This is a genomic window from Flindersiella endophytica (assembly GCF_054779015.1).
In genome coordinates this window covers 286,507-400,238 of record NZ_BAAGYY010000024.1, presented here as the reverse complement: position 1 = coordinate 400,238, position 113,732 = coordinate 286,507, and the positions used below count along the sequence as shown (strand labels likewise).

The 113,732-nt window shown below is 68.9% G+C and carries 104 protein-coding genes, 1 pseudogene and 1 riboswitch (2 of these 106 only partly in view); of the genes and pseudogenes, 61 read left to right on the top strand and 44 right to left on the bottom strand.

Features of this window, described 5'->3' with window-relative positions:
* The 6 genes from infB to ACYVF6_RS29660 all read left to right on the top strand — a co-directional run.
* Positions 1-970 carry the end of a translation initiation factor IF-2 gene (infB, locus tag ACYVF6_RS29685; RefSeq protein WP_460526591.1) on the top strand. 2,255 nt of this gene lie to the left of the window's left edge, so only the last 970 of its 3,225 coding nucleotides appear in the window; the start codon falls outside the window, past its left edge; it ends in the stop codon at positions 968-970.
* A 91-nt stretch (positions 971-1,061) separates the two neighbouring features.
* A complete protein-coding gene (locus ACYVF6_RS29680) occupies positions 1,062-1,355 on the top strand; it encodes a DUF503 domain-containing protein (protein WP_460525914.1) in 294 nt (97 codons plus the stop codon).
* A 27-nt stretch (positions 1,356-1,382) separates the two neighbouring features.
* Positions 1,383-1,820 carry a ribosome-binding factor A gene (rbfA, locus tag ACYVF6_RS29675; RefSeq protein WP_460525912.1) on the top strand — a complete coding sequence of 146 codons (438 nt, stop codon included), beginning with the start codon at positions 1,383-1,385 and terminating at the stop codon, positions 1,818-1,820.
* A gap of 147 nt (positions 1,821-1,967) precedes the next feature.
* Positions 1,968-2,840, top strand: a complete 873-nt coding sequence (truB, locus tag ACYVF6_RS29670; protein ID WP_460525911.1) for a tRNA pseudouridine synthase B — start codon at positions 1,968-1,970, stop codon at positions 2,838-2,840.
* 7 nt (positions 2,841-2,847) lie between these two features.
* Positions 2,848-3,243, top strand: coding sequence for a VOC family protein (locus ACYVF6_RS29665; protein ID WP_460525910.1), 396 nt, complete (start codon positions 2,848-2,850; stop codon positions 3,241-3,243).
* The gene (locus tag ACYVF6_RS29660; protein WP_460525909.1) at positions 3,240-4,379 is read left to right on the top strand and encodes a hypothetical protein; all 1,140 of its coding nucleotides are present in this window, start codon (positions 3,240-3,242) and stop codon (positions 4,377-4,379) included. The genes ACYVF6_RS29665 and ACYVF6_RS29660 overlap by 4 nt, the downstream gene beginning before the upstream one ends.
* On the opposite strand, the gene ACYVF6_RS29655 is transcribed toward ACYVF6_RS29660, so the two are convergent.
* Positions 4,366-7,164, bottom strand: a complete 2,799-nt coding sequence (locus ACYVF6_RS29655) for a DEAD/DEAH box helicase family protein (RefSeq protein WP_460525908.1) — start codon at positions 7,162-7,164, stop codon at positions 4,366-4,368. The genes ACYVF6_RS29660 and ACYVF6_RS29655 overlap by 14 nt on opposite strands.
* 492 nt (positions 7,165-7,656) lie before the next feature.
* Here ACYVF6_RS29655 and ACYVF6_RS29650 point away from each other — a divergent pair, with 492 nt between their 5' ends.
* From ACYVF6_RS29650 to ACYVF6_RS29630, 5 genes are all read left to right on the top strand, one after another.
* Positions 7,657-7,821: a hypothetical protein gene (locus tag ACYVF6_RS29650; protein WP_460525906.1), complete on the top strand. Its 165-nt coding sequence runs from the start codon at positions 7,657-7,659 to the stop codon at positions 7,819-7,821.
* Between the two features lie 104 nt (positions 7,822-7,925).
* Positions 7,926-8,861 (top strand): bifunctional riboflavin kinase/FMN adenylyltransferase, encoded by a 936-nt coding sequence (locus ACYVF6_RS29645; RefSeq protein WP_460525905.1) that lies wholly within the window; start codon positions 7,926-7,928, stop codon positions 8,859-8,861.
* 120 nt (positions 8,862-8,981) lie between these two features.
* Positions 8,982-9,251: a 30S ribosomal protein S15 gene (gene rpsO, locus ACYVF6_RS29640; RefSeq protein WP_460525904.1), complete on the top strand. Its 270-nt coding sequence runs from the start codon at positions 8,982-8,984 to the stop codon at positions 9,249-9,251.
* A gap of 249 nt (positions 9,252-9,500) precedes the next feature.
* Positions 9,501-11,717, top strand: coding sequence for a polyribonucleotide nucleotidyltransferase (locus ACYVF6_RS29635; RefSeq protein WP_460525903.1), 2,217 nt, complete (start codon positions 9,501-9,503; stop codon positions 11,715-11,717).
* A 15-nt stretch (positions 11,718-11,732) separates the two neighbouring features.
* Complete coding sequence (locus tag ACYVF6_RS29630; RefSeq protein WP_460525902.1) at positions 11,733-13,061, top strand: M16 family metallopeptidase; 1,329 nt, start codon at positions 11,733-11,735, stop codon at positions 13,059-13,061.
* A 41-nt stretch (positions 13,062-13,102) separates the two neighbouring features.
* Here the strand turns inward: ACYVF6_RS29630 and ACYVF6_RS29625 are convergent, their stop codons facing one another.
* A complete protein-coding gene (locus ACYVF6_RS29625; protein WP_460525901.1) occupies positions 13,103-14,002 on the bottom strand; it encodes a homoserine kinase in 900 nt (299 codons plus the stop codon).
* A gap of 97 nt (positions 14,003-14,099) precedes the next feature.
* Between ACYVF6_RS29625 and dapB the strand changes: the two genes are divergently transcribed.
* The 4 genes from dapB (at position 14,100) to ACYVF6_RS29605 (ending at position 19,546) form a co-directional block, all read left to right on the top strand.
* Entirely contained in the window at positions 14,100-14,843 is a 744-nt protein-coding gene (dapB, locus tag ACYVF6_RS29620; RefSeq protein WP_460525900.1) for a 4-hydroxy-tetrahydrodipicolinate reductase, read from the top strand.
* Between the two features lie 109 nt (positions 14,844-14,952).
* Positions 14,953-15,996: a HupE/UreJ family protein gene (locus ACYVF6_RS29615; RefSeq protein ID WP_460525899.1), complete on the top strand. Its 1,044-nt coding sequence runs from the start codon at positions 14,953-14,955 to the stop codon at positions 15,994-15,996.
* Entirely contained in the window at positions 15,993-18,605 is a 2,613-nt protein-coding gene (locus ACYVF6_RS29610; RefSeq protein WP_460525898.1) for an outer membrane protein assembly factor BamB family protein, read from the top strand. The genes ACYVF6_RS29615 and ACYVF6_RS29610 overlap by 4 nt, the downstream gene beginning before the upstream one ends.
* Positions 18,606-18,637: 32 nt before the next feature.
* Entirely contained in the window at positions 18,638-19,546 is a 909-nt protein-coding gene (locus ACYVF6_RS29605) for a phosphotransferase family protein (RefSeq protein WP_460525897.1), read from the top strand.
* Positions 19,547-19,586: 40 nt separating this feature from the next.
* Here the strand turns inward: ACYVF6_RS29605 and ACYVF6_RS29600 are convergent, their stop codons facing one another.
* Positions 19,587-20,480, bottom strand: coding sequence for a phytanoyl-CoA dioxygenase family protein (locus ACYVF6_RS29600; RefSeq protein WP_460525896.1), 894 nt, complete (start codon positions 20,478-20,480; stop codon positions 19,587-19,589).
* Between the two features lie 343 nt (positions 20,481-20,823).
* On the opposite strand from ACYVF6_RS29600, the gene ACYVF6_RS29595 reads away from it, so the two are divergent.
* Positions 20,824-22,686, top strand: a complete 1,863-nt coding sequence (locus ACYVF6_RS29595; protein WP_460525895.1) for an ABC transporter ATP-binding protein — start codon at positions 20,824-20,826, stop codon at positions 22,684-22,686.
* A gap of 3 nt (positions 22,687-22,689) precedes the next feature.
* Positions 22,690-24,462: an ABC transporter ATP-binding protein gene (locus ACYVF6_RS29590; protein ID WP_460525894.1), complete on the top strand. Its 1,773-nt coding sequence runs from the start codon at positions 22,690-22,692 to the stop codon at positions 24,460-24,462.
* Here ACYVF6_RS29590 and ACYVF6_RS29585 read toward each other — a convergent pair.
* The 5 genes from ACYVF6_RS29585 to ACYVF6_RS29565 form a co-directional block, all read right to left on the bottom strand.
* Complete coding sequence (locus ACYVF6_RS29585) at positions 24,456-25,307, bottom strand: hypothetical protein (protein ID WP_460525893.1); 852 nt, start codon at positions 25,305-25,307, stop codon at positions 24,456-24,458. The two genes, ACYVF6_RS29590 and ACYVF6_RS29585, sit on opposite strands and share 7 nt — an antisense overlap.
* 50 nt (positions 25,308-25,357) lie before the next feature.
* The gene (locus ACYVF6_RS29580; RefSeq protein ID WP_460525892.1) at positions 25,358-25,918 is read right to left on the bottom strand and encodes a GNAT family N-acetyltransferase; all 561 of its coding nucleotides are present in this window, start codon (positions 25,916-25,918) and stop codon (positions 25,358-25,360) included.
* A gap of 47 nt (positions 25,919-25,965) precedes the next feature.
* Positions 25,966-26,436, bottom strand: a complete 471-nt coding sequence (locus ACYVF6_RS29575) for a hypothetical protein (RefSeq protein ID WP_460525891.1) — start codon at positions 26,434-26,436, stop codon at positions 25,966-25,968.
* Positions 26,437-26,441: 5 nt separating this feature from the next.
* Positions 26,442-27,098: a DUF4352 domain-containing protein gene (locus tag ACYVF6_RS29570; protein WP_460525889.1), complete on the bottom strand. Its 657-nt coding sequence runs from the start codon at positions 27,096-27,098 to the stop codon at positions 26,442-26,444.
* Between the two features lie 284 nt (positions 27,099-27,382).
* Positions 27,383-27,979 carry a CGNR zinc finger domain-containing protein gene (locus ACYVF6_RS29565; RefSeq protein ID WP_460525887.1) on the bottom strand — a complete coding sequence of 199 codons (597 nt, stop codon included), beginning with the start codon at positions 27,977-27,979 and terminating at the stop codon, positions 27,383-27,385.
* A gap of 299 nt (positions 27,980-28,278) precedes the next feature.
* Here ACYVF6_RS29565 and paaA point away from each other — a divergent pair, with 299 nt between their 5' ends.
* Genes paaA through ACYVF6_RS29535 form a run of 6 tightly spaced genes read left to right on the top strand, consistent with a single transcriptional unit; the run spans position 28,279 to position 33,023 of the window.
* Positions 28,279-29,226, top strand: a complete 948-nt coding sequence (gene paaA, locus ACYVF6_RS29560) for a 1,2-phenylacetyl-CoA epoxidase subunit PaaA (protein WP_460525886.1) — start codon at positions 28,279-28,281, stop codon at positions 29,224-29,226.
* Positions 29,223-29,504, top strand: coding sequence for a 1,2-phenylacetyl-CoA epoxidase subunit PaaB (gene paaB, locus ACYVF6_RS29555; protein ID WP_460525884.1), 282 nt, complete (start codon positions 29,223-29,225; stop codon positions 29,502-29,504). Before paaA ends, paaB begins: the two co-directional genes overlap by 4 nt.
* A complete protein-coding gene (gene paaC / locus ACYVF6_RS29550; protein ID WP_460525883.1) occupies positions 29,501-30,253 on the top strand; it encodes a 1,2-phenylacetyl-CoA epoxidase subunit PaaC in 753 nt (250 codons plus the stop codon). The genes paaB and paaC overlap by 4 nt, the downstream gene beginning before the upstream one ends.
* A complete protein-coding gene (paaD, locus tag ACYVF6_RS29545; protein ID WP_460525882.1) occupies positions 30,247-30,714 on the top strand; it encodes a PaaD family protein in 468 nt (155 codons plus the stop codon). Before paaC ends, paaD begins: the two co-directional genes overlap by 7 nt.
* Positions 30,711-31,775 (top strand): 1,2-phenylacetyl-CoA epoxidase subunit PaaE, encoded by a 1,065-nt coding sequence (gene paaE, locus ACYVF6_RS29540; protein WP_460525881.1) that lies wholly within the window; start codon positions 30,711-30,713, stop codon positions 31,773-31,775. The genes paaD and paaE overlap by 4 nt, the downstream gene beginning before the upstream one ends.
* Positions 31,776-31,814: 39 nt before the next feature.
* The gene (locus ACYVF6_RS29535; RefSeq protein WP_460525880.1) at positions 31,815-33,023 is read left to right on the top strand and encodes a PLP-dependent aminotransferase family protein; all 1,209 of its coding nucleotides are present in this window, start codon (positions 31,815-31,817) and stop codon (positions 33,021-33,023) included.
* A gap of 11 nt (positions 33,024-33,034) precedes the next feature.
* Here ACYVF6_RS29535 and ACYVF6_RS29530 read toward each other — a convergent pair whose 3' ends face one another.
* Complete coding sequence (locus ACYVF6_RS29530; RefSeq protein WP_460525879.1) at positions 33,035-33,544, bottom strand: hypothetical protein; 510 nt, start codon at positions 33,542-33,544, stop codon at positions 33,035-33,037.
* A 26-nt stretch (positions 33,545-33,570) separates the two neighbouring features.
* Positions 33,571-34,557: an aldose 1-epimerase gene (locus ACYVF6_RS29525; protein ID WP_460525878.1), complete on the bottom strand. Its 987-nt coding sequence runs from the start codon at positions 34,555-34,557 to the stop codon at positions 33,571-33,573.
* A 53-nt stretch (positions 34,558-34,610) separates the two neighbouring features.
* Here ACYVF6_RS29525 and ACYVF6_RS29520 point away from each other — a divergent pair, with 53 nt between their 5' ends.
* A complete protein-coding gene (locus ACYVF6_RS29520; RefSeq protein ID WP_460525877.1) occupies positions 34,611-35,756 on the top strand; it encodes a glycoside hydrolase family 53 protein in 1,146 nt (381 codons plus the stop codon).
* Between the two features lie 9 nt (positions 35,757-35,765).
* On the opposite strand, the gene ACYVF6_RS29515 is transcribed toward ACYVF6_RS29520, so the two are convergent.
* The 3 genes from ACYVF6_RS29515 to ACYVF6_RS29505 form a co-directional block, all read right to left on the bottom strand.
* Positions 35,766-36,296 (bottom strand): 3'-5' exonuclease, encoded by a 531-nt coding sequence (locus ACYVF6_RS29515; protein WP_460526589.1) that lies wholly within the window; start codon positions 36,294-36,296, stop codon positions 35,766-35,768.
* A 364-nt stretch (positions 36,297-36,660) separates the two neighbouring features.
* The gene (locus ACYVF6_RS29510; RefSeq protein WP_460525876.1) at positions 36,661-37,860 is read right to left on the bottom strand and encodes an acyl-CoA dehydrogenase family protein; all 1,200 of its coding nucleotides are present in this window, start codon (positions 37,858-37,860) and stop codon (positions 36,661-36,663) included.
* Positions 37,857-38,672 carry an acyltransferase gene (locus tag ACYVF6_RS29505; RefSeq protein WP_460525875.1) on the bottom strand — a complete coding sequence of 272 codons (816 nt, stop codon included), beginning with the start codon at positions 38,670-38,672 and terminating at the stop codon, positions 37,857-37,859. Before ACYVF6_RS29505 ends, ACYVF6_RS29510 begins: the two co-directional genes overlap by 4 nt.
* 254 nt (positions 38,673-38,926) lie before the next feature.
* Between ACYVF6_RS29505 and ACYVF6_RS29500 the strand changes: the two genes are divergently transcribed.
* Complete coding sequence (locus ACYVF6_RS29500; RefSeq protein ID WP_460525874.1) at positions 38,927-41,323, top strand: tetratricopeptide repeat protein; 2,397 nt, start codon at positions 38,927-38,929, stop codon at positions 41,321-41,323.
* 135 nt (positions 41,324-41,458) lie between these two features.
* Here ACYVF6_RS29500 and ACYVF6_RS29495 read toward each other — a convergent pair whose 3' ends face one another.
* Positions 41,459-41,785: a hypothetical protein gene (locus tag ACYVF6_RS29495; protein ID WP_460525873.1), complete on the bottom strand. Its 327-nt coding sequence runs from the start codon at positions 41,783-41,785 to the stop codon at positions 41,459-41,461.
* 381 nt (positions 41,786-42,166) lie between these two features.
* Here ACYVF6_RS29495 and fxsT point away from each other — a divergent pair, with 381 nt between their 5' ends.
* Positions 42,167-44,959 (top strand): FxSxx-COOH system tetratricopeptide repeat protein, encoded by a 2,793-nt coding sequence (gene fxsT, locus ACYVF6_RS29490; RefSeq protein WP_460525872.1) that lies wholly within the window; start codon positions 42,167-42,169, stop codon positions 44,957-44,959.
* A 67-nt stretch (positions 44,960-45,026) separates the two neighbouring features.
* Here the strand turns inward: fxsT and ACYVF6_RS29485 are convergent, their stop codons facing one another.
* From ACYVF6_RS29485 to ACYVF6_RS29475, 3 genes are read right to left on the bottom strand one after another with little or no spacing between them, the layout of a single operon-like run.
* Positions 45,027-47,297 (bottom strand): transglutaminase TgpA family protein, encoded by a 2,271-nt coding sequence (locus tag ACYVF6_RS29485; protein WP_460525870.1) that lies wholly within the window; start codon positions 47,295-47,297, stop codon positions 45,027-45,029.
* Positions 47,298-47,345: 48 nt separating this feature from the next.
* Positions 47,346-48,086: a MerR family transcriptional regulator gene (locus tag ACYVF6_RS29480; protein ID WP_460525869.1), complete on the bottom strand. Its 741-nt coding sequence runs from the start codon at positions 48,084-48,086 to the stop codon at positions 47,346-47,348.
* A gap of 58 nt (positions 48,087-48,144) precedes the next feature.
* Positions 48,145-49,107: a GntR family transcriptional regulator gene (locus tag ACYVF6_RS29475; protein ID WP_460525868.1), complete on the bottom strand. Its 963-nt coding sequence runs from the start codon at positions 49,105-49,107 to the stop codon at positions 48,145-48,147.
* A 125-nt stretch (positions 49,108-49,232) separates the two neighbouring features.
* On the opposite strand from ACYVF6_RS29475, the gene ACYVF6_RS29470 reads away from it, so the two are divergent.
* The 5 genes from ACYVF6_RS29470 to ACYVF6_RS29450 all read left to right on the top strand — a co-directional run bounded on the left by ACYVF6_RS29470 (position 49,233) and on the right by ACYVF6_RS29450 (position 52,274).
* Entirely contained in the window at positions 49,233-49,862 is a 630-nt protein-coding gene (locus ACYVF6_RS29470) for a GNAT family N-acetyltransferase (RefSeq protein WP_460525867.1), read from the top strand.
* 11 nt (positions 49,863-49,873) lie between these two features.
* A complete protein-coding gene (locus ACYVF6_RS29465; RefSeq protein ID WP_460525866.1) occupies positions 49,874-51,034 on the top strand; it encodes a C45 family autoproteolytic acyltransferase/hydolase in 1,161 nt (386 codons plus the stop codon).
* Between the two features lie 77 nt (positions 51,035-51,111).
* Entirely contained in the window at positions 51,112-51,459 is a 348-nt protein-coding gene (locus tag ACYVF6_RS29460) for a YciI family protein (RefSeq protein WP_460525865.1), read from the top strand.
* 19 nt (positions 51,460-51,478) lie between these two features.
* Positions 51,479-51,679: a hypothetical protein gene (locus tag ACYVF6_RS29455; protein ID WP_460525864.1), complete on the top strand. Its 201-nt coding sequence runs from the start codon at positions 51,479-51,481 to the stop codon at positions 51,677-51,679.
* 91 nt (positions 51,680-51,770) lie between these two features.
* A complete protein-coding gene (locus ACYVF6_RS29450) occupies positions 51,771-52,274 on the top strand; it encodes a DUF6328 family protein (protein WP_460525863.1) in 504 nt (167 codons plus the stop codon).
* 3 nt (positions 52,275-52,277) lie between these two features.
* Here ACYVF6_RS29450 and ACYVF6_RS29445 read toward each other — a convergent pair whose 3' ends face one another.
* Entirely contained in the window at positions 52,278-52,709 is a 432-nt protein-coding gene (locus tag ACYVF6_RS29445; RefSeq protein WP_460525862.1) for an STAS domain-containing protein, read from the bottom strand.
* Between the two features lie 127 nt (positions 52,710-52,836).
* On the opposite strand from ACYVF6_RS29445, the gene ACYVF6_RS29440 reads away from it, so the two are divergent.
* Genes ACYVF6_RS29440 through ACYVF6_RS29430 form a run of 3 tightly spaced genes read left to right on the top strand, consistent with a single transcriptional unit; the run spans position 52,837 to position 55,428 of the window.
* Positions 52,837-53,958 carry a carboxylate-amine ligase gene (locus tag ACYVF6_RS29440; RefSeq protein WP_460525861.1) on the top strand — a complete coding sequence of 374 codons (1,122 nt, stop codon included), beginning with the start codon at positions 52,837-52,839 and terminating at the stop codon, positions 53,956-53,958.
* A gap of 22 nt (positions 53,959-53,980) precedes the next feature.
* Entirely contained in the window at positions 53,981-54,697 is a 717-nt protein-coding gene (locus ACYVF6_RS29435; RefSeq protein ID WP_460525860.1) for an ABC transporter ATP-binding protein, read from the top strand.
* Positions 54,694-55,428, top strand: coding sequence for an ABC transporter permease (locus tag ACYVF6_RS29430; protein WP_460525859.1), 735 nt, complete (start codon positions 54,694-54,696; stop codon positions 55,426-55,428). The genes ACYVF6_RS29435 and ACYVF6_RS29430 overlap by 4 nt, the downstream gene beginning before the upstream one ends.
* 2 nt (positions 55,429-55,430) lie before the next feature.
* Here ACYVF6_RS29430 and ACYVF6_RS29425 read toward each other — a convergent pair whose 3' ends face one another.
* From ACYVF6_RS29425 to ACYVF6_RS29405, 5 genes are read right to left on the bottom strand one after another with little or no spacing between them, the layout of a single operon-like run.
* Positions 55,431-55,685: an Ada metal-binding domain-containing protein gene (locus ACYVF6_RS29425; protein ID WP_460525857.1), complete on the bottom strand. Its 255-nt coding sequence runs from the start codon at positions 55,683-55,685 to the stop codon at positions 55,431-55,433.
* Positions 55,682-56,407: a 2OG-Fe(II) oxygenase gene (locus ACYVF6_RS29420; RefSeq protein ID WP_460525856.1), complete on the bottom strand. Its 726-nt coding sequence runs from the start codon at positions 56,405-56,407 to the stop codon at positions 55,682-55,684. The genes ACYVF6_RS29425 and ACYVF6_RS29420 overlap by 4 nt, the downstream gene beginning before the upstream one ends.
* Positions 56,407-56,970, bottom strand: a complete 564-nt coding sequence (locus tag ACYVF6_RS29415; protein WP_460525855.1) for a methylated-DNA--[protein]-cysteine S-methyltransferase — start codon at positions 56,968-56,970, stop codon at positions 56,407-56,409. The genes ACYVF6_RS29420 and ACYVF6_RS29415 overlap by 1 nt, the downstream gene beginning before the upstream one ends.
* Entirely contained in the window at positions 56,967-58,262 is a 1,296-nt protein-coding gene (locus tag ACYVF6_RS29410) for an MFS transporter (protein WP_460525854.1), read from the bottom strand. Before ACYVF6_RS29410 ends, ACYVF6_RS29415 begins: the two co-directional genes overlap by 4 nt.
* A gap of 1 nt (position 58,263) precedes the next feature.
* Complete coding sequence (locus tag ACYVF6_RS29405) at positions 58,264-58,878, bottom strand: mycothiol-dependent nitroreductase Rv2466c family protein (RefSeq protein WP_460525853.1); 615 nt, start codon at positions 58,876-58,878, stop codon at positions 58,264-58,266.
* A 73-nt stretch (positions 58,879-58,951) separates the two neighbouring features.
* Between ACYVF6_RS29405 and pdxR the strand changes: the two genes are divergently transcribed.
* Together pdxR and ACYVF6_RS29395 are read left to right on the top strand one after the other, a co-directional pair.
* A complete protein-coding gene (gene pdxR / locus ACYVF6_RS29400) occupies positions 58,952-60,373 on the top strand; it encodes an aminotransferase-like domain-containing protein (protein ID WP_460525852.1) in 1,422 nt (473 codons plus the stop codon).
* Between the two features lie 582 nt (positions 60,374-60,955).
* Positions 60,956-61,735, top strand: coding sequence for a phytanoyl-CoA dioxygenase family protein (locus ACYVF6_RS29395; RefSeq protein ID WP_460525851.1), 780 nt, complete (start codon positions 60,956-60,958; stop codon positions 61,733-61,735).
* A 22-nt stretch (positions 61,736-61,757) separates the two neighbouring features.
* On the opposite strand, the gene ACYVF6_RS29390 is transcribed toward ACYVF6_RS29395, so the two are convergent.
* Complete coding sequence (locus ACYVF6_RS29390; RefSeq protein WP_460525850.1) at positions 61,758-62,603, bottom strand: helix-turn-helix domain-containing protein; 846 nt, start codon at positions 62,601-62,603, stop codon at positions 61,758-61,760.
* A gap of 299 nt (positions 62,604-62,902) precedes the next feature.
* On the opposite strand from ACYVF6_RS29390, the gene ACYVF6_RS29385 reads away from it, so the two are divergent.
* From ACYVF6_RS29385 to ACYVF6_RS29370, 4 genes are all read left to right on the top strand, one after another.
* On the top strand, positions 62,903-63,088 hold the full coding sequence (locus ACYVF6_RS29385) for a hypothetical protein (RefSeq protein ID WP_460525849.1): 186 nt from the start codon (positions 62,903-62,905) through the stop codon (positions 63,086-63,088).
* A gap of 216 nt (positions 63,089-63,304) precedes the next feature.
* Positions 63,305-63,586 (top strand): hypothetical protein, encoded by a 282-nt coding sequence (locus tag ACYVF6_RS29380; protein WP_460525848.1) that lies wholly within the window; start codon positions 63,305-63,307, stop codon positions 63,584-63,586.
* A 136-nt stretch (positions 63,587-63,722) separates the two neighbouring features.
* The gene (locus ACYVF6_RS29375; RefSeq protein ID WP_460525847.1) at positions 63,723-64,085 is read left to right on the top strand and encodes a hypothetical protein; all 363 of its coding nucleotides are present in this window, start codon (positions 63,723-63,725) and stop codon (positions 64,083-64,085) included.
* Between the two features lie 24 nt (positions 64,086-64,109).
* Positions 64,110-65,354, top strand: a complete 1,245-nt coding sequence (locus ACYVF6_RS29370) for a transporter permease (protein ID WP_460525846.1) — start codon at positions 64,110-64,112, stop codon at positions 65,352-65,354.
* 175 nt (positions 65,355-65,529) lie between these two features.
* Here the strand turns inward: ACYVF6_RS29370 and ACYVF6_RS29365 are convergent, their stop codons facing one another.
* The 5 genes from ACYVF6_RS29365 to ACYVF6_RS29345 are packed head-to-tail and all read right to left on the bottom strand — an operon-like array spanning position 65,530 to position 70,390.
* Positions 65,530-65,943 (bottom strand): PNPOx family protein, encoded by a 414-nt coding sequence (locus ACYVF6_RS29365; RefSeq protein ID WP_460525845.1) that lies wholly within the window; start codon positions 65,941-65,943, stop codon positions 65,530-65,532.
* Positions 65,944-65,973: 30 nt separating this feature from the next.
* On the bottom strand, positions 65,974-66,873 hold the full coding sequence (locus tag ACYVF6_RS29360) for a hypothetical protein (protein WP_460525844.1): 900 nt from the start codon (positions 66,871-66,873) through the stop codon (positions 65,974-65,976).
* A 60-nt stretch (positions 66,874-66,933) separates the two neighbouring features.
* Entirely contained in the window at positions 66,934-67,983 is a 1,050-nt protein-coding gene (locus ACYVF6_RS29355) for a mandelate racemase/muconate lactonizing enzyme family protein (RefSeq protein WP_460525843.1), read from the bottom strand.
* On the bottom strand, positions 67,980-69,080 hold the full coding sequence (locus tag ACYVF6_RS29350; RefSeq protein ID WP_460525842.1) for a mandelate racemase/muconate lactonizing enzyme family protein: 1,101 nt from the start codon (positions 69,078-69,080) through the stop codon (positions 67,980-67,982). The genes ACYVF6_RS29355 and ACYVF6_RS29350 overlap by 4 nt, the downstream gene beginning before the upstream one ends.
* Before the next feature lie 11 nt (positions 69,081-69,091).
* Complete coding sequence (locus ACYVF6_RS29345) at positions 69,092-70,390, bottom strand: ABC transporter substrate-binding protein (protein ID WP_460525841.1); 1,299 nt, start codon at positions 70,388-70,390, stop codon at positions 69,092-69,094.
* 151 nt (positions 70,391-70,541) lie between these two features.
* Here ACYVF6_RS29345 and ACYVF6_RS29340 point away from each other — a divergent pair, with 151 nt between their 5' ends.
* From ACYVF6_RS29340 to ACYVF6_RS29330, 3 genes are read left to right on the top strand one after another with little or no spacing between them, the layout of a single operon-like run.
* Entirely contained in the window at positions 70,542-71,543 is a 1,002-nt protein-coding gene (locus ACYVF6_RS29340) for a LacI family DNA-binding transcriptional regulator (protein WP_460525840.1), read from the top strand.
* Positions 71,544-71,561: 18 nt separating this feature from the next.
* A complete protein-coding gene (locus ACYVF6_RS29335) occupies positions 71,562-72,575 on the top strand; it encodes a glycoside hydrolase family 26 protein (RefSeq protein ID WP_460525839.1) in 1,014 nt (337 codons plus the stop codon).
* A 40-nt stretch (positions 72,576-72,615) separates the two neighbouring features.
* A complete protein-coding gene (locus tag ACYVF6_RS29330) occupies positions 72,616-73,155 on the top strand; it encodes a SecDF P1 head subdomain-containing protein (protein ID WP_460525838.1) in 540 nt (179 codons plus the stop codon).
* Here ACYVF6_RS29330 and ACYVF6_RS29325 read toward each other — a convergent pair.
* Positions 73,145-74,491, bottom strand: coding sequence for an FAD-binding oxidoreductase (locus tag ACYVF6_RS29325; RefSeq protein WP_460525837.1), 1,347 nt, complete (start codon positions 74,489-74,491; stop codon positions 73,145-73,147). The two genes, ACYVF6_RS29330 and ACYVF6_RS29325, sit on opposite strands and share 11 nt — an antisense overlap.
* 77 nt (positions 74,492-74,568) lie before the next feature.
* Here ACYVF6_RS29325 and ACYVF6_RS29320 point away from each other — a divergent pair, with 77 nt between their 5' ends.
* Positions 74,569-75,450 (top strand): LysR family transcriptional regulator, encoded by an 882-nt coding sequence (locus ACYVF6_RS29320; protein WP_460525836.1) that lies wholly within the window; start codon positions 74,569-74,571, stop codon positions 75,448-75,450.
* Between the two features lie 57 nt (positions 75,451-75,507).
* On the opposite strand, the gene ACYVF6_RS29315 is transcribed toward ACYVF6_RS29320, so the two are convergent.
* From ACYVF6_RS29315 to ACYVF6_RS29300, 4 genes are read right to left on the bottom strand one after another with little or no spacing between them, the layout of a single operon-like run.
* Positions 75,508-76,743: an ABC transporter permease gene (locus ACYVF6_RS29315; RefSeq protein ID WP_460525835.1), complete on the bottom strand. Its 1,236-nt coding sequence runs from the start codon at positions 76,741-76,743 to the stop codon at positions 75,508-75,510.
* Between the two features lie 23 nt (positions 76,744-76,766).
* Entirely contained in the window at positions 76,767-77,414 is a 648-nt protein-coding gene (locus ACYVF6_RS29310) for an ABC transporter ATP-binding protein (protein ID WP_460526586.1), read from the bottom strand.
* An 11-nt stretch (positions 77,415-77,425) separates the two neighbouring features.
* Positions 77,426-78,874: a peptidoglycan-binding protein gene (locus ACYVF6_RS29305; protein WP_460525834.1), complete on the bottom strand. Its 1,449-nt coding sequence runs from the start codon at positions 78,872-78,874 to the stop codon at positions 77,426-77,428.
* Entirely contained in the window at positions 78,871-79,995 is a 1,125-nt protein-coding gene (locus ACYVF6_RS29300) for a hypothetical protein (protein ID WP_460525833.1), read from the bottom strand. The genes ACYVF6_RS29305 and ACYVF6_RS29300 overlap by 4 nt, the downstream gene beginning before the upstream one ends.
* 123 nt (positions 79,996-80,118) lie before the next feature.
* On the opposite strand from ACYVF6_RS29300, the gene ACYVF6_RS29295 reads away from it, so the two are divergent.
* Entirely contained in the window at positions 80,119-80,835 is a 717-nt protein-coding gene (locus ACYVF6_RS29295) for a response regulator transcription factor (protein ID WP_460525832.1), read from the top strand.
* Positions 80,835-82,760 (top strand): sensor histidine kinase, encoded by a 1,926-nt coding sequence (locus ACYVF6_RS29290; protein ID WP_460525831.1) that lies wholly within the window; start codon positions 80,835-80,837, stop codon positions 82,758-82,760. Before ACYVF6_RS29295 ends, ACYVF6_RS29290 begins: the two co-directional genes overlap by 1 nt.
* On the opposite strand, the gene ACYVF6_RS29285 is transcribed toward ACYVF6_RS29290, so the two are convergent.
* On the bottom strand, positions 82,685-84,268 hold the full coding sequence (locus ACYVF6_RS29285; protein ID WP_460525830.1) for an alpha/beta hydrolase: 1,584 nt from the start codon (positions 84,266-84,268) through the stop codon (positions 82,685-82,687). The two genes, ACYVF6_RS29290 and ACYVF6_RS29285, sit on opposite strands and share 76 nt — an antisense overlap.
* Before the next feature lie 184 nt (positions 84,269-84,452).
* On the opposite strand from ACYVF6_RS29285, the gene ACYVF6_RS29280 reads away from it, so the two are divergent.
* On the top strand, positions 84,453-84,932 hold the full coding sequence (locus ACYVF6_RS29280) for a luciferase domain-containing protein (protein ID WP_460525829.1): 480 nt from the start codon (positions 84,453-84,455) through the stop codon (positions 84,930-84,932).
* Positions 84,933-84,951: 19 nt separating this feature from the next.
* Here the strand turns inward: ACYVF6_RS29280 and ACYVF6_RS29275 are convergent, their stop codons facing one another.
* Entirely contained in the window at positions 84,952-85,830 is an 879-nt protein-coding gene (locus ACYVF6_RS29275) for a tyrosine-type recombinase/integrase (protein ID WP_460525828.1), read from the bottom strand.
* Here ACYVF6_RS29275 and ACYVF6_RS29270 point away from each other — a divergent pair.
* Positions 85,817-87,160 carry an MFS transporter gene (locus tag ACYVF6_RS29270; RefSeq protein WP_460525827.1) on the top strand — a complete coding sequence of 448 codons (1,344 nt, stop codon included), beginning with the start codon at positions 85,817-85,819 and terminating at the stop codon, positions 87,158-87,160. The genes ACYVF6_RS29275 and ACYVF6_RS29270 overlap by 14 nt on opposite strands.
* 59 nt (positions 87,161-87,219) lie before the next feature.
* Here the strand turns inward: ACYVF6_RS29270 and ACYVF6_RS29265 are convergent, their stop codons facing one another.
* The 4 genes from ACYVF6_RS29265 to ACYVF6_RS29250 form a co-directional block, all read right to left on the bottom strand.
* Positions 87,220-89,667, bottom strand: a complete 2,448-nt coding sequence (locus ACYVF6_RS29265; protein WP_460525826.1) for a CehA/McbA family metallohydrolase domain-containing protein — start codon at positions 89,665-89,667, stop codon at positions 87,220-87,222.
* A 102-nt stretch (positions 89,668-89,769) separates the two neighbouring features.
* Complete coding sequence (locus ACYVF6_RS29260; RefSeq protein ID WP_460525825.1) at positions 89,770-90,669, bottom strand: GNAT family N-acetyltransferase; 900 nt, start codon at positions 90,667-90,669, stop codon at positions 89,770-89,772.
* 264 nt (positions 90,670-90,933) lie between these two features.
* Positions 90,934-91,494: a TetR/AcrR family transcriptional regulator gene (locus tag ACYVF6_RS29255; RefSeq protein ID WP_460525824.1), complete on the bottom strand. Its 561-nt coding sequence runs from the start codon at positions 91,492-91,494 to the stop codon at positions 90,934-90,936.
* Entirely contained in the window at positions 91,491-92,471 is a 981-nt protein-coding gene (locus ACYVF6_RS29250; RefSeq protein ID WP_460525823.1) for an aldo-keto reductase family protein, read from the bottom strand. The genes ACYVF6_RS29255 and ACYVF6_RS29250 overlap by 4 nt, the downstream gene beginning before the upstream one ends.
* Positions 92,472-92,616: 145 nt before the next feature.
* Here ACYVF6_RS29250 and ACYVF6_RS29245 point away from each other — a divergent pair, with 145 nt between their 5' ends.
* Both ACYVF6_RS29245 and ACYVF6_RS29240 read left to right on the top strand, forming a co-directional pair.
* A complete protein-coding gene (locus tag ACYVF6_RS29245; RefSeq protein ID WP_460525822.1) occupies positions 92,617-93,639 on the top strand; it encodes a LacI family DNA-binding transcriptional regulator in 1,023 nt (340 codons plus the stop codon).
* Complete coding sequence (locus tag ACYVF6_RS29240) at positions 93,636-94,664, top strand: LacI family DNA-binding transcriptional regulator (RefSeq protein ID WP_460525821.1); 1,029 nt, start codon at positions 93,636-93,638, stop codon at positions 94,662-94,664. Before ACYVF6_RS29245 ends, ACYVF6_RS29240 begins: the two co-directional genes overlap by 4 nt.
* An 18-nt stretch (positions 94,665-94,682) precedes the next feature.
* Here the strand turns inward: ACYVF6_RS29240 and ACYVF6_RS29235 are convergent, their stop codons facing one another.
* Together ACYVF6_RS29235 and ACYVF6_RS29230 are read right to left on the bottom strand one after the other, a co-directional pair.
* Positions 94,683-96,209: an alpha-N-arabinofuranosidase gene (locus tag ACYVF6_RS29235; protein WP_460525820.1), complete on the bottom strand. Its 1,527-nt coding sequence runs from the start codon at positions 96,207-96,209 to the stop codon at positions 94,683-94,685.
* A 62-nt stretch (positions 96,210-96,271) separates the two neighbouring features.
* On the bottom strand, positions 96,272-97,246 hold the full coding sequence (locus ACYVF6_RS29230) for a phosphotransferase (protein WP_460525819.1): 975 nt from the start codon (positions 97,244-97,246) through the stop codon (positions 96,272-96,274).
* Between the two features lie 61 nt (positions 97,247-97,307).
* Here ACYVF6_RS29230 and ACYVF6_RS29225 point away from each other — a divergent pair, with 61 nt between their 5' ends.
* From ACYVF6_RS29225 to ACYVF6_RS29195, 7 genes are all read left to right on the top strand, one after another.
* Positions 97,308-98,393: a LacI family DNA-binding transcriptional regulator gene (locus ACYVF6_RS29225; protein WP_460525818.1), complete on the top strand. Its 1,086-nt coding sequence runs from the start codon at positions 97,308-97,310 to the stop codon at positions 98,391-98,393.
* Positions 98,394-98,587: 194 nt separating this feature from the next.
* Positions 98,588-100,183 carry an FAD-dependent oxidoreductase gene (locus ACYVF6_RS29220; RefSeq protein WP_460525817.1) on the top strand — a complete coding sequence of 532 codons (1,596 nt, stop codon included), beginning with the start codon at positions 98,588-98,590 and terminating at the stop codon, positions 100,181-100,183.
* 30 nt (positions 100,184-100,213) lie between these two features.
* Positions 100,214-102,166: an ABC transporter substrate-binding protein gene (locus ACYVF6_RS29215; protein WP_460525816.1), complete on the top strand. Its 1,953-nt coding sequence runs from the start codon at positions 100,214-100,216 to the stop codon at positions 102,164-102,166.
* Positions 102,167-102,193: 27 nt separating this feature from the next.
* Complete coding sequence (locus ACYVF6_RS29210) at positions 102,194-103,135, top strand: ABC transporter permease (protein WP_460525815.1); 942 nt, start codon at positions 102,194-102,196, stop codon at positions 103,133-103,135.
* A gap of 15 nt (positions 103,136-103,150) precedes the next feature.
* On the top strand, positions 103,151-104,302 hold the full coding sequence (locus ACYVF6_RS29205) for an ABC transporter permease (RefSeq protein WP_460525814.1): 1,152 nt from the start codon (positions 103,151-103,153) through the stop codon (positions 104,300-104,302).
* Between the two features lie 8 nt (positions 104,303-104,310).
* Entirely contained in the window at positions 104,311-105,345 is a 1,035-nt protein-coding gene (locus ACYVF6_RS29200; protein ID WP_460525813.1) for an ABC transporter ATP-binding protein, read from the top strand.
* Complete coding sequence (locus tag ACYVF6_RS29195; protein WP_460525812.1) at positions 105,342-106,415, top strand: ABC transporter ATP-binding protein; 1,074 nt, start codon at positions 105,342-105,344, stop codon at positions 106,413-106,415. Before ACYVF6_RS29200 ends, ACYVF6_RS29195 begins: the two co-directional genes overlap by 4 nt.
* Here ACYVF6_RS29195 and ACYVF6_RS29190 read toward each other — a convergent pair.
* A pseudogene (locus tag ACYVF6_RS29190) lies at positions 106,375-107,481 on the bottom strand (hypothetical protein); the annotation flags it as partial. The gene ACYVF6_RS29195 and the pseudogene ACYVF6_RS29190 overlap by 41 nt on opposite strands.
* An 18-nt stretch (positions 107,482-107,499) precedes the next feature.
* Positions 107,500-107,587, bottom strand: a riboswitch (ZMP/ZTP riboswitch).
* Between the two features lie 22 nt (positions 107,588-107,609).
* The gene (locus tag ACYVF6_RS29185) at positions 107,610-108,404 is read right to left on the bottom strand and encodes an enoyl-CoA hydratase/isomerase family protein (protein WP_460525811.1); all 795 of its coding nucleotides are present in this window, start codon (positions 108,402-108,404) and stop codon (positions 107,610-107,612) included.
* A gap of 48 nt (positions 108,405-108,452) precedes the next feature.
* On the opposite strand from ACYVF6_RS29185, the gene ACYVF6_RS29180 reads away from it, so the two are divergent.
* The 4 genes from ACYVF6_RS29180 to ACYVF6_RS29165 all read left to right on the top strand — a co-directional run.
* The gene (locus ACYVF6_RS29180) at positions 108,453-109,466 is read left to right on the top strand and encodes a LacI family DNA-binding transcriptional regulator (protein ID WP_460525810.1); all 1,014 of its coding nucleotides are present in this window, start codon (positions 108,453-108,455) and stop codon (positions 109,464-109,466) included.
* Between the two features lie 434 nt (positions 109,467-109,900).
* Positions 109,901-110,881 (top strand): ABC transporter substrate-binding protein, encoded by a 981-nt coding sequence (locus tag ACYVF6_RS29175; RefSeq protein WP_460525809.1) that lies wholly within the window; start codon positions 109,901-109,903, stop codon positions 110,879-110,881.
* Positions 110,882-110,891: 10 nt separating this feature from the next.
* On the top strand, positions 110,892-111,806 hold the full coding sequence (locus ACYVF6_RS29170) for a hypothetical protein (RefSeq protein WP_460525808.1): 915 nt from the start codon (positions 110,892-110,894) through the stop codon (positions 111,804-111,806).
* A protein-coding gene (locus ACYVF6_RS29165) for a discoidin domain-containing protein (RefSeq protein ID WP_460525807.1) crosses the window boundary here: on the top strand, positions 111,701-113,732 show its 5' portion. Its footprint extends 203 nt past the window's final position; only the first 2,032 of its 2,235 coding nucleotides appear in the window; the start codon lies at positions 111,701-111,703; its stop codon lies beyond the right edge, outside the window. The genes ACYVF6_RS29170 and ACYVF6_RS29165 overlap by 106 nt, the downstream gene beginning before the upstream one ends.

Here is a 113,732-nt window from a genome sequence, read left to right as displayed (position 1 = left end):
GGCGATCGAGGCTCACCTCGACAAGGGCCGCGGCCCCGTCGCGACCGTGCTGGTTCAGCGCGGAACGCTCCGGGTCGGCGATTCGATCGTGATCGGCCAGGCGCACGGCCGCGTCCGGGCGATGCTCGACGAGTTCGGGCGCCAGGTCGAGGAGGCTCTGCCTGCTCGTCCGGTGCTGGTGCTCGGTCTGTCGTCGGTGCCGCGTGCGGGTGACAACTTCCTCGTGGTCGACGACGACCGCAAGGCCCGCCAGATCGCCGAGAAGCGCGAAGCGATGCAGCGCAACGCCTCGTTCGCTCGGCGTACCAAGCGGGTCAGCCTCGACAACCTCGACTCGCTGCTCGAGCAGCGCCAGACGCTCAACCTCCTCATCAAGGGCGACACGTCCGGTTCGGTCGAAGCCCTCGAGGACGCGCTGGTCAAGATCGATGTCGGCGAAGAGGTCGAGCTGCACATCCTGCACCGGGCGGTCGGCGCGATCACCGAGAACGACGTCAACCTCGCCACGGTCGACAACGCGATCATCATCGGCTTCAACGTCCGGGCTCAGGGCCCGGCGGTGGAGCGGCTGGCCGATCGCGAAGGCGTGGAGATCCGGTACTACTCCGTCATCTACCAAGCCATCGACGAGGTGGAGGCGGCGCTCAAGGGCCTGCTCAAGCCGGAGTACGAAGAGGTGCAGCTCGGTTCGGCCGAGGTGCGCGACGTGTTCCGCTCGAGCAAGTTCGGCACGATCGCGGGTTGTATGGTCACCACCGGCACGATCCGGCGCAACTCCAAGGCCCGGCTCATCCGGGACGGCGTTGTGGTGGTCGACAGCACCGACATCGCGTCGCTGCGGCGGTTCAAGGACGACGCCACCGAGGTCCGCGAGGGCTTCGAGTGTGGTCTGACGTTGAACAACTACAACGACATCAAGGTCGGCGACGTGATCGAGACCTTCGAGAACCGCGAGAAGCCTCGCGACTAGATAGTGCGCGATCCGGGGAGTAGTCAGTTGATCTGACTGCTCCCCGGTCTGCCACTGTCGCGGGCTCGGGCTGGATCGAGGGGTGGGAACCATGTACACAGGTACGTTGTGTGTCGACATCCGGCTCGGCGACGTTCACAGCTTGAAGCAGAAGCGGTCCGTCGTGCGCCCGATAGTGGCCGAAGTGCAGCGTAAGTTCGCGGTATCCGTCGCCGAGACGGGGCATCAAGACCTGTATCGACGCGCGGAGATCGGAGTCGCGGTAGTCAGCGGGGACGGTCAGCAGTGCCGGGACGTTCTTGACTCCGTGGAACGATTGATCGCGACACGTCCCGAGATCGAGATCTTGGACGTGCGCCGTCAACTGTTCTCCAGTGATGACTGAACCGCAGCCAGGGGAAGAGGAAGAGACATGAACCAGACGCGGGTGAACCAGCTCGCCGACCGGATCCGCGTCCTCGTCGCGGAACTCCTCGAGCGCAGGGTGAAAGACCCTAGGCTGGGTTTCGTGACAGTGACCGGTGTTCAGCTCACCCAGGACCTGCGGGAGGCGACCGTCTATTACACAGTCATGGGCGACGATCACGAACACAAAGAGTCATCAGCGGCGCTCAGGAGTGCCACTGGCATGATCCGGACCGAAGTCGGACACCAACTCGGGCTGCGGCATGCGCCAAGCATCGCCTTCCAACCCGATACTGTGCCGGAGAAGGCCGCTCGGATCGAGGACCTGGTGAGAAAGGCCAAACAGGCCGATGCCGAGGTCGAGCAGCGGGCGGCCAAGGCAGCGTACGCCGGTGACCCCGATCCGTACCGCACGCCTCGGGAAGCCGACGACGAACTGGACTGAGCTGAACTCGAGCAGGGCTACACCGAGCACTTTCGCTTGTTTGATCCCGAAGCGCCGAACGCCGACAGGCCGGTGGCGACTTCGCGTACCACTTGGCCGCCTGGGCGGGCAGGCCGACAAGACGTACCAATCCGAGAAGGAGGGGACGTGGCGATCGACGGGATCGTCATCGTGGACAAGCCGGCGGGGTGGACCTCACACGATGTCGTCGCACGAATCCGGCGGCTCGCGAGGACCCGACGGGTCGGTCATGCGGGAACGCTGGACCCCATGGCCACCGGTGTGCTGGTGCTGGGTATCGAGCGGGCGACCCGGCTGCTGGGGCACCTCAGCCTGAGCGAGAAGGCGTACGACGCCACGATCAGGCTGGGTCGCACCACCCACACCGATGACGCGGAAGGCCGAGTGACGGGGGAGACCTCGGCCGCGCACTTGTCCCGTGCGGACATCGAAGCGGCCATGGAGCCGCTGACCGGTGAGATCGAGCAGATACCGTCCGCGGTGTCGGCGATCAAGGTTGGCGGCGAGCGGGCGTACCACAAGGTGCGGAAGGGGCAGGAGGTCGATCTGCAGCCGCGCCGCGTGCTGGTGTCGGAGTTTCGCTTACGCGAGATGCGGCGGCACGGCAACGTCATCGACCTCGACGTGACGGTCGTGTGCTCGTCCGGCACGTACGTACGGGCGATCGCGCGCGACCTCGGCGGCTCGCTGCAGGTCGGCGGGCACCTGGCGGCGCTGCGGCGCACCCGGGTCGGCGTCTACTCACTCGACGAGGCGCACACGATGGGTGAGCTCGAGCGCAGCTTCTCGGTGATTCCGATCGCCGACGTGGCGGCCAAGACGTTCCCGCGGCACGACCTCGACGAGGCGACGGCCAGGCTGGTGGCGTACGGCCAGAAGCTGCCGGGCGTCAGCGTCGGTCAGGGTGAGGTCGCGATGTTCGGGCCGGACGGCCGGTTCCTCGCGCTCTACCAGGACACCGACGAGGGCGCCAAGCCAGTCGCGGTGTTCGCGAGCTGAGCATCCGATGACCTCTCACGGGCAGCTGCACCACGTGGAGCTGTGGGTCGCCGACCTGGCGGCCACTCGAGGGTCGCTCGGCTGGCTGCTGACCGAGCTGGGATACGACGTGTTCCAGGAGTTCGCCGGTGGGGTGAGCTGGCGGCTCGGCGAGACCTACATCGTCGCCGAGCAGTCGTCAGCGCTCGTTCCGGGCGCGCACGACCGGATGCGGGCCGGGCTGAATCACCTGGCGTTCCACGTGGAGTCGCCGGCGGAGGTCGACCGGCTGACGGCGGAGTCCTCAGATCATGGCTGGAAGCTGATGTTCGCCGACCGGCATCCGTACGCCGGCGGGCCGGACTACTACGCCGCGTATCTCGAGGACGACCAGGGCTTCGAAGTCGAGCTGGTCGCGGAGTGAACGAGCGGCAGCGCCGGCAGTCGCGACCGGCCGCCACACTTCGGTCGGATGAGCTGGAAGCGACCGAGCGATGGTTCCTGGAGCGCGGGATCCCGCACTTCATCGAGGACTATCGGGCCAGTGAGGACATTCTGACCAGAGCCGCGCCGGCGCTGGTGCTGGTCTTCTTCGTCAGCACTGTCTTCGTGTTCCGCGAGGAGTGGACGGGCTGGCGGCAGGCGCTGGTGGTCGCCGCGACGTTCGCCGGACTGGTTGTGCTCTGGGTGGTCGTCAACCTGCTGCGGCGGCGGAGCCCGTTCGCGTTGCCGACGAAGGTCACGGCGTTGGAAGTGGCCGTCGTGGTGGTCGTGCCGCCGCTGATCGCGTACGTCGTCGGGCGGCATCTGGTCGCGGCGCTGGTCCTGCTGGCGATCCAGCTGGCTCTGCTCGGGGTCATCTATCTGAGCGCCTCGTACGCCGTGCTCCCGATCCTGCGCTGGGCCGGTGCCCAGGTGATCCACCAGGTCGGCGACGTGATGCGGGTGCTGACCCGGGCGCTGCCGATGCTGCTGCTGTTCAACACGTTCCTGTTCATCAACACCGAGGTGTGGCAGGTCGCGGCGGCATTGTCGGGTGTGCGGCTGGCCGGCGTCCTGGTGCTGTTCGGGGCCGTGTCGATCGTGTTCGTCGTCGTGTGGCTGGCGGAGGAGCTGGATCATGTCAACGACGAGCTCGATCCGGTGAAGCTGGCGAGCCTGTGTGCGGACACGCCGATCGCGGCTGCCGTGGACGGTCACGACGTCCGGGTCCGGCCGTTGTCGCGCAAGCAGCGGGCCAACATGCTGCTGGTGCTGGTGTTCAGCCAGCTGATCCAGGCGGCGATGGTGGCGGGCGCGGTGTTCGGGTTCTTCGTCGCCTTCGGGCTGCTGGCGATCACCCGGGACGTGCAGGTGGCCTGGCTGGGCACCCCGAGCGGGGCGGCGCTGTATCAGGTGGCCGGCTTGCTGGCGATGTTCTCGGCGCTCTACTTCGCGGTCTACGCCGTGACGGACGGGACGTACCGCGCGCAGTTCTTCGCGCCGATCCGGCAGCAGATGGACAAGGCGGTGGCCGTGCGCGCGGTCTACCTGGCGGCCCGGGGCGCTAGATCCAGCTGAGCCGCATGGCGGTGGTGGCGTCCATCGGTTCGATGCCGCGGTGGCTGGCCAGGATGCCTTCGCCTTCGGGGCTCGCGGTGTAGAGCGGCTGTCCGGCGCTGACCCAGCGTTCCCAGGCTTCGGCGAAGGCCTTGGCGCGTTTGGCGTTGGTGCCCAGCACGGTCGGAACGGCGTGCCAGACCACGGCTTTCGGCCGCAGCCGGCCGAACAGCAGAGCGCCGCCGGAGCCGGTGCGGGCGGCGACGCCTTCGGGCGCGGACAGCACGTAACGCGGGATGACGTACCTCGGCGACGCCATCGGGGACAGCACCTCGTCCAGGGCGATCGCGAACTCACGCGAGGCGTCGGCGTCGACGGTGTGGAGGGCGATGCGGTATTCCCCGTCTGCGTCGACGTGGGCGGTGACCGCCTGCGCGCCTTCGGGCGCCAGCCCGGCGGCCTGCAGTCCGTCGGCCACGGCGTAGGCGATGCGTACCGGATCGGCGGGGCGGGCTGCCTCGGCGACCAGCAGTCCCGTACGTTCCGCCGCGATCGCGGCCAGCGTGGCGCTGATGGCCACGACCACTCCGACGACGGCGGCGGGCACGCCGGATGCCAGCAGGACAAGGCCGAACGCCAGCGTGACGCCAGCCGGGAGGAGGTAGCTCACGGGCTGCCGCCGGCCGTCGACTCGCACCAGGCCTGTGGGCGTGGGAACGACGGCCGGTTCCTCGGCCTTCCTTTGCTCGGCCACCATTGGCGCCCGGCTTGCCGTCGCTTCTCGTACGCGCAGCGTGTGCACCGGGCGATCGGCGTACGGCTCGCCGATCCTCCACAGCTCGCGGATCGTCTCGCGGTGCTCGGCGCGGGCCAGCATGCCGGCGTTGACGGCGTTGAACGTCTCGGCCTTCGGCGGCGCGAACGGCGAGAACGCCTGGTCGACGTGGGCCACGCCGTCGACGATCTCGCCGGTCTCGTCGACGCCGAAGTAGCCGTTGTGCTTGCGTACGAAGCGGATCCAGTCGGCGTTGCCCTTGGGATGGTCCTCGGTGACGCAGACGACGGTCCAGGTGATCGCCACCTTGTCCGGCCAGCCGGGGTCGGTTCGCAGCGCGCGGCCACGCGTCTGCACGACGGCGGTCGGTGTGGTCGCGGTGGTGAGGTCGACCAGGCCGCTGACACCGCGAGCGTCCCAGCCCTCGCCGAGCAGGCCTCGCGTACCGACGAGGACCTGGCAGTGGCCGGCCTCGAAGAACGCGGTGACGAGCGGCACCCAGGTACGTGAGGTCCACTGCGCCTGGAGCTCGACGATGCCGTCCGCGTCGGGTGGGCTGGTGCGGAGCTCCAGGCGGGGGTTCGTGCCGGCAGCGTAAGCAGCGAAGGCGTCCGCGGTTTCCTGCCCGGCCGCGACGGTCTGGCCGGTGACGAGCATGGGGTTTCGCAGGCGGGTGCGTTCGTCGGCGAGCAGCCCGCCGAGGATCAGCCGGGCCGAACCGGCTTCGGCGGCCAGCACATTGCGCAGGGTGGCCGGCAACGTGGCGGCGGCACGCTCGTGGTCACAGAGCACCAGCATCCGGAGGCGATCGCCGAGGTTGCGGGCCTCGGCGGCGGTGATGTCAACGCAGGCGTGGGACTTGGCGGCGGAGCGGGCCAGCACCCGGTCGACGGGGGAGCGGCCGGTGCGGATGCCCCGCTTCGTAAGGGAGTAGCCGACGCTCGGCAACGCGCGGCGCAGCTCCTTGAGCACGGCTTCGTCGCGGGGGTCGTCGGAGTGCAGGAGGCGCTTGCGTACCCAGTCGTCGAGGAGCTCCACCCAGTCGTCGGCGGTGGGCGGATGGCGATGCTCCTCACGTACGCGGGCGTCGGGTGGGAGCTGGAGCAGGCCGGCGTAGTGCAACCTGAGCGCGGCGTCGGCGAGGGCGGGCTCGTCGCGCTCCACCCGATGCCACGCGACCGGCGGGGTGCGGTGGACGAACCGCTGGTCGAGCCAGCCGAGGAAACTCGTCGACCCGAACGCGGGGTCGAGCAGGTCGGTGGTGAGCTCCTGGAACCGTTCGGCCTGGGCCTGCAGCCAGTCCCGCTCGGTGCCGGCGGGCGTGGTGAGCCAGGCCAGCTCGGCGAAGGGGGCGAGGTGCCCTTCGCGTACGACACTGGGGATCGACGTGCCGTAGACGGGTGCCCCGAACAACTCGTCGACCAGCTGCGTCTGCTCTCGGGTGAGTGACCGCGGGGGCGTGGCGGTGAGGCCGAGCACGTAGGCATGGGGGAGCAGCTCGAGCAACTCGGCGACCAGCCTGCCCCAGACCTCGAGCAGATGGTGACACTCGTCCAGCACGACGGTGAGCGGCTTGGTCTGGCGTAGCGTCTCGACGAGCGCCTGACCGTTGGGGTGCAGGCGGTCGAGCAGGCTGCCGCGCCGTTTGCGCGCTGCCTGTCGCCCCTCTTCGTCGACCTCTTCGTCCGCGTCGAACGTGGCAAGGGCCTGATAGGTCAGCGCGGTGACGGGGCTTGTCAGCGTGCGCTCCGCGCCGGCGTCGACCGTGTGCGGCGTGAAGGCGTTCCACTGCCGTACCCATTGCGTCTGAATCGCCGTATTCGGCCCGAAGACAACGCCCGGAGCGCCGAGCCGCCTGATCGTCTCGAGGCCGACCAGCGTCTTGCCTGTTCCGGGCGGGAGGACGACCCAGGCGCGCCGCCGTCCACCGTTGATCATCAACTTGTCGATCTCGGCCAGCGCCCGGCTCTGGTGGACGCGCAGCTCGTAGGGCGCGGCGGTGTCGCTGAACGCCGCCACGAGCCGATCCACCCGAACATCCTCCCACGGCGCGACCGTGCAGCTTCCCGCGTCCGCTGCTCGAGGTTCGCGCAGCTTTGCGCAGTCTGCGTGGACGGGCCGTTCCCCTGCGCAAAGTTTTACGCACGATCCGTGCTGGACCGTCTACGATGGTCGGGCCGTGGCGAGCGTGGTTGGTATGGCGGTAGCCCTGCTGCTCGCAGGATGCAGCGGCGACACGCCAGAAGGCGGCACCATCGACGAGACGACGCCCGCCAAGACAACCTCACCAAGCCCGACACCCAGCCCACGCCAACCGCCTCCGACGAGGAGCAAAAGGCGATTGACGCCGCGACGGCGGCCTACAACCGTTGCCTACGAGCCGTACTGCCTTCCTCGGATCAACATGCACCAGGACAACTGCCGCGACATCGGCGGCACCAACGAGAAATGCCGGGAATGGCGTGCCACCCCTCCACGGGAGGTCATCACCCCGAGGAGCTCGCTCGCCGCGCGGTGCAGGCCATGCAGCTCACCGGCCCCGACATCGGGATGGCGCCTCCGCCTGGTTCCAAGGGCGTGATCGGAATGCCCGTCTGGCTCTGTCTGAGCGGCGAGCTCGACCCGTTCACCCTTACCTCGAGAACAGAGCTCGGCGTCGTGGCGATGGAGTCCGTGATCACCAGGTGAGCACGGAAGTGATCGAGGTCTCCGGCCCTTCGTAACCAGAGCGTCGCCGCCGTCTGGCACCCTTGACCGGAAGAGTGCCAGACGGGCGTCCACGGAAGGATCCGATGCAGCGCTGGAACGATGTGACCGAGGTGCCGCCTCACACCGGCCCCTCCGTGGTCACGTTCGGGGTCTTCGATGGCGTACACCTCGGCCACCAGCGGGTCATCGCCCGCGCGATCGAGCTGGCAACCGCCCATCAGGCCCGGTCGGTTGTGGTCACGTTCAACCCCCATCCGGCCTCTGTCGTACGCCCGGACGCGGTGCCACCCGCCCTGGCCAGCCTCGACCGGCGGGTCGCGCTCTTCGAGGAGCAGGGCGTCGATGCTGTGCTGGTGCTCCCGTTCACGAAGGAGCGCTCCCAGCAGCCCGCCGAGGAGTTCGTCCGCGAGATGGCCGGCGCGCTGCGGCCGAAGGCCGTCGTCGTCGGCACCGACTTCCGGTTCGGGTTCAAGGCCAGCGGCGACGTCGGCCTGCTCAGCCGCCTCGGCCAGGAGCTGGGCTTCGAGGTCGAGGCCGTCAACCGCGACGCCGGCGACCCGCACTGGTCCTCGACGTCGGTCCGCCAGGCGCTCTCAGACGGTGACGTGAAGGCCGCCGCCGACATCCTCGGCCATCTGTTCCGGGTCGAAGGCACCGTCGTACGCGGCGACCAGCGCGGCCGTGAGCTGGGCTTTCCCACCGCCAACGTCCCCGCCGACGGCAAGCTCGCGCTCCCGAAGGACGGCGTCTACACCGGCTACCTCACGCGGGCGGACCAGGCGTCCAAGCGCCTCCCCGCCGCCATCTCCGTCGGTACGAAGCCCCAGTTCGGCCCGCACGAGCGGGTCATCGAGGCCCACGTGGTCGACCGCGACGACCTGGAGCTCTACGGCGTCCCCGTGGTCATCGAGTTCGTCGAATACGTCAGAGGTCAGCTTGTCTTCGACTCGCTCGAGGGCCTGATCGAGGCCGTCGAACGCGACAAGGACCGTGTACGCACCACTCTCAACGGGGCGTGACGACCCCGTAGCACCGCCCTGGTACCCTTCTAGCTGCCGTACGTTCGGCCGCGGATCCATAGTGCCCAGGTGAACCAGCCCTGGAGCGCCGCGCAACGACCATAAACTAGAGGGAGAACCGTGTCGCTCGACGCTGCGACCAAGCAGAAGATCATCACTGAGTACGCGACCAATGACGGCGACACCGGCTCGCCCGAGGTGCAGGTCGCGCTGCTTTCTCACCGGATCAGCCACCTGACCGAGCACCTCAAGGAGCACAAGCACGACCACCACAGCCGTCGTGGTCTGCTCCTCCTGGTTGGGCAACGTCGCCGCTTGCTCAACTACCTCACCAAGGTCGACATCGGGCGTTACCGCTCGCTGATCGAACGCCTTGGCCTCAGGCGATAACAACTTCCAGGAGCGGCAGCCCTTGACCAGGGCCGCCGCTCCCGGTCTGTTACCGCGAGTGTTCTCGCGGGCAACAACTCGATAGCGCAGCAGCGGACCAGCGCGCGAAGACTCTCGCCGGTCCTCGGTAGTGGCCTCCGGACCCGATCCGTCGTTCGTACGGACAAGTCCGTGGGTCTCGATCGAAGACCGGCACCTCCGCGCCACCCGCCTGCGAGATGGACATAAGACGCAGAAGGAGGGCACCCAGTGGAGGGTCCCGGTATCCAGGTCGCAGAGGCGACCCTAGACAACGGCAGCTTCGGTACTCGACGGATCAAGTTCGAGACCGGACGCCTCGCTCGCCAGGCCGGTGGTTCGGTCGCGGCCTACCTCGACGACGACACCATGGTGCTGTCGACGACCACGGCCGGCAAGCACCCGCGGGAGGGCTTCGACTTCTTCCCGCTCACCGTCGACGTAGAGGAAAAGGGCTACGCCGCCGGCAAGATTCCCGGCTCCGTGTTCCGCCGCGAAGGCCGGCCGAGCGTCGACGCCGTACTCACCTGCCGGCTGATCGACCGCCCGCTGCGGCCGTCGTTCGTGCACGGCCTGCGCAACGAGGTCCAGGTCGTCGTGACCGTCCTCGCGCTCAACCCCGACGCGATCTACGACGTGCTGGCGATCAACGCCGCCAGCGCTTCCACCCAGCTGGCCGGTCTGCCGTTCTCCGGCCCGATCGGCGGCGTTCGCGTCGCGTTGATCGAGGGTCAGTGGGTCGCGTTCCCGACCGTGAGCGAGCTCGAGAACGCCGTGTTCGACATGGTGGTCGCGGGCCGGGTGGTCGAGAGCGGCGACGTCGCGATCATGATGGTCGAGGCGGAGTCCACCCAGAACACCTGGAGCCTGGTTCAGGGCGGCACGCAGGCGCCGACTGAAGAGATCGTCGCCCAGGGACTCGAGGCCGCGAAGGGCTTCATCAAGACGCTCTGCGAGGCGCAGTCGCAGCTTGCCGACCTGGCCGCGAAGCCGACCAGCGAGTTCCCGGTCTTCCTCGACTACGAAGACGACGCCTTCGCCGCCGTCGAGGGCGCGGTCAAGAACGACCTGGCCGAGGCGCTCACGATCGCCTCGAAGGCCGACCGTGAGGGCAAGCTCGACGAGATCAAGACCGCGATGACGGAGCGGATCGGCGCCGACTTCGAGGGCCGCGAGAAGGAGTTGTCGGCAGCGTTCCGGTCGCTCCAGAAGAAGCTCATCCGCGACCGCGTGCTGCGCGACAAGATCCGCATGGACGGCCGTGGCCTGACCGACATCCGGCCGCTGGCGGCCGAGGTCGGCATTGTGCCGCGGGTGCACGGCTCGGCGCTGTTCGAGCGCGGCGAGACCCAGGTCGTGGGCATCACCACGCTCGCGATGCTCTCGATGGAGCAGCGGGTCGGCCTCACGCTGGCCGAGGACCAGACCAAGCGCTACATGCACAACTACAACATGCCGCCGTACTCCACCGGCGAGACCGGCCGCGTGGGCTCGCCCAAGCGCCGCGAGATCGGCCACGGTGCGCTCGCCGAGCGCGCGATCTTCCCGGTGCTGCCGGCTCGCGAGGAGTTCCCCTACGCGATCCGCCAGGTGTCGGAGGCGATCAGCTCCAACGGTTCCACCTCGATGGCTTCGGTATGTGCCTCGACGCTGGGTCTGCTGCACGCGGGCGTGCCGCTGAGGGCGCCGGTCGCGGGCATCGCGATGGGGCTGGTCTCCGATGAGGTCGACGGCAAGACGGAGTACGTCGCGCTGACCGACATCCTCGGTGCCGAGGACGCGTTCGGCGACATGGACTTCAAGGTCGCGGGCACCAAGGACTTCGTGACCGCGTTGCAGCTCGACACCAAGCTCGACGGCATCCCGTCCGACGTTCTGGCCGGTGCACTCAACCAGGCCAAGGACGCGCGGCTCACGATCCTGTCGGTCATGGAGAAGGCGATCAGCGCGCCTGGCGAGATGTCGCCGTACGCTCCGCGGATCATCACGATGAAGATCCCGGTCGACAAGATCGGCGAGGTGATCGGGCCGAAGGGCAAGGTCATCAACCAGATCCAGGACGACACAGGCGCCGACATCGCGATCGAGGACGACGGCACGATCTTCATCGGTGCGACCGACGGCCCGTCCGCCGAGGCGGCCCGCACGGCCATCGCCGGCATCGCGACGCCGACGATGCCCGAGGTGGGCGAGCGGTTCCTCGGCACCGTGGTGAAGACGACCAACTTCGGTGCGTTCGTCTCGCTGGTGCCGGGCAAGGACGGCCTGCTCCACATCTCGAAGCTGCGCGCGCTGGCCGGTGGCAAGCGCGTGGAGAACGTCGAGGATGTCGTGAAGGTCGGCGACAAGATCCAGGTCGAGATCGGTGAGATCGACGACCGCGGCAAGCTGTCGCTCGTTCCGGTCACCGAGGAATCCAAGCAGGAATCCACGCAGGAATCCGAATAGACAGGGGCTCGCCTGGTGGGCACGAGCCGACGTACGACGCAAACACTGCTACGCGAGGGTGACGGCGGACTCGTCCGCCGCACCATCCTCCCGTCCGGCCTGCGGATCATCACGGAAGCGATGCCGCAGGTCCGGTCGGTGAGCCTGGGTGCCTGGGCCGCGGTCGGCTCGCGGGACGAGACGCCGTCACTCGCCGGCACGAGCCACTACCTCGAACACCTGCTGTTCAAGGGCACCAAGCGGCGGTCGGCGCTGGACATCTCAGCGTCGATCGACGCGGTGGGCGGCGAGATGAACGCGTTCACCAGCAAGGAATACACCTGCTACTACGCGCGGGTACTCGACAACGATCTTCCGCTCGCGACCGACGTCGTGTGCGACATGATCACCTCCGCGCTGATCGCGCCGGAGGACGTCGACAGCGAGCGTGGCGTGATCCTCGAGGAGATCGCCATGCACGAGGACGACCCGTCCGACGCGGTGCACGACCTGTTCGCGTCGGGGCTGTGGGGCGACTCGCCGCTCGGACGTCCGATCGTCGGATCGGTCTCGTCGATCAACGCACTGACCCGTAAGCAGATCCACGGCTACTACAAGCGGCGCTACCGGCCGTCGGCGCTGGTCGTCGCGGTCGCCGGCAACGTCGACCACAACAAGGTCGTACGCCTGGTGTCCAAGGCGTTCGAGCGGGCCGGGTTCGACGGCTCGGAGTCGCCGCAGGCGCCTCGGATCGGTGGCACGGTGCCGGCCGCGTCGCGGGGTGTCGTCAGCGTGCTCGAACGGCCGACCGAGCAGGTCAACCTCGTGCTCGGCGTGCCGGGACTGGCACGTACGGACGACCGCCGGTTCGTGCTCGGCGTACTGAACGCCGCGCTCGGCGGTGGCATGTCGAGCCGGCTGTTCCAAGAGGTCCGCGAGAAGCGCGGGCTGGCGTACTCCGTCTACTCCTTCGCCTCCAACTACTCCGACACCGGCATGATCGGCGTCTACGCCGGTTGCCAGCCGGCCAAGGTCGACGACGTGCTGTCGCTGTGCCGGGAGGAGCTGGCGAAGATCGCGGAGCACGGCATCACCGACGCGGAGCTCGCCCGTGGCAAGGGACAGTTGCGCGGCTCGACGGTGCTGGGCCTGGAGGACACCGGCTCGCGGATGGGCCGGCTCGCCAAGGCCGAGCTGGTCTACGGTGACCTGCTGTCGCTCGACCAGATCCTCACCCGCATCGACGCCGTCACCCTCGACGACGTACGCGTGGTGGCCCGCGACCTGCTCGACAGCATCCAGCCTTCCCTCGCTGTCGTGGGTCCGTTCGACGGGCCGGACCGCTTCAGCCAGGCGGTCGCCTGACCTGACCTGACCTGACCTGATCGGTTCGGGTCAGGGCGCGGCTACCCGTCCAGGGCACGCAACTCCGCGGCCAGCTCGGCGGGCGGCATGCCGTCGCCGACCATCGTCCGCTCCTTGATCCAGGCGACCTTGCCGAGGTCGGGGAGCATGCGCAGTTCGGCAGCGTTCAGTGGCCGGATGGCCTGGTAACCAGCCAGCATCGGCGCTCTCAACTCCTCGGCCAACCGCGTGTAGTACATCGCGACGTCGTACGCCCGCCAGCCGAAACCGCAGTGGTCGAAGTCGAAGAACGTGATCTGGCCGGCCGGCGTGAAGTGGTAGTTCAGCGGCTGGACGTCGCCGTGGATGACGCCCCATCCGTGCGGGCCCGGATCGAACTCCCGTAGCCGGGTGGAGAGCCGCGCCACCTCCGACCGGATGTAGCCGGCGAGCTCGGGTTCGGCCGATCCGAGGGCCGGCGCCAACACCCGCAGCGACCTGTCGAGCAGCGTCCGGGTGTCCAGCCGGTAGCGGTCGTGGCCGGTCCGGTACGACTCGGCGGCAAGGTGGATCTCCGCGAGCACGCGCCCCACGACATGCACGTGTTCGGCGGTCAGCGGCTCGGGTGGCTCGCCGGCCGCCCAGGAGAAGAGCGAGTAGAAGCGTTCACCGGCGGACGTCCGAAGCCTGCCGAGCAGGTCGCCGTTGTGGCGGGGGATGGGGTACGACACGGGCAGTCCGTTGGCGTTCAGGTGCGTGAGCAGGTCCAGCTCGAAGCGCAGGGCGCCCTCGCCGGGCACCCACCACTTCTCGACGGGCTGCAGGCGCAGCGCGTAGGAGGCTCCTTCGACCAGGACACCGAAGACGTCGTTGATGCCGCTGCTCAGCAGCCGGCAGTCGCCGGGCCGGCCGAGGTCGTAGTCGCGCGCCACGAGTGCCGCCAAGCCGGCCGGGTCGGTCATGCGACGCGAGTCTAGTGAGCCCACCCGCCGTCAGCGGCCGAGAGCGACAGGATAGAAAAGGCACGGAAAAAGCGCAGCTGGTGCGAGGAGGTGCGGAGTGATCCGCGTGGGTGTGCTCGGTGCGGCCGGGCGGATGGGCACGGAGATCTGCCGCGCCGTCGAGGGCGCCGACGATCTCGTCCTGGCGACGACCGTCGGCCGTGGCGACAGCCGGTCCGAGCTGCGCGGCGACGCCGTCGACGTCGCGGTGGACGTCACGACGCCTGATGCGGTGATGGACAACATCGACTACTGCGTCTCGCAGGGCATCCACTGTGTGGTGGGCACCTCCGGCCTCACCAAGGACCGGCTGGCGACAGTCCAGGGCTGGCTCGACACCAAACGCGCGGCAGGCGTCGGCGTGCTGGTCGCTCCGAACTTCTCGATCGGTGCCGTGCTGATGATGCGGTTTGCCGAGCAGGCAGCGAAGTACTTCGACTCGACCGAGATCGTCGAGCTGCACCATCCCCGTAAGGCCGACGCGCCCTCCGGCACCGCGGCAAGGACGGCCACGATGATCGCCGACGCACGCCGGGAGGCCGGCCTCGGCGACATGCCCGACGCGACGAGCCAGGAGGCGCCGGGCGCCCGCGGCACCGACGTCGACGGCGTACGCGTGCACAGCATCCGGTTGTCCGGCCTGGTCGCCCATCAGGAAGTGCTGTTCGGTGGCCACGACGAGACGCTGACCATCCGGCACGACTCGCTGGCCCGAACGAGCTTCATGCCCGGCGTCCTGCTGGCGATTCGCAACGTGGGCAACGCACCAGGGCTCACCGTCGGCCTGGAGCACTACCTCTGAAGCCGATGTCCGGAAGCGGACCGCTCGACCCGTAGATTTCACTGGGCTGTACCAGTCAGATCATGTCGTGGACAGCGATTCGATCGCCCGGTCCGCGAAGCTTCCGGGCGTGCGAGCGAGCAGGCTGGGTGCGGCAGTCCTGGGGCTGGCGTTGTTCGTCCTCACCGGGTGGACGATGGCGTCCCCGGCGTCCGCGCACGTTCGTACGACCGAGGGCACGTCGGTCATCCGGCAACACGGGCACGACATCCGCATCGAGCTCAGGGTCGAGCAGCAGTTGCTCGCCAACGCAGCCGGCCGCGGCCGGCTCGAGAGCTACCTGACCGAACGCGTCACCGTCAGCCTCGACGGCATCGTCTGCGAGCCGGCGCTGACCCGTACGGGCGTCGAGCAGCGGCAGGAGGTCGTCTACGCCACCAGCGTTCTCGACTACGCCTGCCCCGGCGAGGGCAGCGGGTCCTACCTCGTCCGCTACGACCTGTTCACCGAGACCGACGCCGTGGTCGACGAATACACCAACCTCGCCGACTACGAGCTCGGCGGGCGCTCCGGCACGTACGTCTTCGACTCCGCGCATCGTGAGCTGGAGGCCGGCCGGACCGGCTTTCTCCAAGCCGGCTTGCGATTCCTGACGATGGGCGTCGAGCACATCGTCGGCGGCATCGACCACGTGCTGTTCGTGATCGTGCTGCTGCTCGGCGCGAAAACGTTCCGCGGCGTCGTGAAAGTCGCGACCGCGTTCACGCTGGCCCACAGCGTCACGCTGGCGCTCGGCGTGCTCGGCTGGGTGAACGTGCCCGCGCAGATCGTCGAGCCGCTGATCGCGCTCTCGATCGCGTACGTCGCCGTCGAGAACATCCTCGGCGGCGAGTCCAGGCACCGGCTGGCCGTGGTGTTCGGATTCGGCCTGCTGCACGGGCTCGGATTCGCCGGGACGCTGAGCTTCACCGACGATCTCAGCCCTCGGCTGCTCGGCTCGCTGCTGAGCTTCAACCTCGGGATCGAAGTGGGCCAGGCGATCGTCATCGTGCTGGTCTTCCCGTTGCTTCTCCTGCTGCGCCGGCTGTCGTGGTCGGCGGCGGTTCACCTTGCCGCCACCGGCCTGGCCGCCTTGTTCGGGCTCGTCTGGTTCGTCCAAAGGATATTCGCATGAAAGCTGTGTTGAGCTCTACGGCTCCGCCGCGTGGCCTCGGAACGCTGAACGTGCCGAGATCGGTACGCCGGGCGGCCGCCGCCGTGACGGTCGCGCTGGCCGCCGTCACCATCGCGGTCCCGCTCCAGCCGATGGTCGCGCGTGCGATCGACCCGGCTGCCGCGAACGTCGGCGGCATCGTCTTCCAGGACAGGGACAACGACGGAACCCGCGACGCCGGCGAGCCCGGCGTGGCCGGTGTGACCGTCTCCGACGGCGTGCGGACCGTACGAACGGGCAACGACGGCCGCTACGCGCTGGACATCGACATCGAACGCCGCATCACCGACATCGTCTACATCACCAAGCCGGCCGGCTTCGCGGTGCCGACCGACCAGTACAAGACGCCGCAGTTCTACCGGAACCTCGGCCAACTGACTGATGGCGCACAGGCGCAGGCGGACTTCGCGCTGGTCGCCGACAAGCGGTCGCTGGGGAGCAACTTCACGTTCGCCAACGTCGCCGACACCCACGTCAACCCGGACTTGGCGGACCAGCTGCGGCAGATCAACTCCACGTCGCAGGACCTGGCGTTCGTCCAGGTGAGTGGCGACCTGACCAACAACGCGACGGAGGCGGAGTTCGCGTACTACCGCAACGCCACGGCCGCGTCCGCGCTGCCGGTGTGGCCGGCCGTCGGCAACCATGAGTATTGGGGCGGCGGCGAGCCGACGTACCAGTCGCGGATCGACAACTATCGCAAGTATGTCGGGCCGGAGTGGTACTCGTTCGACTACGGCAACCGGCACTTCCTCGTGCTGGAGAACAACGGCGGTGCGCCGTTCGAGGAGCAGTTCGCTTGGGTGCGGGACGACCTGGCCGCGCACGCCGCGGGCAAGCGGGTCGTCGTGCTGATGCACCAGCCGATGAACGTGCCGTTCGGCTCGCCGTCGACGTACGACGCGTACTCCGCGCTGCTCGAGCAGTACGGCACCGAGCTGATCCTGGTCGGGCACGAGCACTCCAACCAGACCGACAGGACGTTCGTGAAGGGCGCGCGGCACGTCCAGACCAACTCCAGCTCCTACACGATCGACCACAGCCCGCGCGGCTTCCGCTACGTGCACCTGTGGGACAACGGCTCGAGCAACCCGTTCCGGATGTACGGCGTGGACAAGTCGCTGACGTTGACGAGTCCGGCACCCAACAGCGAGATCTCCGCGCGGGGGTTCGACGAGATCCAGGTCAACGCGTATCACACGGCCGATGAGGTGAAGCTCGTCCGCTATCGGATGGACGGATCCAGCCGGTGGAAGCCGATGATGAGGTCCGGCGACTTCACGTGGTACGCAGGCAGCGGCGGCTATGCGCCGGGCAAGCACACGATCGTGGTCGAGGCGGTCGCCGACGGCGGAGCGAAGTGGAGCAGCACGGCGACGTTCACCCTTACCAGCCAGGCGCCTGCGACGATCCAGGCCGGGGCGGACTGGCCGCAGTTCCACGGCGATGCCGCACACAGCGGGGTGAGCGGCGATGTTCTGAAGCCGGATCTGGGGCTCGCCTGGACCTACCGTACGCCGGGGACGATCCTCACCGGCTCGCCGGTGATTGTCGGTGGTGTGGCCTATGTTGGTACGCGTGACGAGAACGACCTTGGAAACAACGCGATCCACGCCGTCGACCTGCGCACTGGCCGGCGGCTCTGGCAGGCGAAGACTGCCGACTCCGTGCACGGATCTCCCGCGGTAGCCGACGGTCTGGTGTTCGCGCCCAACCTCAACGGAATGTTGCAGGCGTTCGACGCCAAGACCGGTCAGCTGCGGTGGCAGCGTGTGCCGGACCAGCCGGAGGCACCGAACCGCCTGCGTTCGTACTCCTACTACTCGCCTGCGGTCTTCGAGGGCAAGGTGTTCTGGCCGTACCAAACCAGGCACGGCAAGGCGAGCCGCGGCCTGCTCGCCGCGTTCGACACCAAGACCGGCACGACGGTGTGGGAGTCGCCGATGAGCGGCGCCACGATGAGCGACGGAACGCCGGCGATCGCCGACGGTCACGTTTACGTTGGCAACGAGACCGCGGACCGGGTGATCGCGTACGACGTCGACACCGGCCAGCAGCAGTGGGCCGGCACGAACGTGCTCGGTGGCTGGCAGGACGGCGCGCCGGTGGCGGCCGGTGGACGGGTGTTCATCGCGTCCAACAACCGGGTCGTCGCGCGTGATGCGGCCACGGGGGCGAACCTGTGGACCTACGCCAGCCCGGACGCGTCGTACATCCCTGGCAACGCGACGCCCTCGGCGCCCGCTGTCGTGGGTGACACGCTCTATCTCGGCTTCCCGGACGGCCGCGTGACCGCGCTCAACGCGGCGACCGGTGCGGTGGTGTGGAGCGTGCGGATGCCCGGAAAGCCTTACCTGGGTGGAGTCCTGTCCGCTCCGGCGATCAGCGGCGACACCGTTTACATCGGGTCCAACAACGGCAAGGTCTACGGCCTGAACCGCGCCAACGGCGAGATCGTATGGAGTTATGCGATCGGCACCTGGGTGGCATCCCCGCCCGCGATCTCCGGCAACACCCTGCTCGTCGGCGCGTGGGACGGCAACCTCTACGCCTTCACCACAAAGCGATAGCGACGACGGGTGGCCGCGGATAGGCTCGGCGCATGGTGGACCTCGAACCACTACTACGCTGGGCCGCCGCGGCGGTCGGCCCGGATGCGACCGTCACGGTTCAGCGTGGCCTGCGCGAGGGGAGCAATCCCTGGCTCGTGACGATCGACGACGGCGGCCGGAGCAGCGAAGCTGTGCTCAAGCTCGGCCATCCCGACGATCCGGCGGGCTTCCGCACCGAGGTCGCGGCCCTGTCGTTGGCGAGCGAGCGCGGCATCCCCGCGCCGCGGCTGCTCGCCTCCGATCTGGACGGCACGTACGTCGACAAACCGGTGCTGCTGGAGACGGTCGTGCCGGGCAGCAGCCAGATCCCCGTGGAGGCAGCGCCCGAACGGCTGCGGGCGACCGGCGCGTGCATCGCCCCGCTGCGCACGATCGCGGTGGCGGCGAGCGCGGAGCTTCCGCTGCGCGCCAGACCCATCTCGGCCAGCGACTTCGCCGCCGGCCGCCGGGACGGCACGGATCCGACGACGCCGCTGCTGGCCGCGGCCGACGAACGGATCCAGGCACTGCCGACGCCGGACGGCGACCCGGTGCTGGTGCACGGTGACCTCTGGCAGGGAAACCTGCTGTGGCACAACGGATCCGTGTCCGGGATCATCGACTGGGACATGGCGGGGGTCGGGCATCCCAGCCTCGACCTGGCGGCGCTCCGGCTGGACGCGGTGCTGCTCTACGGGTCCGGAGCCGAGGACCTGGTGCTCGACGGCTGGCAGCAGGCGACCGGTTGCACGGCGGAGGCGTTGCCGTACTGGGATGCGGTGGCGGCGCTGAACATGCCAGGGGACATGGCGTTGTTCGAGCCGGTCATCCGTGACCAGGGCCGCACCGACCTGACCGCCGACACGCTGAACGACCGCCGCGACACCTTCCTGCGGCAGGCGATCGCGGCACTCACCTGACGACGCGTTCTTCTGTCCCTCGCAGGGGTCAGGACACGGCCTAGGGCGCGGCGGCCAGCCGGGCGTCCTCCTCGGCCTTCATGCGCTCCTGCCGGCGTACCCGTTCCGGCACGACGGCTTCGCGGTCGGCTGTCGGCCGGAAGTCGTAGCGCTCGACGCCGAGCCCACGCAGCACGGCCTTCTCCACCAGCGAGAAGTCGTCGGGGTTCGCGCGGTTGAACTGCATCGGCTCCTTGAGATGCACCGGCGGGTTCGTGATGAACCGCGCCAGCCGGCGTACGTTCTGGGCCTTCGCGTGCAGGATGTACGGGTGCAGCAGGAACACGTCGCCGATCCGGCCGGTGGCCTCGGCGAAGTCCGTGCACTGCCCGACCAGGTCCGAGATCGGGAACTCCGTCGGCAGCACGCCCTCCGGATGGTCGGCGAGGTAACGCGCGATCGGCCCCACGGAGTCGCGAGCCACGAACGTCGCGCCGCCTTGGTGTTCCACCTCCGACCAGAGCACCAGTGTCAGCAGCCCTTGCTCGGGCGAGTCGAGGAAATGCCGGAAGAAGTCGCCGTCCTTGTGCCACCCCGGCGACTGAGGCGACGCCGGCTCCCACGGCCGTTCCGCGCCCTGGTGCAGGTTGACGATGAAACCGTCGCCCCAGTTGAACGGCTGCTCGATCCGCTCCTCGCCTCCCAGCAGGTCACACGCGGCCTGCCAGGCCTTCGGAGCGAAGTCCTTGATGTCGAAGCGACTGCGGGTCGGCATGTGGATGGACGGTTCCACCCACGTCGACTTGTCGTCCGCGTCGTAGCCGAGTCGTGTCCAGATCGACCCGGTGAGCGCGGCGGCCGCTTCCTCGGTGAAGCAGTCGTGGATGACGACGTAGCCATACTGGAGGAAATGCTCGGCCTGTTCGTCGGTGAGAACCTGATAGCGAGAGCTCACGGCAACGTCCCTTCGCATGCGGTCACCCATCGACGCTAGTTCGCCTACGGAAAAGGGCGTGCTGGTCTCGCCAGGCGAGACAGTTTGTCCGTTGTTCGTCAGAACAGCGCGCCGAACGAGATGCCGTACGCACCTGTCGTCGCCCCTCTCGCGGTCGCGTCCCGGACGACGGTTCCCCTGGTTTCGGTAACTGGAACATTCCGCAACCTAGCCGGGCGGAGCAAACGGCTTGCGGGCCCGAAATGCCCCGTGCCACAATCGTCGCGTTCTGCGGGTCGTCTTACCGAGACGACCGCCGCCCCGCGAGCTGTTGGCGGCCACACACCGATTGAAGGGTTGTGGCATGCCGCGTTCTTCTCGCTTCGGCACTCTCCACCGTTACCTCCTCTACGCCCGGCTGTTCTGGCGTAGCGCACCCGCGTTGTCCCTGGTCTGTTTCGGCCTCACGGTGCTCGTCGCAAGCGCCGGTACGACCGCGCTGCTGACGACCGGCCGGCTGGTCGCGGCCCTGCCGGACGCGCACGCGGCCTGGCCGTGGCTGGTCGCGACGGCGCTGGCGTTCGTGGCCGGTCCGGTCGCCTCAGCGGCGCTCGCAGGAGTGGCGCACGCGGTCGAGGCCAAGTGCATGGTGACCACGCTCGACCTCACGATGGAGCTGGGCACAAGCCCTTACGGCACAGCGCATCTGGAGAACCCCAAACGGGCCGGCGAGCTCGCCGCGGTGACCCGGGCGTCGACCGACTGGCTTTACATCGCGGGCCTCCACAGCGGCTGGACGCTGATCGCGATCCGGCTCGGCGGCGTCGGCGCGTTCGTGATCCTGGCCGACTGGCGGTGGTGGGCACCGATCCTGTTGCTGGCCGGGTGGTTCCTGCTGAGCAGGGTCTTCGCGCAGTGGAACAACTCGATCTTCGACGACCTGCTCGAGGTGACAGGCAACCAGCGGCGGTACGCCGACTACCTCCGTTCACTGCTCGTCGGCAGCGAGGCGGCCAAGGAGATCAGGCTGTTCGGGCTGACCGGCTGGCTGGTCGGGCGCTACACCTCCGCGTGGCAGCAGGCGATGGGCGCGGTCTGGGCCAACCGGGCCCGCGCGCTCCGCCGTCCGCTACTCGCGTTGCTGCTGTCGCTGGCCGTGAACGCGGCCGTATTCGGCGTGCTCGCCCGCGACGCGTGGACCGGTGCCGTGGGCGCGGGCGCGCTGGTGACGTACGCGCAGGCCGTCCTGGCCATGTCGGCGTTCGGTTCACAGAACGACGCGCAGCGCGGGCTGGCTCGTACGTCCGCGGTGTTGAACGAGCTGGTCCGGCTGCGCCGGGCTCAGGGCCTACCGGCGCTGGCGACCAGCGGAGAGGGCGACAGCCGGCGGCCTGCCGAAGCGGGCAGCGGTCCGGCGTCGGTGGTGCTCGAGGGCGTCACGTTCGCCTACCCGTCGGCGGAGCCGGGCCGGCCGGCGATCTCACAACTGAGCTTGACGATCCCGGCCGGGCAGTCGGTCGCACTTGTCGGCGTGAACGGGGTCGGCAAGTCCACGTTGATCAAGCTGTTGTGCGGCCTGTACCGGCCGGACGAGGGCAGCGTACGGATCGGCGGCGCGGACCCCGGCGCCGACGACGCGGCCCGACGGCGGGTGGCGGTGATCTTCCAGGACTTCGTGCGCTACCACCTGCCGTTGCGCGACAACATCGCCTTCGACGCCGACGAAACCCTGCTCCGTAAGGCGTTGCACGACGCCGGCGGCTCGGGCCTGCTGGCTCGGCTCGGCTGGGACACCGTGCTGTCGCCGGAGTACGACGACGGCACCGAGCTGTCCGGCGGCCAGTGGCAGCGGGTGGCGCTGGCCCGCGCGCTCGCCGCGTTGCGTACGGGCGCGGGCGTGCTGGTGCTCGACGAGCCGGCAGCGGCGCTGGACGTCCGCGCCGAAGCGGCGTTGTTCGACCAGGTCCTTCGGGGGTTCCAGGGGGTCGTCCCCCTGGGCAGGCACAGCCTCGAGGTCACGCAGGGTGCGACGACGCTGCTGGTCACCCACCGGCTGTCCAGCGTCCGGCACGCGGAGCGGATCGTCGTACTCGGCCCGCGGCCGGACGGTGGCGCGCACGTGATCGAGGACGGCAGCCACGAGGAGTTGCTGGCCGGCGGTGGCGTGTACGCGGAGCTGTTCACACTGCAGGCCGCTCGGTTCGCGATGGCGGCGGGGAGGGACTGACCCATGCGTTCGCTGCGTGCCATCTGGCTGGTGCTCTCGACCGCGGTCAAGGTCAGCCCGGTGCAGTCGCTGATCTGCCTCCTCGAGTCGGCGAGCGTCGTTGTCGACGTACTGAAGCCGCTGTTCCTCGCCTGGATCGTCACCGGGGCGATCGGCCGTGACCTGCGCGGCGTCGTGGTCGCGGTGACGGCGCTGGTCGCCTCGGTCGCGCTGGAGAGGACGCTCGCGATGATCGGCGGCAACGCGCGGTTCGGGCAGCAGGAGCGGGTGGCGTACACGTTCGAGACCAGGATCGCGGAGATCACCGCGCGGATCCCGACGCTCGATCACCTGGAGTCGCCGCGCTACCTCGACCAGGTGCAGGCGCTGCGCGATCAGCAGGGCGCGCTCGGGTTCGCGCTGAACACACTGCTGAACGGGCTGGTGGACCTCGTCCGGGTCGGCGCGACCCTGGCGTTGGCGGCGACCGCGGACTGGAGGTTGCTGCTGGTCGCGGCGGCCGGCGTTCCGTCGCTGGTGGCCGTGCGGTGGTATGCGCGCTGGTCGGACGCGGCCGAGCGCTCGGCGGCGCAGCCGGCCCGGCTGACACAGCACCTGCTGGGGCTCGGACACTCGCCGGCGGCGGGAGCCGAGCTGCGCGTGTTCGGTCGTCGCGGAAAGATCCGGTCGCGGCTGCGATCTGCGGTAGCCGCATGGCGCGGCCCCTACGCTTTGCGGGCCAGGCGGCAAGCCGTCCCGGAGATCTGCGGCAGCCTGTTCTTCTTCGGCGTCGCGGGCATCGTGCTGGCGTGGCTGCTTCGGGACGTGCTGGCCGGTTCGGTCGGCACGGGCGCGTTCGTACTCGCGTTTCTGCTGGTCAACCACTTGCGGACGGCCAGCGGTGAGCTGCAGGGGATCGCCGGGCGGGTGACGACTGTGACGCGTACGGCCGGGCGCTTCCTCTGGCTGCTCGACTACGAGGGGTCGATGCCGCAGGGCGGCACGGGATCGCCGCCGGCGAGGCTGCGGCGGGGGATCAGGCTGGAGTCCGTGAGCTTCGCGTACCCGGACGCGGCGCTGCCTGCCCTGCGGGAGGTCTCGCTCGACCTGCGGCCCGGCTCGGTCGTGGCGATCGTGGGGGAGAACGCAGCGGGGAAGTCCACGTTGGTGAAGCTGATGGCCGGGCTCTACCAGCCGACGGGCGGCCGGATCCTGGTCGACGGCGTGGACCTATCGGCGTTCAACGTGGTGGCGTGGCGGGAGCGGCTGTCGGGCGCGTTCCAGGATCACGCGACGTTCGAGCTGACCGCGCGGCACGCGATCGGGCTGGGCGATCTGGCTCACCCACCCGACGACGCCAGGATCCTGGCGGCGGCGCGGGCGGGTGCGGCCGAGCAGGTGGTCGACGCGTTGCCACGCGGCCTCGACACGCAGCTCGGGCCGGGCTGGCCGGACGGCGTGGGGTTGTCGGGCGGGCAGTGGCAGCGGGTGGCGCTCGCACGGGGGATGCTGCGGCGGGAACCGCTGCTGCTCGTACTCGACGAGCCCACCGCCGCCGTGGATGCCGCGACCGAGCACGCGCTGTTCGAGCGGTACGCCGCCGCCGCGCGAACAGCCAGGCGGGCCGGAACGGTGACGTTGCTGGTCACGCACCGGTTCTCGACGGTGGCGGCGGCTGATCTGGTGGTCGTCCTGCGGGAAGGGTCGGCGGTGGAGGCCGGTACGCATACGGAGTTGCTGGCTGCCGGCGGGCACTACGCGGAGCTGTATCGGCTGCAGGCGCGCGGGTATCAGTAGCCGAGCTGCTCGCTGAGCGCGCGGACCGCCCGGAGCGCGGCGTCGACCTCCGCCTGCGCTTGGCGGGCGCCGTCGGTCAGGGTGGTGCCGGCGTAGTTGCTCGCCGTCGCCGCCAGCGCTTCGCGGAGCCGGTCGTCGATGGCGTCCCGCTGGATCATGGTGTCGAGCACGGTGAGGGAGTGGTCGACGCGTCCGACGGAGTTGGCGTAGTGCACCAGCTGGTCAACGGAGCGCGCGATCGACTGGTCGGCCTCGAGCACGGCAGCGGCTTGCGCGGGCATAGCGGCGGCGTGCGGCCCCAGCATGGCACGGGCCTCCGACAGTGCCTTGAGTCCGCAGGTGATCTGCCACAGCTGGTGGTTGACCAGCTCCGCCCAGCCCGGCAGCCTGCCCTCTCGGGCGGCGCGCGACTGGGCGACCCGTTCGATCGCCTGGATGACCACGCGCAGCTTGTACTGCCCGGGCTCGTCGAGATCCTCGAAGGGGTTGATGAGAGTCCGGCGGTACGACTGCAACTGCTCGCGTCGTTTGGCGAGCCTCCAGACCGAGGCGCCGCTCACCACCGCGCCCAGCGTGACCACGGCGCCCACGACACCGAACGTCATCAGGACCGTTCCCCAGCCTGCGACGATGCAGAACCAGCCGGCGAGCGCGATCGCGCCGAGGATCGTGGCGACCTTGCGTTCGCGCTGGAACCTGCGTTCGAGGGGAGTGGAGTTGAGCAGGTCTTCGGCGACGGCGCGCAGCTGGACCTGTACGTCCGGTGGCGTGGCGGGGGCGAAGATGAACTCAGGCAGCGTCTCATCCGGTCTGCGGATCCACGGCAGCGGCGCTCGAGCGTCCATCACCCGAGCCTAGAGCGAAATGGGTGGAATTGGGCCGCCCATTTCGCCGCTCAGTCCTCGGCGAGGGAGCAGTGCAGCCGTACCTGCTTGACGAGGACGCTGCCGTCGCCGTGCAGGTCGAGCTCACGGTGCGCGCCGTCGGGGGCCCAGCCGGTGGCCGTGAGGAAGGCGCGCATCGCGTCGTCCTGGCTGAACAACCACGTCGTCGCCCGGTTGAAGCCGTCCGCGCGGAGCGTGTCGACGCAGGCGTGCAGCAGCCGGGAGCCGTGCCCCTGCCTGGTCGCGGCCGGATCGATGTGGAACGCGGAGATCGCCCCGTCCGCCACCCGATCGGCGTCCGGATCCTCCGCGGGCCCGGTCGCCGCAAACCCGGTGACGGTGGTGCCTTGCAGCGCTACGAGCCCTCGGTTGCGGGCGTCCGGCGGCTTGGCGAGCGACTGCTTCCACTGCTCGGCGAACGCGTCCTCGTCGAGGCTCTGGAGCAGATCGGCGGGCAGGATCGAGGCGTATGCCTCGCGCCAGGCACGCATCTGCACCCGCGCGATCTCACCGGCATCCGCCGCCCACGCGACTCTCACACTCTGCTCGGCAACAGGACGAGGCTCAGTCACACGCCCATCCTGTCAGCCTCGCCGCCCGCACCAAAGCCCGGCCGACGTCACCCCAGCTCGAGCTCCAGATGCGTCCGGATCTGCTCCTCGGTGTACTCGAGCTCGCCTCGGTGGCTGACCTCGATCCGATAGATGCCCTTGCCGGCCGGCACCTCGCTGACGACGAACGAGAACGCGCAGTTCGAACCGTCCCGTTCCGCTGCGCCGAGCTCACCGATCGCCATCGTCGTGCCGTGCCTGTCCCTGACCACCACCTGCGTGCCGCTGTCGATGTCGTCGTAGCCGTCATCAGTCCAGCAACCGCCGCCGTCCGCGGAAGTCATCGCGGCCGTCGCCGCCTCGACCGTGAACGTGCCGGAAACGGTGAAGGCAGCGGGTTTCGTCGGTGACGCACTCACGGTTGGCGACGCCGTGACCGCGTGGTCGTCGGCGGCCCCGGCGCCGGCCGCGAACATGACGCCGGTGGCGCCGGCCGCGCCGATGAGCGCGGCCAGCAGATATCCGAGCAGGTGCTTCATCGGAATCACCGGACAGTCACGATCGCGCCGTCCGAGAAGGCGGAGTCGTGCAGCTCCAGCTTCTGGATCTTGGTGCCCTTGGGTACGTCGAAGACCACGATCCCGGAGAGCTTGTTGCCCGGGTTGATCTGCTCGAGCAGGGACTCGGAGTCCTCGAGGTAGATTGCCGCCTCACCGTCCGCGGAGAACTGCCGGCCTCCGGCGTCCAGCGCGTACTGGTTGTCGCCGAAGAAGGTGCCCGCCTCCTTGCCATGGTTGGCGACGGTCATGTGGACCAGGACGAACTGGCCCTGCGGCTTCGTGTTGAGGTACTCGCTGCCAATGGGTTCGGTGCTGTACTCGACCTTGGTCACCGTGAACGTGAAGTCGCCGTCGCGAACCGCCTGGTTCAACCCTGGCGCCTTCGGCTTCGCCGGCTTTGGTTTCGGCTGGACGGCCTTGGGAGTCGGCTTCGGCTTGGCCTCAGCCGGCTTGGCCTCCGGCTTGTCCGTGGCGGAGCTGGCCGGCTTCGGCCGGTCGGCTGCCGTAGTCGTCGGCTCCGGCGTGGTCTGGGTGGTCTGGGTCGCCGTCGGCTCGCTGTCCGGACTGATCAACGCGCCGAGGATGCCGAGGCCGACGAAGCCCGCGACGATCACTGCGATCACGATGAGTACGGGATGCACCTTCTGCTTCTGCGGCGGCTGCGGCGGTCGCGGCGGAACGGGGCCGCCGAACGGTGGCTGCGGACCACGCGGCGGCGGTCCCTGCCGGTAAGGCTGCGGAGGCGGATATGGCTGGCCAGACGGAAATGGCCGCCCGCCGGGCGGCATCCCGGGCCCGTTCTGTGGAGGCTGGTACTGCGGGTTCGGAGCTGTCATGGTTCCCCCTCTTCGGTCCCAAACCGGGACGCGGTGCGAGCTCCACGGTTACAGTCAGCAACCAGCGTCGCTGGGAACGAGGGGAGGCCTCAGCTCGAGGAAGCGGTGCGTTCGCGGGAACGGGTGCGGTACGTGCGGGTCTTCTGGCGGTTTCCGCACGCGCTCATCGAGCACCAGTGCTTCGAGCGATTCTTCGAGCCGTCGTAGAAGGAGTAGCGGCAGTCCTCGGCGTGGCAGAGCTTCAACCGGCGCCACCCGCCCTCGGACTGGGCGGTGATGATCGCCGCGGCCAGGCGGCCGAGGCCTCCCAGCACGCCCGACTCCGCCGGCTCCAAGCCTGGGGCGACGCCATCGAACGCGACTCGCAGCGGGAGCTCACGGCAGGCGGCGTCGAGCTCGGGTACGGGCGCCGAGATGCCGTCGTGGTGGTGTTCCATCGCGGTACGCAGGCCGCTGCGCAGCCGCAACGCCAGCGCCAGCTCGGCCGGCGTCGCCGCCTCCACTGCCGCCTCCACCGCCTCCGCCGGCGGCACCGATCCAGGCTCCGTCAGCAATCCGTAGTGCCGGAGCCACTGCGCGAGGTCGTGGCCGTTCGGCAGCGCCTCGATCGAGTTCGGCTCGTCGACGGTGTTGGTGAAGTCGCGGAGCAGCCGGGCGTACTCCGGGATCTCCTGCGTGTCCGTCACTCCCGATCACCTCTTCGAACAGTGCCCCCAGAACACCAGCGTACTGACATCACCGGTTTCACCAGGTGAGACACCGGCATAACCAGATAGCCAGTGTTGTTATGCCAGACATGACCTTCCTACTGGACAACATTGGACAAGACATCCTCCGTGACCGCATTGCCGAGGCCGAGCGCTTCCGTCGCTATCGGCAGGCCAAGCGCCTCCGCAAGCAACGACATCAATAGAGTCCCAAACTTGTGACAGCGATCTGCATCATCGGCAGGTCGCTGTCACACTTTCGCTGGTAGCCTTCGATCATGGACGCCCCGGCCGCCCAGATCACCGAGTTCGACGCGCTGATCGCCGCCGACGAGCGGATCGAGCCGCGCGATGCGATGCCTGATGCCTACCGAAAGACGCTGATCCGGCAAATCGCCCAGCACGCGCATTCGGAGATCATCGGCATGCAGCCCGAAGCCAACTGGCTGACCCGCGCACCCAGCCTTCGCCGCAAAGCGATCCTGCTCGCCAAGGTCCAGGACGAGGCGGGTCACGGCCTCTATCTCTACGCCGCCGCCGAAACGCTCGGCGTCAACCGCGACGAGTTGCTCGACCTGCTCCACACCGGCCGGCAGAAATACTCCAGCATCTTCAACTACCCCACGCTCACCTGGGCCGACATCGGCGCGATCGGCTGGCTGGTCGACGGTGCCGCGATCACCAACCAGGTCCCACTCTGCCGCTGCTCCTACGGCCCTTACGCCCGCGCGATGATCCGTATCTGCAAGGAAGAGTCGTTCCACCAGCGCCAGGGCTACGAAATCCTCTACACCCTCACCAGGGGCACAGCGAACCAGAAGGCAATGGCCCAGGACGCCCTCGACCGCTGGTGGTACCCCAGCCTCGCGATGTTCGGCCCGCCCGACGGCGAGTCCACCCACGGCGAGCAGTCCGCGAAGTGGGGCATCAAGCGCTTCAGCAACGACGAGCTCCGCCAGCGTTTCGTCGACATGACCGTGCCGCAGGCCGACGTCCTCAGCCTTCGCATTCCCGACGAAAGCCTGCGCTGGAACGAAGAACGCGGCCACTACGACTTCACCCAGCCCGACTACGACGAGCTGTTCACCGTCATCAAGGGCGGCGGCCCGTGCAACCGGCAGCGCATGGAGCGCCGCCGCCAGGCCCACGACGACGGCGCGTGGGTACGCGAGGCCGCCAACGCCTACGCCGCGAAACGCCAAGCAGGCAAGGAGTCTGCCGCATGAAAGACTGGCCGCTCTGGGAGGTCTTCGTGCGCGCGAGGCGCGGCCTGTCGCACGCCCATGTCGGCAGCCTGCACGCGCCCGACGCCGAGCTGGCCCTGCGTAACGCCCGCGACCTCTACACCCGCCGCGGCGAAGGCGTTTCGATCTGGGTCGTCCCGGCAGCGGCCATCACCGCGTCCAGTCCTGACGAGAAGGACGCGTTCTTCGACCCCGCGGCCGACAAGGTCTACCGCCATCCGACGTTCTACGACGTACCGGACGGAGTGCCTCACCTGTGAACCCGCGAGCGGACTACGCCCTCCGGCTCGGCGACGACGCGCTGATCCTCTCGCACCGCTTCGCCGAGTGGGTGACCCGCGCGCCCGCCCTGGAAGAGGATGTCGCGCTCGCCAACATCGGCCTCGACCTGCTGGGTCAGGCGCGCCAGTTCCTCACCTATGCGGGCGAAACCGACGGCAGTGGCCGCACCGAGGACGACCTGGCCTACCTCCGCGACGAACGCGAGTTCCGCAACGTCCTGCTCGTCGAGCAGGACAACGGCGACTTCGCGGTCACGATGGCCCGGCTGCTGGCGTTCTCGGCCTACCAGTACGAGCTCTACGAACGCCTCTCCGCCTCCGTCGACCAGACGCTCGCGTCGATCGCGGTCAAGGCGCTGAAAGAAGTCGCCTACCACCGCGACCACGCCAGCAGCTGGGTGCTGCGTCTCGGCGACGGTACGGACGAGAGCAACGCCCGCATGCGGGCCGGCATCGACATCATCCGTCCGTACGTCGACGAGCTGTTCGAGACCGACGAGCTGGAGCAGGGACTGGCCGCAGCAGGCGTCGCCGTCGACTGCTCGGCGCTCCGACCGGCCTGGAACGCCTACGTACAAGGCGTTCTGACGCAGGCCGGGCTGAGCTGGCCCGAGCAGCCGCCGTTCTTCGGCAGCGGCGGCCGGCGAGGCGTCCACACCGAGGCGCTCGGCTACCTCCTCGCCGAGATGCAGCACCTCGTCCGCTCCAACCCGGGTGCGACATGGTGACCGCCTACGACGTCGCCGCGTCGGTCGCCGACCCGGAGCTGCCGGTGCTCACGATCGCCGACCTCGGTGTTCTGCGCGAGGTCCGGATCGGCTCCGACGGCGTTGTGGACGTGGACATCACGCCGACCTACATCGGGTGTCCGGTGCTGGAGGCCATTCGCAGCGATGTCGAGAACGCCTTGCACGGTGCGGGTTTCGAGCAGGTCTCGGTGCACACCGTGCTCACGCCCGCCTGGTCGACGGAATGGATCTCCGAAGCGGGCTTACGCAAACTCGAGGAGTTCGGGATCGCGCCGCCCGCTCAGGGCACCTGCGTCCTGGTCACGCTCTCGGTGAAGTGCCCACGCTGCTCGTCCTTGCGGACAAAGGAGATCAGCCGGTTCGGATCGACGGCCTGCAAGGCGCTGTGGGTGTGCCAAGAATGTGGTGAGCCGTTCGACCGGTTCAAGGAACTGCGGTGAGCCGCCGCGCCGTGTTCCACCCGTTGCGGGTGGGCGAGGTCGAGCGCCTGACCGACGACTCCGTGGCCATCACGTTCGGCGTGCCGGCCGAGCTCGCCGACGACTATCGCTTCATGCCCGGCCAGCACGTCACCGTTCGCACCCCCGCGGCCGGCGACGACCTCCGCCGCAACTACTCCATCTGCTCCTCGATCGGATCCGGCCGCCTGACGATCGGCGTGAAGTACGTTCCGGGCGGCGGGTTCTCCGCGTACGCGTTGAAGAAACTCCAGCCCGGCGACGAGATCGACGTGATGACGCCGACCGGCCGGTTCTGCACCGAGCCGTCGCCGGAACGCCGCCGCCGGCTCGGCCTGGTCGCCGCCGGCAGCGGCATCACGCCGGTGCTGTCGATCCTCAGCAGCGTGCTGGAGCAGGAGCCCGGCAGCTCGGCGACGCTGCTGTACGGCAACCGCAGCTCGGCGTCGGTGATGTTCCTGGAGGAGCTGCAGGACCTCAAGGATCGGTTCCCCGCGCGATTCCAGCTCGTCAACGTACTGTCGCGGGAACGTCCCGGCATCGAGTTGCTCGCCGGCCGGATCGACGGCCCGAAGCTCGAGCGTTTCCTCGACACCCTGCTCCCGCCGGAGTCCGTCGACGAGTGGTACCTCTGCGGTCCGCACGAGATGGTCGACGAGCTGCGCGCCACGCTCCGGGCGCGAGGCGTGCCGCGCGACCACGTACACACGGAGCTGTTCCACGTCGGCCCGGTCGCCGAGCAGCCGGTCGTGGAGGCGGCCGGCGACTGCGAGCTGACCGCCGTACTCGACGGGCGCCGCTCGAACCTCCGGATGGCGCGCACCGGCCCGTCCGTCCTGGAGGCCGTGCTCGGCGCCCGGCCGGATGCTCCGTTCGCCTGCCGGGGCGGCGTTTGCGGAACGTGCCGAGCCAAGCTCGTCGACGGCAGCGTACGGATGGACCAGTGCTACGCGCTGGAGCCCGAAGAGGTACGCCGGGGCTACGTCCTGACCTGCCAGTCGCACCCCACGAGCGACCGGTTGGTCGTCGACTACGACGCCTGAGCCAGTGTCCTTTGCCCGGCCTGGGGTTACCGTGGACGGGTGAACTTCGACGTCGAAAAGGTCCGCTCGGCCTATCCCGCCTTGTCAGACGGCTACTCCTACCTCGACGGCGCCGCCGGGACGCAGACCCCGTACGCCGTGATGGACGCGATCCGCGACGCCTATGTGGCCGGAATCGGCAACCAGGGTGGAGCGTTCCCGGCCAGTGCGCGCTCGGACGCGATCGTGTCCGAAGCCCGGCAAGCGGTCGCCGACCTGGTGGGCGGTGTGCCGGACGGCGTGGTCTTCGGCCCGAACATGACGACGCTGACCTACCGCCTCGCGGGCGCGCTCGCGAAGCACTGGACGGCCGGCGACAACATCGTGCTGTCCCGTCTCGACCACGACGCCAACGTACGCCCGTGGGTGCAGGCGGCCGAGCACACCGGCGTGGCCGTGCGCTGGGCCGAGCCCGACGCCGAGACCGGCGAGCTGCCGGCGGCGCAGTACGACGGGTTGCTCGACGAGCGCAGCCGGCTGGTGGCGTTCACCGCTGCGAGCAACATCCTCGGCACCCGCCCGGACGTCGCGGCCATCACGGCCAAGGCGCACGCGGCCGGTGCGCTCGCGTACGTCGACGGCGTGCACGCGACGCCGCACTGCCCGATCGACGTCGCCGCCTATGGGGCCGACTTCTACGCCACGAGTGCGTACAAGTGGTCCGGCCCGCACATCGGCACGGTCGTCTCCGATCCCGCGACGCTCGAAAAGCTGCATCCTGACAAGCTGCTTCCGGCGCCCGACGGCGTACCAGGGCGGTTCGAGTTCGGCACGCACGCGCTCGCCGACCTGGCCGGCGTCACCGCGGCGGTCGAGCACCTGGCCGGGCTCGCCGCACCTGACTCGGCCGGGTCGCGGCGGCAACGCGTGCTTGCGTCGATGACCGCGGTCTCGGCCTACGAGCAGGAGCTGTTCCGCGAGCTCCTGGCCGGCTTGGCGAAAGTCCCCGGCGTACGGCTGTACGGCTCCGCGGCCAGCCGGACCGCGACGGCGTTCTTCACCATCGACGGCTATGCGCCCAGCGCCGTTGCCGCGTTCCTGGCCGAGCGGAAAGTGAACGTGTGGAGCGGCATCAGCTACGCCTGGGAGCCCGCCGGCGTGCTCGGCATCCGCGACTCCGGCGGCGCCGTGCGGGCCGGCCTGGTGCACTACAACAACCGGGCCGACGTCGACGCTCTCCTGGGCGCGCTCGCCGAGCTCGTGGGCTGAAGGCTTGGGACTTAAGGGCTGACCGGCTCCCGCAGCGCCTCGTCCAGGAACGACGACGCACCTGCGCCGTCGAGTCGTGCGCGCAGCTTCTCGATCGAGCGGCGGTGCGGCAGGATCTCGAACGCCAGCACCGGCCAGCCCGCGACCAGCCCGACCAGGAACGGCCAGCGGCTGTCGGCGATGAACGACATCGTGAGGCCGACGAGAATGGGCGCTTCGGTGACGGCGAAGCGGAACATCAGCTTGGACCGCCAGATGCCGACCGCCCGGCGCATCGCCTCGGGCCGGTCGGTCTGGCCCGGCAGTGTGGGGGCTGCGTAGCCAACCGACTCCGCGAGCAGGAATCCGACCACGACCAGGGCAAGCGGCACGATCGCGGTCCAGATCGGCGGCTCGTCCATGCTGGGCACGGTGAACCAGACCGCTACGCCGAGCAGGATCGGAGCCGCGAGCAGGCTGTAGATCATCGGCTGCATCGCCGTCAACGCGGACGGCCGGGGTCCAGTGTTCGGCAGGCTCATGGGCTAGAGCATAGGGGAGTGCGGGTTCAGGCGACCGGCGTCACGTCGAGTGTTGTCGTGGCGGTCCGCGACTGGCCGGCCTCGTAGGACAGCTGGGTGCCGGTCTTGGCGCGGATCGCATGCAGGCCCTGGCCCGGATGGCTGGAGTGCGGCTCGATGCCGAGGACGTAAACGCCTTTGTACCAAGGGAATCCGGGGCTGGCGTGCATTTCGTACCACAGCCAGGCCGACGGCATGGTCGCCGCGTCCCAGGACAGCCGGGCCGTCAGGCCGAGCCGGACGTTGGTGAGCGCGACGTACGGATCGCCGCCGAAGTCGAGCAGGTAGCCGAGCCGGTCGGCGGAGGCTTCCATGCCAGGGACGTCCCGCAGGTCGATCGGCTCGCCGGAACGGCCGTCGGCGTACGGCCACCTGGAGCGGGCGCCGACGGCGAGGTCACCGGCGGGCGTGTCGCGTTCGTCGTCGGCGAGGAACGTCGTGGCGTTGGTCTCGAGCCGGCAGCTGCCGCCGAGGAACGGTGCACCGAACGCGGCGTGGTGTCCCCAGGCGGCCTCGACCCACTCGCCGCCGGCGTTGCGGGTGGTCTCGGTGACCGTCAACCGCTCCCCGACGACGCGGATCCTTCGGGTGACCTCGAACGGGCTGCGTACCAGACGCGTGTGTAGCACGATCTCGCCGGAGCCGTGGGCCTCCCAGTCGTAGGGCGCGAGCCAGGCCTCGCCGTGCATGCCCCACTCGGCGCCGTGCTCGGTGACGGCGTCGCCGGCGTTGGGGAAGACGGTCTGCCAGCCGCCGGGGTACCAGTCGATGAGGTTTTCGGAGCTGTCCCCGGCGGTGCCCGCCGAGCCCTTGTGGCGCAGGCCCCACGGCGACTGCCACAGCAGTTCGACACCCGTTCGATGCCGGATCGACGTGATGTCGCCGCCCTTGCCCGGAACGACATCGACCTGGAGTTCGGGGCTGGTGAGGCGTACGACGTCCCATCCGCGATGTTGGCTGACCAATGGCTCCATCGTCCTAATAGTGCCAGTTGACAGTTACGAGGTGGCGGCCTATGTAGGGACCCATGACGACTCTTTCCCGGCGCCGGCTGCTGGCCACCGGAACCTTGACCGCCGTTGGCGGGACGCTCGCCTTGCCTGGCAGGGCTTCGGCGGGTGGGTCTCGCGGTGCTGCGCTGTCGGTGCGCGGTGGCGACGTGTCGTTCGCCTTGCAGCACGAGGCCATCGGGACGACGTACAGCTATCGTGGGCACACCATGCCGCTGGAGTGGATCCTGCGGCGCGCGGGCGCTTCGTATGTCCGGTTGCGGATCTGGACGAATCCGCCTGCTGGTTACTCCGACGCCGACTCGGCGCTGCGGTTCGCGCTGCGGGCGAAGCGGGCCGGGCTGAAGGTCCTGCTCGACCCGCACTACTCCGACTTCTGGGCCGACCCCGGCAAGCAGCCGACGCCGGCAGCGTGGGCGGACCAGGACCTGCCGACGCTGGCCTCGACGGTCTACACGTACACCCGCGACCTCGTCCGGCGGTTCGCGCGGGCCGGGGCGCCGGTCGACATGATCCAGATCGGCAATGAGGTCACGGCCGGAATGCTGTGGCCGCTGGGTCAGATCTACAAGGACTCCGGGGACGACTGGGCCGGCTTCACGACGCTGCTGAAGGCGGGGATCGCGGGTGCTCGCGCCGGCGGCCGCAATCTGCGGCAGCCGCAAATCATGGTCCATATAGATCGCGGTGGTGACAACGGCGGGACCCGGTGGTTCTACGACCATCTGCAGGCCGCCGACGTCTCGTTCGACGTGATCGGGCTGTCGTACTACCCCTTCTGGCACGGGACGATGGCCGACCTCTCGGCGAACCTGGCCGACACTGCGGAGCGTTACGGCAAGGACATCGTGGTGGTCGAGACGGCGTACCCATGGACGCTGGGTAACGGTGACGGGCTGGGCAACTTCGTGACCTCACCCGACCAGCTGGTGCCGGAGTTCCCGGCGACGCCGGCGGGCCAGGCGGCGTACTTCGAGGAGCTGCGCTCGATCTTGGCGGACGTGCCGTCCGGCCGGGGCGCGGGCTTCGTCGACTGGGAGCCGGAGTGGCTGCCGGGTGTGGGCTGGGCGCCGGGGGAGGGCAACCCGAACGACAACCTCACGATGTTCTCGTGGTCGGGGGAGGCGCTGCCGGCTGTGCGGGCGTTCCGTCCGCCGCGGTAGATCCTGGGGTCACCAGAGGCGCAGCGGCGCTGCGTCGGAGTGGGGGAGCAGGTTGCCGAGCCCGCCGGCGGCCTCGGCGAGCTGCAGCAGGATTTGGGCGGTGGCGTACGCGTCGTACCCAGCGCGATGCCGCCGCCCGTACCTGCTGGTCATGCGGATGCCGCGGGCTTCGATCAGCGCACTGAGTCCGTACGCACCGAGCGCCGGCCAGTACTTCCGCGCGAGAGCCAGCGTGTCGAGCACGTACGGCGGCTCGTAATCGGGCAGGCAGCGAGCGAGCAGCTTCCGCTCGACACCGGCGTTGTGGGCGACCAGGATCCGTCCCTTGAGGGCGTGTCCCACCTCACCGGCGACCTCCGCCCACTCCGGCGCGTCGGCGACGTCCTCGTTCGAGATCCCGTGCACCTTCTCCGTCACCATCGCGGTGATCGGCCTCGGCGGCCGCACCAGCCAGCTCCTGAAGCTCCCCACCCGCCCATCATCGACCGGCACCACGGCCAACTCCACGACGTCAGGAGGCCGCTGCCCGTTCCCTTCCACGTCGACAACAGCTACCGCCGGATGAGCGGCTCTGGTCTGGTTCACTATGCTGCCTTTCCACTAGCCACAGGATCTTGACGGCGCCCGGCTATAAGATGAATTATGGGCTCTCGTGGCGAATCCTCTCCACAAGAGGGCCACGGCGATCCTGGTAGGGACCGCCTTGGCTGTCGCAGTTGCCGTAGGCATCTGCCGCGTCGAGTTCCACCAAGCTGAGCCGATGTATGTTGCCGGTTTGAGCAAATACGACGTTCAGCCCGAGGGTGCCTAACTCGTCAGAGTTCGGTCTGAAGGCCTCATTCCGTATTCGAGCCGATGGATCCCTGTGGGGTGTGCCCCACGACACCCCACAGGGACGCACGCACTACCGCTCGCGCTCCTCTCGCCCGTCGATCCCGAGCAGGAACCGCCCGCCGGCGCGGTAGAGGCTGTCGTGCACGCCGTCGGCGAACACGAGCGCGGCGAGGTCGTTCCGTACCTTCACCAGCCGGCTTCCCGCCGCGAACCCGCTGGCGCCCACCAACGGGATCAGTTCACCGACCGCCCGGCAGGCAGCGTCCACGCCGCTGGCCTTTCCGGTGTTAGCCCACAGGCCGGCAGCCTCGTCGTCGAGAGCGGCCAGCCGGGTCGTGGCGATCGCGGCCAGCAGGCCGGCACAGATCTCCGCGTACGCACGACCCAGCAGGATGTACGCGTTGTCGCGGATCCGCCCAACCACGCCGATCCGCTGCCGGGCGGCCAGCGTCCGGGCGACGAGCGTGTGCGTACTCGCCGCGGCGCCCAGCGCGGTCGCCGTCACGAGCGGCCGGAAGCGCGCGAAGTGCCGGTGGAACAGCCTGCCCCCGCTTCCGGCCGGCCCGATCAGGTCGGTGTCGACGTTGACCTCGACCTCACGGAACGCGAGCGTCCCCCAGGTCCAGCCGGCCAGGCCGGACGGCGTGACGGCCACCCGCTCCAGGCCGGGACGTCCGGCGTCGAGCAACGCGGCTGACAGCCCGCCGTCGGGATCGCGGAAGAACACCGCGAACGCCGCCGACTCGGCCAGCCGCGACACCCAGACCTTCTCGCCGCACAGCGACCAGATGCCGTCGCCAACCCGCCTGGCCGCGGCCGTGATCTCGTTCAGCCGGGTGCCGCCGTGTCGTTCGGTCGCGGCGATGCCCACCAGCTCTCCGGCCGCGAGCCGGCGGAGCCACTCCCGGCGCCGGTCAGCCGCCGTCAGGTCGAGCGCGAGTGCGCCGTGGCCCAGTCCGGTGGCGTCCCGGAGGTCGAGATCGTGGAAGCCGCAGACGAACTGCGCCAGCGTCTGCACGACCGCCGGCCGGCCGAGCCCGCCGTCCGTACTCGGCAGGGTGAGCCGGGTGAAGCCGTCCTCGGCGAGCGCCTTGCGCGTACGCAGCAGCCACTCTCGGCGTTCCGTGCCGGCCGCGTCCGCGGTGCCGAACTGGCATGCCGAGAGCAGATCGTCGAGCCGCTCGATTCGCTTCCAGTCGATGTCGTCGAGCTCGGGCACCGCGCTACGGATCGGGCCGAGCCACCCGGAGATCGACCCGAACGCGGTCATGACGCAACCTCCATCGGATCGTCGCCGCCTACGGCGCCGAGTCGAACCCGCGCCGGCACGCCGTACGCGACCGCGTGTGGTGGCACGTCCCTCGTCACCACCGAGCCGGCGCCGACGAGCGCGTGCGCGCCGATCACCACGCCGGGCAGGAGCGTCGAGCCGGCTCCCACACTGCAGTGATCACAGAACCGCGGCGGCCGCAGCTCTTCCTCCCGTTCCGGATCGCGCCAGACCATGCGCTTGGTGTTGGTCGTCCGGACGCCGGCGCCGAGCGACACGTGGTCGCCGACGTAGGTGTCCTTGGTGATGTGCGTCTGCGGCGACATCCTTACGCTGTTGCCGATCCGTGCGCCCCGTTCGACCGTGACCGCGTGCGCGATCTGACTGTCGTCGCCGATGCGCACGTCCGTTCGCAGCAGCACATTGTGCCCGATCGTCGTGAGCTCGCCTATGACGACTCCCGCGTACAGGATGGCGCCCGCGCGGATGACCGCCCCGGCACCGATCTCGGTCGCCGTGCCGGCGCCCGGATAGTGCTTGCGGGCGGCGTAACCGCGTTCCGGCTGCCCGACGATGACGTTGTCCTCGATGCGTACGCCTTCGCCGAGTCGTACGCCGCCGTGCAGCACACTGTTCGCGCCCACGACGCAGCCCGCCCCCAGCACGATCGGGCGCAGCGTTCCGAGCCCGTCCTGCGGCGCGAACCGCGCGAACCCGCTGACCACACAGCCCGCCCCGACTTCGAGGAGACCCGCCTCGGTCAGATCCGACGCCGTGACTACATCTGGCACCGTGAAGTTCTCGCCAGCCATCTCGAACTCCTCCTCTTCATGTCCCCCGCATCTGCCGCGGTGGTACGTGTCAAGGGGACGCAACGGCTGGCTCGTTCGGATATCGAACGCCCGACCCACGCACGAGATTTGCAGCATCTGCAAACGTTCCGGCTGGTCGAATTGCCCGGCTGCCCCTGCTTTTCTCGGCTGCGCCGGAATTGTGAACGCATCGGTGCGGCGACGATCCGATATCCTTGCAGATGCGTGCGGGGTGACGCGAGGGGGTGCTCCGGATGGACTCTTCACCTTCCATTTGGTCGTCACGGCAGATGCTGGCTGCGGTCAACAAAGGCAATCGCGGCGAAGTCGTCCGACTTGCGCGGCGTGACCGCGGCTGGACCCAAACCCAACTTGGGCGAGAATGTGGATACAGTCCGTCGGTGATTTCGCGGCTCGAGACGGGTGGACAACCGCTCTCGGATATCCAGGTCCTACGGAAGCTCGCGACCGTGCTCGGAATTCCGGCGGAGTATCTCGGACTCACACCCGAAGCGCACGACACGGGAACCGGCCTCTCAATTCCTCGACCTCGAGGCGATTCCGCGACAGGTCGGTCTCCAGCTCAACTGCCGACAGACATCGCGGAATTCGTCGGCCGGGAAAACGAGCTACGACAGCTGGACGCGCTACTGATACCTCAGCGCCGCCAGCAGGCGTCGGCCGTCATGATCTCTGCCGTGTCCGGCACCGCAGGAGTCGGCAAGACCTCACTTGCCGTGCATTGGGCGCATCGCGTCGCCGATCGGTTCCCGGATGGGCAGTTGTACGTCAACCTCCGGGCATTCGAGCCGGCGGACTCCCCGATGGATCCGTCCGAGGTGATGCGTGGCTTTCTGGAGGCACTCGGAGCCGAGCCAAAAGACAACCCGATGGATCTGGATGCCCGGGCTGCTCGCTACCGCTCGTTCCTGTCCGGGAAACGGATGCTCATCGTGTTGGACAACGCTCGAGACACAGATCAGGTCAGGCCGCTCTTACCTGGAGCAGCGGGATGCCTGGTCGTCGTCACGAGTCGCAGCACGCTGAGCGGACTGGTCACGCGGGAAGGCGCACGTCCGCTGGAGCTCGGCCTGTTCACCGGCACCGAGGCGAAGCAGTTGCTGGAGCGCCGGCTCGGGCAGGAGCGCGTGGCATCCGAACCCGAAGCGGTGGATGGCATCATCGCCGCCTGTGCGAACCTGCCGTTGGCTCTTGCGGTGGTGGCTGCTCGTGCCGAGCCACATCCGGAGTTCTCTCTCACGTCCTTGGCCACCGACCTGCAAGACACCCTTGCCCGACTCGACTTTCTCAGTGTCGAGGATCCAGATACAGACCTGCGGGCGGTGTTCTCATGGTCGTACGAGCAACTGAGCGATGACGCCAAGCGGCTGTTTCGGTTATGTGGCCTGCATCCAGGTCCGGACGCCTCAGCTACGGCGATCGCTAGCTTGGCGGCGATCTCGGTCCGCAAGTCGCGAACCCTCCTGAACGAACTCACTCGCGCGCATCTCGTCGCCGAGCGAGTCCGAGGAAGATACGGATTCCACGACCTTCTGCGTACGTACGCCAGGGAACTCGTCCGGGCCAATGAGAGCATCGCCGATCGCCAGGGAACGATCCGGCGCATGGTCGACTACTACCTTCATGCGTCGCTGGCGGCAGATCGGCAGCTTCGGCCCGGCAGGGATCCGATCGTCCTGGTGGCACCTCAACATGGCGTCGTCACCGTGTCGATCGCAGGAGACGCCGAGGCGCTGGACTGGTTCGTCGCCGAGCATCAGGCGCTGCTCGGCGTTCGCGACGAGGCCGTGTCCGCAGGACTCGGGGCGCAGGTCTGGCAGTTGGCTTGGACGCTCGACACGTACCTCGACCGGCAGGGGCACTGGGACGAGTACGCGACCAGCTGGCAACTGGCCCTGGAAGCGACCCGGCGTCTAGGGGACCGGCCGGCAGAGGCTCGGGCGCGCCGCATCCTCGCGCATGCCCACCTGGCACTCGGGCGACTCGACGAGGCGTACGCACATCTCCAGCAGGCATTGGACATCCTGGACGAGCAGGGCGACCTGATCAGCCAGGCTCATACCTACGGTGAGCTAACCAGAGCGTTCGAGCGACAGAACGAGCACAGGAAGGCATTGGAGTCGATTCAGCTGGCCTTCGAGCTGTTTCGGGTCGCCGGGCATCGTCAGGGGCAGGCCAAAGCGCTGAACGACATCGGCTGGATCCGCGCGCAGATCGGTGAGTATGAGCTGGCGCTCGAATCTTGCGAGGATGCGTTGTCGCTCAATCAGGAGCTCGGTAATCGAGAGGGGGAGGCGAACGCCTGGGACAGCCTGGGATATGTCCGGCAGCACCTGGGCCATTCCGAGCAGGCGATCGACTGCTATCGCCGGGCGCTGTCGTTGTTCCTGCAGCTTGGTGACCGGCACAACCAGGCGGAGACGCTGACCCGACTGGGCGACGCCCATCTGGCCGCCGGATCGGTGCTGGCGGCACTCGGAAGTTGGCGGAATGCTCTGGAGATCCTCGACGACCTCGAGCACGCCGACCAGGCGATGGTTCGGGCCAAGCTCGCCGCAGCGAGCGCGACGGCCGCCGGGCTCGAGGAGGGTTCCATTTCGTCGCGGCCGGCCGAGGCTGACAGTCCGTGATGTGGTGAGTGCCAAGACCTACTCTCCGCTACGGAGAGCAGCAGCTCGGGGCAGCGCCTGGATGGACCCCTGCCCTGCGGATCGGTGGCGCCCCCGTTGCGTTTTCGCTCGCACCGATCCGCAGGGCAGCCCCCATCAGGCGGCCCGACGGTGCCCCGACTCCTGGGCGCCGCGCGTGAGGTACGCCGTCGCGGCGGGGCCGGGAGTGTGGCCGTCGAGCCGCCCTGGGTAGACGCGCACTCGTACCGAGGCGTTCGCGCATTGGCGGTCCGGTCGCCGCCGACCGCACACGACGACACGACCGCCGCCCGGTAGGTGCTGCGCCCGCCCGATGATCCACTGCTCGAGCAGCCCGCGCGCGATCGATCGCGGATCGCGGGTGAACTCCCGCTCGGCGTGGATCGTCGTCTGCCAATGGCCGTCGACGAGGGTGGCGAGCTCGTACGTGTAGATGCCTGTCATGCTCACGACGATCGGCCGTCGTGGCTGCTCGCCGGTTGCTGCGAGGCTGCTGCTCGGCTGCCGGGTTACCCTGGAAAAGGAATGACGCCGGGGTGGGGGTGATCCGGGGTGAGGTTCGAGGTGCTCGGACCGTTGCAAGTCTGGCGAGACACCACTCTCGTGCCCGTCAAGAGCACCACCCAGCGGCGAATTCTCGCAGCGTTGCTGACCCGCGTAGGCGGCCAGATCTCGGTTGGTGACCTGGTCGACGCGCTCTGGCCGATCGATCCTCCGTCGAATTCTGTGAAAAACACACAGTCGTACGTTGCGAAACTGAAAAGCACTTTGGGCGAATCCGCCGGTTCCGTGATCGAGTCCGGGCCTGGTGGATACCGGATTTCGGTGGATCCGAGCGATCTGGACGCCCACGAGTTCGCACAGAACATCCGGCGGGCGACGCAAGCCCACGCCGCGAACGACGATGCGACCGCGAACGTGTTGCTCAGCCGCGCATGGCGACTCTGGCGCGGCCGGCCGTACAACGATCTGCAGGACTGGCAGTTCCTGCAGCCCGAGATCGAGCGGCTCAACCAGCTGCATCTCGAGGCCCTCGAGCTCGGGATCGAACTCGGACGGCATGCCGATCTGCTGCCGGCGCTGTCGGCTTTCGTCGACGAGAACCCTTACCAGGAACGGCCGGTGGGCCTGCTGATGCGCGCGCTGCACGCGCTCGGCCGGCAGGCCGAGGCCCAGCAGGTCTACCACCGGACGAGGATCCGCCTCGCCGAGGAGCTGGGCGTCGACCCGACGAGCGAGCTGCGCCGACAGTACGAAACCCTGTTGCGCGGCGAGCCCGCAACCGCGGCACAGGATGCCGAGCGCGCGACTTCCGTCGTACTCGTCGACCGGATGCCCTGGCCACCAAAGGTTCTGCACGAACGGCAAGGCACCCTTGCCAGACTGGAAGCGCTCGGCGAACGGCAGCCGCCGGTGGTCGGCGCGATCACCGGGGCGCGCGGTGTCGGCAAGACCCAGCTCGCCGCCGCGTACGCACGTGGCCGGATCGCCGCGGGCTGGACGGTCGTGTGGGTCGACGCCAGCACGCGCGACCAGCTGGTCGCCGGATACGCCGACCTCGCCGACGTGCTCGGTTTGCGTTACCTGAAAGGCGATTTCGAGCACGCGGCCCGCCAAGCCCGGCGCTGGCTGGGCGAGCAGGCAACCCCGGCGTTGCTCGTGCTCGACGACGCGGCCGGTCTCGCCCTCGTTCGTGAATGGCTACCGCAGCCCGGCGGCGCACAGGTCGTGGTCACCAGCAACCGCCGTACGTTCGGCTGGCTCGGCGAGCTGCTCGAGCTGGACGTCTTCACGCCGGTACAGGCTCGCGAGCTGCTGACCGAGTGCACCGGCTTACGTCCGAACGGCATGGCCGTCGAGGTGGCGACGGCGGTCGGCCATCACCCGCTCGCGCTCACGCTCGCGGCCGCGGTGATCGCCGGCGAACGCCTCACCTATCGCGAGTACGTCGACCGGCTGACCGTACTGCCGACTGACGACGTACTCGGCGCGCACGAAGGCGATCCGTACCCACGCAGCATGAGCGACGCGATCTGGCTGTCGCTGGAGACAGTGGAGCGTCGCGCGCCCGGCGCCAGGGCGCTGGCCGAACTCGTCGCGGTGTTGTCGGCTTCGGGCGTCGCCCGGTCGTTGCTCACGCCGGCGAACCTGGACGAGCCGGCCCGGGCGGGTCGATCCCGCCTGCTCGGCATCCTGCTCGACGCCTCGCTGCTGACGTACCGGGAGGACGGCCAGACCATCGTCATGCATCCGTTGACGCGTCGTGTCGTCGGCGAACGGGCCGCCCGCGACGGCCGGCTCGCTGCGGCGGCAGGCGAGGCGATCGCGTTGCTGGGCAGCCAGTTTCGTTCGCTGGCCGGCCAGTGGACCCGGCAGTCGGCGAACGACGGATTCGCGCACCTCGAGACGCTGCTCGGCCTGGTGGGCCCGGCGAACCTGGCGCGCGAGCAGGTGAGCGAGCTGCTGGCGTTGTGTACGGAGGCGATCGAGCAGGTCCACCACAGCTACGACGCGATCCGGCTGCACGCGTTCAGCCGCACTGTGCTCGCGCAGCAGGAGCGCGTACTCGGCATGGACAATCCGGCGACGATCCGGTCGCGGGCGAACCTCGGACGGGACTATCGAATGCGGGGCAGGGTCAACGACGCGGTGGCTCTGCTCCAAAGAACCCTTGCGGAGCAGGAGAAAGTCCTCGGACCGGAGCACGCGGACACGCTGCGGACGCGGTACGACCTGGCCGCCACCCACCTGACCGCCGGGCACGCCGAGCGCGCGATCGCCCTGCTCCAGCAGACGATTGCGGCGCAGGAACGCGTCTACGGCGACGACCATCCGGGCTTGCTGATCGCGCGGAAGCGGCTGGCGTTGGCCAACCGGAGCCTGGGACGTCTGGAGGTGGCCGTGGAGTCGTACGAGGCGTTGATCCCCGGCATGGAGAGGGTCCTGGGTGCCGAGCATCTGCAGACGTTGCGGGCGCGCAGCGAGCTGGGGTGCGTACACCGCGCCGCCGGGCGGGTGCCCGAGGCGATCGAGGTTTTCGAACGCGCACTGGCCGACGTCCGGCGCGTACTCGGCCCTGACCATTCGGAGGCGATGCACGAACGCGACCGGTTGGCCGGTGCCTGCCGGGCGGCGGGGCGGGTGCCCGAGGCGGTCGCGCTCTTCTCGCAGACGCTGGCCGACTGGGAGCGGCTGCTGGAGGAGGACCATCAGTGGACGCTGATGGCTCGGAACAACCTGGCGTGCGCGCTCGCTTCTGCGGGGCGGCTCGACGAGGCGGAGGCACTGTTTTCGCGGACAGTGGCCGGTTACGAGCGGACCCAGGGAGCTCAGGGCGTGCGGCGGCCGCGGGGATTGAACGTGCGCAACAACCTGGGCTGCGTGCTGTGGCTGGCCTCCTCCGCCGACCGGTACCGGGACTCGGCGGTCGGGTTGCTGGAGGCTGCGCTGGCCGGACGAGAGCGGCTGCTGGGACCAGACCACCCGGACACGGCCACGTCCCGGCACAACCTCGCCGTCGCACGCGGCGAGCTGACCAGCGGCGACGGACCACACTGGCTGCGGAACGGGTTCGCCTACACCTCCGGCCACAGCGTCGACGAGACGATCCGCCTGTGATCCGTGCGTGCTTGCCGGCCGGACGGTTGACGATTGTCGGCTTCCGAACCGCCGGCGGGGTGCGCGCTCAGCTGAGCCGGAGGCGGGTGCGGAGGCGGTGCCACAGCGAGCGCGGCAGCGCCCGGGCGAGCAGCCGTCGTTGCCAGGAGGCGGTGGCCCAGACTGCCGAGCGCACGACGTTGGCCGAGGCGCGGACGTCCGGGACGTTGGCGGGGTCCGGCGCATAGCGGCAGCGTTCGACCGCTGACACCAGGCGGCGGAGCTCGGCGGCCAGCTGGGCTGACGGGTCGGACAGTTTGGAGAGGACTCGCGCGCTCGTCGTGCGGGGAGTTTCGGCCTCGTCCCAGCCGAGGCCGAGGTCGCGGTGGACGTCGGCGAGTTCGTCCCAGGCGGCCTCCGCCGAACGTGGAGGACTGCCTCGGGCCAGCCGCCGGCGGCGGAGGCCGGAGCGCACCAGGCCCGGCGTCGCGAGTACGAGGAGGATGCCCAGGCCGCCGAGTACGGGGAGCAGGAAGTCCAGCCGCGGCAGGAAACCGCCGCCCGACGAGTCGGTGGGCGCCGCGGTCTCGCTCTCGGTCGGGGTGGGTTCGGTCGGCGCTGTGGTCGCGCTCGCGCTCGGCGTGGGCGTCGGCTCATCGGTGGGGACGGCGGTCTGCTCGGTCTCCGGCACCGTCCACAGCGGCTCGAACGGCACGCGCGCCGACGGTGTGGGTTCGAAGCGGACCCAGCCCGCGCCGCTGAAGTACAGCTCCGGCCACGCGTGCGCGTCCTGCGCCGAGACGACCCGCCGGTCGTTGCCGACCTCGTCGCCGGACAGGTAACCCACGGCCACCCGCGCCGGGATGCCCTGCTGCCGCGCCATGATCGCCATCGTCGCGGCGAACTGCTCGCAGTAGCCGCTGCGGTCGCTGAGGAAGTCGAGCAGCGCGGAGTCGCTGTGCCCCTGCACCCTGTCGAGGGAGTAGGTGAACTCCGCACGGAAGAACGTCTGCAACGCCACCGCCCGGTCGTACGCCGATTCGGCCTTCGCGTCGCGGATCGCCCGGTCGGCCGTCTCCTTGACCTCGTTCGGGATGCCGTCGGGCAGCCGGGTGTAACGCTCGCGGATGTTGTCGGGCGGCGCGGCCGCGCCCTTCAGCTGAGTCGCCGTGAAGTCGGTGGTGATGCCGTCGACCTGGTACGCGACTCCGGCGCTCTCGCCGTCGCGCACCACGATGTCGTGCGTCTCGTCGGTATAGCCGACCTCCGCCGTCGAGCGCACGGCGCTGGACGGATAGGGCGCCGGCAGCCACTTCGACCGCAGGTTCTTCTCGATCTGGAAGGCGTAGTGCTGCCGCTCCGCCTTGTCGGCCTCGAGGCCCGGCGGAGCGGGCAGTGCGCCGCCGTTGCCGACGTCGCGTACCGGCTGGTTGGACGCCTCCCAGCTCTCGCCGTCGAAGTCGTCGAGCACGACCATCCGGAGGTACTCCGGGTCGGGCCCGGTAGTGGTGTACGACATGACCGGCACGTCGTACGGCCGGATCAGGTTGCGCTTGAGGTCGAGCATCGGGTTGGAGACCTGGATCGTCGTGGCGCCCGTGCCGAAGTTGCTGCTGCTTTGCTGCAGGAACGACATCGGCTGCAGTGTGGGCAGCACCGCGGGCACCACCACCGCGATGCCGATCACCGTCGCGCCGACCAGGCGGCCGGTCCGGCGAGCCGGCGAGATCGAGCCGACCGGCGTCAGGTCGCCGAGGCCGCGGCCCCAGCGTGTGAGCCGCTCGCGGCCCTCGCTGGTGAGCAGGATCACATAGCCGGCGGCCGCGGGAATGAACGTCAAGGCCGAGACCACGCCAGGCACCGCGACCGCGGGGATGGTGTAGAGCATCAGCAACGGCAGACCGGCCCACGGCACCTGCCGGAACGTCGCGGCCAGCGCGTCGACAGCGATCGCCGTCAGCCCGATGGCGAGCGCGGTGATCAGGATGAGGTCCGCGTCGAACGGCATCGGCGCCGACTGGCGGACGATCAGCTCGGCGCCACCGACCAGGCGCTGGGCGAGGAACTCGAACGCGTCACCGCTCGGCAGCAGTCCACCGATCAGGTCGTCGCGCGCGCCGACCAGCAGGAACGCCCACACCAGCCCGGCCAGCTGGGCGAGTGGGATCAGCGGCTGCGGTGTGCCGAGTTGCCGGAGCCCGAGGCCGATGGCCACGACGAACGCGACCGTGACCGCGCCGCCGGCGAACCAGGCGGCGCCTTCGTACGCGGGTAAGAGCGCGAACGACGACAGGCACACCGCCAACGCTCCCGCTCCGGCGATCGCGATCGTGGAGCTGACGGACCTGGCTGCCGGCACTGCTCACCACCCACCCTTGTCGGGACGCCGAACCCGTTCTCTTCGACCCTAGACACGCACGGCAAGCTCCGGACGTTTACCAGCGGTCCGGAAAAGCTTGCTGGGAGACGGTGAAAACTGCGCGAAAGCGGGGTGGCCGAGGCCGGCGTACTGCTCGGCTGTGGGGCGCTGGTCCTGCCACGCCGCGGTCAGCCAGGCGTAGTGCCGCTCGGCCAGTGCCTGGGCCTCGGCGCCGCCGACCGGCTCGCCTTCGGCGCTGGCCCGGCCGAATCCGGCGGCGATGTCGTCGTGCTCACGCGCGAACGCCGGCTGCTCGTCGGCGGAAAGCGCTTGCCACCACTGGTTGCCGCGGTCGTAGGCCGCTTCACCCCAGCGCTCGACCACCTCGTCGCGGTAGCGGGTGTGGTCGAAGCCGGCGAGAGACTCCTGCGCCATCAGGGGTTCACCTCCTTCCAATCTGCGAAGGGTCGTACGAACCGGCTCGATCTGCCGGTCGATCCGGTCACGCTCACGCAGCAGCATCGGCAGGTGGCCGCGTAATGCGGCTACCGCATCCTGCTGCCCATGCAGAACCTTGGCGATCTCAGGTAGCCCGAGCCCGAGCTCCCGCAACAGCAGGATCCGCTGCAGCCGGACGAGTGCGGCCTCGTCGTAGTAGCGATAGCCGTTGCCGCCGATCCGGTTCGGTGACAGCAGCCCGATCGCGTCGTAGTGACGCAACGTGCGGCTGGTCGTGCCCGTCCAGCGGGCGATGTCCTGGATCGACCACTCCCGCACCGCTGTCACCACCTTCGTGTTCGTACGCCCTGGTCAACGGGACGCAGCCACGCTAAAGGTTGACACGACGTCAAGGTCGAACCGAATTCCGAGCGCCGGCCTTGGCGCCCGCACCGTCGATCAGGAGCGCGAGGCCGTCGAGATGCCGGGCCAGTCCGTACTCGAACAGCTCGTCCAGGTCGAGCGCGGCGTCGGCGGACACGGTGCCGAGCGCGGGGAATCGTTCGACCAGATCGGCGGAGGGGTCCTCGTTGGCCGTCCACCACTGGTCGATCGTGAGGCCGGTCTCGAGTCCGGCGTCTATCTCCGCGGCATTGGTCAGCGCGACCGTCACGACGTAGGCGGACAGCGTGATCGCCTCCTGCAGCATCACCACCGGTGACAGCCCGATGCCGTCGATCGCCTGCAGCATCCAGCCGGTGTGGGCGATCGCGTTTGGCATCATCATCGGCCGGGTGAACGAGATCACGCGGGGTAGCCACAGGTGCCGCTGGTAGAGCTCCCAGTGCAGCCGGGAGGCGAGCTCGAGCTTGGCCCGCCACCCGTCCGGGCCCGGCTCGGGAAGCAGGTGCCGGCCGAACACGTCGTCGGCCATCTGCTTGACCAGGTCGTCCTTGCCCTCGACGTAGCGGTAGAGCGACATCGGGCCGGTGTCGAGCTCCGTGGCCAGCCGGCGCATCGACAGCGCCTCCAGGCCCTCGGCGTCGGCGATCGAGATCGCGGTGGCCAGAACCTGCTCCTGGTTGAGAGGCGGCTTCCGCATCGTGCCGGGCCAGGAATTTGCGGCTACCGCACGACGCGTGGCCTGCCGATTGGCGCGGGCGCTGACCACGGTGCCCGCACCGACCCGCGCCTCGACGAGACCCTCGTCGCGCAGGGTGGCCATCGCCCGGGTGGCGGTGGCGATCGCCACGCCGTGATCGCCGGCGAGCTGCCGGATCGACGGCACGCGGTCGCCGGGACGCAGCTCGCCGGAGGCGATCCGTTCGCGGATCACGGCGACGATGCGCTGGTACGGAGAGTCGGCTGACATGCCGCCAAGTGTACTAGTTCAATGCCGCAGTGTTCTAGTTCGTCACCAGGGTTGTCCCTGAGCTTATCCCTGCAATTGAACGCAGATGATGGCCACAGGTGTGCGCATCGAAATACGTTGTACGCATGACGAGTACGGCGTACCAAACGACGCACGTGCCGGCCGTTCTGACTGACGCGTTCCAGGACGATCCGGTGATCGCCTGGCTGTTCCCGGATCCGGCGGACCGCCGGAACCTCCAGCCGCTCTACTACACGGCCCTGCTCCGGCAACCCACCGCGGAGGCCTACCTGACCGGCGACCCCGGCGACGCCGCCGGCGCGGCGGTCTGGCTCGACCTCGGCCAGGGCCAAACACCGTTCGACCAACCGCCGCCGGGCACAGGACCGGATCCGCTCGCAGCGTTCGGCCGGAACGCCGGACGTCTGGTCACGCTCGGCGGTCTCCTCGCTGAACGGCACCCGCACGACCAGGCACATCTCTACCTGGCCTGCATCGGCGTGCGTCCCGCCCGCCGAGGTACCGGCCTCGGCTCCGCGCTGCTCCGCCAGCGCCTGAACCGCGCCGACGGCGAAGCCAAGCCGGCCTACCTGGAAGCCAGCTCCGCCCGCAGCCGCGAGCTCTACCTGCGGCACGGCTTCGCAGACCTCGGCACCCCGATCCAGCTGCCCGACGCCGGCCCCACGCTGTGGCCGATGTGGCGGGACCCAGCCCAGTTGGCCGACCGAAACCCACACAAGAACGACGCAGAGTAAAGGAGCGCACCATGACCACGCATAGTGAAATCCTGGCCGGCGGCAAGGACGCGTTCATGACCGTCCGCAACCTCACCCTGGCCGGCAGCCAGCAGGAGATCGGCCGCGTCCTCGCCGAGGAGGCCGCCGAGCGTTACGGCTGGCGTCCGATCCCGGCGAGCCCGGAGCTGAGCAGGGCCCGGCGCACCTGGTTCGAACGCCACTGGCCACAGCACCACGCCCGGATGGCCGGCGCCGCCGCAGCAGTCGGCGTCGACCTCGACGACGACCGCGTGCACCTCGACGCGCTGGCCGGCCTGCCGGACGGTTCCGGCTGCTCGGCCACGTGGTACGCCCCGTCGGCGACCACGGAGGGCCACGGCTTGCTCGGCCGCAACTACGACTTCTTCACCGTCGGTATGCGCAACCTGTTCGCCTTGCTCGAAGGCTCCGAGCCCGGCGGGTACGAGCCACCGATGGCCTCCCGCCCGTACGTCGTCACCACCCGCCCCGATGGCGACCCGGCGACGACCGTCATCACGATGAACGAGCTCGACGGCTGCACGGAAGGCATCAACGAGCACGGCCTCGCCGTCGTGATGTTGCTCGCCGACGCAGAGTCCGCCGGCGCTCCCGTCGAGGCCGGTCCGCAGGTCGGCGTCAGCTCACTGCAGCTCCCGCTGTACGTGCTCGACACCTGCGGGAACGTGCAGGAGGCCAAGCAGGCGCTGCTCGGCGCCAAGCAGTACGACCTCGGCATTCCACTGCACTACCTGTTCGCCGACCGCTCCGGCCGGGCGTTCGTCTGGGAGCGCGGCGCCGGCGGAGTGGAGCACATCGTGGATGCGGACGGCGAGTCGCTCTGCGTCACCAACCACTTCCTGCACCTGCCGGCCGACCAGGACAAGCAGGCCAAAGACACCGCGGAAACCACCATGCTGACCTACCAGCGGCACCGGCGTCTGACCGATCGGGCCAAGGCCGGCCCGACGTCGGCCGCCGGCGTACGCGAGACGCTCGACGACGTACGGTTCGACGCGAGCCGGGCCGGCGGGTTTCCGCTCCGCACGTTGTGGCGCACGGTCTTCGACCTGGACGAGTGCACGATGTCGGCGCACTTCTATCTCGGCGACGACGCCGACGGCGGGCTGGTCTACAGCCCGGAGACCACGTTCAGCCCGCTGACGCGCTGACCCGGGCGAGGTTGTCGATCGGACGCACGCTCGTTCGTCATGCTTGGGAACGCACGACACGAATCCTGGAGGATGCGATGCGATACCTGTTCCTGGGCTACGCCGACGAGGCGCGCGAGCGCGCGTTCTCGCCCGGGGAAGCGGAGCGGATCGTCGAGGCACACGGCGAGTTCGCCAGGCGGATGCGGGCCGAGGGCCGATACGTCGCCGGCGCCGGTCTCGCGGACAGCAGCGCCACAACCGTCGTCCACCGCTCGGCAACCGGGGACGACGTGGTGACCGACGGGCCGTTCGCCGAGACGAAGGAACAGATTGGCGGGCTCTTCCTGCTCGAGTGCGCCGACCTCGACGAGGCGATCGAGCTGGCCAAGCAGATCCCGTTCAGCGAGGGCCTCTCCGTCGAGATCCGGCCGGCTCCCAACTGACCTGGTCTACGCTCGGAACATGACTTCCGGGCCCGTCGAGATGTGGGCGACCAGCGTCGAACTCCAGGCCCGCTACCTGCGGATCCGGGAGCAATCCGTCGCCGCGCTCACGAGGGTCGACGCTCTGCTGGCCGCGAGCCAGGCCAGGATCGGCAACGCCGCCTCGACGCTCGAGCGTTCCTGGCGGCGTTCCGGCGGGGGTCCGCAAGCCGACGACTGACACCGCCGTTACGGGGTAAGCCCGTCCCGGCGGCGCGATCGGCGACGCCAGTCAGTCACGCCGGCAAGGGACGGCAGCGAGGATGCACGGTATGGACGAGCTCACCGACCAACGGGGCGAGACGCCGGCGCAGCGTGCCGACCGCAACTTCGGTGAGCTGCTCCAGGAGCTTCGCGTCCTGCAGACCGGCGTGCAGATCCTGTTCGGGTTCGTGCTGATCATGTCGGTCCAGCCGCTGCTGCACGACTCGTCGAGGTTCACCAAGACGGTCTACCTCGTCGTGCTCGGGCTGTGCTGCGTCTCGACCGCGTTGCTGATGGGCCCGGCGGCCTACCACCGCATGCTCTTCGGCAAGGGTCGCAAGGCCGAGGTGGTGAAGGGTTCGCACCTGCTGGCCCGCGGCGGGATCGTCGCGCTGATGCTCTCGATCTGCGCCGCAGTGCTGCTCGTCACCGATCTGGTGGCGGGCCGGACGATGGGCTGGATCTTCACCGTGCTCGTCCTGCTGTTCTTCGTGGCCGTTTGGTACGCCCTGCCCGCGATCCGCGGCCGGCTGGCAGAGGACCCGCCACGGCGGCCGACCGAGGAGTTGTGAGGCTCAGCCGGCGGATGGCGACGCCGGACGAACGGTTTCGAGCGTCTCGTGGATCTCGAGCAAACGGTCGAGGCTGGTGATCGCCAGCACCTTGCGGATCTGCTTGGTCGGGCCGAGGAGATAGGTGTCGCCACCCTGGGCGCGGGCGCGCTGCCGGGCCGCCAGGATGACGGTGAGCCCTGCCGAGTCGATGAACGTCACGCCTGACATGTCGATCACCAGATGCGGTGACATCCGGGCGATCGCCTTGAGTAGTTCGGTTTTCAACCGGGGTGAGGTGGCCTGGTCGATCTCGCCGACCACGGCTACCTTGGCCATTCCGTGCGGCAGCTCGGAATGCTCGCAGCTCAGCTGGTGGTCATCGCTCAACGGCGCCCAGATCGGGACGTTGACTTCGTGGGCCTCAGGGCCCTTGTTGTGGTTCTCGGGCTGCATCGACCGTGCTCCATTCCGTGCAATACGTCTCTTTCTACAGCCGCGAGCCCAGCCTGTCCAGGCTCTACGTTGCCATGTCGAATACCAGGGAATCAGTTGGCCAACTACCGGAGAACTTTGGAGTGAAATGGATCGACGACCGATCGGCGTCGAAGAGGAGTACCTGCTCGTCGACCCGCGTACCGCGCGGCCGAGCTCGGTGGCCAGTGCGGTCCTGCGCATCGCGGACGCACTGGGCAAACGTGATGGATCCGGTCAACCTGCCCAGCCAGGCGGCGAGGTTGACGGCGAGCTCTGGTTGGAGCAACTTGAAATTGACACACATCCGTGCCTGTCGCTGGACGAGCTCGACGCCGAGCTGCGCCGGCAGCGCGAGCGTGCCTCCAAGCTGGCGCGAGCCGCAGGAGTCGAGATCGCCGCGCTGGCAACATCACCATTTCCGGGCGATCCTTCGCCCACCCCGAAGCCTCGTTACCAGAAACTGATCGAACACTTCGGCGCGACGGCCCAGGAACAGCTGGTCTGCGGAGTCCACGTCCACGTGGAGATCTCCGGCGACGACGAAGGAGCCGCGGTCATCGACCGGATCCGGCGCTGGGCACCCGCCCTGCTGGCGATCACGGCGAACTCGCCGTACTGGAAAGGACACGACACCGGCTACGCGAGCTTCCGTTCGCAGGTGATGGAACGCTGGCCGACAGCCGGCCTGACCCAGACGTTCGGGTCGGGGAAGGCGTACCGGCGCGTGATGCGAGGGCTACTGGCCGGCAAGGTGATCGACGACGAGAGCATGGTCTACTTCCTCGCGCGGTTGTCTCGCACCTATCCGACGGTCGAGGTCCGGATCGGTGACGTCTGCCTGCGCCGGTCCGACACCGTCCTGTTCGGTGTGCTGGTCCGGGCGTTGGCCGAGACCGAGATCCGAGCATGGGCATCGGATCCGGCACCGGACGAGGGCCGGCTCGAGCTCTACCGGGCGGCCATCTGGCAGGCGGCCAGGCAGGGGGTCGACGGTTCGTTGCCGCATCCCTCGAGCGGCGAGCCCATACCGGCCCAGGACGTGATCTGGGCGCTGGTGGAGCACGTCAAGCCGGTCCTGCGCGAGTACGGCGAGCTCGACGCCGTCCTGGAACGGACCCGCGCGTTGCTCTCGAGGGGGACGGGCGCGCGGGCGCAGCGGATCGCGTACCAGCGCGGCGGGCTCGGCGAGATCGTACGAACGGCTGTGCGCCTGACGCTGGATGAGTAGCGTGGGATCCGAGGAGGCCATGATGTCCGCAGTCGTGGTGCAGGACCTGCGCGTGACGCGCGGCGGCCGTGAGGTCCTGCACGATTTGAGCTTCGAGGTCGCCAAGGGGAGCGTCACCGGGCTGCTCGGCCCGAACGGGTCGGGCAAGACGACCCTGCTGCGCTGCGTCGTCGGTGTCCAGATCGTCGCCGGCGGAACGGTCACAGTCCTGGACGCCCCGGCCGGCAGCGCCGCACTGCGCGATCGGATCGGTTACGCCACGCAGAACGCGGCCGTCTACCGCGACCTCAGCGTGCTGGAGAACCTCCGCTATTTCGCCGCGGTGCTCGGTGCGCCCGCCGCGGACATCGCGCGGGTTCTCGAATGGGTCAGCATGCAGGCGGCCGGCAACCAGACCGTCGGCAGCCTGTCGGGTGGACAGCTGTCGCGGACGAGCCTCGCGGTCGCGTTGCTGGGCGCGCCCGACCTCGTGGTGCTCGACGAGCCGACTGTCGGCCTCGATCCGGTGACCCGCCGCGATCTCTGGACGCTGTTCCACGAGCTGGCCCGCTCGGGCGTGACATTGCTGGTGTCGAGCCACGTGATGGACGAGGCCGCCCACTGCGATCGCCTGCTGTTGCTGCGCGACGGCCTGATCCTGGCGGACGACACTCCGGACGAGCTGCGGTCGCGTACGGGAGAAAGCGAGCTGGAGCAGGCGTTTCTCCGGCTGGTGGAGGACAGGGAGGTGACCGGGTGAGTCTCCGGATCACGCTGGCGACGACGCGGCGCATCCTGACGCAGCTGCGGCACGACCATCGTACGGTCGCGCTGTTGTTGCTCGTCCCGACGTTGCTGATGGTCTTGCTGCGTTACGTTTTCGACTCCGAGCAGGCGTTCGACCGGGTGGCGCCGGCGCTGCTCGGCATCTTCCCGTTCGTGGTGATGTTCCTGATCACGTCGATCGCGACGTTGCGCGAGCGTACGTCCGGCACGCTCGAACGCCTGATGACGATGCCGATCGGCCGGCTCGACCTGCTGTTCGGCTACGCCCTCGCGTTCGGGCTGCTGTCGATCCTGCAGGTCGGCCTCGCGGCGACGATCGCCGTGACCTGGCTCGGCCTGGACGTCGCGGGGTCGGTGTGGATGCTGTTGCTGATCGCGATCCTCGACGCGTTGCTCGGCACGGCTCTGGGTCTTTTCGTCAGCGCGTTCGCACGCACGGAGTTCCAGGCGGTGCAGTTCATGCCGCTCGTCGTACTCCCACAAGCCTTGCTGTGTGGGCTGTTCGTCCCTCGCGACCAGATGACGACGGCCCTGGAGTGGCTGTCGAACGTTCTTCCGCTCTCTTACGCCGTCGACGCGATGACCGAGGTGACGTCATCCTCCGACGTCTCCGGCGACCTGGTGCGGGACCTGCTGATCGTGGCCGGCTGCGGGATCCTCGCGCTCGTGCTCGGTGCCGTCACGCTGCCGCGCCGGACGCCCTGAGCTCAACCGGCGTCACGCCACCGCCTGTACTCCGCGGGCAGGCAGACCGAGCAGGGCCGGTAGCCGGCCGCGATCGCGGTGGGTTCGTCGGGGAAGAAGACGCGCTGGTCGACGTAGCCACCGTTGGCGATCGCGCGGAGGGCGGACGGGCAGTCGAGGCGGCCGTAGATGCGGTTGCGCTGATGGCCGCCCAGCGTGCCGGGATCGGCACTGTGGTACGGGCGGCCATCGGCATCGAGCAGTGTGTAGGCGCTCATGCGGCGTCGTGGAAGACGAGGCCGAGCGTGTGGCGGCGGCCGGACCGGACGGTGCTCACACCGTGCTTGACCGGGCCGATCGACCAGCCACGGGACGACTTCACCGGGCGGTCTCGCGTGGTGAAGATCAGCCCGTGGCCTTGTGGCAGGACCGTGGTCGTGCCGCGGGACTGGGCGCGCGGGCGCTGCTCCACCAGGAGGAACTCGCCGCCGGTGTAGTCGGCGCCCGGCTCGTCGAGCCCGACGACGACCTGCAGCGGGAACAGCATCTCGCCGAAGACGTCACGGTGCAAGGCGTTCCAGTCGCCTTCGCCGTACTTCAGGAGGATCTGCGCGGACTTCTCCTGCCCGGCCTCGTGGCACAGCTTCAGCCAGGCGTCGAGGTCGTCCGGCCAGGGCGTCTCCCGCCCGAGCCGCTGCCACCAGTCGCGCGCGATCTCGAGCAGGTACGGATAGAACGCCTCGCGTAGCTCCGCGACGACGGGCGGCGGTGGATCGGCGAAGTAGCGGTATTCACCCGAGCCGAACCGGTGCCGGGCCATGTTCACCGTTGTGCGGAAGAGATCCTGGTCGTACAACCCCGCCAGGTCGCGGCACTGCTTCGGCGTCAGCAGCTGTCCGGTCAGCGCGCAGCCGTAGGCGTCGAGCTCTGCCGCCAGCGCCGGCCAGTCGTTGCCGGCGACGCGTTTCGCTGTCGCAGCAGTCGTGGTTGTCGCAGTCATCACAGCAAGGCCTCCTGCAGCGCGCCTTCGTGTTCGAGCAACGTACGCTTGCGCTCGACGCCGCCGGCGTAACCCTTGAGCGTGCCGTCGCTGCCGATCACACGATGGCAGGGACGCAACACCAGCAGCGGATTCGCCGCGATGGCGCCACCGAGGTCGCGCACGTCGGCGCGCGGAACGCCGAGCCGCGTCGCGAGCTCGCCGTACGTCGTCGTCGTGCCGTAGGGGATCTCGTCGAGCGCCTGCCAGATGCGCTCCTGAAACTCCGAGCCGTGAGTGCGGAACTCCAGGTCGAACTCCTGGCGCTCGCCGGCGAAGTACGCGTCGAGCTGCCGGCGTACCTCGGCGAACGCCTGGTCGTCGCGCTGCCAGTCGTCGCGGATCGCGGGCCGGTAGGAGCGGGGTGGGCCCATGCGGGCGCGGCCCGCGGGGGCCGGATAAGCACTGCGCTGCCCGGTCATCGACAGTGAACGAATCGCCGTTCCGCCGGGTGCGGTGGCCGACTTCTCGCCCACCAGGAGCAGGTCGCCGAGCGGGCTGTCGATCGTCGTGTAGTACGTCATGCGTCCAGTCTGGCCCGCCGCACCGGCAGAACCTGGCGGGAATCGGACATGGCGTTCAGTCGCGCGCGAAGTAGCGATCGTATCGCGACCCGGCGGGTGCGCTCGGCCCAGCGGACGGCGCTTCCGAAGGCGGTCCCGGCGGCCACGAAAAGCAGGCCGAGTCCGAGCCAGCCGGCGATGCCGCCGCCGAGGATCAGCGTTGTCAGCAAGGCGGGCCCTGCCATCCGAGCGACCGCGACGCCGCTGCCGAACAGGCCCTGGTACTGCCCGTGGGCGCCCGCCGGAGCTAGGTCGAAGCTGACCTTCCAGGCCGCAGCGCCCTGCATCATCTCGGCGAGCACCTGCAGGCCGGCGGCCACCAGCAGCACGCCGGTGGCGACCCAGGCCGAGGATCTGGCCGCGGCGAGCGCGAACGTCAGGCAGGCCGCCAGCATGACCCAGCCGGCCCGCCGGCTGAACCGGGTCGCGAGCGCTGAACTCCTTACCCTGCGGGCGATCCGGACCTGGAACAGCACCACGCTGAGCGTGTTGAGCACGAGCAGAACCGACACGAGCCACGCGGGCGCGTGGGTGCGCTGTGCGATCCACAACGGTACGGCGATGCCCAGCATCGGCATGTACAGCAGCATCACCGCGTTGAGCAGCGCGACCACGGTGTACGGCCGGTCGCGCAGAACCGACAGCTTCGAACCGGGCATCGTTGCTTGACTGCGATTGACCGTGCCGGCGACGACCGGCAACCGCAGGATCAGCAACGCCGCAAGCGCGAACGCTGCCGCGTCCGCGGCGAACATCGTGAGGTAAGCGTTCGCCGTTCCAGCCTGCAACGCGATCCCGCCGGCCGCCGCACCGATCGCAAGCCCGGCGTTGGCCGCCGACTGTAGGTGCGCGCGCAGCTCGGTCCGCCGTTCCGGCGCGACGAGCCCGGCGAACAACGCCTGCCGGGATGCGTTCAGCCCGGACTGGCAGATCGCGTACGCGCACGCCGCGACGACGAACAGCCCGAACGACCGTACGAACAAGAACGCGGCCACCGACCCGGCCGTGCACAACGCCAGCGCGGCGGTCGTTCCGCGTGGTCCGTGCCGGTCGGCGACGTGTCCGAGCCAGACGCCCGCAACCGCGCCGATCGCCCACGCCAGCGTCAGCCCGAGCCCGACCTGGGCCGGCGACAAGCCGATCACGAGCGTGAAGTAGAGCGCCGAACAGACGAGGTAGGCGCCGTCGCCGATCGCGTTCGTCAGCTGTGCGAGCGCGAGTACGCGCGGCGGTCCGGCCGGTGGGAGCATCATGTCAGCCGACCTGCGGCGAGCGCGTACGCGCGCGCTTGAGCTCGAAGAACCCGTCGGTGCCCGCCACCAGCAGCACGCCGTCCCACAGTCGGCCGGCCGCTTCACCGCGCGGCGTCGGCGTGACGACCGGGCCGAAGAACGCCGTCGTGGTGCCGTCGTCCGCCGTGATATGCAGCGCCGGCGTGCCGAGGTCCTCGCCGACCGGCTCCAGTCCGGCGCGGTTGCTCGCGCGCAGCGCCTCGTCGAACTCGGTGCTCGCGGCAGCGTCAGCCAGCTCCACCGGCAGTCCGACCTCGGTGAGTGCTGCGGCGTACAGCTCGCGCGTGAGCGGCTCCTTGCGGAGGTGGATCCGTGCGCCCAGCGCGGTGTACAGGTCCCGCAAACTGCGGCTACCGCATTTTCTTTCGGCCGCGATCGCCACTCGCGCGGGACCCCAGGCCGTGTCCAGCCACTCGCGGTACCAGGCCTCGACCTCGCGTTCCTCGTTGAGCGCGGCGAGGCTCAGTACGTGGAAGTGCACGTCGACGTCACGTACCTGCTCCACCTCCAGCAGCCACCGGGAGGCGATCCACGCCCACGGGCACTTCGGGTCGAACCACATGTCCACTCGCGTCATGGCCACCACGCTAGAGTGGATATTGGCCGAACCAAAGGGCCAATCCACGTCCAGCTGATTGGGCCAATCGCGTATGGATCCGCACATCAGCCTCGCCGGCCGGGGTGATCTGGCCGCCCGGATCTACCGTCAGCTGCTCGACGCGATCCTCGACGGTCGGCTGCCTCCGGGTGAGCGGTTGCCACCGAGCCGGGAGCTCGCACGCAGCCTGCAGGTGTCGCGCAACACGGTCGCCGTCGCGTACGAGCGGCTCACCGCCGACGGCTTCCTGACCAGCCGGGTCGGAGCCGGCACCTACGTCGCGCGGGCCTCGCGCGAGCTGGCCCGGGCCGCGCCGCGCGGCTCGGTGGTTCAGCCGGTTCGGCGCTGGCGAGACCCGGTGCTGGTCGACCGGACGCAGCGCGAGGTCCGTTACGACTTCACCGTCGGCGTGCCCGACGTGGAGCTGTTCCCGCTCGCGACCTGGCGCCGGCTGGTCAGCGCGGCCCTGCGCCCGGCAGCACTACGGGCAGCGACGTACGCCGATCCCGTCGGCCACGCTGGGCTACGCGAGGGGATCGCCCGCTACCTCGGAGTGTCACGGTCGGTACGCGCCCGCGCAGACGACGTGCTGGTGACACAGGGTGCGCAGCAGGCGCTCGACCTGATCGGACGGGTGCTGATCGAGCCCGGCACGTGCGTCGCGGTCGAGGATCCGGGCTACCCACCCGCGCGGCTGCTGTTCCGCTCGCTCGGCGCGCGAGTCGTGGGCGTGCCGGTCGACGACGAGGGCCTGTCGGTGCGGGACCTCCCGTCGAAGGCGCGGCTGGTCTACACCACACCGTCCCACCAGTTCCCGCTCGGAACGCCGATGTCGCTGGAGCGCAGGACCGCGCTGCTGGCCTGGGCCGAGCGCCACAACGCGGTCGTGATCGAGGACGACTACGACAGCGAGTTCCGTTACGGCGCGCGACCGCTGGAGCCGTTGCAGAGCCTGGACCGCAGCGGCCGGGTGATCTACGTCGGATCGTTCTCGAAGACGTTGTTGCCGATGCTGCGGCTGGGCTTCCTGGTGGCGCCGGAGTCGCTGCAGCGTGCGCTGCTGGCGGCCAAACAGCTCGCCGACTGGCACGGCGACCTCACGACCCAGGCCGCGATGGCGCGCTTCATCGACGAGGGCCTGCTGGCGCGGCATGTCAGGAAGGCGACCAAGGAGTACGCCGCGCGCTACGAGCTCGTCACGGAGACCCTCACCACGAAGCTCTCCGACGTGCTGCGGCTGGTCCCGTCGGCCGCGGGCCTGCACATCTGCACCCGTACGATCGGGGACCAGCTCGACGTCGGCCAGGTGCTCGCGGCTGCCGCAAACCGCGGTGTCCGCGTCGAGAGCCTCGCGGCCTACGCGGATGCCGAGCCCGCGGAGCACGGCGTCGTCGTCGGCATCGGTGCCATCCGGACCGCCGATGTCAACGCGGGCCTGCGCCAGCTCTCGGCCGCTGTCCGCGACCGGCCGTGAGCCACCAGGCTGCCACCTGGTGACCGCCGGTCGGCGCGGGCGCAGCCGGCCGGGTGTTTCGCGACGTCGTTTCCGGTACCTATCGCTATCTTCGCCTTACGATCAACGGCCCGTCCGCACGCGGGCACTGGCCGTGCAGCCAGGAACTGAAGGTGTTCGGCAACGGCTCCCCACTGGAGAACCGCCGCTGGATCGAGCGGTCCGGACCGATGCGGCGCTACTTCCCCAAGCACTACGGAACGAAGCTCACCGAGATCACCGATCAGCTCGACGACTTGAAGGAGCAGGGCTACCACGGGACAGAGATCTCCGCGCCGTACAAGGGTTCGCGCACGCCGTGGGCCGGGCTCGGCGCGACCGACAACTACGACATCGACCGACTGCACGATCCGGCACCGCAGACGGTCGCGGTCGAGCTTGCCAATATCGGCATCGCCCTCGACCAGGTGCCGATCGACGTATTGGATGGGCGGGCAGGGGATCCGATCTCTGGCGGAACGTATCGCGTGACGCTGCCGGCTCGTGGCTTCGCGGTGCTTTCGGAGCGATGGCGTAGGCGTTGGCTGAGGAGCAAGGAGCGAAATGCAGGCGACGGACTTTCGGCAGGAGCTCGACCAGTTCGAGCGGGATGGGTACGCGATCTTCCGCAACGTGATCGACCCGGAGCTGGTCGCGGAGGTGGACGGGCACGTTTCCTGGTTGCAGGCGAAGCATCCGGAGCTGCGGCCGGAGGCGCTGGGCAACCAGCTGATGCCGGGTGACGCGTTCTGGGTACGGCTGATCGGCGACGACCGGTTGCTCGACATCGCGCAGGCGTTCGTCGGGCCGGACATCGCGTTGTTCGCCTCGCACTACATCAGCAAGCCGGCGTTCTCCGGGCAGCCGGTGCTGTGGCACCAGGACGGCGCGTTCTGGCCGCTGGATCCGATGCGGGTGGTGACGCTCTGGCTGGCAGTCGACCACTCGACGCCGGAGAACGGCTGCGTGCGCGTGGTTCCCGGCTCGCACAAGACCGACTTCGCGGCGATGCGCGACGCGAACGAGGTCGAAAACGTCCTGGGCAAGGAGATCGCGGTCGACGTCGATGAGTCACAGGCGGTTGACATGGTGCTGGCGCCTGGTGACGTCGAGGTGCACCATCCGAACATCGTGCACGGGAGCAACGCGAACACCTCGCCGAACCGGCGGTGCGGGCTCACGATCCGGTACATCCCGAGCACGACACGGATCCTCACCGACAACCCACCGTGGCCGAGCGCGTTCCACCTGCGTGGCGCGGAGGGTGTCAACGAGTGCCAGCCGCGGCCGGCCTACGTCGAGGGCGAGAGCTACCCGTTCCGGGGCTCCGAGGCCTGGACGTGACCCGGCGGCGACGGGGCAGGGTTCACCACTCCTTCAGGATCAGCGTGATCAGCTCGCTGGACGTGACCTGGTTGAGGGCCAGCTTGCGCAGCTGCGCGTAGTTTTGCTGGAGCGTGCGTACGTCGTCTTCCTCGTCGAACAGGACCTGCCCGCGGGCGACGCCGTCGACGTAGGCGACCGGCGAGAGGAACGCCTCGTCGAAGCTGAACACCGTGAACGACACGAAGCCTGGATGCGCGCCGGCCTCGAACGGGATCACGCGCACCTCGCATCCGGCCGGCGGGTCGAGCAGGCGGCGCAGCTGCTGGCGCATCACGTCGGCGTCACCGACCCGGCGGCGCAGCGCCATCTCCTCGATGATCAGGGAGACATGGGGCTGGTCGTCGCCTGAGAACAGGCGGCCGATCCGGTTGAGGCGCAGCTCGGACTGCCGTTCGATCGCCTCGAGCGTGCTGTCGGGCTCGACGGCGTGGATGACGCACTTGGCGTAGTCCTCGGTCTGCAGGATCCCGGGCACGAAGAAGTGGTCGTACTGCTCGATGACGTTCGCGGTCGACTCGAGCTCGACGGTCAGGGCGAGGCCGGCGTCGGGCGCGAAGTCTTCCCACCAGGACTTCGAGCGCTGGGCGTCCTGCATCAGGAGGAGCTGCTCGCGGATCTCGGCGGGCGCGTCGTATTCGGCGCACAGCACGATGATGTCGGAACGCCCGACCGAGCTGTCGCCGCGCTCGATGCGCTGCAGGGTGTCGACGGATCGGCCGATCACCTTCGCGGCCTTCGCCTGGCTCTCGCCGTTGGAGTCACGGAGCCGGCGCAGCTGCCGGCCGATCAGCTTGCGGGCCGCGATGGGGCCGGTGGTTCTACGCATGGCAACAGAGTAAATACCTCCCGGCACTCTGCGTGCAACGTCATCAGACGTAGCCGCATTTTGCGGCTACCGCAGATTCACTTGACAAGATTCTCCGGACGGTGCACGATCTGACTACCGCCAGTTGCCAGGCAGTTACGAAACCGGGCGAGCGCTGTTCGCCGACCCGTCTGTGTAGTCCGGATGACCTGCGGATTTGCCGGGCGGCCGTGCCTTGAGAGCAGGCCGCTCACCGTCAATGGCAACCACCACGAGCTGTGGTGGCTGCTGCGCTGTGCCAGCACGAAGGGGAGAAAGCCATGACAGCCGACGGCGACGAGGCCGCGAGGCCGGCTGCTGCCGAGGCGTCGCCGCCTGACGGATGGGTGATCGACTTCCACGCCGTCGGCGGATTGGCGAGAGCCGGCGTGGTGCCGGCTCAACGCGTAGGAGTGGACAACGACCCGAGAGGTCCGGCCACCCCACTCCACCCACAGCTTCCCTGATCCGGGTATCGGCGACGCCGGCAACCTTCGCCTGCCTCGCCGACAGCAAGCCGCCGGGCGGCGGCGCGTACGTGACGGCCATATCCAGCGCCCCGCCCGGCTTCAACGCCCGGTGCACGCCATCGCCTGCAAAGGCGTGCACCGGGATCCCGTCCCGGAGGAGCGGTGCCCCCCGTCGCCCTCCTCCGGGACACACCATGGAAGGGACAGAAATCGATGAGCCACTGGCTCGCCGCTCTCCGCGCTCCGCTCCGGCCGGCCGATCCGGGCCTGGACGAGGTACGCGCCTGGCTGCTCCGCCGACACCACCCGGTCGGCGGCTGGCAGTTCGAGCGCCGCCTCCTGGTGTTCCCGCTCCCCGTCTGGCGTCCCCGCGTCTGCGCCGCCGATCACCAGCCGTGGCCGGACGCCTGCCCTGTCGTCCGCGCCCTGCGCGCCGAGGACCCCGAGCTCGACCACGCCGTCGAGTCCGGATACCTGCCGAACCTCCTGCGCTGAGCACGACCCAACCTCACCAAGACCCCTCCGGGAGCCCGGATGTTGACGCTGCGTCTACCCGTCGCGGATTCCGAGTGCCCGCCGCGACGGCAGCCCTCATTTCCCGGGCTCCCGGAGGCTCACCAACTCTTTCCGCATGCCTGAAGGAACCATGCCCGCCCCGACCTACGAACAGCAGCAACGCGCCTTCCACCTCAAGCGCCTCGACCGGTTCCTCAACCGGATGGGCACGTTCGGCACCAAACTCGTCGAGCCTGCCGAGCCCGCTGAGTCCGGCGAGTCCACGACGGAGGAGCACCGGCGCACCTGGACCGGCCTGCTGGTCTGGAACAGCGCCGAGAGCCCGTGCACCGGCATCGTCGTCCGCTGCGATCCCGGATCGGAGTCCGGCGCCTGGCGCTATACCTACGGTGATGGCACCGTGATCGCCGGCGTCTTCGACCAGCTCAAGGTCGTCCAGGAGCTGACGCGCGTCCTGCTGCCCGGGCCTGCGGGTTAGCACTGCCGACGTAGCCTTCCCGGAGTGCAAGGGGTTCTTGCGTTCGGCCTGCTGGCCGCTGTTCTCGGGTTCGCGGTGGCCAGGCCCAAACGGCTACCCGAAGCCGTCGCCGCCGTGCCCGCCGCGGCCCTGACCGTCGTGCTTCGGCTGGTCACGCCCGGAGCCGCGCTGCACGAGCTGGCCAGGCTCGCGCCCACCGTCGGCTTCCTCGCGGCGATGCTGGTGATCGCGCACCTGGCCGACGACGACGGCGTTTTCGACTACCTCGGCTCGCTGCTCACCAGTGGCGGCACCACTGCGATCCGGCTGCTCGGCCTGGTGTTCGGCATCGCCGCCGCCGTGACCGCCGTCCTCAGCCTGGACGCGACTGTGGTCCTGCTCACGCCCGTCGTGGTCGGAGCGGTACGCCGGCTGAAGGTGCCGGCGAGTCCACACCTGTACGCCTGCACGCATCTGGCCAACTCGGCGTCGCTCCTGTTGCCGGTCTCCAACCTCACCAACCTGCTGGCGTTCGCCGCGAGCGGACTGTCGTTCGGCGGTTTCGCCGCCCTGATGGCGCTGCCGTGGCTCGCGGTGATCGCGGTGGAGTACGTGATCTTCCGTCGCTTCTACGCCGCTGACCTGCGCGCGGTTCCGGCGGCCCACCAGGATCCGCCCACCCGCCGAGCGGCCCCGATGTATCCGCTGGTCGTGCTCGGGCTCACGCTCGTGGCGTTCCCGGTGGGAGAGCCGTTCGGGATTCCTCCGGTACTGGTCGCGGTGCTGGGAGCGGTGGCGCTCGCTGTGCCCCGGCTGGTGCGCAAGCCGGTGGTGGAGGCGACCCGGATCGTCCGCGAGGCGAATCCCGCGTTCTGTGCGTTCGTGCTCGCGCTCGGTGTGGTGGTGCTGGGTATCCGCGAGCACGGGCTGGGTGGGCTGGTCGGCCGGCTGGCCCCGGACTCCACCACGTTGCTCGGCCTGCTGGCGGCGGCCGCGCTCGGCGCGGTGCTCGCCAACGTCGTCAACAACCTGCCCGCCACGTTGCTCCTCCTGCCCGCGGTCGGGCACGCGCCGGGCCTGGTGCTGGCGATGCTGATCGGCGTCAACGTCGGCCCGAACCTCACCTACGCCGGCTCGCTCGCGACCCTGCTGTGGCGGCAGATCCTGCACGTACGTGACATCCGGCCGACCGGCTGGGAGTTCACCAGGCTCGGCGCGCTGACGGTGCCGGCCGGCCTGGTCGCCGGCGTGCTGGCGCTCTGGCTGGGGCTCCGCCTCTGGGGCGGCTGAAGTCGATACGCCTAGGGGGTGTCCTGTAAGTGTCGGTGGATAGCGAGGACGGTCATGGCGCCGGGCTGGCAAGGCGGGCGGAGTCGTTCGTATCGGTCATACGGGCGATCTTCGTCCAACGCAGCCAGCGTGGGGCCAGGGCCGCCGCAGCCCGGCGACACTTGCAGGACACCCCCTAGGCCGGCGTGACGTTTCGCCGGTTCGGGCCGGGCCCGTCGAGGTTCCACGCGATCACGCGGGTCGGATGGATCCGGATCAGCTGGCGGCTGAAGCCTTCGCGGGGCGGCTGGTCGAGGCTGAGCAGTTCGGCCTCCCCGCGGATCTCGATGCCGCGGCCGGTCTGGCCGCCCGGCCCGACCGGGTGGTCGGCCATGTCGTCGACGACGAACGAGATCCGCGGGTCGACCGCGAGGTTGCGGAACTTCTGCGAGCGCGCGAGGAACGGCCCGCTGAACTCGATCGTGTGCGCCTCGGTGTCGACCCAGTACGCGACGGGGTTGACCTGCGGCTCGCCAGCCGGTCCGATCGTCGCTACGCGGGCGAGCGGCTGGTCGATGAGGTACTCGAGCTCGGTCTTCGTGAACGTCATGGGATCCCAGCCTGCTACCTCAACCAAACTTCAGGTCAAGCCGTTCAGCCGCAGCGTCCGAATCGCGGACACCGTGGCGAAACCACGCCACTCCAGGACAGCGGCCTCCGAATAGTTGTCGAAGTCGACGCGCCAGCCGCCGTCGTCCTGCTGCTCGGCCACCACGCGTTCCAGCTCGGAGTCGATGACGGCCTTGCTGACCAGGGCACGTGCCGGCTTGTCCGGCTCGGGTGCGAGGTCCAGTGCTCGCAGGGTCTCGCCCTCAGCGCCGCCGACCACCGGGATGCGCCCGTCCGCCGGAACCCAGCGTCCCAGCTTGTCGAGCAGCTCGGCGGCCTCGGGCCGGCTGTCGTACACCGTGTCGAGCAGCCGAATGCAGAACGCCAGGATGAGCGCGAACGGTTCCTCGTCCAGCGCGCGGATCGCGTCGAAGCAGTAGTCGGTGACACGTTCCAGCCACGGATGCGCGGCGACCGCGCTGTCCCGCTTGGCCAGCGCGTGCGCGTTCAGCGCGACGAACGCCGAGATCTGCAGCGACGAGACCGTGGGGTCGGCGTCCGCCCAGAACGGCGCGCAGCCGGCCGGGTCGTCCACCTGCAGGCCGAACGGCACGCCGCCGTCCGGCAGGGAGATCGTCGTCAGCCAGTCGCACAGCTCGATGGCGCGCGGGGTGGTCACGGCCGGCGCGGCCTCCGCGAACGTCTCGAACGCGTGCCCGGCGCCGCCGAGCTGGCTCGATGCCGAACGCAGGTCGGGCTCGAGCCCATAGCCGTACCCGCCGTCGTCGTTGCGGTAGGCCTCCAACGCGGCCAGCGTGAGCCGGGCCAGGTCAGGGTCGTCGGGATGTGCCAGCAGCTCGAAGCGCCGGCGGTCCAGGAGCCGGGCGTGCGTGGACATGAACGCCGCCGCGGCGGTCAGATCGATGCTCATGCCACCCAGCCTGCCCAAGAACGGCACGGAGGTCTTGAACAGATCGGCCACGCGAGCCGGTCAGGCCCAGCTGAATCCCGGACCGGTCGGCGCCAGCGCGCAGCCGTCCTCCAGCCGGGGATAAGCATCCGCCCCGGAACGGAGGCCGGTCTCCAGCCAGACCGCAGTCGGTGCGCACATCAGCAGGCTCAGCGCGGCCGTCCCGCCACCGTGCGAGGCGTACGGCACGTCGAACGCCGCCGCCAGCGCGCCGACCGCCCGGATCTCGGTCGGTCCGCAGGCCCGGCGCAGGTCGGGCTGCACGATGTCGCAGCAGCGCCGTTCGAAGAACTCGCGGAACTGCCTGGCGTTGTAGAGGTTCTCGCCGGCCGCGATCGGCACGGTGAGCCGCCGGGTAAGCTCGGCGTAGCCGTCGAAGTCGTCAGCCCGCACGGGCTCCTCGAACCACGTCACGTCGTACGACTCGTAGACCTGGCCCCGCCGCAGCGCCTCGGGCACCGTCAACACCTGATTGGCGTCGACCATCAACGGAACGCCGGCGCCGATCTCCGCGCGGACGGCCTCGATCCGCTGGACGTCATCCTCCAGCGAACCGGCCGCCACCTTCATCTTCACGCCGCGAAAGCCCTGCTCCACAGCCGCGGCACACTGCCGGCGCAGCTCGTCGAGAGAGTAGTTGGACCAGCCGACCATGGCGTACGCCGGAACACGGTCGCGATAGGGACCCCACAGCGTGTAGGTGGGCACGCCGTGCGCCTTGCCCAGCAGGTCCCACAGCGCCACGTCGACCGCGCTGATGCCGAACGTCGCCAGCCCGGCCGTGCCGTGGTATTCGGTCTCGGCCTTCATCGTCTCGACGAGCGCGGGAATCGCACCGGCGTTCTGCCCGACCAGCAGCGGTGCGAGCTCCTCCTCGATCAGCACCGCCAGTGTCTTCGGTGCACCGTCGCCACGCCCGAACGACGAGCCGCCGACGCCCACCAGTCCTTCGGACGTCGAGATCTCGACCGTGACCGAGCCACCGCCGGTCAGCGTCTGCAACGCGTCCCGGATCGGGTTCTCCGCATGCGGACGCTGCTGGTACGAGACCCGGACTTCCTTGATTTTCAAGGCTTCTCACCCTTCCCGACGGCTGCCAGCCTGCGTACGACCGCTTCGTCGAGCTCGACACCCAGGCCTGGCCGGTCGGGTGCGCGCATCCGGCCGTCCGACACCAGCACCGGCTCCTGCCAGATCGGCCAGTCGTCGCGTAGCGGGTGCGGCTCGATGTTGTACTCCTGCGGGTAGACGCAGTTCGGCGTACTGATCCACAGGTGCAAGTGTGCCAGGGTGCCAACCGTGGGTTGCGTGTTGTGGACGGTGATCGGCTTGTTGAACGTCTGGGCCAGTGCGGCGATCTTCTTGAACTCCGTGATGCCACCGCATTTGATGACGTCCGGCTGGAGGATGTCGATGTTCGCGTGCAGGATGAGGTCGCGGAACTGCCAGCGCGTGTACTCCTGCTCGCCGGCTGCGATCGGGATGTCGACGGCAGCGGCCAGCGCGGCGTAGCCGTCGTGGTCGTGCGCGGCCAGCGGCTCCTCGAAGTGCCAGACGTCGTACTTCTCGAGGCCGCGAGCGATCTTGATCGCCGTGTGCGGATAGTAGGAGTTGTTGACGTCCACGAGGATGTCGAAGTCGTCGCCGACCGCGGCGCGCATCTCGCGTACGGTGTCGAGCGTCTGGTCGAAGCCGTCGTCGTACATCCACGGCGTCGCCGAGTGGATCTTGTACGAGCGATAGCCCTGCTCCTGGAAGCTCACGGCCCGGGCAGCTTCCTCCTTTGGTGGAATGCCGCGCTGCATCGAGCTGGCGTAGACCTCCGGCGCCTCGCGGAACACACCACCGAGCAGGGCGTAGACCGGCTGGTTCGCGACCTTGCCGGCGATGTCCCACAGCGCGATGTCGATGCCGGCCATCGCCTCGAGGTGAGCGCCCATCGGCCCGAGCTTGTACGGCTTGTGGAACATCTTGTGCCAGAGCCGCTCGATGTCCGACGGGTCCTCGCCGACGACGAGCGGCGCGAGCGCCTGCTCCACCATGGTGTGCGTGACGGCGACGTTCATCGGGCTGACCTCGCCGACGCCGGTGACGCCTTCGTCGGTGTGCACACGGATCAGCTGGTACTGACCGAGCAGCACGATCGACTCGACCTGGGTGACGCGCATGGAAGACCTCGCTAGGAGTTGAGTGCCCGTTCGACCTGACCCTTGACGCCTTCGAGTGCCTGCTTGGCGGTCTTCTGGCCCAGGAAAACGAGCTCGAGCTGCGGCCGGTACAGCGCCCTGGCCTCCTGGATGTGCGGGTTGAAGTTCTCGTTGACGCCGTGCTCGGCCGCCTCCACGACCAGCGCGAGGTGCGCCGGCGTGGTGCCCTTGGCCTCGAGCAGCTTGGCCGCCTCCTTGTTCGCGGGTACGAGGTCCCGTTGCTCGGCCAGTGCCTTCGCGCCCGCCGGATCGGTGAACGAACGCAGCAGTTTCCACGCGCCGTCAGGGTTCTTCGCCTTCGCGGGAATCGCCCAGACGATCAGCGTGGCGATCGTCTTGTGACTGAGATTTCCGGGAATTGGTGCCAGATCCCAGGCGAAGTCCTTGACGTTCTCGCGCATGTACGCGGCCGAGCCGAAGTTGCGCGTCATCATCGCGACCTTTCCGGTGGCGAACATCGACAGCGCGAAGTCGGGGTTGCTCTCGCCGCCCTGGATCTCCTCCCAAGGTGGCTGCACCTTGTGCTTCAGGGAAAGGTCGGCCAGCCATTGGATGCCCTCGACGCTGGCCTCGTCGGCGAGCGTGAATCGCTTGCCGTCCTTGGAGTAGATCCCGTCCGTACCGTTGTTGACGGTGAACGTCGTCTCGGAGCTGGTGTCGTCGAACGCCAGCACGCCCCAGCGTTCGCCGGGGATCGTGAGCTTTCGCGCCGCGGCGAGGAAGTCGTCCCACTTCCAGCCGTCGTCGGTCCAGGTGGTCGGCGGCAGGTCGAGACCGGCCTGCTTGAACGCGTCGACGTTGTAGAAGACCAGGTTGGGCTGGGTGCCGGAGGCCCACGCCGTGTGCTTTCCGTCCTGCTGGATCGGGAACTTGTACGGGTGCTCGAAGTAGTCGGACTCCGAGAGCCCGTCCCGCTTGATGTAGTCGTTGAGGTCGAGCAGCGCGTCGTTCTGCGAGTAGCCCAGCACGTAGTCGTCGTTGATCCGGATCGCGTCGGGCGTCGCGCCCGAGGACATGATCGTGAGCAGCTTGGTGTCGTAGTCGGTGGTGGGCGCCGGCTGGACCGTCACCTGGAGGCCGCTGGACTTCTCGAAGGCCGCGACCGCGTTGGAGAGCGGCTCGCCCTTGGCGACCGGATCCCAGTTGAGGAACGTGATGTTCTTGCCGTCGCCTGCCGCCGAACCACCGTTGCCGCACCCCGCGATTCCCGCGACACCTGCGGCCCCGAGAGTGGCTGCGGAAGCTCCCAGAAAGCCTCGTCGGGTAAGCATGTTCCGGAGGCTAGGCGTGGTCGCGGGAAGGGTCAAGGGTACGTATTCACTAGCCGGCGTACGAACGCGTCCGATGCCGGACTTCGGTCAGCGACAACTAAAATTCACTGAAAGCATTGACCAGCTCTTTCGCGGGTTTTAGCTTGCGAATGTGAGCACCCGAGCGACGTTGACCGATGTGGCCGAGCGGGCAGGCGTGTCGCTCGCCGCGGCTTCGCTCGCGTTGCGAGGCAAGCCGGGCGTCGGCGATGACACGAGGCGGCGCGTGCTCGATGTCGCCAACGAGCTCGACTACCGCACGCGTACGGGTGCTCGCGCTGTGAACAGTATCGGGCTGCTGGTCAAGGCGCGGCCGCACGATGTCGCAGAGACCAACGCGTTCTACGGCCCGGTCATCGCCGGTATCACCGAGGCGTGCATCGCGCGGGGGATCGACGTACGCCTGGACGCGATGCCGGTCGACGAGCACTTCAACCCGGTTCAGGTGCCGCGGCTCGTGACGTCCGACGAGGTGCGCGGGCTGCTCGTGCTCGGCGCCTACCTGTCGGAGAGGTCCGCGCGGCTGCTCGCCCGCCGGCCGGTGGTGCTGGTCGACGGGTACGCCGCCGATCCGTACAGCTTCTGCACTGTCGTCAGCGACAACACCGGCGGCATGGCCACCGCCACCAACCGGCTGATCGAGTTGGGCCACGAACGGATCGCGCTGGTCGGCACGACGCCTGACGCGTTCCCGTCGATCCTGGAACGCCGGCAGGGGTACGAGGCGGCGATACGCGCGGCAGGGCTCGAACCGCGGTTCGTCGACGGTCACCACGACGCACCGGATCACTGTGTGGCGGCGGCGATCGCCACGCTGGGCCGGGCGAACCCGCCGACGGCGTTCGTCGGCGCGAACGACGACGTGGCGCTCAACCTCCTCGCGGAGTTGAGGGATCGCGTGCCAGGGGAGGTGTCTGTCGTCGGCTTCGACGACGTGGCGGCGGCGAGCTTCGTACGCCCGAGGCTCGACACCGTGGCGATCGACAAGCGGGCGATGGGCCGGCTGGCCGTGTCGCTGCTGCGACACCGGATCGCGCACATTGCCGATCCGGTCTTCACCGTGACGCAACGCGCGGAGCTCGTCGTCAGGGAAAGCAGTCGACCACTTCGGTAAGACCTACTGGAGGGAAGCATGCTGAAGTCCCGTTCGCGCAAGCATGCCTTGCTTGCGACCGTTTTGTGCACGATCGCGGCGTTCGGAACCTCGACCGCCCACGCGCCCGGGGCCGCGGCGTTCCCGCCCGGCAGCAAGCAGGCGGTGCTCGGCTATCTCAGCTCGATCACCGGCAACCACATCGTCTCGGGTCAGCACAACAAGGAGCCGGCTACACAGCCGTCGCAATACACGGCCCAGGTGAAGGCCGTCACCGGCCAGTATCCAGGCCTCTGGGGCGGTGAGCTGATGTTCAACGCGGCCGACGTCGCGAACCGCCAGCTGGTCATCGACCAGGCGAAGACCGAGTGGAACAACGGCTCGCTGGTCGCGTTCACGTGGCACGTCTGCCCGCCGACGATGGGCAGCTCGTGTGCGTTCGAAGGTGGCGTGAAGAGCTCGATCACCAGCCAGCAGTTCAGCCGGATCATCACCGACGGCACGGCACTCAACAACGCCTGGAAGCGGCGGCTCGACGAGGTGGTGCCGTACCTTCAGCAGCTCGAGAACGCCGGGGTGCCGGTGCTGTTTCGCCCGCTGCACGAGATGAACGAGTCGTGGAACTGGTGGGGCAACCGGCCCGGACCAGGCGGCAGCGCGCGGCTCTTCCAGATCACGAAGGACTACCTGGCAGGCACCCGTGGCCTGGACAACCTGATCTGGGTCTGGAACGTGCAGGACAACCCGGCGGGCAACTGGGCGAGCTACTACCCCGGAAGCTCCTACGTCGACGTGGTGAGCCTGGACGTTTGGTACAAGAGCCACCCGAGCACCTCCGACTACGACCAGATCCGCTCGATCGCCGGTAGCAAACCGATCGCGATCGGCGAGCTGGGAAAGGTGCCGAACGACGCCCTGCTCACCGGCCAGCCGCGCTGGAGCTACTTCATGGTGTGGTCGGAACAGCTACGCGGAAACAACAGCGACGCCGAGATCCAGGCGGCGTACTTCCATCCGCGAGTGCTCAACCAGGGCGAGTTCTGGATCGGCTGAGCCATATGATTCAGGCCAACGGCGTTGGACGGAGGCGGAGATGCGTCGATTGGTCGCCTGGATCGCAGGTGCGCTTGTTCTCACCGCTGCTCTTGGCAGCTGCGGCATCGGGCCTGGCCTGCGGAAACTGGTCGGCGATGACGATGAGCCGAAGCCCACGAGCACCGTCACGCCGGCCACGTTCGGGCAGCCGCTCCAGCTTCGTCCGGTCACGGAGGTGGCTCCCGCGCCCTGCGCGTCCGGCATGGTCGGCGATGTCGAGGGGACGCAGTGCTATCGCCTGGCCGAGGAGACGATCTCGATCGAACGGGTCAAGGACATCAAGTCCGGGGTTACCAAGGGGAGCCCTGAGTTCGCTGTCATGCTGACGCTGTATCCCGAGGATGCCAAGGCGTTCGGTGACCTGACCGGGCGGCTGGCCAAGGAGCAGTCTCCGCGTAACCAGGTGGCCGTCGTGGTGGACGGCAAGGTGGTGTCGGCGCCGGCCGTGATGGAGGCGATTCCCGGCGGGGAGATTCAGATCGCCGGCAACTTCACGCAGCAAAGCGCTCGCGAGCTGGTCGAGCGGATCAGGCGCTGAGCGCCGGCGGGATGTTGTGGCCGAGCCGGAACGTGTTGGCCGGGTCGTAGCGGCGCTTCAGCTCTGCCAGGCGGGTGTAGTCGGCAGGCGTGTATCCGGTGCGTACCTCGTCGGTGGTGAGAGGGCCGTAGACGAAGTTCAGGCAACGCCCGATTGACATCGGCTCCAGATGTTCGAAAGCCTTCTCGTGTACGGCTCGGGCGGTGTCGGTGTCGGCGTCTTCGGTGACAAGCGGCGAGAGCACACGGGCGACGTAGTTCGCCTCGCGGTGCCCGACGGCGTTCGCGACCGCGGGCGGGTTGCTCAGCGCACCGCCGAGGTGGCGTACCTCGACGATGCACGGAGCATCGGCGCCCGGGCCGGTGAGGTCGAGCAGGCGGTCGAGCGCCGCCGCGTCCAGGCTCGGCAGCATCGCGTTGTGCACACCGTAGAAACCGTGCGGCTGCGTGGGGTCGCGGTAGATCTGGCCGGACGCCTGGAACGGCAGCTCCTCCACCTGGTCGACCAACCGCGGGCCGACCGCGCGCAGGGGCGCGATCAACTGCTCGCCCTCGGCGGGATCTCCGGTGTATGCGAGCCGGATCGACGCGACGTACTTGCCGCGCAGCGGCTCCGGGACCGAGGGAAAGTCGGGGTAGGTCATCAGCGACATCGACGAGGTGAGCTCGTCGGGCAGGCCCGCTGTCCACTCGACGTAGGCCGACGACAGGTCGGACGCCTGCTCGCCGGCGAAGGCCAGCGTTCCGCCGTAGAGCTGGGCCACCGGCAGCAGGTCGATCTCCATGCTGGTCACGACGCCGAAGTTGTCGCGCCCGCCGCGAAGTGCCCAGAAGAGATCCGGTTCGGAGTCCGGACTCACCGACCGCAGCTGCCCATCAGAGGTCACGACCTCGAACGAACGAACGTGGTCGGCGGCGTAGCCGTAGCGGCGCCCGAGCAGGCCGAGCCCGCCACCGAGGACGTACGAGACGGCGCCCACGTGCGGCGCGCTGCCGGACAGCGGCGCCAGGCCGAACTGCGCGGCGGCGTCGATCACCTGCTCCCAGCGCACGCCGGCCTCGATCCGAGCAGTGCGGGTGCCCGGCTCGACCTCGACGCGGGCGAGGTTCCGAGTGCTGATCAGGAGCGCGCCATCGTCGGCGGGGTGCGCGAGGCCGTGCCCAGTGGCTTGTACGGCGATGGCCAGGCCCTGCTCGTTCGCGTGATCGACGGCATGCCGTACATCGGCAGAACTGTCGGCGACCGCGATCGCGCCCGGCTGATGACGCCATGCGCGCTGGAAGCCGGTGCGTTCGTCGTCGTAACCGGGGTCGGCTGGGTGGAGTATCCGCGTCATGGATCCCAGCCTGTCCCGGATCGGGTTAGAAAGCAAAGTTCTGTTGAGTCTGGGAGTTAGAATCGATGGTTATGGAGTTGCGTCAACTGGAGTACTTCGTCGCGGTCGCCGAGGAACGCAGTTTCACCCAGGCGGCGGCGCGAGTGCGAGTGGCGCAGCCCGGCGTGAGTGCGCAGATCCGGCGACTCGAGCGGGAGCTCGGAGAGACACTGTTCGATCGCTCCGGACGCACGATCAGGCTCACCGAGGTCGGAGCGGCGGTGCTGCCGCATGCCAAGGCAGCCTTGGCGGCGGTCGTCGAAGCCCGCCAGGCAGTCGACGAACTGTCTGGGTTGGTGCGCGGCCGGGTGCTGATGGGAACGGCCACAGCGTTCCCATCAGAGGAACTCGACGTGCCAGGGCTGCTGGCCGACTTCCACGCGGAGCACCCAGCAGTGGAGATCAGCCTCGTCGAAGCCGCGTCCGACCACCTCTTCGCCGCCCTGTCCGCCGGCGAGCTCGACCTCGCACTGGCCGCCCTGGTCGGCCCACTGCCACCCGGCATCGCCACGCAGGTCGTGATAGACGAGCCATTGGTTGCCGCCGTCACCCCCGACGATCCATTGGCAACCCGCGCCCCGATCGCACTGGAAGCACTGGCCACACGTACGCTGATCTGCCTCCCACGTGGCACCGGCCTGCGCGCTGTCCTGGACGAAGCATTCAGCGAAGCAGGCATCCAGCCAACGATCGGCTTCGAGGCCAGCCAGCCCTACGCCCTCGCCCAGTTGGCCTCCCGCGGCCTAGGCGTAGCCATCCTCCCTCAATCCACCGCGACAGCGTATTCCGGCCCCCTGCACGTCCTGGGCATCGTCCGCCCAAGACTCCGCGGCCAAATCGTCCTAGCCTGGAAGGGCGACGCCCCAATCAGCCCCGCCGCCCGCACCCTGGTCAAACAAGCACGTGCGAGATTTGCGTAAAAGCAGAACCGCGCCAGGCTCGCCATCCGCTCGCGCGTCCAGCAGTAATCGCCCGCCCTAGCTGCCCACACCACGCAAAGCCGTGATCGGCTCGATCGCGGAGGCCTTCCAGGCTGGATACGTTCCTGCCAGCAGGCCGATAGCCGCACCGAGCAAAGGCGCGACGAACACCAGGCGGAGGTCCAGCAGGGGCGTCCACTCGCGGACAGCTGAGACCGAGACGGTCAACACCACTCCGACTGCCGTTCCCAGGAGCCCGCCGAGGAAGCCCACCACGACACTTTCGACCAGGAACTGTCCGGCCACATGCCGTCGCCCGGCACCGAGTGCCCGCCGCAGGCCGATCTCCGAGACCCGCTCGAGCACCGACAGCAAGGTCACGTTGGCGATGCCGAGGCCGCCGACGAGCAGCGCAACGCCGCCCAGCAACAGGAACAGCGCATTCACGTCGGTCTCGACGTCCGCGCGTACCTGGCCCTGCTTCGGTGGTGCGTCGACCTTCAGCGCCTCCGGGCGGTTCGGCTCGATCGCGATCGGGGCTTGGCGGGCGATCAGCTGGGCCGCGCCCACGCTCGTCCGGATCTCCAGCGTGGAAGGTGTTTCCAGCTCATATGCCGAACGCGCCGTGCCGTTGGGCATGACGATCGAATCCAGCAGTTCGGAACGGCTGGACACCGTGTCGATGATGCCGATCACGGTGTACGGCTGGTCGCCGAGGAAGATGGTCGGCTGGGAGTCGATCCGGTTGATGCCCAGCCGTTTCGCGGCGTTGCGGCCCAGCAGGACAACGGGGTCACGGCGTCGATCGTGGCCGGCGTCGAAGAAGCGGCCGGTCTTGAGCTTCGCCTGCACCGCGCCGAACAGGCCCGGTGAGCCCGCCACCGCGGGGATCGCCTGAGCGGAGCTCGCCGACGGGTCGACGATCGGGATCGTACGTACGGTGTCGTCGCCGATGTCGAGGCGGCTGAAAGTGCCGGCCACCTGTACGCCGTTGAGTCTTTCCACTCGCGCCGGTGCGTTCCACGGGAGCTTGGTCACCGCGGCCGTCGCGCCGGAGCCGCCGGCGAGGTCGGGGCGTTCGTCCGGTTCGACCACGACCCGAGTCGCCGCGGCCAGGTCGAAGTGCTCCGTGATCTGCCCGGCGGCGGTCTGGCCGAGGCCCAACGTGCCAACCAGGGCGGCGATTCCGAGCACGGTACCGAGCGTCGTCAGTGCCAGCCGGGTCGGCCGCGCGGTGACGCCCGCCAGCGCTTCGTCCAGGAGGTCGCGTACGCGCGGGCGGTTCCGAAGCACGCGCCCGAACCGTAGTCCGGCCTTCACGAGAGCACCCCGTCCACGATCCGCACCTGACGCTGCGCCCGGCCGCTGACGTGCTCGTCGTGCGTGATGACCGCGATCGTCATCCCGTCGCGATGGAGCTCGTCGAAGCTGTCGAGGATCGCGGCGGCGTTGGCGCTGTCGAGGTTGCCGGTCGGCTCGTCGGCCAGCAGCAGGCTCGGCTCGGACACGATGGCCCGTGCGATCGCCACCCGTTGCTGCTCGCCACCCGACAGCACGGTCGGGGCGAACTCCATCCGGTGGCCGAGCCCGACTCGTTGCAGCGCCTGCCGCGCCCGGGCCAGCCGCTCCCGCCGCGGGACGCCGACGTACAGCATCGACATCGCGACGTTCTCCGCGACCGTGCGATGCGGGAGCAGGTGGAACGCCTGGAAGACAAAGCCGATCGCCCGGCCACGCAGCACCGAGCGACGACGTTCCGACAACGACGAGGTGTCGACGCCGTTCAGTTGGTACAGGCCCCGGGACGGCCGGTCCAGCAGGCCGAGCAGATGCAGCAACGTCGACTTGCCCGAGCCGGACGGCCCGACGATCGACAGGTACTCACCAGCCCCGATCCGCAGGTCCACCCGCCGAATGGCGTTCACCTCGGGCGGTCCCGCGTACACCCGCCCGATCTCCGTCATCTCCACGACGTTCACCGGCCGACCACCACTTGATCGCCGGCCGAGAGGTCACCGTTGACCGGCCGGACCTCTGCATACCCGTCGGCCGACAGGCCCACCTCGACCTCCACCAGCGTGCGCTTTCCGCCCTTGAGGACCTCGACCCGCGACTCGCCGCCGGGCCCGGCCGACAACGCCGCGACCGGCACCGCCAGCACCTTTCCCTTGGTGCTGCGGACCGGAATCGTCACGCGTACGTTCGCCGAGCGCAGCAGCTCGAGCTGTTGTGCCGTCAGCTTCTTGGGCGTGATGACGACGTCGTACTGCGTTCCTTCTTCGGAGTCGTCGTCCCGGTCGATCCGCGTGATGGTCGCCTGCACGCGTTGCCCGTCGACAAGGTGGATCGTCGCCGCCATGCCCTTGCGTAGCAGGGACTTCGTGGTCGGGTCGACGCTCGCCGTGACCACCAGGTCGGCGCCGCTCACCGACATCACGGCGTTGGTGCCGACCTCCGAGCCACGCTTGACCTCGATCGAGTCGACCCGGCGCGGCAGTGAACGGACGAACACGACCTCGCTGATCGGCAGGGGAGTGCCGGCCGCGGTCTTCGCCTCCGCCAGCGTTTCCTCGGCGTCGTCGACGCGGGCCCGGGCGTCGTCGAGCGCGGATCGCTCGGACGACGTGTCCTTCGGCTCCAGCAGATCCGCCAACTGCGCTCGAGCCAGCCGCAGCTGCTCGGTCGCCTCGGCGATCGCGCGCCGGTCGCCCGCGCGCTTGGCCTCGGCCAAGGCGCGTTCGGCTTGGTTCACGGCGTTCTCGGCCTGGACGCGCTGCGTCCGAGTCGGCCCGGCCTGCGCGTTCTCCAACGCCCGTTCGGCATTGCTCTCCTGCTCCTCGGCTGTGTCAAGGGCGTCCTGCGCTCGGTCGACGGCCTGGGTCAGCGCTTCGTCGGCCTTCGGCGGCTCGTAACCCGCGTTGCGGAACAGCTTCGCGACGGCCGAGGAGGTTCGCGAGTCGTACTTCTCGTCGACCACGCCGGTGTCGTATCCCAGCCGGTGCAGGGTTTGCTCCACCTGCTTGACGTCCGGCCCGCGCATGCCCGGCCGCAGCGCGCGATACATCGGAAGCTCACCCGCGAGCGCGAGTACGGGCCGGCCGGTGACCTCCAGCAGCGGCTTGCCTTCGGTGATCCGTGACCCGACCTTGGGTACCTGGCCGGTCACCACGGCTTTGCCCTCGCCCGTCGGCTGGAGCTTGATGTCGACGGCACCCTCGAACGAAGCGTCCGCCCGGGTGACGACCTGGTTGTTCAGCGCCTTGCGTTCGACCGGCACGGTGATCTTCGAGGCAGCCGGCGGCTTGGTTCGCGCCGCCGCATCGGCGGGCGAGGTGAGCCGGGTGCCCGCGGCGACGCCGAGTCCCATCGAGACGACGGCGACGCCGCACACCACGCCGAGCACCTTCTTCCGCGATCGAATCACTTCGAACCCTTCGTCGGCGTGGCCTTCGGCGACTGCAGCTCGGACATGAAGTCGCGGTAGGCCTCGAGCTCGGTCTTGTGGTCCTTGACGAACGCGCCTTCCAGCTCGAACTGGACCGTGTGGTAGGTCTTGTTGTAGTGCTTCTCGCGGCACTGATAGTCCGCCTTGGCGACGGCCAGCTCGTACGGCTTGATCTTCGCCACTTCCTTGGGATCCGGCTTCTTCGGCTCGGTCGTGCTTGTGCTCGAGCCGGGCTGGTTGGACAGGCCGAACAGCCGCTCCAGACGCCGGCTCACCGACTGCGGTGCCTCCTCGGGCTTGCTGAAGCGGTACTTCTTGTCGGCCATGCAGTCCGACCAGGCCTTGGTCGCGTCCTGCAGCCTCGGGTCGGAGTCGATCCGCTTCCGCAGCGCGTCGATGTCGTCGAAGAGGCTCTGGAACCTCTCCATCTGGTTGCCGATCTCGCCCTTGTCAGGGCGGCCGTAGACCTGATCCATCGACTTGCCCCGACAGCCGTTGTCGGCGTTCTTGCCGCTCTTGCCGGTGGTGCTCCGCTGGGCTTCACCGCCATCGCCGTCGCTGCCGACGACGACTTGGGCGCCCGCGCCGTTCAGCGCCTTGTCGTACGCCTTCCTGGCCTGTTCGGACAAGTTGTCCCGAATCTCCCGGTTCGGGTCGCTGTCCGCGTCGCCGTCGTTCGGGTCCTGCACCCAGCCGAGCGTCGTGATGCCGTAGCCGTACTGCTCGGCGAACTTGTCGGGTGGCAGCTCGTACGCCTCGTCGAGCTTCGACTTGCCGCCCGTGTCCGGCTGCACCGGAATGTAGGTGAAGCCCTCCTTCTGCATGCACTTGGCGATCAGGTCCTCGACCTGGCGCTGCTGGGCGCGGCTCTCGTCGGAGTCGCTGTCACCCCCGCCGATCTTCACCGCGACGGCGGGGCCGGCGCCCTTGGAGAGCATGTTGCCCAGCGGGCTGCTGCCGAGGTACTCCTCCAGCGGGCTCTTCTCGGACTGGCCGGAACCGGACTCCTTGGGGTCGGTGGTCGCGCCGTTGCCGTTCGCGCAGCCGGTGAGCGCGATCGCCAGGCCGGCGAGAATTGCGACCGAACGTCGTCTGTTCATGGCCGTCAGCGTGGCGTGAGCGGGATCAAGAACTTGTGAAGGAGCTGTCAGCCGGTTATGTGTGAATAGGGCTCGCACATGATCTTCATAGGTTTCTCATGTGTTGTTGCGACACTGCGGGGCGTGGGAGCACGAATCCTGGTCGCGGAGGATGACCCAAAACAGGCCGACCTGGTACGAAAGTACCTCGAACGGGAAGGCCACGTCGCCGTTGTCGTCCACGACGGCCGGTCGGCGATCGACGAAGCGAGGCGCCGGCGGCCCGACCTGCTGGTGCTGGACGTGATGATGCCGCGCGTCGACGGGCTGGACGTGTGCCGCGTGCTGCGCGCCGACCAGGCCACCGGTGAGCAACTGCCGATCATCATGCTGACCGCGCGTTCGACAGAGGACGATCTGCTGCTCGGCCTCGACCTCGGCGCCGACGACTACCTCACCAAGCCGTACAGCCCGCGCGAGCTGGTGGCCCGCGTCCGCGCGTTGCTACGCCGGTCGCAGACGCCTAGGCCCGAGGGCGTCTACGAGGTGGGCGGCCTGGCGGTCGACACGGTGCGGCACGAGATCCGGCTGGAAGGCAAACCGATCGAGACCACGCCGGCGGAGTTCAAGATCCTGGCCTGCCTGGCCGAGTCGCCCGGTCGGGCGTTCACCCGGCAGCAGTTGCTGGACTACGCGTTCGGCTTCGATCACTACGTACTGGATCGCACGATCGACGTCCATGTGATGAACCTGCGCAAGAAGCTCGAGGACAACCCAGCCGGTCCGCGGCTGTTGCTCACTGTCTATGGCGTCGGCTACAAGCTGGCCGAGCCTGAGGACGCCGAGTTCGAGGGGGTGTGATGCGCCACAGCCTGCTGCTTCGGCTGCTCCTGTTGTCGTTGTCGGTCGCGCTCGGCGCGGTCGCCGCGACGGCCGTGCTGGCGACGTACAGCACTGGTGAGCAGTTCCAAGGCGAGATCAAGAAGGCCGACGGCCTGGTCGAGACCGACACGATGATCTACTCCTTCGTGCTGAACTACGCCGGCGAGCACGACTCGTGGGACGGTGTCGAGGACACCGTGATCGAGCTCGCGAAGCAGACCGGTCGCCGGATCGCACTGACCGACGAGAACGGCAAGCTCATCGCCGACTCCGCGCGGCTGCTGGACGAGGGGTCGGTGCCGCTGCCGTCGCTGGCTGCCGCGACGGTCGACTGGGCCGCGCCGCCGAGCCAGCCGGAGACAGCCGTCTACAAGCAGGCCGGCACCGCGGTCATCTCCGGAGGCTTCTCGCTGGGTGGCGGGCCGACGGTCTCGCCGTACTGGCGGATGAGCAAGGCCGAGCTCGTCGAACGTGCGGCTCTGGAGAAGCAGGCCATGACCTGCCTGACCGAACATGGCGTCGAGGCGATCCCGGTGAACGGGCCCGAGGGTGTGCCGCAGATCGTTCTCCCGGACGAGGACCCGGCTGCCGCGAAGGCGGATCCCCTGACCCGGGGGTCCAGCGTGATCGCCACCAAGCAGACGGCGGTGCAGCATCCGTGCATTCCGGCCAAGCTCTCTGAGCCGAGCCGGGTCGCGAAGGAGGTCGACGCCACCAAGCTCGCGCTGACCAAGGAATGCCTGCACGACAGCGGCTTGGAGTACGTCGAGGTGGCCGGGCCCAACGGAACGCGCAGCCTGGCACCCAAGGGTGCCGTCGACGCCAAGTCGTCCGGCGGGTCGGGAGAACTGGGTGAGCCGGGTGACGTCGCCCCGGCCGACCAGGCCAAGCAGGTGCTGGTGGACTGCGACGCCAAGGCCCGCACCGAGGCGTTGCGACCCTATGTCGCGCCGGTCGCGAAGCTCTATCTCGGCACCAGCGACCGCTTCAACGCTTTCTCCGGCGACGGTCTGTGGCGTACCGCGGCAACTGCGCTGATCGTGCTGCTGATCGCGGCCGCCATCACGGTCCTGGCCGGGCGGCGGATGATGCAGCCGATCCACGCGCTCACCGGTGCTGCCCAGCGCATGACGGCCGGCGACCGGACCGCCCGGGTCTCCACCGGCGGCAAGGACGAAGTCGGCCGGCTGGCGCGGGCGTTCAACACGATGGCGGAGACGATCGAACGCAACGAGCAACAGCGCAAGGCGATGGTCAGCGACATCGCGCACGAGCTGCGTACTCCGCTGTCCAACGTTCGCGGCTATCTCGAGGCCGCCGAGGACGGCGTGGTGCCGCTGGACCGTTCGCTCGTCCGCTCGTTGCTGGAGGACGCCGGGCTCCTGGAACGGCTGGTCGGCGACCTGCAGCAGCTGGCGTTGGCAGATGCCGGGATGCTGCACCTCCACCCGGAGGAATGCGACGTCTCGGACCTGGCCCGGCAGGTTGTCGCTGCGTATTGCGGGACCGCCGAGCGGCTGGGCGTGGAGCTGGAGCTGTCGGCGACCGAACCCGTTACGGTGCAGGCGGATCCGGGGCGGTTGCGGCAGGCACTGGGCAACCTGGTCGACAACGCGCTCTCCTACACAGGGGAGGGCGGCCGGGTGGAGGTGTCGGTTCGGCGGTCGGGTGGGTTCGTGGAATGCGCGGTCTCCGATACGGGGCCTGGGATCGCCCCCGAGCACCTGCCCCACCTGTTCGAGCGGTTCTACCGCGCGGATCCCTCGCGTAGCAGGGCAACCGGTGGGAGCGGGCTCGGGCTGGCGATCACCAAGCATCTAGTGGAGGCTCACAGCGGAGCGGTGGCGGTGAAGAGCACAGTGGGGAAGGGTTCGGTCTTCACCGTCCACCTGCCCTTGTCCTGAGCCGATTCGGCCTTGGCTGTCTGGCGTTCGGCGGCGCAGAACTTGTCGGTGGCCGGGCGCTTGCCGTCGACCAGGAACCTCGTCGTGGTGTTGAGGCCACACGGGTTGTCGTCGAACAGGTAGGCACCGTGGCCGCCCTGGTCGATCGACACCAACCGGGCCCGGTTGCCGAACTTCGAGCGCAGCATGAGCCCGCCGGCGTAGGGCGTGGCGGGGTCGCGGAGGTTCTGCAGCAGCAGGATGTTGGACGGTCCGCGCCGGCTGATCTCGACCTGGGGCTCCAGCGGCTCCGGCCAGTACGCGCACGGCAGGATGTTGGCCGCCGCGCCGCCGAACAACGGGTGGATCGCCCTGTCCTGTGCGGTGTGGCGCTGGTACGTACGCACGTCGCGAGGCCACTCGCTGTCGTTGCAGACGACGGCGAGCTGCGCCGAGAGAGCGTTGTCGAACGGGTGCGGCTCGGCCAGCCTGCTCTTCGCGAGCAGCTTGCGCGCCGTCGCCGCGTCCGCCCGGTCGAGCGCCTGCCACAGCTGCGCGAACTGCGGGAACGACGCGTCGGAATACAGAGAGGCGAACATCTCCAGCCGGAACAGCGAACCGTCGATGCCTTCGACCGGCGTGCGGTTCAGCCGCTCCACCAGCGCGAAGAAGTTGCGCCGCACCTCTGCCGGGGTCCGGCCGATGCCGTACGTGCCGTTGCGAGCCGCGGCGTACTTCGCGAAGTCGGGGAACCGCTGCTCGGCGCCGAGTCCGAACCTGCGGAACCCGTCACTGTCGAGGGCCGTGTCGCCGACGTTGCTGTCGAGCACGACCCGATCGGTCCGCTCGGGGAACAGCGAGGCGTACGCCGAACCCAGCACGGTGCCGTACGAAATGCCGTAATAGCTGATCTTCCGTTCGCCGAGTGCGACCCGGATCCGGTCCATGTCGCGGGCGGTGTTCGCGGTCGTCATGTAGCGCAGCGTCCCGGCGGTGTCGTTGACCACGCACTGCTCCGCGATGCTCTCGGCGACGGCCGCCTGTTCGGTGACGTCCGCGTCGTTCTCGGCGTACGGCGGGATGTTGGTGAGAATGCCCTGCTCTGTGGTGAATCCGCAGCTGACCGGTGCCGAGCGCCCGATGCCGCGTGGGTCCATGCCGATGACGTCGTAGCGGTCCATGACGGTGCTCGGCAGGCCGAGTGCCGCGAGGTCGGCCGGCAGCGACAGGCCCGGGCCGCCCGGACCGCCCGGGTTGGTCAGCAGGACACCACGGCGTTCGACCGGGTTCGTGCTGGCCAGCCGCGAGATCGCGATGTCGATCTGCCGGCCGTCCGGATCGGTGTAGTCCAGCGGAACGCTGACCGTCGTGCACTGCAGCAGCGCGGCGTACGGCCCGGACGCGGTTCCCTCCGGGCAAGGGCCCCAGCTCAGCGCGGTGGCCGCGCCGGCGGTGGCCGCCGGCAGCAGCGCCGCTCCGACCGCGGCGATCCCAACGCCGGCAAGCAGTTTTCGCAGTCGATGGCTCATTTCCCTCCTCAGACAGATCCCCCCACGCAGGTGTCCATCCAGCCCCCTCGGCCTACAGCCGCACGAGCCCACCCCCGCTGCTTCGCAGCATAGGTAGAACCGAGCTGCCGCCGTATCGTTCAGAGGGGGGAGTGGTTTCTCCTTCCTTCGAACGACGAGGCGCGAACATACCTATACTGCGCGGATGGCATTGGAGAAGCGCTCGGGCGTACGCCCCAGGACGTCCGACGAAGGGCCGCACCGGCAGCTCGACCAGCAGGCGCCGCCCGAGCTGTGGGGCCGGCTCGTGTTCGAGGCGACCAGGCTGCCGCACGTCGTCGAGGGGCGTAGCCAGGTGTCACCGGTGTCGTCGCGGGCGTTGCTGTTCGACGACCTGACCGAGGTGAAGGACGGCTCGACCTCGCTCGCGGCCGGCCCGCCGCTCGAACCGGCACACCTGCACGGCGTCACCGACACGAGCATCCATCTCTGCCTGCCGGCCGAACGCGCGAAAGAGGTGTGTGAGCTGGGCTGGGGCGAGCCGCACGGCTACGCCGACCACGACACGGAGATCATGGTCTACGGCCCGCGCGACGCGGGCGAGCTCGAGGTCGTGCTCGCACTCATCGCCGAGAGCTTGGTGTTCGCACGCAGTGCCAGCACCAACACCTGGGGCCACGCCTGAAGGGTTGGGAGCCGGTCTGTCATCGACGCCATTCGCGTGTCAACGTGTCCTTGCGTCGATGTCCCAGCAGATCGGCAATGGCATCGACGGGGGTTCCCTGACGGCGTAGCCGATTGCCGTAGGTGTGCCTGAGCACGGTCGGCGAGAGCGGGCTGTCCTGCCTGGTGAGCTGGGCTTTGCCGCCCACCCGGCCCACCAGGTCGCCGACCCAGCGGGTGGTGAGCCGGTCTCCCCGCCGGTTCACGAAGCACGCGGTGGTTTTCGTCGCCCATCGCTCGCGCTCGTGCCCCCATTCGCGGATGGCTTGTCGTGGCTGGGGCTCCAGCGGGATGCGGCGAGCCTGTCCACGCGGGGATTCGCGGATGTAGAGGTGTGCCCGGCGGGCGCGAAGGTCGACGTCCACGAGGTCGAGCGCGACAAGTTCCGCCACCCGAACGCCCGTGTAGTAAAGGGTGAGGAGGATCGCGCGGTCTCGCGCGGAGTCGACCTGGTTGGCGGTCTCGAGGAAACGGGTCTGCTGGTCGTGGGTCAGCACTCCGAGCGGCGCCTGCGGTTTCTCTGCCCGTGCGACACCCGCGGGTGGGCCGGGTCCCAGCCGTTCATAGAGGAGGTCCAAGGCGGTGAGGACGGCGTTGACCGTCGACGGTCGCGCGCGGCGTTCGGTCCTCAGCCACGACAGGTAGTCGCGGACCGCGCGATCCCGGATCGTCGCGTCCGAGAGCGGATCGCCCCGGCCGAAGTCGCTTCCACCCACCTCGTCGCCGGCGAGCCAGCGCAGGAACCCCGAGACTCGCGAGATGTACGCCCGTCGCGAGGAGTCGGCGAGTTCGGCTCCGGCAAGGACCTGCTCGTAGGCCGTCTGCACCTCGCGTGCCCGTTCGGATGTGATCAGCGCCAACGCCGGGCTCCTTCGCCATCGTCTCGGACGACGATATCGCAAGGTTCGCAATATCGGAAGTAGTAGGCTGCTGAAGTTCCGATATTGCGGAGTCGAGGAGGTGCCTTCGATGGCAGGGTTGGGATCGGCTTACGGCAGGCTCTGGACCGCTGGCACGCTGGGGAGTCTCGGGGACGGCATGTACATCTCCGCGCTGCCGATGCTTGCCGCGACGCTCACGTCCGAACCGTCGCTGGTGTCCGGTGTCGCGGTGGCCGTCGAGGCGCCCTGGCTGGTGTTCGGGTTGCTGTCCGGTGCGATCGTCGACCGGGTGGACAGGGGACGGCTCGCGTCGTCGGCGACCGTGGTCGGTGGGTTGCTCGCCGCGGTCCTCGCCGTGCTCGTGTGGTCGGGACACGCGAGCATCACCGCGATCTACGTGGTCGCCTTCGCGGTCGGAACGTGCGGCACGTTGAGCGGCACGGCCGCGATGACCATCACGCCGATGGTTGTCGCACCGGCTCAGCTCGAGCAGGCGAACGGCCGCCTGGTGGGAGCGAGGGTAGCAACGGGCGAGCTGGCCGGCCCGGCCGTCGGCGGTCTCCTCTTCGGAATCGGCCCCAGCCTTCCGCTCGCCGTCCATGCGGCGATGTCCGCCCTGTCGTCCTGGTTGTTCCGGTCTCTACGTGGCCCCCGGGCGCCGAGCCCTGGCGTGCGCCCCGCCGCGGTGGCGGATGTCCGCATGCTCGTCCGCGAGATGCGCGATGGCATGGTGTGGTTGTTCCACCATCGTCGACTTCGCCTCGTCACGATCCTGAGCGTGACCTTCGCGCTCACCGACTCCGCATGGTTCGCCCTGTTTCCCCTGTACGTAGGTCAGATCCTCGGCCTTCCCGTGGCCGCCTACGGTGTGCTGGTCGGACTCGGCGCGTTCGGTGGCGTGCTCGGTGGCCTGGCAGCGGCTCGCTTGACGGCACGCATCCGCTCTACCGGCGCCATTCTTGGAACGCTCATGCTTTCCGCGGCGGCCGCGCAAGTCGCCCTCGCACTCACCGATCAGACAGTGCTCGCCGCGTGCATGCTCGCCGTCAGCAGCTTCGCGTTCGCCATCTGGAACGTCCTCGTGGCCACGGCCTTCCAGACCCTCACGCCATCCGAGCTCCTCGGCCGCGTCGGCAGCGCCGACCGGACCGCCATCATGGGCGCGTCACCGCTTGGCGCGCTCCTGGGCGGCATCGCCGCTACAGCACTGGGCATCCGTGCGGCGTTCCTCCTCGGCGTCCCGCTACTCGTCGGGGGTGCGCTGCTCGCGTTCTCGAGGCTGCGCGAGGGGCCTTCCTCCCCTCGATGAGGGCGAGCTCGAGGTCGTGCTCGCCCGCATCGCCGAGAGCTTGGTGTTCGCACGGACGGTCAGCCCGACTTGCGCCGTTCCTCCAAAGCTGCGAGCGCTTCGTTGAACGGGCGTTCCAGCCAGGCCAGGTGGTCTGCCTCGCCGTGGTGGTGCGTGGTGAGGGCGTCGGAACGCCGGATCGCGGTGTGGCGGATGTAGTCGCGCGATCCCTCGACCAGCGTGCGGAGGTAGTGCAGCCCGTCGGGATCGGCCATGCCCCACGGCCCGTTGCACGCGACGTATACCGGCGACGTGTGCGCGAACACCTGCCGGCCCCACTCGTCGAGGTGGTGCTGCGTGCCGAACGCGCGGCACACGATCCACGAGTGGCCGTCGATCCGGACGTCCTCGGCAAGCGTGAATTGACGCTCGCCGCCGGCGGACGAGGCGGTCGCGGCGGCCACGACCTCGCCGTTGCAGACGATCTCCAGCTTGGACAACGGGAAGATGCTCGTCACCGATGCCTCGACGTGTACGGTGCCGGCTCCGCTGAGCGCGAGCGTGTCGCCGGCCTGCCGACCCTCGACGGAGAACGACAGCAGCGGCCCGCCCGAGAGGAACGTCCGCCCCTCCCGCACCGCACGGCACCAGCCGTCGTAGGAGAACTCCTCGTCGTCGCCGAGCCTGGCGTACGTACGGTAGATGCCCACGGGCACGCTGCTCGACATCTTGTCGGTGCCGCCGACGAGCGGCAATCGGTAGCCACAGTTGAGATAGCGGTAGTACTCCAGCAGCGGGTCGTCGCCGACCGCCAGCATCTCCACGGCGTCCGCGCGTCCCGTCGTGACGAGCACGGCCGGCTCACCGTTGGGGTTGGGGAAGTGCGCGGCGACGACCGTGCCGCCCTGTGCGTGTGTACGGTCGGCCCAGTCGCTCAGCGTCGCGTCGAGCGCGCCGCCGAGGTCGGCCTCGTCGGGGCCGTCGCTGGACCACGGCATGACGGGTTTCTTCAACCCCCACAGCAACATGTGGCCGAGCTGGTGCTGCCGGTTCTCCTGGCCGACGTAGGTGACGTAGTCGCCGCCGTCGATGATGCTCTGCCGGCCGGTGAAGTCCTCGGTGTTGGTGAACAACGCGCCCCACTGTGCCTGCAGCAGGTTGACCACCTTGAGATCCTCGCCGCGCTGCTCCAGCTGCGCTCCCGCCGTCGACAGGAAGTGGACGTGGGAGTCGCCGGACCACCAGCCCTGGGCCGCGAGGTCTGTGTTGCGCTTCAGTCGCAGCGTGAGTTCCCGCTGGCCGTTCTCGATGCGTACGGCCTCCCGCAGCGGCTCGTACTCGAACCCGCGCGCGACATCGACCTGGACCTGACCGCGCGGCAGCCAGCCCTGGCAGGTGCCGTCGATGTAGGCGTAGGTCGTGTTGCCGAGCTTGACGTCGCCGCCGACGTCGTAGTGCCAGCTCTCGAGGTTCTGCGCGACGTGGTTGTGGTGGCCGTGTGGCTGGTAGGGAACGCCTTCCGGTGAACGGAAATGGACGCGGCACGGCACCGGCTGGCCGGTCGCGTCGTCGACCACGGTCACGTGCACCCAGTTGCGACCCGGATCGACCAACTCGACGCGGACCTTGCCGTCCTCCGCGGAGCCGTCGCGTTCGACGTCGGCCCAGCGCACCCGGCCGTACTCCTCGCCCTGGTGTCCGACGACCAGCGTCGCCGACGGGAGCGCGGCGACGGTGGAGTACGCCGGGCTCATCCGGCGCTCCTCGTCCCGCGTGCCCCAGCCCGGCCGGTCGTCCTCGGTGGAGATCGGCTGCGGGTAGGCGGCGGTGCCGCGGTCGACATCCAGGTCCAGGACGCCGTCGGTCTTGGCGACCTTCTCGTCGGTGACCGTGAGCCGGACCGGCCGCGCGGGCGTACGAACGAACGGCTCCTCGTCGAGGTCGCTGACCGTGATGCCACCGACGACGAACGGAACGCCCTTGGGAACAAGGTCGATCCGCTCGATGGCTGTGCCGGGCTCGGGGTTTTCCCAGTACCACAGGTAGAACCCGTCCGGCCAGCCCTTCATGTGCTCGACGAGCCGGAAGCCGGAGCCGCTCCAGTTGCCCTTGAACCGGGGGAAGTTGAAGTCCTGCTTGTCGGGCAGCGCTCGGAACGGGAACCGGCCCCACTCGTGCCCGAGGATCTGGATCTCGAACCGTTCGCGGATCGGAACGGTGACGGCCGTGCCGCTTTCGAGGTGGAACACGTAGTCGGCGACGTGTGTGCCGACTCCGTGGCCGGCGGGTTTGGTGGGCTCGAGCTGACGGTGGGCGAAGACCACCCAGCGAGCGGCCTGGCCGACCGGGACGGAGACTGTCGAACCGGGCTTGACGAAGCAGCGTTCACCCGACCCGTCGCCGATCTGGAAGGGGAGTCCGCGAAAGAGCTTCGCTCCCAGGGGAAAGCCGGAGGTGTCGTCGTCGGCGAGCACGTCGAGGCCGGCGTTGTAGAGCGAGCTGAGGTCCAGAGGTTGGTATGCGCTCATTGCCGGATCGTACGCACGCGGCTCCTGTGACCGCCAGCCGAATTCCCGATCCGGCCGTCGGTGCGCTGGTCCCGCTCCCGCGCAGGAGCGGGATGGTCTCCGTTACGGGGTCAGGGCGAGCGCGTAGTGGGTGTAGCTGCTGGTAACCCGCATGCCGAGGTGCTCGTAGAGGCCGAGTGCGCCCGTTCGTGAGTCGGTGGACAACTCGCCGACGGGCGAGCCGTGCTCGCGGGCGGCGGCGAACGCCGAGCGGAGCAGGGCCTGGCCGAGGCCACGGCCACGGTGGTCCTTGCGGACCGCGATCTGGTTGACCCAGCCGGTTTCGCCGCTGCCGAAAACGTGACAGACCCCGACGATCTCCGCGCGCTCGTTGACGGCAACCCGCAGGTTCCACTGCTCGAAGCCGGGGCGGCCCAGTACGCCCGCGGCCCAGTCGTCGTAGCTCGAGGGGTCGCGGTCGGGCCACTCGTTGAAGGCGTCCTCGATGACCTGGTAGGCGGCGTGCTCCTCGCGTTCCGGGACGTACGGCCGGATCGTGATGCCGTCCGGCAGCGGCACGTCGGCGAGCTCGACGTCGCGCGGCAGCCGCAGGACCCAGGACGTCCACATCGGCGCGTAGCCGTTGGCCCGGAACAGCTCGACGGCGCCGGCGTTGCTGTCGGGCACCGTCTGGCCGATCAGCGAGCCGCCGGCCTCCTTCGTCCGCTGCCAGGTCCAGTGCAGGAGAGCGGTGCCCAGGCCGCGGCCACGGTTGGCGGGGTCGACGTGGACGGTGGCGCGTCTGGCCTTGAAGACCTCGGCGTAGGCGACGAGGTCGGCGCCTTCGAAGAGGCCGAGGGTGTCTGTGGCGAGGTCGAAGCTGGGGCGCTTCCAGTCGCTGATGATGTCTTCGAGCTCGATGGCGACCTCACCGGTGTCGGCGTGTTCGCAGACGGCGATGAGGTCGGTGACGGCCTGGGCGTCGTCGGGGTGAAGAGGGCGGGCGGGCAGCGGGAACTCCATGGCGAACAGGATGGGGTGCACTCTGCCCGCCGCGCACCTGAATTACGCGGACGACTTGGCTACGTGAGGTCGGCCAGGCCGATGTTGGCGCGTCAGACCCTCGCGACCTGCAGGTCCCACCGTGTGGTGCCGAGCGTGGGTCCGGCGTCTCGAAGCCTTCCCCTGAGGTGACCACCATGGCTCGCTGCAGGATCGCCTTCGCGGTGCGGTGAGTGCGTTTCTATGCCGAGCAATGCCCTTCTGCACAAGGGGATCTTTCGAGGCTCATTTTTCCAACACACCGTTGAGGTAGATGCCGGTGATGGCCGCGCTGGCCTGCTCGACGCCGAACTCGCCTTCGATGACCCGGCGAACGGCGCCCTCGACCATGCCGGCGTAGACCGCGACCAGCGTTTCCAGCGGAAGGTCCGCGCGGAACACGCCCTCGAGCTTGCCCCTGCGAAACAGCTTGCGCAACGGTGCCAGCAGCAGCAGCCGGTCGGCTTCGGCTTCCTCGTCAGGCGACTTCTCGAGCGTCGTCAGCGTGCGGTACTTGCTGGCCGCCGTGATCAGGGCCCGGGTGATCCGGGCGATCGCCTCGTCGACAGGGACGTCGTCGATCCGCGCATCGGTGAGCCGGCCCTTGAGGTCCGTGACGGCGGTTTCGAGCAAGGCGCGCAGCAGGGCGTCTCGGTTGGGGAAGTAGCGGTACAACGTGGCACGGGAGACACCGGCGGCCTGGGCGAGCTCGGCCATGCTGGCGCCCTCGCGCTCGGTCAGAACGTCCGCCGCGACCTCGATGATGCCTGTCGCGATGTGGTCGCGAAGCGCACGATTCCTGCTCATCGTGCAGAGACTACGGCACTGACTTCGCTGAGCCGGTCGAGTTCCTTCTCGGTCAGGCGGAGCCGCATCGCGGCAGCGCTTTCCTCCGCCTGCCGGGGCTTGGAGGCACCCGGAATTGCCACCACGCTCTCGCCGTAGTACGTGATCACCCAGCTGAGCGCGACCTGCCCGGCTGTGACGCCGTACGCGTCGCCGATCGTTCGCAGCTCGTCGATCAGCGGCCGCGTGCGCTCCAGCCGCTTGACGTTCAAGCCGCCAAGCAGCCGGCGCATCCGTGGCAGCGCGTTCAACTGCTCCGGATCGTCGTGGAAACGGCCGGTGAGAACTCCGGAACGCAAAGGAGAGTAGGCGATCAGCGTGACACCGAGGCGGCGGGCGGTGTCGAGCACTCCGTTGTTCTCTATGTGGCGCTCGAGCAGGCTGATCTGCACCTGGTTGGACGCCAGCGTCAGGCCGTGCCGGCGCAGGACCTCGGCGGCCAGTTCCATCTGTTTGGCGGAGAAGTTGCTCACGCCGACCGCGGACACCTTGCCGGCCTTGGCCAGCTTGGCCATCGCCACCACCTGGCTGCGGATCGAGGAGAGGCCCCCGTATGGCATGTGGATCTGGTGAAGGTCGATCGGGTAACCCTGCAACGCGTCCAACCGCGCTTGGATTGTGCGGCCGATGCTCGCCGAGGTACGCAGACCAGGCGACCATTTGGTGGCGATGGCCACCGTGCCTGGTGCGACACCGAGCTCCCGCAACGCGGTGGTGAGCATTCGCTCGGAGTTGCCGCGGCCGTACATCTCGGCCGTGTCGAACCAGTTCACGCCGCCGTCGAGCGCAGTACGCACGACGTTGACGGCGGCCTGGCGTTCGATCGGCGGGAAGAAGCCCTCGACCAGCCCGGTTCCGGCGAACTGCATGCAGCCCAGCCCGAGCGGCGTGACTTCGATCGGCGTGGTGCCGAGTCTGCGGAGGCCAACTGAGTCCATGAGACATGAGCGTCTCACAATGAGACGCCAATGCCAAGGTGGGTGGTGTTGCCACCGTGGCCAGTGCGAGACATCGGCAAGATGTCGACGAGGGCCCGCAAGAAATGGACCGGATTCTGTCGGCGACGACCGTATGCTGGCGTCCATGACGCGACGGCTGGCCGAGGTGGCGAAGAAGGCCGGCGTGAGTGAGGCCACCGTGAGTCGCGTGCTGAACGGGAAGCCCGGGGTTTCCGAAGCCACTCGAACGTCCGTCCTCACCGCTCTTGACGTGATGGGATATGAGCGGCCGACTCAGTTGCGCGGTGACCGGCTTCGGTTGGTTGGGCTGGTTCTTCCTGAGCTCCAGAATCCGATTTTCCCCGCGTTGGCGGAGGTCGTCGGTGGTGTGCTGGCGCAGCAGGGCTTCACCCCTGTGCTCTGCACGCGCACGGTTGGCGGCGTTTCCGAAGCCGAGTACGTCGATCTTCTGCTCCGCCAGCAGGTGTCCGGGATGGTCTTTGCCAGTGGCCTGGACGCGATGGGGGCGGAGCCGCGCGATCACTATGCCCAGCTGGTCGAGCGCCGGCTACCGACCGTGCTCGTCAACGCTGCCGCCGAGGATCCTCGGTTCACGCAGGTTTCCTGCGACGACGCGGTGGCCATCGAGCAGGCGATGTCGCATCTGCGGTCGCTCGGCCACCGGCGGATCGGGCTGGTCATCGGGCATGACGATCACGCGCCGTCGGCGCGGAAGCTGGCGGCGTTCGAGGCTGTGACGGCGGACGCCGGGCTCGACAACGGGCCTGAGCTGGTCGAACGTGCCCGCTTCTCGCTCGAAGGGGGGCGGGCCGCCGCCGCGCGGTTGGTTGGGCGGGACGTGACCGCGATCGTCTGCGCGAGTGATGTGCTCGCCCTCGGTGCGATCCGGGGCGTGCGGCGGGCCGGTCGCGACGTACCCGATGATGTGTCGGTGATCGGATATGACGACTCGGCGCTGATGAACTGCACCGATCCGCCGTTGACGACCGTACGCCAGCCGATCGAGGCGATGGGGCGGGCAGCGGTCGATCTGCTGGTCGCGCAGATCTTGGGGACGGCGGCCCCGGGGGACGAGCTGATGTTCGAGCCTGAGTTGGTCGTCCGATCCTCGACCGCGCCGCCGCCGGACAGGCGTGGAGCGCGATGAGCGGCACACGCCGCAGTGGCGTGACGATGACCGACGTCGCGCGGCAGGCGGGGGTCTCGACGATGACCGTGTCGAACGTGATCAACGGGCGGACGCAGCGGGTCAGCGAGTCGACCAAGCAGCGCGTCCTCACGACGATCGCCGAGCTTGGGTATCAGGTCAACCTCACCGCTCGGCACCTTCGGATGGGCCGCACCGATGCTGTCGGCTTGGCGGTGCCCGAGCTGTCGTCCGGCTACTTCTCCGAGCTCGGTCAGCGGCTCGCCGATCGCTTCGCCGAGCATGGCGTCAGGCTGGTGATGGAGACCACCGGCGCGCGACGCGAGGCCGAGCTCGACACGCTGGCCGCGTCGCGAGTGAGCCGGTACGACGGCTTCGTGCTCAGCGTGGTCGCGGGCGACGCCGCGGATCTGGAGTCGCTGAGCATCGCTACGCCGGTCGTCCTGATCGGCGAGCGAGCCGTGCCGGCCCGGTTCGACCACGTACTGATGGACAACGTCGGCGGTGCGCGGCAGGCGACCGCCCACCTGCTCGCGTCCGGCGCGCGCCGGATCGCCTTGCTGGGCGGGGTTTCCGGCGACGCGCACTCGATGCCGGAGCTACGGACGCTCGGCTATCGCGAGGCACATGCCGCCGCCGGCGTGCCTGTCGACGACGCTCTGGTGTTGCCGTCGAACTTCCGTGCCGTGGATGGCTACGACACGGTTTCGGCCTTGCTGCGCGGCGATGTCGCGTTCGACGCGGTGTTCGCGTTGACCGACTCGGCGGCGATCGGCGCGTTGCGTGCGCTGGCCGATGCGGGCGTAGGCGTGCCCGACGACGTTCAGGTCGTCGGTTTCGACAACCTCGACGCCGGGCGGTTCACCGTACCGTCGCTGACGACCGTCGAGCCGGGCAACGACGAGATGGCCGACGCGATCTGCTCACTGCTGGTGGAGCGGATCGAGCGGGCGGGTGAGCCGGTGCCGGCCCGGGTCGTCATGCCAGAGGCGAGGCTCGTCGAGCGGGACTCGACGCGCCGGTGACCGCGGGCCGGCGGGGCCCTACGCCAGCTCGAGCTGGATCGTCGCGAACGAGTGGCGGGGCAGGTCGATGGTCAGCTTGCCGCCGTCGTACGTCGTGTCGATCTCGGTCGGCGCCACCGCGTCGGGAGCGTCGAACGTGTTGTGCAGTTGGGGTTTGTCGGCGGTGAGCACCCGCGCGTGACGCGCGCCGACGCCCCGGCCGCGCAGGTCGAGCGTAAGCGTGGTGTCGGCGTCGAGTGCGAGGTTGCTGACCGACACCAGCGCGGTCTGTCCCTTGGTGCTCGCCGAGATCGAGATGAGGTCGAGCGGCGTGCCGTCGACGTCGTACGCATCCGGCCGTTCGATCAGGTGCACCGGCATCTGCAGCGCGTCCTGATGCCCCTTGTTCATCTCGAACACGTGGTACGTCGGTGTCCGGATCAGCCCGGCGCCGCCTTCCTCGGTGAGGATCATCGCCTGCAAGACGTTCACGGTCTGCGCGATGTTCGCCATGTGCAGCCGCGCGGCGTGCTTGTGGAAGATGTCGAAGTGCAGGCTCGCGACCAGCGCGTCGCGCATGGTGTTCTGCTGGTAGAGGAAACCGGGGTTCGTGCCCGGCTCGACCTGCCACCAGGTGCCCCACTCGTCGCAGATCAAGCCGAGCTTGCGCTGCGGGTCGTACGCGTCCATGACGGCCGTGTGCCCGGCGATTATCCGGTCGATGTCGGCGGCCTTGGTCATGGTGGCGTAGTAGAGGTCGTCGCCGAACTCCGTCGCCTGCGTCTTCTTCCGCCACGGGCCGGGAGCCGTGTAGTAGTGGAACGAGACGCCCTGGAAGATGCCGCGCGGCTGGTTCGTACAGCCGAGGCAGCTGACCGCCTTCATCAGCGCCTCTGTCCAGGCCAGGTTGTCATCCGACGCGCCGGCCGCGATCCGGTAGAGCTGGTTGTCGCCATGGTCTCGGCAGAACGTGGCGTACCTGCGAGCCTCGTCGGCGTACGCCTCGGCGCGCATGTTGCCGCCACAACCCCAGAGCTCGTTGCCGATTCCCCAGTACGGCACCTTCCATGGCTGCTCGCGCCCGTTCGCCTTGCGCAGCTGGACCATCGGGCTGTCGCCGTCGCGCGTGAGGTACTCGACCCACTCGCTCATCTCCTGCACGGTGCCCGAGCCGACGTTGCCGTTGACGTACGGGTCGGCACCGAGCAGCTCGCAGAGCGCCATGAACTCGTGCGTGCCGAAGTGGTTGTTCTCCTCGACGTTTCCCCAATGCGTGTTGACCATCCGCGGCCGCTGGTCCTTCGGCCCGATGCCGTCGCGCCAGTGGTACTCGTCGGCGAAGCAGCCGCCGGGCCAGCGCAGGTTCGGAATGTTCAGCGCACGCAGCGCCTCCACCACGTCGAGCCGGATCCCGCCCTCGTTGGGGATGGGGGAGTCCTCGCCGACGTAGAAGCCGCCATAGATGCAGCGTCCGAGATGCTCCGCGAAGTGCCCGTACAGATGCCGGCTGATCCTGCTGCCAGTGACGTCGAGATCGACGACGGCGCGTGCGCTGGTCGTGGTCATGGTTTGACGTTATACCGCCAGCTGGCCTTGGCGACATGCCTCATCCTGGCCGATAGAGGAACTCAGCCGGCGAACGCCGGATACATCGGCGGCGCCGGGACGGTGGCGTCCGGCCAGCGGTCGGCCATCGCCGTCTCCAGCCTGCCGAGCCACGCGCTGAATCCCGGCGATCGCGCGGCCCGCTCCGCGAGTCGCAGATAGGTCCGGATCTGCTGCACGACCTGGCCCCGCCTGCGCCAGCTGTCGCGCGCGGACTGGTCCGGGCGGGCGAGCAGCCGCAGGCGGCTGACCCGCCCGAGCAGCGTGATCGCCGCGCCGTCGGCGAGCGCGCGATCGTACGCCTGGAGGATCGGATCGGCACCACCGTGCGCCAGCGCGGTCCGGTACGCCGCGTCGGCGGCCTCGACGATGGCGTCCGGCAGCAGTCCCCAGGGCTTGCTGTGGTGCGGGAACGGATAGTGCAGGAAGGCGGCGTCGATCCCCGGATGCCCGAACCGGCAGCTCTCGAAGTCGACCAGGCCGGCACCGGCGTCGGTGAGCAGGACGTTGGTCGGGTTGAGGTCCTGATGCGTCAGCGCGGCAAGCGCACCCGGATCGTGCACCCGCTCGAGCAGGTGGAGTACGTCGTCTCGTGCCGATCGCGCCGGTGGCAGTCCGAGCTCGGTGCAGGCACGCTCGATCGCGTCCCAGTGGCTCGTTCCGAGGGCATAGCCCGCGCCCGTCTCGACATCGGCTGCGAACGCGTCGAGCATGCGCTGGTGATCGTCCCTCCGGCCGAGCGTCGACGCGTGCAGGCGGCCCACGGCGGTGCCCAGCGCGACCATGCCCGCGGTCGCCGCTTCGGGATCGTCGGCGACCAGCAGGTCCTGCAGACTCGGCCAGTCGCCGAGGTCGGTCTGGATCACCAGGCGGGTGACCGGAGCCCACTCGTGGCCCATGGGTTGCTCGGAGATCAGCCGAACGGGCGTTCCCGCGATCTTCGCCAGAGCGGCGAGGACCGCTTCACGGCGCGCGGCGGTGAGCGGATAGACGGGCATCGACTGAGGCTATCGATGCGGCCGGCTCGGATACGCTTTCGGCACGGAGGTGTGCATACGTATGCCAAACGAAGACCAGGACGACGCCGGCCCACCGAAACGGAGGCAGCGGGCACCCCGGCAGGCGGACGTCGCGCGGTTGGCGGGCGTGTCGCAGTCGGCGGTGTCGCGCGTGCTGGGCGGCGACGTCGAGGCCGCGCGCATCTCGGAGGAGACGCGGCAGCGGGTGCTCGCCGCCGTCAAGGAGCTGGGCTACGTGCCCAACCCCTCCGCTCGCCGGTTGCGCAACAAGCGCAACCAGCTGCTCGGCGTCCACACGTTCGAGCCGGTCTTCCCGCATGCGCGCGAAGGCTTCTACTTCGAGTTCCTCCTGGGCATCGAGGAGCGGGCCGAAGAGCTCGGCTACGACCTCGTCCTGTTCACCTCGACCGGCGCCGGCAACGGCAAGCGGCGGGTCTACCGCGACGGCATCAACCGGCTCAACCTCGCCGACGGCAGCATCCTGCTCGGCGTCACCACCCACAAGGACGACCTCGCGCGGCTCTGGAACGACGGCTATCCGTTCATCCAGATCGGCCGGCGGGACGTGCCCGGCGCGAACGTCCCCTGCATCATCCCCGACTACTACGGCGTCACCGGAGAGCTGGTCGAGCTGCTCGCCGGGCACGGCCACCGGCATTTCGCTTACCTGCGGCACCACGGGTCCATGGAGCCGTACGAGGACCGGTCGCGGGGCTACGCCGACGCGGTCCGGCGGCTGGGTCTCGTCGATCGATCGCCGGGCTTCGGCGGCGAGCTCGGCGTGACCGAGGAGTGGATCGAAGCGCTCGCGGACGGCAAGGAGACCGCGATCGTCGCCGAGAGCGTGGCGCTCGCCGAAGCCGTACGCCAGGGGCTCGCGAAACGCGGCCTGCGCGTACCCGAGGACATCTCCATCGCCGTACTCGAAGCCGTCCAGCCGGAGGTGAACCCGCCGTACGACGGCCTGGAGATCCCCCGGAAGCGGATCGGCCGGATCGCGGTCGACGCGTTGCTCGAGCTGATGGATTCGCCCGACGCGACGGTCGAGAACACGGTCGTCAGGTGCTCGATCATGCCCGGCAGCACCGTCGCCGCGGCCGGCCCTCGCGGCCGGGCGAAGCGCTGACCGAATCCGGTCGGCGCCCGCCTGCTCCCAGCGGAGACCGCGAAGCAGCCATCTGACCGCCCCTTGACACCCGACCGTAACGTCCCTAACTTCCTGTTCATACGTAGAAGCAGCTCGATGCAAGACGCGTTCGCCCGCTGCTCATACGTATGCACGAGTGTGCATCCAGAAGGAATCCCAAGGAGGCGCTGAGCGTGACCGGACCTGTCGAAGTTCGAGCGGACCTCGCGGTGATCGGCGGTGGCCTCGGCGGCGTCGCGGCCGCCCTGGCCGCGGCCGACCAAGGCCTGCGGGTCGTGCTCACCGAGGAGACCGACTGGATCGGCGGCCAGCTCACCGCGCAGGGCGTCCCACCCGACGAGCACCCGTGGATCGAGCAGTTCGGCTGCACCGCGAGCTATCGCACGCTCCGCAACGGAGTCCGCGCCACCTACCGCGACTGGTATCCGCTGACGCCCGAAGCTCGCGCCAACCGCGCGCTCAACCCGGGCAACGGAAACGTCAGCCGCCTCTGCGCCGAGCCGCGGGTCTGGCACGCGGTCATGGAGTCCATGTTCGCCCGGCACCGCGCCGCCAACCGGATCGACGTCCGCCTGCGGCACCGTCCGACGGCGGCAACGGTCGACAACGACACCGTGACGAGCGTGACGCTGCTCGACACCGACAGCGGCAACGAGCTCGTCGTGCGGGCGCCGTACGTGCTCGACGCCACCGAGACCGGCGACCTGCTCCCACTCACCAGCACGGAGTACGTCACCGGTTTCGAGTCCCAGGCGGCGACCGGCGAGCCCAGCGCACCCGCCGAGGCGCAACCGCTCAACATGCAGGCGGTTTCCTGGTGCTTCGCGATCGAGCATCGCTCCGGCGAAGACCACACGATCGACAAGCCGGACGACTACGCGTACTGGCGCGACTTCCAGCCGCCGTACTGGCCGGACAAGTTCTTCAGCCTGGTCGCGCCGATCCCGCGCAGCCTCGAGCCGGCGACGCGCGCGATGAATCCGCACGGCGAGAACCCTGGCCACAAAGGCGATCGCGACCTGTGGAAGTTCCGGCGCATCATCGACCGCGAGAACTTCGCGCCCGGCACGTTCGACAGCGATGTCGTGATCGTCAACTGGCCGATGATCGACTACGTCGACGGCCCGCTGTTCGACATCGACGCCGCCGAAGCCGCCAAGCACGCCGAGGGTGCGCTGCGTATGAGCCGAGCGTTCCTGTACTGGATGCAGACCGAGATGCCCACCGCCAACGGCAACACCGGCCTGCCCGGCCTCCGCCTGCGCGGCGACGTGTTCGGCACCGACCACGGCCTGGCGAAGTATCCCTACATTCGCGAGTCGCGGCGGATCGTCGCGGAGTACACCGTCGTCGAGCAGGACGTCTCGCTCGCGATCCGCGGCCAGCAGGGCTCGCAGCGGTACGCCGACTCGGTGGGCATCGGCTCCTACCGCATCGACCTGCATCCGTCGACCGGCGGGGACAACTACATCGACGTCGGCTCGTTGCCGTTCCAGATTCCGCTGGGCTCGCTGCTTCCGGTGCGGATGCGCAACCTCCTTCCTGCCAACAAGAACATCGGCACGACGCACATCACCAACGGTTGCTACCGGCTGCATCCGACGGAATGGAACATCGGCGAGGCAGCCGGCCACCTGGCCGCGTACTGCCTGCGCGGCAACGTCGCACCGCATCAGGTACGCGAGGACGAGACGCACCTCGCCGCGTACCAGAAAGTCCTTACGCAAAGCGGTATCGAGCTGTCCTGGCCGAACGTCCACGGCTACTAGAACCTGCTCGAGACACAGAGGGAGACCGTGATGGACCGACAGATCAACCGGCGGCAGGCCCTGCGAGCCGGTGGAGGTCTCACGCTGATCGCGTTCCTGTCGGCGTGCAGCTCCTCGCCGGACGAGCAGGCCGGCAAGGCGAGGAGCAAGAACGGCCAGGCGCCCAAGCTGAAGGCCATGGTCGACAGCAAGCAGCTGCCTCCGCTGAAGCAACGCCTGCCTGTCAAGCCGATGATCGTGAAGCCGGTCGAAGGCCCGGGCAGCTACGGCGGCGTCTGGCGCAACGGCATGATCGGCACCGACAGCGGACGGCTGAGCTACGCGCTGGCGTACGAGAATCTCGTGCGCTGGAACCCGCAGTGGACCGCGCCGATCCCGAACGTCGCCGAGTCGGTGAGCAAGAACTCCGACGCCACGGAGTACACCTTCAAGCTGCGCAAGGGAATGCGGTGGTCCGACGGCCAGCCGTTCACCGCCGACGACATCGTGTTCGCCTACACCGACGTGCTGTCGAACCAAGAGGTCAACCCCGACCCGTACGGCCTGTTCCACATCGGCGGTGAGAACGGCAAGCTGGAGAAGGTCGACGACCTCACGGTGACGTTCACGTTCGCCGCACCGCACGGCCTGTTCCTCGAGCAGATCGCGAGCGAGCCGAGCAACCTGCTCACCAGGATGCCGAAGCACTACCTCACGAAGTACCACAGCGAGTACGACAAGGAAGCAGACAAGAACGCCAAGGCGGCGAAGTTCTCGGGCTGGGTCGAGGCGCTGCAGGCCGCGCTGTGGGGCGACCTGCAGTGGCAGGACATCAAGCTGCCGCGGCTGCACCCGTGGGTTCCGATCGACCCGATCTCGAACTCGACGCAGATGCGGTTCGAGCGCAACCCGTACTACTGGAAGGTCGACGAGGACGGCAACCAGTTGCCATACCTCGACGGCGTGCGCTACGGCGTCTTCCAGGACGCCGAGGTTCTCCTGCTCAGCACGGTCCAGGGCGAGATCGACCTGATCGACCGGGTAGTCACGACCACGACGAACAAGCCGGTGCTCGCCCGCGACCGGGCGGCGGGCGGCTACGGCTTCTTCAACCTCGTTCCCGACAAGATCAACACGATGACCATCCTGCTCAACCAGAACTGCAAGGACAAGGTCAAGGCGGAGATCTTCCAGAACAAGGACTTCCGGATCGGCTTGTCGCACGCGATCAACCGCAAGGAGGTCATCGAGGCGGTTTACGCGCGGCAGGGCGAGCCGTGGCAGCCCGTGCCGACGCCCGCGAGCCCGTTCCACGACAAGGCGGCGGGGAAGCAGTACACGGAGTACGACGTCGCGCTCGCCAACCAGCATCTCGACCAGGCGGGATTCGCCAAACGCGGTGCCGGCAACCTCCGGCTCGGCCCCGACGGCAAGCCGATCGCGTTCCGCGTCGTGGTCGCCACCGACTCCGGCAAGCCGGAGCTGGTCGACGCTCTCCAACTGGTCAAGGGCTACTGGAACGCCGTCGGCATCGACATGGACCTGCACACGACCGCACAGGAGCTGCGGTACGAGCTGATCGAGGCCAACGAGCACGACGCGCACGTGTGGGACGGCGACGGCGCGCTCGATCCCATCAACACGCCGAACTTCTTCCTGCCGATGCCTGGGAACGACAACACGTTCGCGCCGCTGTGGTCGGCCTGGCTGGAGTCGGAAGGCAAGGCCAAGGGCGCGGCGGAGCCGCCGGAACCGGTCAAGCAGCAGTACCAGCTCTACCAGCAGCTGCGCAGCGAACCGGACGCCAAACGCCGCGAGCAGTTGATGGAACAGATCCTCGCGATCGGCAAGGAGCAGTTCTATCTGATCGGGATCAGCACTCCCGTTCCGCCGTACGGCGTAGTGAAGAACAACTTCCACAACATGCCGAAGAAGACGTTCTTCGCCGCGAAGTTCCCGTATCCCGGCGTGACGTACCCCGAGCAGTTCTACATCGCTGACTGAGCACAAAGGACGGTTAGGAGGTTCGGAGTGCTCGCATACATCGGCCGGCGCTGCCTCTACATGATCCCGACGCTGTTCGCCATCTCCGTCGTGGCGTTCGCGATCATCCAGTTGCCGCCCGGTGACTACCTGACAGCGCTGGTCACCAAGCTGCAGGCGCAGGGCGACCAGGTCGATCCGGCGATGCTCGAAGGCCTGCGGCATCGGTACGGGCTGGGTGAGCCGATCTACCAGCAGTACGCCACGTGGATGGGCAACATCCTGTTCCACGGTGACTTCGGACAGTCCTTCGAGTACGGGCGGGACGTCTCCGGCCTGATCGGCGAACGGTTGCCGTGGTCGGTCGGCCTGACGACGTTCGCGCTGTTCTTCACCTGGCTGGTGGCGTTCCCGATCGGGTTGTACTCCGCCGTGCGGCAGTACTCCATCGGCGACTACCTCGCGACCACGCTCGGCTTCCTCGGGCTCGCGATCCCGAACTTCATGCTCGCGCTGGCGTTGATGTACGGCGCGTACCGGCTGTTCGACCTGAGTACGAGCGGCATCTCGCCGCTGTCGATCGTGATCGCCGTCATCGTGCTCGGCACGGCGGGTACGGCCGGGATGATCCGGATCCTGCGGGCGAACCTGCTGGACGAGCTCAAGAAGCCTTACGTCGTTGCCGCCCGGGCTCGCGGGATCTCCGAGAATCGGCTGGTCGTCAAGTATCCCGTCCGACTGGCGCTGAACCCGTTCGTCTCGACGGTCGGCTGGGTGTTGCCGGGGCTGGTGGGCGGCGAGGTGATCGTGTCGAAGGTGCTGAACCTGCCGACGACAGGGCCTTTGCTGTTCGGGGCGTTGCGGTCGCAGGACATGTATCTCGCCGGCTCGATCATCCTCATCGTCAGTGCGCTGACCGTCGTCGGGACGTTGCTGTCCGACATCTTGCTGGCCTGGCTCGATCCGCGAGTCCGGGCGGGGATCCGATAGGGAGGCGAAACCCTGATGGCACACGTGCTTCCCGACGCCGACACGACGAGAGTCGCCGACGCACCGGACGCTGGTGGGGCGCGGCGGGCCACCACGCGCAGGCGGACCGCGAAGCAGTGGCGGCTGGTGTGGTGGAGGTTCCGCAAGCACAAGCTCGCGATGATCGGGCTGGTCCTCACGCTCGGGATCTACTTCGTCGCGCTGTTCGCGGAGTTCCTCGCACCGACGACGGCAGCTGCGTTCAACGCGCAGTACACCTACGCGCCGCCACAGCGTCTGCACTTCAGCACCGACGCCGGCCTGTACGTCAAGGGCTATCGATCGACCGTCGACCCGGATACGTTCGAGCTGACCTTCAAGGTCGACGAGAAGCATCGCGTTCCGGTGGGTTTCTTCGTCAAGGGCAAGGAATACAAGCTGTTCGGGCTGATCCCGGGCGACCGTCACCTGATCGGGCCGAGGGACGCACGGCAGCCGATGTACTTGCTCGGCGCGAACCGCAACGGCTACGACCTGCTCTCACGGATCATCTACGGCACGCGGATCTCGATGACGATCGGCCTGGTGGGCGTCGCGATCGCTCTCGCGCTCGGCATCCTGCTCGGCGGGCTGTCAGGGTACTTCGGGGGCAAGCTCGACACGGTGATCCAGCGGATGGTCGAGTTCTTCATGTCGATCCCGGGAATCCCGTTGTGGATGGGGCTTTCGGCCGCGCTGCCCCGCGACTGGGGACCGATGCAGCGGTACTTCGCGATCACCGTGATCCTGGCAGTGGTCGGCTGGACCGACCTGGCACGAGTCGTTCGAGGCCGCTTCCTCGCGTTGCGGCAGGAGGAGTTCGTCACATCCGCGCGGATCGACGGCTGCAGCCGGCCGCGGGTGATCTTCCGGCACATGCTGCCGTCGTTCACCAGTCACCTGATCGCGTCGGTCACGCTGTCGATTCCGGGGATGATCCTCGCGGAGACGGCGCTGAGTTTCCTCGGCCTCGGCCTGCAGGCCCCGGCGGTGAGCTGGGGCGTGCTGCTGCAGGACGCGCAGAACGTCAGGGTGCTGGCGACCGCGCCCTGGTTGATGATTCCCGGCGTCGCGGTGGTCGTCGCCGTGCTCGCGCTGAACTTCGTCGGCGACGGGCTGCGGGACGCCGCCGATCCGTACAAGAGATGAGGGTGCCGATGCCACCCAGCGAGGTGCTGCTCGAGATCGAGGACCTGCGGACGCAGTTCTTCACCCGGGAGGGTGTAGTGCGCGCCGTCGACGGCGTGAACCTCACTGTGCCGCGTGGCAAGACAGTCTGCGTGGTCGGCGAGTCGGGCTGCGGCAAGAGCGTGACGGCGCGATCGGTGCTCGGGTTGGTCGACGAGCCAGGACGGGTGGTCTCCGGCTCGATCCGGTGGCACCGCGCCGGCGACGAGAGCGTGGACCTGGCGACGTTCGGGCGCAGGAGCGAGCAGTTGCGTCGTGTCCGGGGGGCCGAGATCGCGATGGTGTTCCAGGAGCCGATGGCCTCGCTGTCACCCGTCCACACGATCGGATCTCAGCTGCTCGAGGCGATCCAGACCCACCTACCGCTGTCTGCTGAAGAGGCCCGGGTGCGGGCGGTCGAGCTGCTGCGGCGGGTGGGGATTCCGCACGCGGAGCAGCGGATGTCGGCGTACTCCTTCGAGTTGTCGGGCGGCATGTGCCAGCGGGTGATGATCGCGATCGCGCTGGCGTGCGACCCGGCGCTGCTGATCGCCGACGAGCCGACGACCGCGCTGGACGTGACGACGCAGGCCCGGATCCTCGACCTGATTCGCGATCTGCAGGCCGACACGGGGATGTCGGTGTTGTTCATCACGCACGACCTGGGTGTGGTCGCCGAGGTCGCCGACGAGGTGGTCGTGATGTATCTCGGCACGGTCGTCGAGCATGGTCCAGTCAACGACATCTTTCACGACCCGAAACATCCGTACACGAAGGCCTTGCTGGGATCGATTCCACGGATGGGGGAGGGGACGAAGCAACGGATGAGCGTGATTCGTGGCAACGTCCCGCATCCGTCCGACCGGCCTGCCGGCTGTCCGTTCCATCCGCGGTGCGACTCGGCGATCGCCGGCGTCTGCGACGTGGACGACCCGCCTGTGGTGCCGGTCGGGGAGGGCCGGACGGCGCGGTGCGTCCTGTATGCCCAGGACCGGGTGAGTGCTGTCGAGGAGGTCGACGCGTGAACGAGTCGATTGTCGAGCTGCGGGACCTGTCGGTGCACTTTCCGGTCAAGCACGGCCTGCTGGGACGTACGGCCGGACAGCTCCGCGCCGTCGACGGGGTGAACCTCGGCATCCGGCGCGGCGAGACGCTGGGACTGGTCGGCGAGTCGGGCTGTGGGAAGTCGACGCTCGGCCGGTCGATCTCGCGAATCCTGAAGCCGACCACGGGTCGGGTCCTCTACCGGGACTCCGCCGGCGCCGTCACCGACCTGGCCCGGCTGGGATACCGGGAGCTGCGGCCGTTCCAGCGGGACATCCGCGTGGTGTTCCAGGATCCGTTCTCGTCGCTGAACCCGCGGATGACGTTGCTGCAGATCGTCGGCGAGCCGTTGCGGGCGAACCGGATCGCTTCGGGGTCGGAGCTCGAGCACCGGGTCGCGGAGATGCTGACGCGGGTGGGACTGTCGCCGAAGTACATGGACCGGTTCCCGCACGCGTTCTCCGGTGGTGAACGGCAGCGGGTCAACATCGCCAGGGCGCTGATCCTGAACCCTCGGCTGGTGATCGCGGACGAGCCGGTGTCGGCGCTGGACGTGTCGGTGCGGGCGCAGATCCTCAACCTGCTGAGGGATCTGCAGGAGGAGCTCGAGCTGACGTACCTGTTCGTGTCGCACGACCTGTCCGTCGTGGAGAGCGTGTGCGACCGGGTTGCCGTGATGTACCTCGGCAAGCTCGTCGAGCTGGTGGAGACCGCGTCGCTCTACTCCACGCCGCGGCATCCGTACACCGAGGCGTTGCTGTCGGCCGTGCCGCGGCCGGATCCCCTGCTGCGCGAGACCGGACGCCGGATCCGGCTGTCCGACGACCTGCCGGATCCGGCGAACCCGCCGGCCGGTTGCTCGTTCCACACGCGGTGCACGTATGCGGTGGAGGGTACGTGCGATGTGGCCGGCTCCGGGCCGGCGCTCGACGAGATCTCGCCGGGGCATCGGGTGGCCTGCCTGCGTACGGACGAACTGTCGCTGGCAGGTGTGAGTGGTGTCAGGGATGTCAGTGGTGGAACAGCCGGAGGCCGGTCCGGGCGAGCGTGATGCCGTGTTCCCGGCAGACGGCGGCCACGTCGCCGGAACGGATCGAGCCGCCGGGCTCGGCGATGTACTTGACGCCGTGGCGGTGGGCGTGGTCGACGTTGTCGCGGAACGGCAGCGCGCCGTCCGACACGAACGCGACGCCGGTGAGTTGCCTGATCCACTGGTCTCGTTGGGCGGCTGTGAGCTCGTCCTCGAGGTAGCGGATCTGCTCGTTGATCCGGTCCTGGCGTCTGGTGCCTGGCGGGAACGTCAGTGCGCGAACGGCGGGGTGACGGCGCAGCCACCAGGTGTCGGCCTTGGCGCCGCCGAGCCGGGTGCAGTCGACCCTCGACTGCTGGCCGGCACCGATGCCGAGCGTTGCGCCGTCGCGTACGTAACAGACGGAGTTGGACTGGGTGAAGCGCAGAGTCGCCATGCCCAGCAGGAGATCCGCTGCGGCGCGTGGTGGAATCGGGTCGCCGGTGACGAGCTCGAGGCTGCCTGCGTGGAGCTTCGGCTGGTCGCGGTCCTGGGTGAGGCGCAGCCCGAAGACGTCGCGATGCTCCTGCTCGGGCGGCGTGAACGACTGGTCGGCCTCGATGACGAGGAAGCTTCCGCGCTTCTTCCTGGCGAGCGTGGCGACCGTGCCGGGCGCGTAGCCAGGAGCGACGATGCCGTCGCAGACCACAGTGGTCAGCAACTCTGCCAGCTCGGCGTCGACGGGATGCGAGACGGCAGCGAAGTCGCCGAACGACGACCTGGGATCGGCGTCGCGGGCCCGGAGGTAGGCGCTGGCCAGGTCTCCGGGATCGGCGACGCCGTACAGCTCCGCCGTTACGTCGTCGATCGGGCCGGCCAGGGCGGTGCCGGCGGGGGAGACGTGCTTGAACGAGGCGGCCGCGGGTATGCCCAGCGCGTGGGCGGCTTCGCGGACGAGTTGCCAGCCGTTGAGGGCGTCGAGCAGGTTGATGTAGGACGGCTGGCCGTTCAGCACGGTGATCGGCTCGGTGCCGGGGGTGACCGGGGTGGCTCGGGCGGCCTGGTGGGGGTTGGTGCCGTAGCGCAGATGCATGGTTTTGGTTGCCTCCTCAGCTGCTGTCGCTGACGGAGGCGCCCAGGCGTTCGACGCTCGCGTCTTGTTTGTGCGGCCGCTCCCCGGTGGTGGTCCACCTTCGCCAGTCGCGGCCGTTCTCCTACTGTACCTAGCGTCCCTGGCTAGTTCCCCTTGAAAGCGGGGTCGCGCTTGTCGATGAACGCGTTGATGCCTTCCTTGGCGTCGGTGCTGGCGAAGAGGTTGGACAGCACCTGCTGCTCGACGGTGAGACCTGTCTCGAACTCCATCGCGAGGCCGTCATCGATCAGGCGCTTGGCGGCGCGGGTGGCGAGCGGTGCCTGGCCGGCGATCGTTCCGGCGAGCTCGACGGCCTGTTCGTACAGGCGATCCGGCTCACAGACCTGGCTGATCAGGCCGAGGGCTTGCAGTTCGGCCGCGGTGGCGAAGCGGCCGGTGAGGACGAGCTCCTTGGTGAACCTGGAGCCGGCGGCGCGGGCCAGGCGTTGCGTACCGCCGCCGCCGGGGAGCAATCCGAGCTTGACTTCGGGCAGGCCGAACTTCGCCTTCTCGGACGCGACGATCAGGTCGCAGCAGAGCACGACCTCGAAGCCGCCGCCGAGGGCGTAGCCGTTGACGGCCGCGATCGTGGTCTGGGGGAGGCGTTCCAGGGCGGAGAACACCTCGCGGCCGAGGCGTTGGTAGTCGTCGAACGCGGGCCGGCTCACGTTGTGGTACTCCGTGATGTCGGCGCCGGCGATGAAGCCGCGTCCGGTACCGGTCAGGACGAGCACGCGGATGTCGTCGTCGCCTTGGAGCGCGGCGAAGTAGTCGCGGAGCCGCTCCAGGATGCTGCGCGACAGCGCGCCCAGCGCCTCTTCCCGGTCGATCCGCAACACGGCGACGCCGTTCGCGTGGCGTTGCTCGACGAGGTGGTCGTGCAGGCGCTGTTCGCTCATGGCCGGGTCTCCTTCACGATCGCGTTAAAACGTTTCTACACTGAAGCCGTGTCCACGATCGTCGAGGTGGCCCGGTTGGCGCAAGTGACGCCGTCGATCGTGTCCAGGCTGCTCAACGGCGACCCGTCGCTGCGGATCCGGCCCGAGACGCGCGACCGCGTGCTGGCGGCGGCCGAGGAACTGCAGTACGCGCCCAACCATGCGGCCCGGGCGCTGCGTAGGGCTTCGGTCGGCACGTTGGGGCTGGCGGTGCATGACATCCACAACCCGGTCTACGGCGAGATCATCGCCGGCGCGGAGGCGGAGGCCAGGCAGCAGGGCAGCATCCTGATCCTCGCCGACGTCGACAGTCTCGCCTCCGACGACACCACGTTCCGCCGCGTCGTCCGCGGCGGCGCGATCGACGGGCTGATGTTGCAGCGCAACGGCGAGGCGTCCGACCGCGTGGTCGAGCGGGTGGCGGGCGCGCGGTTGCCGCTGGTGATCCTGAACGAGCGGGTCCGCCCGCCGTTGTCGGGTGTCGCGGTGGAGGACCGGCGGGCGGCGGCACTGGCCACGCGGCACCTGGTGGCGCTAGGTCACCAACGGGTCGCCCACCTCGAGCTCGGCGGAGGCAACTCCCGAGCCCGCGACCGCCGCGCCGGCTGGCGCGACGCCATGCGGGAGGCAGGCCTAACTGTGTCCCCCGACCTCCTCCGCGTCGGTGGCGTCCGCCCCGAGACGGGGTACGTCGGGCTGATGGAGCTGCTCACCACGCGCCAACGCCCGACCGCGGTCTTCGTCGGCACCCTGTTGTCTGCGATCGGTGCCCTGACGGCGGCGAGAGAGGCGGGGCTGGAGGTTCCCGGCGACCTGTCCATCGTGGCCTTCCACGACGCCTGGTTCGCCGAACACGCCAGCCCTCCACTGACCGTGGTCCGCCTCCCCCTGCGCGAGATGGGCGCCAGAGCGGTCCGCCTCCTCGGCGAGATCACCGGCGGCGCCGGCCCACGCCAGATGACAGTGACCGATCCGGCCCCCGAACTCCTCCGCCGCGGCTCCACCGCCCCACCCCGCGACTGACGGCTTCGGCGGCCGAGCGCCTGCACCTCAGTTTGCGGTAGCCGCAACCAGCCGCCACCGTAGCTGCCCGTCACGGCAGCTTCCCATCACCGCAGCTGCCGGCCGCTGCGGGCTGCCGATGTTGCTCGTGTCGCGGTGGCATCGCAGTGCTGGCTTTCGCCGCTGGCATCGGACGCGACTGGTTGTGGTTGCTGTCGATCGCGATGGTGGCGAGCTGCCTGCACCTGGGCTTGCGGTGGCCGCAGCTTGCCGCCACCGCTGTTGGCCGTCATCGCTGCTGGTCGCCGTCGCGGGCATTTGTGGGCGCTCGCTGCTCGGCCGGCGGTGGGCGGCCGGTTGTGGCCCGGAGGGTTGACGGTGGCCGTCGCGCGGCGATACGACGGAAAAACGATTTCCTTCTTCCGTCGGTTCCGGGTGTGCCAAGGAGGCGCGACATGGCTCGATCTCGCCGGACGTGGTTCGTGGCGGCCGCCGGGTTTGTACTGCTCAGCCCCCTCGCAGCGGCGTGCGGAGACGATGCGGGCGCGGGGGACAACCCTTCGATCAGCCTGATCGTCGGGCTGAAGGGGGATGCGTTCTACGGTTCGATGGCCTGCGGTGCCCGGGCCGCCGCCAAGCGGGCAGGCGCGACGCTCGATGTTCAGGGCCCTGGCAAGTGGGACGCGCCCGAGCAGATCCAGGTGCTCAACTCGGTCATCGCGAAGCAGCCCGATGCGATCCTCATCGCTCCCGTCGACGACACCGCGCTCCAGGCGCCACTCGAGGAAGCAGAAGCCCAGGGCATCAAGATCGTGCTCGTCGACACGACGCTGAAGGATCCCAAGCCGGCCGCCTCCCAGGTCACGTCCGACGATCAGCTCGCTGGTCAGCACGCCGCCGAGGAAGTGGTCCGCGAGACCGGCGGCAACGGTTCGGTGATCGCGATCAACACTCAGCCAGGCGTGTCGACCGTCGAGGCCAGGATGAAGGGGTTCGAGGCCGGCCTGAAGCAGGCACCCGGCCTGAAGTACCTCGGCCGCCAGAACGTCGGCGACGACGCGGCCAAGGCCGCCACCGCCGTGACGAGCACGCTGGCGGCCCACCCCGACCTCTCCGCCGTGTTCGCCACCAACACCCTCACCGGCCAGGGCGCCGCCACCGGCATCAAGAACGCCAACAAGACCGGCGAGATCAAGCTGGTCGGCTTCGACGCCAACCCGAGCGGCGTCGAGGCACTGGAGGACGGCACCGCCCAGGCCCAGGTCGTCCTCAAGCCGCTCGACATCGGTACCAAAGGCGTCGAGCAGGCGATCAACGCGCTGAACGACAAACCGGTCGAGAAGCTCATCCGTACCGACTCCCTGATCGCCACCAAGGACAGTCTCGCCACCAAGCCCGTGAAGACCTACCTCTACAACGACAGCTGCACCGGCTGAGGAGCCCATCATGCGACGTGGACTGAGAATCTCCGTTGCCCTGCTCGCCGCCCTGCTGGCCGCCGTCGTACAGGTGAGCCCGGGCAGCGCGGGCAAACCGCAAGCGACCTCGCCGGCCGACACCTACTACCGCGCGCTGCTGCTCAACACGCCGTTCGTCGAGTCCACCTGGGACGCCGCCGTGGGCTCGTACCGCATCCAGGACTTCTACGTCGTCGGCGTCTTCGGCAACGCCGTCCTGCTCACGAACGGAACCTACGACGAGCAGCTCGCCGGCGTCAGCAAGGAAACCCTGCGCGACCACACTGTCCGCTCGATCGCCTTCGCCGCCGCCAAGAACCGCTGGGTCGACCCGAACGGCAGCTGGGGCAAGACGATCTACTGGGACTCCACGATGGAGACCTACTTCGTCGCCGCGGCGAAGATGGTGTGGCAGGACCTCGGCCAGACAACCAGGCAGCAGGTCGACACCATCATCCGCTCCGCCGCCGACAACATCGTCGACCTCGGCGCCAACAGCCCCGAGACCAACGGCCTGGCCGGCGGGTACGTGGGCAACACCCGCATGGAGGAGATGGGTGCGCGCAGCATGCCGCTCGCCGCCGCCCTCGCCTGGCTGCCGGACGACGCCCGCGCGAACGAGTGGCGTGAGTGGCATGCCCGCTGGATGCTCAACCTGGGTGCGCTTCCGCAAGCAGACAAGGCGAATCCAGCGGTCATCGCCGGCCGCCCGTCGAGCAGTGGAGCACCGCGCACAACATCTTCGACACGTTCATCATCGAGAACCACAACTCGTGGAACCCGATGTACCAGCAGTCGATGGGCGCGTATCCCGGCCGCAACGCCGTGCAGTTCCTCCTCGCCGGCAAGCAGCTGCCCGAGGAGATCCTGCGCCAGCCCAACGATGACCCGCTCTGGAACGTGATGGCGCAGCTCGGCACCGACGCCGGCGTCGCGCAGGACTTCATGATCGACGACCGGCATCACCTGTACGGACGCGCGCTGCTGCCGATCACCTACCGCGCGACGGTCGCCCGAGACCGCTACGCCGCCCGCGCCGAGGCGATGCTCGCCGACCGGCTGCTGCCGTACGTGCAGTACGCACCGTCCGGCCGGCTGACGAAGTTCAGCGGCGAACCGAAGTACGAGCCGGAGGCCCGCGCCGAGGTGGCCATGTCGTACCTCCTGCACGCCTGGAGCGACAGGCTCGGCGGCCCGGTCGAGCCGGTGAGCCAGGAGCAGTACTTCAGGCACTTCGCCGGAGTCGTCGACTACGGCACCGGTCCAGGCCTGGTCGCGCACCAGACCGAACGCGCGCTGTCGGGCGCGTTGAGCAAGCCCGGCTTCGTGAAGTTCGCCTACCTGCCGCAGCACGACGACTGGCTGTTCGACGTCGCCGGCAAGAGCCCTGCCCTGCTGCCGTCGGTCGACGCCACAGTGCAGGCACGCGCGGCCCACGTCTACACCAAGGCACGTGACGGCCTGGACGCCTCGGCGACCGCGCTGCGCACGTCGCAAGGTGTTACCGGCTTCACCACGCTCCCAGACGGCACGGTCGTCTACGCGACCAGCGGTACGGGCGCCGGCGAGGGCGTGCTGCGCCTGTACAACCTGACCATGCCCGGCGTGCCGGGCCTCGACGGCGACCGAACGTTCAGCTGGAACGGCGGATCGACCACGCTGGCAGCCGGACTCGGCGACGGCGGCGTCGACGACGTGCGGCTCCCCGCGACAACCGCCCGCTACGTCAGAATGTCCGGCACCAAGGCCGCCACACAGTACGGCTTCTCGCTGTGGGAGCTCGAGGCGTACGCCGGCGCGAGCGCCAACCTCGCCAAGGGCAGGCCCACCACGGCCTCTTCCAGCTCCGCGGGCTTCGAGCCCGCCAAGGCCACCGACGGCGACCCCGCCACCCGCTGGGCGGTCGCGACCGACCAGCGCCTGGACCCCGGCTGGCTCGCCGTTGACCTCGGCCGGCCCCAGCAGCTCGACCGGGTGAACCTGCGCTGGGAGACCGCGTACGCGTCCGCCTACGACGTCCAGGTCTCCGACGACGGCCAGACCTGGCGGACCGTCGCCAGCGTTCCGAAGAAGCAACACGCCAACGGCACCTGGCTGAACGTCGACGGCCGCGCGGGCTTCGTCGTACGCGGCAGCGGCAACCCGATTACCGTCACCCCGACCGGCGTGGTGCTCTCCGACGGCCCGGCAACGGGTGCGGCCGGCATGGTGGTCGAGGGCTACCCTGCCGAGACGACGGACCAGACGGCCGCGCACGCCGGCACGCCAGCGCCCGTTGGCGGCCCGGCGGGCTTGGCGGCCAGCGTCGTTGGTGGGCACCTGTCGCTGTTCAACCTGACCGCCTCACCGATCACCAACGCGACGGTGACGATTCCCCATCAGGGCAAGGCGATCACGCTGTACGAGGGTACGCAGCGGACCGCCGCGGGGAGCACGAGTTACAGCGTCTCCGTGCCGGCCGCCGACGCTCGGGTCGCGCCCGCACGGTTCACGATCTCCGGGCGTAACGGCGCGGAGGCACCGGCGGGTGTCACGGCGGACGTGGCCGGCTCGGCGACAGTTCGGCTGACCGCGCCGGACGGCGCGCCCGCCGAGCTCCACGTCACGTCGCTCACGACCGGTGAGGCCAGGGACGTCTATCTGACGCCCGGCGGCACCAGGACCGTGACGTTCGACGGTCCGGTCTTCCCGACGAGCGACCTCGCGCGCGACCGGACGACGTTCCCGACGTCTCCGCGTCCGGCCGACATGACCGAGCCCGGCAACGCGGTCGACGGCGATCCGGCGACCGCGTGGCGGCCGGGCGCGACCGGCCGGATGGTCGTCGATC

Excerpts from the sequence above, each read along its gene's own strand:
- ACYVF6_RS29590 (WP_460525894.1), top strand. The coding sequence starts at position 22,690 with ATGCGTTCGCTGCGTGCCATCTGGCTGGTGCTCTCGACCGCGGTCAAG.
- ACYVF6_RS29335 (WP_460525839.1), top strand. The coding sequence starts at position 71,562 with ATGCTGAAGTCCCGTTCGCGCAAGCATGCCTTGCTTGCGACCGTTTTG.
- ACYVF6_RS29680 (WP_460525914.1), top strand. The coding sequence starts at position 1,062 with ATGTACACAGGTACGTTGTGTGTCGACATCCGGCTCGGCGACGTTCAC.
- ACYVF6_RS29235 (WP_460525820.1), bottom strand. The coding sequence starts at position 96,209 with ATGACCACGACCAGCGCACGCGCCGTCGTCGATCTCGACGTCACTGGC.
- rbfA (WP_460525912.1), top strand. The coding sequence starts at position 1,383 with ATGAACCAGACGCGGGTGAACCAGCTCGCCGACCGGATCCGCGTCCTC.
- ACYVF6_RS29595 (WP_460525895.1), top strand. The coding sequence starts at position 20,824 with ATGCCGCGTTCTTCTCGCTTCGGCACTCTCCACCGTTACCTCCTCTAC.
- ACYVF6_RS29465 (WP_460525866.1), top strand. The coding sequence starts at position 49,874 with ATGACCACGCATAGTGAAATCCTGGCCGGCGGCAAGGACGCGTTCATG.
- ACYVF6_RS29625 (WP_460525901.1), bottom strand. The coding sequence starts at position 14,002 with ATGACCGACCCGGCCGGCTTGGCGGCACTCGTGGCGCGCGACTACGAC.
- ACYVF6_RS29185 (WP_460525811.1), bottom strand. The coding sequence starts at position 108,404 with ATGAGCGAACAGCGCCTGCACGACCACCTCGTCGAGCAACGCCACGCG.
- ACYVF6_RS29520 (WP_460525877.1), top strand. The coding sequence starts at position 34,611 with ATGACGACTCTTTCCCGGCGCCGGCTGCTGGCCACCGGAACCTTGACC.
- ACYVF6_RS29170 (WP_460525808.1), top strand. The coding sequence starts at position 110,892 with ATGCGACGTGGACTGAGAATCTCCGTTGCCCTGCTCGCCGCCCTGCTG.
- ACYVF6_RS29425 (WP_460525857.1), bottom strand. The coding sequence starts at position 55,685 with ATGAGCGCCTACACACTGCTCGATGCCGATGGCCGCCCGTACCACAGT.
- ACYVF6_RS29290 (WP_460525831.1), top strand. The coding sequence starts at position 80,835 with ATGCGCCACAGCCTGCTGCTTCGGCTGCTCCTGTTGTCGTTGTCGGTC.
- ACYVF6_RS29665 (WP_460525910.1), top strand. The coding sequence starts at position 2,848 with ATGACCTCTCACGGGCAGCTGCACCACGTGGAGCTGTGGGTCGCCGAC.
- pdxR (WP_460525852.1), top strand. The coding sequence starts at position 58,952 with ATGGATCCGCACATCAGCCTCGCCGGCCGGGGTGATCTGGCCGCCCGG.
- ACYVF6_RS29395 (WP_460525851.1), top strand. The coding sequence starts at position 60,956 with ATGCAGGCGACGGACTTTCGGCAGGAGCTCGACCAGTTCGAGCGGGAT.
- ACYVF6_RS29215 (WP_460525816.1), top strand. The coding sequence starts at position 100,214 with ATGGACCGACAGATCAACCGGCGGCAGGCCCTGCGAGCCGGTGGAGGT.
- ACYVF6_RS29175 (WP_460525809.1), top strand. The coding sequence starts at position 109,901 with ATGGCTCGATCTCGCCGGACGTGGTTCGTGGCGGCCGCCGGGTTTGTA.
- ACYVF6_RS29420 (WP_460525856.1), bottom strand. The coding sequence starts at position 56,407 with ATGACTGCGACAACCACGACTGCTGCGACAGCGAAACGCGTCGCCGGC.
- ACYVF6_RS29455 (WP_460525864.1), top strand. The coding sequence starts at position 51,479 with ATGACTTCCGGGCCCGTCGAGATGTGGGCGACCAGCGTCGAACTCCAG.
- ACYVF6_RS29265 (WP_460525826.1), bottom strand. The coding sequence starts at position 89,667 with ATGAGCGCATACCAACCTCTGGACCTCAGCTCGCTCTACAACGCCGGC.
- ACYVF6_RS29330 (WP_460525838.1), top strand. The coding sequence starts at position 72,616 with ATGCGTCGATTGGTCGCCTGGATCGCAGGTGCGCTTGTTCTCACCGCT.
- ACYVF6_RS29300 (WP_460525833.1), bottom strand. The coding sequence starts at position 79,995 with ATGAACAGACGACGTTCGGTCGCAATTCTCGCCGGCCTGGCGATCGCG.
- ACYVF6_RS29525 (WP_460525878.1), bottom strand. The coding sequence starts at position 34,557 with ATGGAGCCATTGGTCAGCCAACATCGCGGATGGGACGTCGTACGCCTC.
- ACYVF6_RS29385 (WP_460525849.1), top strand. The coding sequence starts at position 62,903 with ATGACAGCCGACGGCGACGAGGCCGCGAGGCCGGCTGCTGCCGAGGCG.
- ACYVF6_RS29435 (WP_460525860.1), top strand. The coding sequence starts at position 53,981 with ATGTCCGCAGTCGTGGTGCAGGACCTGCGCGTGACGCGCGGCGGCCGT.
- ACYVF6_RS29365 (WP_460525845.1), bottom strand. The coding sequence starts at position 65,943 with ATGACGTTCACGAAGACCGAGCTCGAGTACCTCATCGACCAGCCGCTC.
- ACYVF6_RS29410 (WP_460525854.1), bottom strand. The coding sequence starts at position 58,262 with ATGATGCTCCCACCGGCCGGACCGCCGCGCGTACTCGCGCTCGCACAG.
- ACYVF6_RS29470 (WP_460525867.1), top strand. The coding sequence starts at position 49,233 with ATGACGAGTACGGCGTACCAAACGACGCACGTGCCGGCCGTTCTGACT.
- ACYVF6_RS29505 (WP_460525875.1), bottom strand. The coding sequence starts at position 38,672 with ATGGCTGGCGAGAACTTCACGGTGCCAGATGTAGTCACGGCGTCGGAT.
- ACYVF6_RS29255 (WP_460525824.1), bottom strand. The coding sequence starts at position 91,494 with ATGAGCAGGAATCGTGCGCTTCGCGACCACATCGCGACAGGCATCATC.
- ACYVF6_RS29440 (WP_460525861.1), top strand. The coding sequence starts at position 52,837 with ATGGATCGACGACCGATCGGCGTCGAAGAGGAGTACCTGCTCGTCGAC.
- ACYVF6_RS29495 (WP_460525873.1), bottom strand. The coding sequence starts at position 41,785 with ATGACAGGCATCTACACGTACGAGCTCGCCACCCTCGTCGACGGCCAT.
- ACYVF6_RS29310 (WP_460526586.1), bottom strand. The coding sequence starts at position 77,414 with ATGACGGAGATCGGGCGGGTGTACGCGGGACCGCCCGAGGTGAACGCC.
- ACYVF6_RS29575 (WP_460525891.1), bottom strand. The coding sequence starts at position 26,436 with ATGAAGCACCTGCTCGGATATCTGCTGGCCGCGCTCATCGGCGCGGCC.
- ACYVF6_RS29405 (WP_460525853.1), bottom strand. The coding sequence starts at position 58,878 with ATGACGCGAGTGGACATGTGGTTCGACCCGAAGTGCCCGTGGGCGTGG.
- ACYVF6_RS29225 (WP_460525818.1), top strand. The coding sequence starts at position 97,308 with ATGCCAAACGAAGACCAGGACGACGCCGGCCCACCGAAACGGAGGCAG.
- ACYVF6_RS29645 (WP_460525905.1), top strand. The coding sequence starts at position 7,926 with ATGCAGCGCTGGAACGATGTGACCGAGGTGCCGCCTCACACCGGCCCC.
- ACYVF6_RS29205 (WP_460525814.1), top strand. The coding sequence starts at position 103,151 with ATGGCACACGTGCTTCCCGACGCCGACACGACGAGAGTCGCCGACGCA.
- ACYVF6_RS29510 (WP_460525876.1), bottom strand. The coding sequence starts at position 37,860 with ATGACCGCGTTCGGGTCGATCTCCGGGTGGCTCGGCCCGATCCGTAGC.
- ACYVF6_RS29345 (WP_460525841.1), bottom strand. The coding sequence starts at position 70,390 with ATGCTTACCCGACGAGGCTTTCTGGGAGCTTCCGCAGCCACTCTCGGG.
- ACYVF6_RS29390 (WP_460525850.1), bottom strand. The coding sequence starts at position 62,603 with ATGCGTAGAACCACCGGCCCCATCGCGGCCCGCAAGCTGATCGGCCGG.
- ACYVF6_RS29380 (WP_460525848.1), top strand. The coding sequence starts at position 63,305 with ATGAGCCACTGGCTCGCCGCTCTCCGCGCTCCGCTCCGGCCGGCCGAT.
- paaB (WP_460525884.1), top strand. The coding sequence starts at position 29,223 with ATGAAAGACTGGCCGCTCTGGGAGGTCTTCGTGCGCGCGAGGCGCGGC.
- ACYVF6_RS29360 (WP_460525844.1), bottom strand. The coding sequence starts at position 66,873 with ATGAGCATCGATCTGACCGCCGCGGCGGCGTTCATGTCCACGCACGCC.
- ACYVF6_RS29375 (WP_460525847.1), top strand. The coding sequence starts at position 63,723 with ATGCCTGAAGGAACCATGCCCGCCCCGACCTACGAACAGCAGCAACGC.
- ACYVF6_RS29445 (WP_460525862.1), bottom strand. The coding sequence starts at position 52,709 with ATGCAGCCCGAGAACCACAACAAGGGCCCTGAGGCCCACGAAGTCAAC.
- paaA (WP_460525886.1), top strand. The coding sequence starts at position 28,279 with ATGGACGCCCCGGCCGCCCAGATCACCGAGTTCGACGCGCTGATCGCC.
- ACYVF6_RS29280 (WP_460525829.1), top strand. The coding sequence starts at position 84,453 with ATGGCATTGGAGAAGCGCTCGGGCGTACGCCCCAGGACGTCCGACGAA.
- ACYVF6_RS29585 (WP_460525893.1), bottom strand. The coding sequence starts at position 25,307 with ATGGACGCTCGAGCGCCGCTGCCGTGGATCCGCAGACCGGATGAGACG.
- ACYVF6_RS29260 (WP_460525825.1), bottom strand. The coding sequence starts at position 90,669 with ATGGAGTTCCCGCTGCCCGCCCGCCCTCTTCACCCCGACGACGCCCAG.
- ACYVF6_RS29240 (WP_460525821.1), top strand. The coding sequence starts at position 93,636 with ATGAGCGGCACACGCCGCAGTGGCGTGACGATGACCGACGTCGCGCGG.
- ACYVF6_RS29460 (WP_460525865.1), top strand. The coding sequence starts at position 51,112 with ATGCGATACCTGTTCCTGGGCTACGCCGACGAGGCGCGCGAGCGCGCG.
- ACYVF6_RS29450 (WP_460525863.1), top strand. The coding sequence starts at position 51,771 with ATGGACGAGCTCACCGACCAACGGGGCGAGACGCCGGCGCAGCGTGCC.
- ACYVF6_RS29200 (WP_460525813.1), top strand. The coding sequence starts at position 104,311 with ATGCCACCCAGCGAGGTGCTGCTCGAGATCGAGGACCTGCGGACGCAG.
- ACYVF6_RS29350 (WP_460525842.1), bottom strand. The coding sequence starts at position 69,080 with ATGCGCGTCACCCAGGTCGAGTCGATCGTGCTGCTCGGTCAGTACCAG.
- ACYVF6_RS29415 (WP_460525855.1), bottom strand. The coding sequence starts at position 56,970 with ATGACGTACTACACGACGATCGACAGCCCGCTCGGCGACCTGCTCCTG.
- ACYVF6_RS29500 (WP_460525874.1), top strand. The coding sequence starts at position 38,927 with ATGGACTCTTCACCTTCCATTTGGTCGTCACGGCAGATGCTGGCTGCG.
- ACYVF6_RS29610 (WP_460525898.1), top strand. The coding sequence starts at position 15,993 with ATGAAAGCTGTGTTGAGCTCTACGGCTCCGCCGCGTGGCCTCGGAACG.
- ACYVF6_RS29230 (WP_460525819.1), bottom strand. The coding sequence starts at position 97,246 with ATGCCCGTCTATCCGCTCACCGCCGCGCGCCGTGAAGCGGTCCTCGCC.
- ACYVF6_RS29285 (WP_460525830.1), bottom strand. The coding sequence starts at position 84,268 with ATGAGCCATCGACTGCGAAAACTGCTTGCCGGCGTTGGGATCGCCGCG.
- ACYVF6_RS29325 (WP_460525837.1), bottom strand. The coding sequence starts at position 74,491 with ATGACGCGGATACTCCACCCAGCCGACCCCGGTTACGACGACGAACGC.
- paaD (WP_460525882.1), top strand. The coding sequence starts at position 30,247 with ATGGTGACCGCCTACGACGTCGCCGCGTCGGTCGCCGACCCGGAGCTG.
- ACYVF6_RS29530 (WP_460525879.1), bottom strand. The coding sequence starts at position 33,544 with ATGAGCCTGCCGAACACTGGACCCCGGCCGTCCGCGTTGACGGCGATG.
- ACYVF6_RS29245 (WP_460525822.1), top strand. The coding sequence starts at position 92,617 with ATGACGCGACGGCTGGCCGAGGTGGCGAAGAAGGCCGGCGTGAGTGAG.
- ACYVF6_RS29475 (WP_460525868.1), bottom strand. The coding sequence starts at position 49,107 with ATGTCAGCCGACTCTCCGTACCAGCGCATCGTCGCCGTGATCCGCGAA.
- ACYVF6_RS29605 (WP_460525897.1), top strand. The coding sequence starts at position 18,638 with ATGGTGGACCTCGAACCACTACTACGCTGGGCCGCCGCGGCGGTCGGC.
- ACYVF6_RS29250 (WP_460525823.1), bottom strand. The coding sequence starts at position 92,471 with ATGGACTCAGTTGGCCTCCGCAGACTCGGCACCACGCCGATCGAAGTC.
- ACYVF6_RS29650 (WP_460525906.1), top strand. The coding sequence starts at position 7,657 with ATGCAGCTCACCGGCCCCGACATCGGGATGGCGCCTCCGCCTGGTTCC.